This window comes from Micromonospora sp. RHAY321 (assembly GCF_023896955.1).
GTDB lineage: Bacteria > Actinomycetota > Actinomycetes > Mycobacteriales > Micromonosporaceae > Micromonospora.
Genome location: NZ_JAMHIW010000004.1, coordinates 226,263 through 339,535, shown reverse-complemented (window position 1 = coordinate 339,535; position 113,273 = coordinate 226,263). Strand labels below are relative to the sequence as shown.

Genomic DNA, 113,273 nt, shown 5'->3' with positions numbered 1-113,273 from the left:
TCACGTACCCGCCGTTCGCCGCGCTGGTCATGCTGCCGATGGCGTACCTGCCGTGGTCGGCCGCGATCGTGGTGAGCGTGCTCGCCAGCGTGGTCACCACCACGGTGCTGATCTGGTGGCTGGTCGACCCGATCGCCCGCCGGGCCGGCTGGACCCGGTGGTACGCCCTCGCGGTGGCGCTCTGCCTGGCCGCCGCGTTCGAGCCGATGCGGGAGACGGTCAACTTCGGCCAGGTCAACACGCTGCTGCTCTTCCTGGTGGCGGTGGATCTGCTGCGGCTGCTGCCCCGGGGCAACCGGTGGGCCGGAGTGGGCATCGGGCTGGCCACCGCGATCAAGCTGACCCCCGGCATCTTCATCGTCTACCTGCTGGTCACCGGGCGGTGGCGGGCGGCACTCACCGCCAGCGGCGCGGCAGCCGGGGTGTCGCTGCTGGCCGGCGCGCTCTTCCCGGACGCGTCCCGCGAGTTCTGGACCGAGGCGCTGTGGAACACCGGCCGGGTGGGCGAGTTGGCGTTCGTGTCCAACCAGTCGCTGCGCGGCGTGGTCGCCCGGCTCAACCCGGAGCACCCGAGCACGCTGCTCTGGCTCCTGTTGGTGCTCGGCGCACTGGCGCTCTGGGCCTGGCGGTCCCGTGCCGCCGTCGCGGCCGGCGACGAGGCGACCGGCCTGGCGCTGACGGGCGCGGTGATGTGCCTGGTCAGCCCGGTCACCTGGGTTCACCACCTGGTCTGGCTGCTGCCCGCGCTGATCCTGCTGGTCGACAACGCGATGGCCGCTCCGGCCGGCCGCCGCCGGCGCGTCCTGCTGGCCGCCGCGACCGTCGGGTACGCGCTGCTGATCAGCCGGACCGTCTGGTTCTGGGAGAAGGACTTCACCGGCGTCGACGGCTTCCTGGGCAGCAACGCCTACGTCTGGATCAGCCTGGCGTTGCTGGCCTTCCTGCCGGTGCGCCGGTGGCTGACACCGGGCGGGTCAGTCGTCGAGGCGTCCGGCGTACCGCAGCTCGACCAGCCCGACCGGCGGGCTCCCACCGGCGAGCGGCACGTGGTAGGTCGACCGCTCACCGTCCGCTGACAGCCCGGCCCGCTCGCAGAACCGGCGGGCCCGGAGGTTCTCCGCCAGCACCCACAGCCGGTAGCCGGTCCAGCCCCGCTCGGCCAGCCCGGCTCGGGCGGCTGCCAGCAGGGCGGCGGCGGTCCCGTCGCCCCAGCGGGCCGGTTCCACGTAGAGCGCCAGCACCTCGCCGACCGTCGGGTCCAGGTCGTCGCGGTCCTGGTTTCGCCGGTACGGCCCGAAGGTGGTGAAGCCGACCACCAGCCCGTCCACCTCCCCGAGTAGGGTCGTGAACGGATGCTCCGGATCGGCGGTGCCGACGTCGCGGCGGCGCTGTGCCCAGGCCAGCACGTTGAGCCGCCGGAGCACCTCGTCCGGCATGAAGCCGGCGTAGCCCGCCTGCCAGCCGTGCACGTGCACCCGGGCGACCGCCTCGGCGTCGTCCGGCTCCTCCCGGCGGATGGTCAGCATTGCACCGTTCTATGCCCCGGTGGCCGTCACGTCCAGCTTCCCGCACCGGCGTCGTACCAATGAATTAGGGTCCCGACGATGGCCGCACCGGAATCACTCTCGCTCGCCCAGGCCCGGCGGGTGGCGCTCGCCGCCCAGGGCTTCGCCGACCCGGCACCGGTCGGTGTGCCGACCCGCCGGCATCTGCGCCGGGTGCTCGACCGGGTCGCTCTGATCCAGATGGACTCGGTCAACGTGCTGCAACGCGCGCACTACCTGCCGCTCTACAGCCGGCTCGGCCCGTACCCGACATCGCTGCTCGACCAGGCCGCCTACCGCCGCCCACGGGAGCTGTTCGAATACTGGGGCCACGAGGCGTCGCTGGTCCCGGTCGGGCTGCACCCGTTGCTGCGCTGGCGGATGGCCCGGGCGCACAGCGAGTCCTGGGGTGGCATGCGGCGGATCGCCCAGGAGCAGCCGGAGCTGGTCGCCTGGGTGCGCGACGAGGTGGCCGCCCGTGGTCCGCTGACCGCCGCCGAGATCGAGCACGACGCTCCCCGGGAGACCGGCAACTGGGGGTGGAACTGGTCGGCGGTCAAGCGGGCGCTGGAATACCTGTTCTGGGCGGGCGAGGTGGCCGCCGCCGAGCGCAGCACCTCGTTCGCGCGCCGCTACGACCTGCCCGAGCGGGTGCTGCCGCCGGCCGTGCTGGCCGCGCCCACCCCGACCGACGCCGAGGCGTACCGCGCCCTGGTGGCCCTTGCGGCGCGGTCGCTCGGGGTGGCCGCCGAGCCGGAGCTGCGTGACTACTTCCGGCTGCCGCTGGCCGGTGCCCGCCAGGCCGTCGCCGAGCTGGCCGAGGCGGGTGAGCTGCTGCCGGTCACCGTGCCGGGCTGGCGGCAGCCGGCGTGGCTGCACGCGTCCGCCCGACTGCCCCGCTGGGTCCGCGGCAACACGTTGGTCAGTCCGTTCGACCCGCTGATCTGGGAGCGCAACCGCACCGAACGGCTCTTCGACTTCAGCTACCGGATCGAGATCTACGTCCCGGCGCCCCAGCGGGTGTACGGCTACTACGTGCTGCCCTTCCTCCAGGGCGATCGGTTCACCGCCCGGGTCGACCTGAAGGCCGATCGCAAGGCCGGGGTGCTGCTGGTGCCGGCCGCCTGGGTCGAGCCCGGGGCCGACCCCGGGGAGACCGCCGTGGCACTCGCCGCCGAGCTGTACCGGCTCGCCGGCTGGCTCGGGTTGGACGCGGTGGCGCCGCCCGCGGCCGGCGACCTGGCCGGTCCGCTCACCGCCGCGTTGGCCGGCGTGTCCGGTGTACCGTGAGCGGCGTGACGAGCGCTCCCGGACCGGTCGACCAGCCGCAGCCCGCACCCGGGGCGGTGCACACGATGCCGACCGACGGTGCTCCGGGCGCAGCGGCGCCCGGCGACACGGCTCCCGGCGGCGCTGGCCCGGAGGGCTGGCCGACGACCCCGCCGGGCGGCTATCCAGCGCCCGAGCCGGACCGGCTCACCCGGTTCGTGCTGCGGCTCTACGAGCGCTCCCCGCGCTGGGCGGTGCCGCTGGCCGCACTCGGCTGCGTCGCCATCGGGATGAGCTACGCGCTGGTCAGCAACCCGACCCACGCCGACCCGGACGCCGCGCCCACCTGCCTGCTCAAGCTGACCACGGGGCTGGACTGCCCGGGCTGCGGCGGCACCCGCGCACTCTGGTACGTGCTGCACGGCGACCTGCCGGCCGCTGCCCGGCACCACTTCCTGTTCGTCTTCGCGCTGCCGTTCCTCGCGTACCTCTTCGTGGCGTGGGCGGGAAACCAGGCGTTCGGTTGGCGCCTGCCCGAGCTGCGGATCAGCTCGAAGGTCATCGGCGGGTTCCTGGCCGCGTGGCTGGCCTTCTCGGTGCTGCGCAACCTGCCCTGGGCGCCGTTCACCTCGCTCTACGTCTGACCCGTCCCCCGACGCGCCGCGAACGCGAGTCTGGCGCTCGGTCGGCATGTGCTGTTCGGGCCCTTTGGAGCTGAGTCGTTTACGACATCACTCGTCTCCTCCGCCGGACACTGCCGGCGAGTCGACCGCCTCCCGCTCGGCCGCTCGTGCTGTCTCGTCCGCTGTCGCTGTCGCTGGTCGCTGGTCGCTGGTCGCTGGTCGCTGGTCGCTGGTCCGCTGGCCGGCTGGTCTGCTGATCTGCTGGCCGCCTGGTCCGCTGGCCGCCCGGTCCGCTGGGCCGCTGGCCCACTTGTTCTCCGGGCCGGTCGTCCGCCGGTGGCTGATGTCGCAGACGATTCAGCTCCAAAGGACGCCGCTGGAACTGTCCGCCCGGCACCGACGACGCTGCCTGAGTGATCGACGTTGCACGGGGCGCGCCTGACTTGGGTCGGGAGGCGTCGCGCCACTACAGTCCCAGGAATGCCGGAGATGGTGCAGCCCCAGGTCAAGTTGATCGCGTGGACCCAGTTCGCGGCCCCGGACGACGTGCCGTGGTCGACCGACGCCGAGGGGGGACAGGCGCTCGCGGAGTTCGCCGGCCGGGCCTGCTACCAGTCGTGGAAGAAGCCGAACCCGGCCACCGCCACCAACGCCGGCTACCTGGCGCACATCCTCGAGGTCGGGCACCTCTCGGTGCTGGAGCACGGCTCGGTCAGCTTCTACTTCACCGGGGTGTCCCGCTCGTTCACCCACGAGCTGATCCGGCACCGGCACTTCTCGTACTCCCAGCTGTCCCAGCGGTACGTCCCCGAGCGGGACGCGGCCATGGTCGAGCCGTCGGTCATCGCCGATGACCCGGAGCTGCACAAGCGCTTCGTCGAGGCCGCCGAGGCGAGCGTGCGGGCGTACAACGAGTTGCTGGAGGGGCTGGAGCAGCGGTTCTCCGACGAGCCCAACCCGACGCTGCGTCGCAAGCAGGCCCGGCAGGCGGCCCGCGCGGTGCTGCCCAACGCCACCGAGACCCGGATCGTGGTCACCGGCAACTACCGGGCGTGGCGGCACTTCATCTCCATGCGGGCCACCGAGCACGCCGACGTGGAGATCCGTGAGCTGGCCGTGGAGTGCCTGCGGCAGCTGATGGCCGTGGCCCCGAACGTCTTCGCCGACTTCGTGATCTCCACGCTGGCGGACGGCACCGAGGTGGCGGCCAGCCCGCACGAGGCGTCCTGAGCCCTTCCCCGGCAGGCCCCGGCTGGTCGTCCGCTAGGTTGGAGGGTATGACGCACGACGACCCTGACGCGGCCGCCCGGACGGTGTCCCGCCCCTTCGGGCGCCTGCTCACCGCCATGGTGAGCCCGTTCACCCCCGACGGCTCGCTCGACCTCGACGGCGCTGTCGCGCTGGCCAACCACCTGGTCGACGAACAGGGCAACGACGCGTTGGTGGTCAACGGCACTACCGGCGAGTCGCCGACCACCACCGACGCGGAGAAGGAACGCCTGATCCGGGCCGTGGTGGAAGCCGTCGGTGACCGTGCCAAGGTGGTCGCCGGGGTCGGCACCAACGACACCCGGCACACCATCGAGCTGGCCGCCGCCGCCGAGAAGGCGGGCGCGCACGGCCTGCTGGTGGTCACCCCGTACTACAACAAGCCGCCGCAGAGCGGACTGCTGCGACACTTCACCGCGGTGGCCGACGCCACCGGCCTGCCGGTGATGCTCTACGACATCCCGCACCGCTCCGGCGTACCGATCGACACCGAGACGTTGGTCCGGCTCGCCGAGCACGGCCGGATCGTCGCGGTCAAGGACGCCAAGGGCGACCTGACCGCCACCAGCTGGGTGACCAGCCGGACGGGCCTCGCGTTCTACAGCGGCGAGGACGCCCTCACCCTGCCGGCGCTGGCCGTCGGCAGCGTGGGTGTGGTCGGCACCTCGACGCACTTCACCGGGCTGTTGACCGCACAGATGATCGATGCGTACGACGCGGGGGACATGCCGGCCGCGCTGGCGCTGCACCGGCGGCTGCTGCCGCTGTTCACCGGCATCTTCCGCACCCAGGGCACCATCCTGGTGAAGGCGGGCCTCGCGGCGCTGGGCCTGCCTGCGGGCCCGGTGCGACCCCCACTGGTGGAAGCCACCGACGACGAGATCGCCCAGCTGCGCGCGGACTTCGCGGCAGCGGGCCTGGAGCTGCCCGAATGATCGAACGACACGATGGGCGCCGAGTGACGGCGTCGCAGAATGAGGTGGACGCGTGACCGAGGCGCACATCGAGGCGGAACTGCCCCCGCCGCTACCGGAAGGTGGCCTGCGGATCATCCCGCTCGGCGGGCTCGGCGCCATCGGTCGCAACATGACCGTCTTCGAATACGACGGCAAGTTGCTGATCGTCGACTGCGGGGTGCTCTTCCCCGACGTCGAGCAGCCGGGCGTGGATCTGATCCTGCCCGACTTCGGCCCGATCCTGGACCGGCTTGCCGACGTCCAGGCGATCGTGCTGACGCACGGCCACGAGGACCACATCGGGGCGGTGCCCTACCTGCTCGCCCACAAGCCCGACATCCCGCTGGTCGGCTCACAGTTCACCCTCGCCCTGGTCGAGGCGAAGCTGGCCGAGCGACGGATCCAGCCGTACACGCTGACCGTGCGGGAGGGCGGCCGGGAGCGGCTCGGCCCGTTCGAGTGCGAGTTCTTCGCGGTCAACCACTCGATCCCGGACGCCCTCGCCGTGGCCATCCGCACCCCGGCCGGCCTGGTGCTGCACACCGGCGACTTCAAGATGGACCAGCTTCCGCTGGACGGCCGGATCACCGACCTGGCCGGCTTCGCCCGGCTCGGCGCCGAGGGCGTCGACCTGCTGCTGTCCGACTCAACCAACGCGGAGATCCCCGGCTTCGTCACCCCCGAGCGGGAGATCGGGCCGGTGCTCGACTCGATCTTCGCGAAGGCCAAGGGCCGGATCATCGTGGCCTCGTTCGCCTCGCACGTGCACCGGGTGCAGCAGGTCTTCGACTCCGCCGCCGAGCACGGCCGCAAGGTCGCGCTGATCGGCCGGTCCATGGTCCGCAACATGGGCATCGCCCGGGACCTCGGCCTGCTCAACATCCCGGCCGGCCTGGTCATCGGGATCGAGGAGGCGACCACGCTGCCGCCCGAGCAGATCGTGCTGATGTCCACCGGCTCGCAGGGTGAACCGATGAGCGCCCTGGGCCGGATGGCCAGCGGGGACCACCGGCACATCACCATCGCCCCCGGCGACACCGTCGTGCTGGCCTCCTCGCTGGTGCCGGGCAACGAGACCTCGGTCTACCGGGTGATCAACCGGCTGGCCCGGGCCGGCGCGGTGGTCGTGCACAAGGACGTGGCGAAGGTGCACGTCTCCGGGCACGCCCCGGCCGGTGAGCTGCTCTACCTGCTCAACGTGGTCCGGCCCAGCAACCTCATGCCGGTGCACGGCGAGTGGCGCCACCTGCGTGCGCACGCCCGCCTCGGTGTCGAATCCGGGGTGTCCGCCGACCGGGTGGTGCTCTGCGAGGACGGCGACGTGGTCGACCTGGTCGAGGGTCGGGCCAGCCTGGTGGGGCACGTGAAGAGCCGGTACGTCTACGTCGACGGCCTCGCGGTCGGCGACGTGAGCGAGTCGCTGCTCACCGAGCGGCGGATCCTCGGTGACGGCGGCTTCATCGCCACCACCGTGGTCGTCGACTCCGTCACCGGCAAGGTTGTCGGCGGCCCGACGCTGTCCGCGAAGGGCTTCTCCGAGGACCCGGAGGCGTTCAACCCGGTGGTCCCGCTGGTCACCGAGGCGCTCAACCGGGCCGCCGCGGACGGCATCACCGACCCCCACCAGCTCCAGCAGATCGTCCGGCGCACGGTCGGACGCTGGGTCAACGACAAGTACCGCCGCAGGCCCATGATCGTGCCCACCGTCGTCGAGGTCTGACACCGCACGTTCCGACGCCCGCCCGCACATTGTGTGCGGGCGGGCGTCGCCGTTCACGGACCGGGCCGGCGGCTCGGCCGGCTTGCGGGTCAGGGCAGCGCGGCGACCGCCTCGGCGTACGCGACGCCGGTGGCTATCGCGGCCTCCACCAGCACCAGCAACTGCGCCGGGGCGACCCCGTGCGTCAGGTCGGTGGCCACGTCCCCGGCCAGCACCAGCTCCTCGCCGAGGTCGTGCGCGTACGCCTTGGGCAGCAGTCGGTCATGGTTCCACGCGTTGCAGAAGGCGTACGCCTCGGAGCGGCGGGTCGCCGGCAGGCGGCGGACGGCCATCGCCCGGGTGTGCAGCACCTCGCCGCGCTCCCCGGCCCGGCGGAACTGGATCACTGCCGCACCCCACCGGCCGACCACCGCGCCGCCCTCGTCGACCAGGTACTGGTCGCCGCGCCGGTCCAGCACGGAGGTGATCAGGTCGTGGGTGAGCGTCACCAGCTCCTGTTCGCCCAGCGCGTCACCGGGCGGTGCGTCATCGGCCCGGGTGTCGCCAGCCGCTGCGGCGCCGGGCTCGCCGAGGAGTTCCCCGTCGGTTGGATCGTCGCCGGCGTCGTCCTCGGCGGGCAGCGGCACCGGTGCCGCGAGGGGGCGCTCGGCCAGCCAGGCGGCCATCCGACCCGAGTGGTGGCCGGTGCCGTTGCGGGCGTCGAAGCTCCCGGCCAGCTCGCTGGCCACCCCGACCAGCAGCGCGCCGAGCGCGGCCACGTCCAGGTCGGTGGCCGGCCGCCCGCCGTACGCCGGCCGTGGCACCAGCCGGCCGCCCAGCCCGGCCTCCACGGCCAGACCACAGACCAGGGCACCGGCGGCGGCGAACTCCATCGCGGCGAGGTCGTCGGTGGGCCGGTCCAACCGGGGCAGCTGCTCGGCCAGAATGCTGAGCCCGCGTTCCAGGTGCCCGCCCAGCGCGCAGAACCGCAGGTGCGCGGCGAGGTGGGGGAACGCGACGCGCTCGCGCCGGTGCCGCCGGTACGCCCGCACGTGCGCCGCCGCGGCCCGCTCCGGCTCGCCGGCCCGCAACCAGGGCAGCAGCCCGGCGACCAACGCCCGTTCGGGTTGGTCGGTGCAGGACCGCAGGTCGTCGACGGATTCGCCCAGCTCGGTGAGCGCGGCCCGCCAGTCGCCCCAGCCGGCCAGCAGCTCCGCCCTTCGGGCCGGGGCGCACCCGGGGCAGCCGCCCGACGGCCCGGGGCGCGTCCCGGCCCAGTGTTCGTACCAGTGGCGGGCGGCGGGCTCGTCACCGAGGTGGTCGGCGATCCGGCTGCGCAGTTCCGCGACGGTGGGCGCGTCCGGCCCGTCCACGCCGATCCGGTGCGCCAGGTCGTCCAGCAGGGACCGTGTCTGGTCCAGCCCGACCCGGGGTGTGCCGAGCAGCGCCTCCACCGCGTACCGCTGGTAGCGCAGCAGCAGCCCGGCGTCGGCGTCGGTGAGCAGCTCGGGACGGTGGTCGGTGGCTGCCCGGCAGCGCCGCAGCGGCTCCAGCAGTCGCCACCGCTGCCCGTGCAGCAGGTACGCCTCGATCAGCGCGAACCGGGCGTCCAACCCGGACCGGACGTCCCCGGCGGCGTCGGCACGCTCGGCGAGCCGTTCCAGGGCCACCAGCCGCCCCGGCCCGTCGGGCAGGTCGCGGGCGTCGGCGAGCGCGGTCACCAGTGCCGGTACGCGGCGGTCGGCGACCGGGTCACGGGGAGCGGCGGGGCCGGTCGCCCGCTCGGTCCGGCTGCCGGTGGACTCCTCGCGGCCGGTCACGCCGGCACCGCGCCCGGCAACCGGCCGACCGCCACGGCGAGCTGGCAGCCGGATGAGATCCCACAGTCGAGCAGTTGGTCGAGCTGGTGCGGGGTCACCCCACGTTCCAGGTCGGTGATCACCTCGCCGTAGACCCGGGCTCGACCGTCGTCGTCGACGTGCACGAACGCCTTCGGCCACAGCCGGTCGTGGTTCCAGGAGTTGCAGAAGGCGTACAGGGCGGGCACCTGCTCGATTCCGAAGGTGGGCGCGACCATGGTGCGGACCTGGAGCAGCTCGCCGTCCCCGCCCAGGCGCAGGAACCAGATCAGGTTGTCGTCGAAGCGGCCCACCAGGTCGCCATCGGCCGACCAGCCGACCGACCGGCCTCGGGCGGCGAGCACCGCGGCGACCAGCTCGCCGGTCAGCGGGCGCAACGCACCCGGGTGCCCGGCCAGGGGATTGTCCGGACCGTCCTCGAATCCCGGCGACGCCATCGGGCATCCCTTCTGAGGCGGATATCACGACCGGCGGCGGTGCCCGTGCTGCGACGCGCGGACACGACCCGGAAAAGCGGGGATCTGCGGGTCCCCACCGTTACCGTGACTCTATGGCGGGCCGTACCTCTCAGGCGAGCCGGCGGCGCGGCGCGTCGCCGCGCGGTGGCACCAACAGCCGTGCCCGCCAACCGGCGAAGAAGACCCGGGCGCCGGTTCGGCGCCGCACCACACCTGCCCGGCCGGGGCCGGCTGTCTACGTCGGCCGCGCGGTCGGTGCACTGTGGATGGGGCTGGCGCACGGAATGGGCTGGGCGGTGCGGGCCGCCGGCCGGCAGGCCGCCTCCGCCCGTGACCTCGACCCGGAGCACCGCCGTGACGGCGGTGGGTTGCTGCTGTTCGGGCTCGCCCTGCTCAGTGCGGTCGCGCTCTGGTTCTCCGGTGCGGGCCCGGTGGGCGCGAGGCTGGCGGACTCGGTGCGGCTGTTCCTGGGCGCGATCTCCGTGGTGGTGCCGGTGCTGCTGATGATCGGCGCCTGGCGGCTGATGCGCCAGCCGGCCGACCCCGCGCACCGGGGTCGAGGGCTGATCGGCTGGGGTTCGCTGCTGGTGTCCACCGCCGCGCTGCTCCAGATCGGGCAGGACCCGGTCGACCCGGTGCAACGTGACTTCGCCGGTGGCCTGGTCGGCGCCGGTGTCGGCGGGCTGCTGGAGCGGGCCGTCACCGCCTGGGTCGCGGTGCCGCTGCTGATCCTGCTGCTGCTCTTCGGCCTGCTCGTGGTGACCGCGACGCCGATCAACAAGATCCCCGAGCGGCTGGGGCTGCTCGCCGGTGGGTTGGTCGCCCCGCCGGAGGTCACCGACGAGGAGGCGGACGAGGCGGCCGCCCGGCCGGCGCGCAAGCGACCGGCGAAGCGGATGCCGCCGCCGGTGGACCCGGACGACTTCGACGACCTGGACGGCGTAGACCTCCAGGAGACGATGGTGCTGCCGCGCAAGGCCCCGGCGAAGGTGCCGGCGAGCCGCAAGCCGGCCGAGCCGCCGGAGCACTCGCCCGCGCCGACCCGCGCCGAGCAGCTCGCGCTGACCGGGCTGGCCGGCGACTACACCCTGCCGCCGGCCAACATGCTCAGCGCCGGCGCCGCCGCGAAGACCCGCAGCAAGGCCAACGACGAGGTGATCGCCGCGCTGACCGGCGTGTTCGACCAGTTCGACGTGGACGCCGCGGTCACCGGCTTCACCCGCGGTCCGACGGTCACCCGGTACGAGGTGGAGCTGGGGCACGGGGTCAAGGTCGAACGGATCACCCAGCTCTCCCGCAACATCGCGTACGCGGTGAAGTCACCGGACGTGCGGATCCTCAGCCCGATCCCGGGCAAGAGCGCCGTCGGTGTGGAGATCCCGAACGCCGACCCGGAGAATGTGGCGCTCGGCGACGTGCTGCGCTCGCGGGCGGCGACGAGCGACCACCACCCGATGGTGGTGGCGCTCGGCAAGGACATCGAGGGCGGCTACGTGGTGGCCAACCTCGCCAAGATGCCGCACATCCTGATCGCCGGCGCGACGGGCGCAGGCAAGTCGTCCTGCCTCAACACGCTGCTGGTGTCCATCCTCACCCGGGCCACCCCGGACGAGGTGCGGCTGCTGCTGATCGATCCGAAGCGGGTCGAGATGACCGGCTACGAGGGCATTCCGCACCTGGTCACCCCGATCGTGACCAACGCCAAGAAGGCGGCCGACTCGCTGGACTGGGTCGTCCGCGAGATGGACATGCGCTACGACGACCTCGCCGCCAACGGGGTCCGACACATCGACGACTTCAACCGCAAGGTGCGCAACGGCGAGATCAAGGCCCCGCCGGGCAGCGAGCGGGAGATGCGCCCGTACCCGTACCTGCTGGTGATCGTGGACGAGCTGGCCGACCTGATGATGGTCGCGCCGCGCGACGTGGAGGACTCGGTCGTCCGGATCACCCAGCTGGCCCGTGCCGCCGGCATCCACCTGGTGCTGGCCACCCAGCGCCCCTCGGTCGACGTGGTGACGGGTCTGATCAAGGCCAACGTCCCGTCCCGGCTCGCGTTCGCGACCTCGTCCCTCGCGGACTCGCGGGTCATCCTCGACCAGCCGGGCGCGGAGAAGCTGCTCGGCCGCGGCGACGGCCTCTTCCTGCCGATGGGCGCTTCGAAGCCGGTGCGGATCCAGGGCGCCTGGGTGACCGAGCGCGAGATCGCCGACGTGGTGAAGTTCTGCAAGGACCAGCGGGAGCCGGAGTTCCGGCCGGACGTGCTGGCCCCCGCGCAGGAGAGCAAGAAGAAGATCGACGAGGACATCGGCGACGACCTCGACCTGCTGGTGCAGGCGGTGGAGCTGGTGGTCACCTCGCAGTTCGGCTCCACCTCGATGCTTCAGCGCAAGCTGCGCGTGGGCTTCGCCAAGGCTGGCCGGCTGATGGACCTGATGGAGACCCGCGGCGTGGTCGGGCCGTCGGAGGGTTCCAAGGCGCGCGACGTGCTGGTCAAGCCGGACGAGCTGGAGGAGGTCCTGGTCGGCCTACGCGGCGACGGGGACTGACCGGCGGGCACGATCGGCCGGTAGGAACGCGACGGGCCCGCCGTGACCGGCGGGCCCGTGCGGAGCAGTGGTCAGTTGTTGATCAGCGCGGAAATGATCACCAGGCTGATCACCGCCGCGACGACGCTGGCGGCGGCGGCGTACCAGCCGAGCGGCTTGTCGCCGAGCACGGCGCCGACGATGCCCGCGATCACCCCGAGCACGCCGAAGATGATGGGGTTGAGCAAGAGGGCGAGCACCGCGAAGACGAAGCCCACGATGGTGAGGATCCGGGCGGCGTTGCCGCGCGGGCGGGCGGTGCTGTGCATGTCGGCCATGTCTGCCTCCGGTTGAGAGCCTGTCGTGACGAATCGATCACTACCCACTGTGGGCGCTGGCCACGCGCGGCGCAGCAGGTCAGTGGAAGATCTTCAGGCCGACCACGCCGGCCACCACCAGCAGCAGGCACAGGATCCGGGGCAGGCTCGCCGACTCGCCCAGCGCCAGCATCCCGACCAGGGCGGTGCCGACCGCGCCGATCCCGACCCAGACCGCGTACCCGGTGCCGACCGGGATCTCCCGCAGCGCGTACGACAACCCGCCCATGCTCAACAACAGGGTCACCACGAAGACCAGCGAAGGGACCAGCCGGCTGAGGCCGGCGCTGCGGTCCAGGGCGATCGCCCAGGCCGTCTCCAGCAGTCCCGAGATCACCAGTACCAGCCAGGCCATCATTCACCTCACGGGGAGCGCCCGGGGCCGTCGCGCCGGGACGAGTGGACTCTGCACATCACGCGGGGCGTCTTGGCCTGACCGGGTACGCCCACCACTCGTCCGGGGCGGCCACGGGCGACCGGGCCACCGGCACCGACGCTAGCACCGGCCCTGGCCGGCTGCGATGCGGTCGGCGGGAGCGTGGCTGCCGACGGCTCGGTGACCCCCGCCACCTCACGTTGACCTGCACCTCACTTCAACTTGCAGTATGGCCGTCATGACCCTGCTGTACGCCGACCCCGAGGTCGCCGCCGCGCTGGACGCCGCCACCACGGTCGACGCCATGCGTGCCGCCCTGCTGGCCGCGTACGACGGGCGGCTGGTCGCCCCGCCACGGGCCGCCGCTCCGCTGGGCGGTGGGCGGATGGTGCTGACCGCCGGTCACCTGGTCGACGAGTGGTACGGGTTCCGCTCGTACGACACCTTCGGTCACCCACAGGGCGAGCAGCTGGTGGTGTTGCACGACGCCCGGACCGGGGCGATCCGGGCGGTCGCGGTCGGGGAGGAGCTGGGCTCCCGGCGTACCGGCGGGCTGGGTGGCGTCGCGGTCGACGCCCTGGCCCGACCGGAGGCCGTCACCCTCGGCGTGATCGGCTCCGGCCGGCAGGCCTGGACGCAGGTCTGGGCCGCCGCCGCGGTCCGCCCGCTGCGCGAGGTGGTGGTGCACAGCCGCTCCGCCGCCCGCCGGGACGCCTTCGCCGCCCGGGTCCGCGCCGAGCTGGGCGTGCCGGCCCGCGCGGTGGCCGACGCCGGCGCGGCGGTCACCGGACGGGACGTGGTGGTGCTCGCCACCACCAGCCCGACCCCTGTGCTCCGCGCCGCCGACCTGAGCCCCGGCACCCACGTCAACGCGGTCGGCTTCAAGCAGCGCGACCGCAGCGAGTTCGGCAGCGACCTGCTCGACGCCGCCGACCTGCTGGTCACCGACTCGCCGGCCCAGGCGGCCGACTACCAACCGCCGATGCTCGCCGCCACGCCCCCGTACGCCGGGCGGCTGCGCGACCTGGGGGGCATCCTCGCCGGCGCGGTCCCCGGCCGGACCACCGCGGACCAGGTCTCCGTCTTCTGCTCCACGGGCCTGGGCGGCACCGAGGTCTTCCTGCTCGACCGGCTGACCCGGGTGGCCGCCGCAACCCGCTGACCGGTTCGCGGGAGTGACCCACGACTGTCCGGCCGGCCCGCGTACGTGGGCTTCCCCGACCGGCCCGGTACCCTCGGATGGTGTCTGCCACCTCCCCTACCGACAACTCCAGCCCGGCGCGTCTGACGCCCGGCGACCTGGAGCTGTCGACCGCTGCCGAGGGCCGTCGCGTCGCCCTGCTCACCCTGGGCTGTGCCCGCAACGAGGTCGACTCCGAGGAGTTGGCCGCCCGGCTGCACGCCGACGGCTGGCAGGTGACCACCGACGGCGAGGGCGCCGACGTGGTGGTCGTGAACACCTGCGGCTTCGTGGAGAAGGCCAAGCAGGACTCCATCCAGACCCTGCTCGCCGCCGCCGGCACCGGCGCCAAGGTGGTCGCCGCCGGCTGCATGGCCGAGCGGTACGGCCGGGAGCTGGCCGACAGCCTGCCCGAGGCGCAGGCCGTGCTCAGCTTCGACGACTACCCGGACATCGCCGCCCGCCTGAACGCGGTCGTCGCCGGTGAGCAGATCACCGCGCACACCCCCCGCGACCGGCGGGAGCTGCTGCCGCTCACCCCGGTGCAGCGCCGCGAGGCCACGGTGTCGCTGCCCGGGCACGGCACCCCGACCCGTACGGCCGTCGACACCGACGAGCACACCCCCGCGCACCTGCGTCAGGTGCTGCGCCGCCGACTGGACACCGGCCCCGTCGCCTCGCTGAAGCTGGCCAGCGGCTGTGACCGCCGCTGCGCGTTCTGCGCGATCCCCGCCTTCCGTGGGGCGTTCGTCTCGCGTACGCCCGACGAGCTGCTCGCCGAGGCCGAGTGGCTGGCCAAGACCGGCGTCCGGGAGCTGGTGCTGGTCAGCGAGAACTCGACCTCGTACGGCAAGGACCTGGGTGACCCCCGGGCGCTGGAGAAGCTGCTGCCGCAGCTCGCCGCGGTGACCGGCATCGTTCGGGTCCGGGTGAGCTACCTCCAGCCGGCCGAGACCCGGCCCGGGCTGGTCGAGGCGATCGCCGGCACGCCCGGGGTGGCGCCGTACTTCGACCTGTCGTTCCAGCACTCCAGCGAGCCCGTGCTGCGCCGGATGCGACGTTTCGGCTCCACCGACCGGTTCCTGGAGCTGCTGGCCAGCGCCCGCGCGCTGGCCCCGGACGCGGGGGCCCGGAGCAACTTCATCGTCGGGTTCCCCGGCGAGACCCGCGCGGACATCGACGAGCTGGTGCGGTTCCTGACCGAGGCCCGGCTCGACGCGATCGGCATGTTCGACTACAGCGACGAGGACGGCACCGAGGCCGCCGGGCTCCCCGGCAAGGTCTCGGCCGCGACCATCAAGCGGCGGTACGACCGGCTCAGCGCGCTCGCCGACGAGCTCTGCTCGCAGCGGGCCGAGGACCGGCTCGGCTCGACCGTCGAGGTGCTGGTCGACTCGATCGCCGACGGGGTGGTGGAGGGCCGGGCGGCCCACCAGGCGCCGGAGGTGGACGGCTCCACGACGCTCGTCGCCCCGGTCGAGGGCGGGGTCGACCTGTCCGCGCTGCGCCCGGGTGACCTGGTGCGCGCCACGGTGACCGGCACCGAAGGGGTGGACCTGCTCGCCGTGCCGGATGAGATGATCTCGGCGGCGCCCGGCGCGGCACGGTGACGACGGGCCCGAGCGGAGCGGGGGAGCCAGGTGGTGCGGTGCCGGGAACGCCACGGCGGGGTGAGGCGGTGACGGGGGCGACGGAGTCGACGACGCCCGCCCGGGTGGTCCCCGGGGTGCCCGTGCTCAACGCGGCCAACGCGCTGACCGCGCTGCGGCTGGTGCTGGTGCCGGTCTTCGGCGCCTCGGTGATCGTGTCGGGGATGAGCCACGCCGGTTGGCGGATGGCGGCCTGCCTGATCTTCGCGGTGGCCTCCGCGACCGATCTGGTGGACGGCTGGATCGCCCGCCGGTTCGGGCTGGTCACCTCGGTCGGCAAGGTGGCCGACCCGATCGCCGACAAGGCGCTCACCGGCGCGGCCCTGGTGCTGCTCTCCTGGTACGACCGGTTGCCCTGGTGGGTGACCGCGCTGATCCTCGTCCGTGAGCTGGGCATCACCGGGCTCCGGTTCTGGGTGATCCGGCACGGGGTGATCGCGGCCAGTCGGGGCGGAAAGATCAAGACCGCGCTCCAGATCCTGGCCATCGCCTGGTACCTCTGGCCGATGCCGGACGCCCTCGCCGCCGTCGGCCCCTGGATCATGGGCGCTGCCGTCGTGGTGACGGTCGCCACCGGCTTCGACTACATCGCCCAGGCCCTGCGACTGCGGCGCCCCCGCTGACCGGAAAACCACTGGGCGGGCTCCGGTGCTCAGGAAGCGGGTCGACAACCGCATGATCGACGTGACCGGCCGGGAGGGTTGGGTGCGGATGTGCGGGGAAGGACGGGTTCATGCAGCGGGAATCGGGTAGCGAGCGGCCGGTGGGCAGCCCGGCCGCCGGCGTGGTGCACAGCCTGGCGCAGCGGCACGAGACCCTGGCCACGGTCGAGTCGCTCACCGGTGGACTGCTCGCCGCGTCGATCGTGGAGATCGCCGGGGTCAGCGGGGTCTACCAGGGTGGGTTGGTGGTCTACGCCACCGAGCTGAAGGCCGAACTGGCCGGAGTGCCGGCCGAGCTGCTGGACGAGCGGGGACCGGTCGATCCGGACGTCGCGGCGGCGCTCGCCGAAGGCGGCCGGCGGCGCTGCGACGCGGACTGGGGGCTGGCCACCACCGGGGTCGCCGGCCCCGAACCGCAGGACGGGAAGCCGGTCGGCCTGGTCTACGTCGCGGTCGCCGGGCCGAACGGCGGTGAGGTCCGGCAGCTCGACCTGGACGGTGGGCGGGACAACATCCGCTCCGCCGCGGTGGTCGAGGCGCTGCGGCTGCTCGCCGAGCGGATCCACGACGCCGATGCCGCCGCCGAGGCCGAGGTCGGCGCCACCGACGAAGCCGCCCGGGACGGGGCGGGGACGACCGCCGCCGGGCGGCGGTGAGCCGATGCGGGCGAACCGACGGGCGGGGCGGGATGTCGGCGCGGCCCGCACCGGGTACGGTTGCGGGAAGACTCCGGAGCCCGGGGCCGACGCGGTCCGCCGCGACCGGTTCCCCGGCCACCGGGTGAGAGGTATCCCTCAGGGGGAGGTGCGATGGTCCTGCTACGCCGGGTGATCGGTGACGCACTGCGGGCGCGCCGGCAGGGGCAGCAGCGCACGCTGCGCGAGGTGTCCACCGCCGCCAACGTCAGCCTCGGCTACCTCTCCGAGATCGAGCGGGGGCACAAGGAGCCGTCCAGCGAGCTGCTCGCCGCGATCTGCGACGCGCTCGGCGCCCGCCTGTCCGAGCTGCTGCGCGAGGTGAGCGACACCGTCGCGCTGGCCGAGCAGATGCCCGAGGTGCTCGTCCCCATGCAGGACGAGCAGGCCGAGAAGGCCCCCGTCGGGTCGGCGACCGCGGTGCGCAGGAGCACCAACCGGGGCGTACGCCAGGTCACCTCCGACGGCAAGGTCGCGGTCTCGGTCCGTCAGGAGTCGCCACTCAAGGCCACGCTGCGCAGCACGCGGGTCCGCCCCACCGAGCGCGACCGGGACGTGGTCTGCGCGGCCTGAGGCCGGCCTTCGTGCGGAGCATGGGCGAGGTGGCCCGAGCCGCGTAGGGTTGCCCGCAGGAGCTGCCGGTGCTGTCGACCGCCCGGTACGGATGCCGCGTTGGCGTTCGGCTGGGACGATGGAAACCGGCCGGGTCGCGGTCGGTCCGTTCGACCCGACCGCGGCGGAGCGACGCTACTGAGGGGATACCGCGGAGATGGCGAACCCGTTCGTCAAGGGCTGGAACTACCTGATGGCGCTCTTCGGTGCCAAGATCGACGAGCACGCCGACCCGAAGGTGCAGATCCAGCAGGCCATCGAGGATGCCCAGCGCCAGCACCAGGCGTTGGTCCAGCAGGCTGCCGCGGTGATCGGCAACCAGCGTCAGCTGGAGATGAAGCTGTCCCGGCAGATGACCGAGGTCGAGCGGCTGCAGGGCAACGCCCGGCAGGCCCTCGTGCTGGCCGACCAGGCCCGGGCGAAGGGTGACGAGGCCGAGGCCACGCGGTTCGAGCAGTCCGCGCAGACCCTGGCGACCCAGTTGGTCTCCGCCGAGCAGGCCACCGAGGACCTGAAGACCCTGCATGACCAGGCGCTGGGCGCCGCCGCGCAGGCCCGCCGTGCGGTCGAGAACAATTCGATGATCCTCCAGCAGAAGCTCGCCGAGCGCACCAAGCTGCTCAGCCAGCTGGAGCAGGCCAAGATGCAGGAGACGGTGGCCCGCTCGCTGGAGTCGATGTCGTCGCTGACCGCGCCGGGCACCACCCCCTCCCTGGACGAGGTGCGCGACCGCATCGAGCGGCGGTACGCCAACGCCATGGGCCGTGCGGAGCTGGCCGGCAACTCGGTCGAGGGCCGGATGATGGAGATCCAGAAGGCGACCATCGACTCGGCCGGGTCCGCCCGCCTGGAGCAGATCCGGTCGAGCATGGCCGGGGAGCAGCTCGGCGGTGCGGCGCAGCGACCGGCCGTGCCGCAGGCGGGTACGGCGGGCTCCACCGGCTCGGCCAGCCCGGCCAGCGACCCGGCCGCCGCCGCCCGCCTGGACGAGCTCCGGGCCAGCATGGCCCGCGAACGGGGCACCGGCGACCCGACCGCCGCCAGCTGAACGACCGGTCCGAGGAGGTCAGGGTGGCAGACGAGCGGACGCGATACTTCCGCCAGCTGGGTCGGCTACGCCGGTCCGCCCGGCGGTGGAGCGTGCTGGCCGGTGGGCTCGGCGGGGCGGCGGCGGTGCTGACCCCGTACGCCGGCCTCGGTCTGCCGGACGCGGCCTGGGCCGGCGCCGCGGGCAGCGCGGTGGCGCTGGCCGCCTGGCGTTGGATCGACCTGCGCGCGCTGGCCGCCCGCCCGGCGCCCCCGGTTTTGGACCCGGCCGAGGCGGCGGCCCGGTCGCGGGCACGCCTGGTCGCCGCCGTCGAGCGCCTGCCGGTCGGTCCGGGAGTGCTGGCGGAGGTGCGCCGGGTCCGCAGCCGGATCGCGCTGCGCGGCACCAGCGCCGGGCAGCAGTGGGCCCGCCTGGACCGGGCCGCGCTCACCCTGGCCGGGATGGCACCCCGGCTCACCGGGCTGGCCGAACCGGCGGTGCTGGAGGCGGCTGCTGCCGACCGGTCGCTGCGCGACCTGGCCGCCCGGGTGGCCAGCGTCGAACGGGCACTGCGGCTGGCCCCCACCGACGCCCGGGCGCCACTGGCCGAGGCGCACGGCACGCTGACCGCCCAACTGGAGAGCGGGGTCGCGGCCTACGAACGGCTCGTGGTCGCCGCGGCCGGTTACCTGGCCGAGGACGCCCGACCGGATACCGCCGACCCGGCCGCCGCCCGGCTCACCGAGGCCACCGACCTCCTGCACGGGGTGGCCTCGGCGCTGGCCGAGCTGCGCGCCGTCGGCACCCCGCTGCGCGCACCCACCCGCTGAGCGCAACCCGCCGGCGCCGCGCACCCCGGCCGGTCACGGTGGGGTGGTGACCGGGATGGGGCCGGTGTACGGGGAGCTGCCCACGACGTTGAACGACCGGATCCGGTAGTGGTAGGTCACGCCCCGGGCCAGCCCGGTGTTGGTGAAGCCGCGCCCGGTCACCGTGAAGGTCGCCACCTCCCGGCCGAACGCCGGGTCGAGCGCCCGCTGCACGATGAACCCCGACCCCGGGCCGGCGGGCGTGCTCGCCGCCCAGCCCAGGATCACCGTCGCGGTGTCCGGTGCCGGTGCGGTGGCGGTGGCGCTCACCCCGCTCGGGGTGGCCGGCGCGGGTGGGGTGCTCACCGCGGCCACCGTCGACCAGGCCGAGGCGGCACCCAGGTAGGTGGTCCGGACCCGGTAGTAGTACGTGGTGTCCGGGGCGACCGCGACGTCCAGGTGGTTGTCGCCGACCCCGATGGCGGTGGTGCCCGGGCCGCTGGTGAACGTCGGGTTGGTGGCCCGCTGCACGTCGATGCCGGTGGCGAAGGAACGGTTCGTCCAGCGCAGGGCCACCCGTAGCGGCGCGGCCGGCGGAATCGCCGCGATCAGCCCGCCCGGGGCGGCCAGGTGCACGGAGGCGGGCACACTGTTGGACCAGGAGGAGTAGCTGACGGCGTTCTCCGCCCGGATCCGGTAGTGGTAGGTGACCCCGGGGGTGACGGTCGCATCGGTGTACCGGGTGGCGGCAGCCGCGACGGTGATGGTGGTGACGTCGCCGCCGAAGGTCGCGTCGGTGGCCCGCTGCAACAGGTGACTGGTCGCCGGCGGTCGGCCGCCGTTACCGGTCCAGGCCAGCGCGATCGCGGGCAGCGCGGTGGCCGAGCCGGGCGCGGGCGTGGCGGTCAGCCCGGTCGGTGCCTTCGGCGCCACCCGCAGCACCAACGGCCGGTTCATCCCCAGGTCGCGGTGACCGGCGAGCTGGCTGTGCAGGCGGTACTCCCAGCCCAGGTTGACCAGCTGGTTCACCACCACCGCGGGTCGTCCGTCGGTCGGGCTGATCGGCGTCGACCCGGTTCGTGCCCCGGCCGGGCGGCCCGGGTCGAGCAACCGGACGCTGTCGCCCAGCTTGAACGGCAGCGTCGGTGCGACCGGGCGCAGCGCCACCACCACGTCCTCCCGGGGGTTGACCCGGACGATCTCCTTCCAGCCCAGCTCCGCGCCGTGCGGTGGCCGCAGCGTGCCGTCCCAGCCGACCCGGTTGACCAGCTGCACGTCGCAGCCGCCGAAGCGCAGCGGCTCGGTCTGCCGGACGTTGCCGATGATCCGCCACAGTTGGGTCCCGTCGGCCGGCGCACCGACCGGCACGGCCGGGTCGGCGGCGAAGAGAACCTCGGTGACCGGGTCGGTCGGCCCGAGCGGCAGAGTCGCCGGCCCGAGCGGCCCGGCGTGCGGATGCCCGACGCCGAGCCGGCCTGCCAGCCGGCCGTGGTCGGGTTCGAAGACCTGCTGCGCCGCCTTGACCGCGATCGGCAGGGTGACCGGGCCGGCGCCGCCCGCCGGGGTGAAGGTCACCGTGCCGGCGTGCACCGGCACGGCCGTCTCCCGCGCGGTCCGGGTGCCGAACGCCGGGTCGTACGCCGGCTGCGGCACGATCGGCGGGCGCTGGCTGGCCGCGTACGCCAGGGGCAGCCGGTCGCGCAGCCGGGCCAGGTCGTACGGCGGTGCGGGCGTTCCGGTCACCCGGAACTGGAGCAGGGTGCGGGTGTTCGGGCCGTACCCCGGCTCGGTGGGGGGCGGGCCGCCCTCGGCGGTCCGGTCCGGAGCGTCGGTGTGCTGGTCGTAGCGGAGGTCGAAGCCGGGCAGTGGGGCCGGGGCGTCGTTGTACAGGATCAGCGTGCTACCCGGCGGCACGGCGGAGAAGTCCACCAGCACGTCGGCCCGTTCACCCGGGGCGAGCAGCAGGGTGTGCCCGTCGACGTTCAGTACGGTGGGGTCGAGGCGGTCGTAGCGGTAGCCGATCGGCTGGTTCGGCAGCACCACCGGGGCGGGCAGCAACCCGGCCTCGTTGCCGATCTGGATGAGGTCCGGTCCGGCGGCGCGTGGGTCGGGCACGCCGCCGTCCCGCCCGTCGGTCGGCCAGCCCGCGGGCCGGTCCGCCGCCCGGACGGCAGGCACCATCGGCACCTCCCCGGCGTCGGCGTCGGCGAGAGCGCCGTCGTCGGTCCACATCGGGGCGTCGGAGCAGGCGCGGTAGAGCTGAAGGTTGAGGCTGCGGTCCAGGCAGGCGTTGAGGATCCGGAACCGGTACGCGCGCGGCCGCACCTCCAGGTACGGGTAGGCGGCGCCGTTGACCAGCGGAGTGTCGCCGTAGGCCTCGGGCACCGCGGACGGGTGCGGCACCCCGGGGCCGAGCGGCGGTTCGTCCGGCGCGCCGACCGGGTCGTGGTGCGGGTTCGGTACCGGGCCGGGTCCGCTCGCCGGCGGTCCGCCGGTGACGCCGTCCACCGTCGGCCAGCCGTCCACCGCGGGCCAGCCGTCGGTACGGGTGCCGTCCGGGGCCGAGTCGCGTGACCAGGGGCCGTAGTCCCACCGGCCGGTGGGGTTGCGCCCGCCGGACCGGTACGGGTTCTGTCGGGGCTGGTAGACGTGCGGATGCCAGAGGCTGCCCCGTGCGCCCCAGCGTTCCCGGTCCCAGGTCGGGTCCTCGGCGGCGAGCTGGGTGTCGTCCGGCACGAACGTCTTGTCCTCGATCACCAGCGGCAGTTGGTCGGCCGGCAGCACCCCGTCCGTGACGAGCTGGTCCTCCGCCGGGTCGGTGAGCAGGTAGAGCGCGAGCTGCCCGCCGTAGACCGTGAGCCGGGCCAGCCCGAGGGTGTTGTCGTGGAACCACAGCAGCCGCCCGCTCTGGTCGTTGGGGTAGTAGAGCGTGGTGGCGCCGGCGCCGGGTGGCGGCATGTCCGGCACGTGGGTCAGGCCGGGCCCCGTCGGGTACGGGGTGATCTCCCCGGCTGGGGTGATCCACTGCCCCGGGTTGCCGGCGCTGGTCCATCCGGTCTGCGCCCCGGCCAGGTGCAGCACCGCCCGGTTCTGCGGGTACGGCGCGGGACCGTCCAGCGGGCCGGTGCCGGCCCCCGGGACGGTGTCGTCGACCGGCAGGAACAGCTCGCCGGCCCGACCGGTGGGGAGCTGGTTGATGAACTTCACCCGGACCGGTCGGCCGCGGCGGGCGAGGATCATCGGGCCGAGGTGCCAGGGCCGCTCCGGAGGCGCCACCGTGTTGTGGCCCGACGCGTCGGTGCCCAGGTTGAGCTGGCGGTAGCCGCGCAGGCGGGTCGCCGGCAGGTCCCGGTGCAGCCGCTGGGCGTACTCCTGCAGACCGATCTCGTAGTAGTCGCAGCCCGGGTAGCTGATCGTGTCCGGCACCGCCACGGGCAGGTACCCGCCGAGGTCGGTGCGGTCCGGCTGGCCGGGGATCGGCAGCGCGTCGACGAACTTCCGCAGCCCGGTGCCGGGCACCACACGCCCGTCCGGGTCCCGGGCGGGGCGGGGGCTGTGCGCGAAGTTCGGCACCGGGCCGAAGCCGCGGGGCAGGACGGCCGGGTCCAGGCTGGCCGTCGGGGCGGCCTCCTCGGCGGCCCGCGCGGCGGGCACGGACGCCGCCCGCCCGTTGGCACGGCTGGTGCTGTCGCGGGTGGTCCGCTCGAAGAAGGTGGAGCGGAGTCTGCGGAACATCGCCATGGCTCTCCCCGGGGTCGGGGCACGAGGGTCGCCACCCCGACGTGGCGACCGACCGGGCCCGCACTCTGCTGACGATCGGTGAGCACTCAACCGCAGCATGCGACTCCGACGGCCGGTTAGGAATTACCCAATCGTCCGTATCTGGGATGACCTCGATCGACGAGAGGGTGGTCAGGTGGGCGCCGGGGCGTCCGGACGCTCCGGCTGGCACACCGGGCACCAGTAGGTGACCCGTTCGCCCAGCTCCTGCTTCCGGATGGCGGTGCCGCAGCGGCGGCAGGGCTGGGCGCGGCGGCCGTACACGTAGCTGGTCTGCCCGCGGTGCAGGGAACCGGTGGTGCTCTGCGTCCAGCGACCACGGTTGGCGGCGAGCAGTCGCTGCGCGAGGCTCACCATGCCGGGCAGGTCGGTCACCGCGCCCACCGGCGCCCACGGCGACACGCCCCGCAGGAAGAGCACCTCGCACTTGTAGAGGTTGCCCACCCCGGCCAGGTTGCGCTGGTCGAGCAGCGCCTCGCCGATGGTCTGGTCCGGGTGGGTGCCGAGCCGGCGGACCGCCTCGGCCGGGTCCCAGTCCGGGCCGAGCAGGTCGGGGCCGAGGTGACCGACCAGGCCGTCCTCCTCGGCGGTCGGCACCAGGGCCAGATCGTGCAGGTGGTAGCCGACCGCGACCGCGCCGGGGCTGCGCAGCACCACCCGGATCAGGTGCGCCGGCCGGCCACTCCAGCGTTCCCCCGGTGCGTACGCACGCCAGGCGCCGTCCATCCGCAGGTGCGAGTGCAACGTCCAGTGGACGCCGTCCGTCCCCGCGGCTCCGCGCGGTGCCGAACTCGCATTGGGGGCGGTGAGGCGGAGCAGCAGGTGCTTGCCCCGGCTGGCGGACTCGCGCACGGTCCATCCGGCGAGGTCGGTGGTCGCCAGTTGCGGCACCCGGAAGTCGCTGGCGGTGAGGCGTGCGCCGGCCAGCGCGCGGTGTAGCACGCGCGCGGTGTTCCAGACAGTGTCGCCTTCGGGCACCCGGCCATTCTCCCTCTTCAGAGCAGGATTCGCATGTGTCGCTATTTGTACACCAGTTCCTCATGATCTCCCGACATGCGAGGGTCAGGGGGTTCTGAGGAGAATGCCCATGACGCGACCGCGTTGTCGTACCCGATCCTTCGCCCTCGTCGCCACTCTCACCCTCGGGCTCACCGTCGCGCTCGTACCCGCCACCACCGCCGTTCCGCCGGCCACCGCCGGCCACCCTGTCACCCTCACCGCCGCACCAGCCGCCGAACGCTGGAGCGCCGACCTGTCCGTCGTCGACCGGGACGACGTCAACGTCCGGCGTACCGCCGCCGGCCTTCGGCTGCGCGAGGCCCGACCCACCGTGCGCAGCGCTCGCAGCCCGCACAGCGCGGTCGCCGAGGGGATGCTGCTGACCGCTCCGCGCACCCTCACCCGACCGGCCACCCGGGTCCGTGCCGAGATCACCGCCCAGGTCCCCGCCGGTGCCACCGTCGAGGCGCAGGTCCGCGGCTGGCGGGTCAACGGCTGGACCGAGTGGCGCGCAGCCACCGCCGGTGCCGTCTTCGACCGGCCGGTCAGCCGCGTGCAGACCCGGGTGGTGCTGACCGCACCCGCCGGTGGCGCCACCGCGACGTTACGGGGCGTCCAGCTCACGGCGGACGCGACCGCCGCCGTCTCCGCCGCCACACCGGGCCGCACCTACCGGGTGTACGCCACCCGGATCGGCCTGGTCGGCGAGGTGACCGCCAACGGCCGCACCGTGCAGCCGCGCGACCACTTCGTGGCGCTGCCGTCGCGCCGCGGCCTCGCGCCGCTCAACAGCGGCGACTACAGCGTGCGGGTCTGCACCACCACCGGCTCCCGCTGCGAGTACGCCCCCGTCTGGGACGTCGGCCCGTGGAACACCCGGGACGACTACTGGAACCCGTCAGCCGTGCGGGAGAACTGGAAGAACCTGCCGCAGGGCCGGCCCGAGGCGCAGGCCGCGTACCAGTCCGGCTACAACGGCGGGCGCGACCAGTTCGGCCGGACCGTGCTCAACCCCGCCGGCATCGACCTGGCCGACGGCACCTTCTGGGACGGACTGCAGCTGACCACCAACGCCTGGGTGGACGTGGCCTACCTGTGGACCGGCGGCGGGCCGCGCGGTGTGGTCGGCGACGGGCCGCTCAACATCCGCAGCGGCGCCAGCACGTCGTCCCCGATCCGTGGCCTGGCCGCCCGGTTCGCCAACGTGCCGATCCAGTGCTACGTCACCGGCCAGTCGGTCGCCGGCCCCTACCGCACCACCACCCGGTGGAACCGCCTGGCCAGCGGGCAGTACGTCAGCCACGCGTACATCTCCGCCGTCTACGGAGGTGCGGTGCCCGTCTGCTGACCCCGGACCCCCCGACGGGCGCCTTCAGGGGCGTTCGTCGGGGCGGGCGGGGCGCACCATGTCCTGGTAACGCGGGTGGCTGGCGCCGTAGACGGCGTAGTTGAGCCGCGCGTGCGACAGGCTCAGGTCGCCGTTGGGGCCACCCCGGACGGCGTCGGCGTCCGCGTCGGTCTGACCGTCGTCGGTCCAGAAGCAGACTGGGCACGTCCCGCCGCCGGTCCGGGAGGCGCAGCAGGGACAACCCACGGGAACCACGTGTTCACCCACCGGGGAAGCATTCCACAGTCGAATATCAGCCGGCGACCCGCAGGAGGTCGCCCGGGGCCACCCCGAGGAGGTCCGCCGCCCGCCCACCGTTGACCGCCACCGCGACCAGAGCGGCCGAGTCGACGTACACCACCAGGGAGCCGGCCGGGGCGTCGCCGAAGGTGCGTCCCCGCACCGCCGAGCGAGCCGGCGCCGGTGCCGGCGGGGACACCCGGACCGCCGCCGGAAGCGGGTCGAGCAGCTCGGCCGGAGCGGCCAGCTGGACGTTGCCGAAACCATCCACGGTCAGCACCTCGGCGGTAAAGCCCTCGCCGTCCCGGGCCACCACCGGCGGTGGCAGGCGGACCAACCCGGCCGGGTCGACCGGCGGGCCCGCCTCGGTCAGCGGCGCCCCGAGCGCCAGCCGGGCCGCCACCGGGGCGAAGACATCCCGGCCGTGGAAGGTCGCGGACACCCGCGTGGCCAGCCAGCGGGGCTCGGTCAGCTCGACCGCGGCGGTCACCCCGCCCAGCGCGTCGGCTGCGTCCGGCAGCAGCCCGTTGTCCGGGCCGACCAGCAGCCCGCCCGGGGTGGCCAGCGCGACACCCCGCCGGGCGGTGCCCACACCCGGGTCCACCACCGCCACGTGCACCCCCACCGGCAGGTACGGCACCGTCTGCGCCAGCACCGCGGCGCCCCGTCGAACGTCCGCCGGTGGCACCTGGTGGGTCACGTCGATGACCCGGGCGGCCGGCGCGATCCGGGCGATCACGCCATGACAGGCGGCCACGAATCCGTCGACGAGGCCGTAGTCGGTGGTCAGCGAGATCCAGGGCGTCACGGACATGTCCGCAGGCTAACCCTCAGCCGCCCGTGCGCAGCTCCAGGACCAGCTCGTCGTGCAGCGGGATCCCGAACCCCGCTCCGCCGGCCCGGAGCGTACCGGCCTCACCGGGTGGTCAGGTTGCTGGCGGATATGGGACAGGCGCAGTGGCCGACCGGCCACTCCCGCCTCCGGGCACCGTTGGGCAGACTGCCCTGGTGACACATCGGAGCCTGCCGGCCGTCGGGGTACTTCTGGTCGCCGTCGCTCTCACCGCCGGCTGCGGCGGTGACGACGCCGACCGGCCGGACGCCTCGTCGGCATCGTCCCTCTCCGCTACGGCGGCCAGCGGTCTGCCGACCCCGCCGATGCCCTCGCCGGCCGCGCCCAGCGCAGGCGGTGTCGCGCCCTCGTCGGCTCCGCCGGCCCCGCCGCCCCCCGCCCCGCAGGGGTCGACCGAGCGCCGGCAGGTCAGCCCGCCGCCGGTGGTGCTGCCCCAGCGCCCAGCTGGGGCGCCCGGTGCCAGGCAGGTGGTCGACGCGTTCGTCGCCGCCGGCCTGAAGGCCACCCACCCGAAGGACCGCTCGATCGACTGTGGACCGGACGGGCTCGGCCTGGGCTGCTCTGAGCTGATCGCCACCGACGCCGTCACGGTGTACGTGTTTCCCGACGAGACCAGCGCCGCTGACATCGCGCAGACGTGGAGCGGCCAGTCCTACCAGCACGGCGCGGTGGTGCTCAACTACCTGGAGGCGCGGACGCCGGCCGCCGACCGTCCCCGCTACGAGAAGGTTCTCGCCAACCTCCGCTGACCCGACCCGGGCGGATCAGCCGCGCAGGCGCAGGCCGCGGGGCGTGGCCCGGAAGCCGGCGGCGGTCAACGCGTCGCGCAACGTCGAGGAGTGCACCGCCTCGCCGTCGGCGCGCTCGACCGACATCGCGCCCAACGCTCCGGAGTGGACGGCGTCGGCGAGCGCCTTACCGGCCGCGGCGAGGGTGTCGGCGTCGTCGGTGAACGAGAGCAGCGTCCGGCCGCCGCGCTCCACATAGAGCACCAGATCGCCGCCGACCTGCACCACCAGGGCGCCCGCCTTGCGGCCGGCCCGGTGCCCGGTCGCCGGGACGGCCCCGTCGCCGGAGTCGACCACCCGTTCCGGCCACGGCAGCGCCGCGCCGTACGGGTTGGCCGGGTCGGTGGCCGCGAGCACCGTGGCCGGCCCGCCGCGACCCCGGCCGCCGTCGGCCGGCTCGGCCAGCGCGCGCAGCCGGTCGACCGCGCCGGGCACCGCGAACTGCGCCGCGCCCAACCCCTCCACGAAGTAGCCCCGGCGGGCCGCGCCGCGCTCCTCCAGCGCCGACAGCACCGGGTAGACCGCCGCGAACCCGCCGACCACCTGCTCGGCCATGACCGCGCCGCGGGTGACCACCCCGTGCCGCTCCAGGAGCACGTCGGCGAGGGCGGCGGCGCGTCGGGTCGGGTCGAGGTCCCGCTCCGGCAGCCGGGACCAGCGGCCGGCGACCGTCGGCGGACCGCCCCGGGTGGGCAATGCCACCCGGCCGGGCCGCCGGTAGCGGGTACGCGGCGCGGACGGCCGGGAGCGGTGCGCACCACCGGCGCCGAGCACCGCGCGCAGTGGGGCGAGGGTGTCGTTGGTGAGGTGACCGGCCCAGACCAGGTCCCAGATCACGGCGGTCAGCGCGGCGTCGTCGGTCGCGCCGACCCGGTCGGCCAGCGGACGGAAGAAGAGCGCCTGCCCGTCGCCGAGCGCGTCGAGGACCGCCTCGTGTAGCGGGGTCCGGGTCAGCGCCTCGTCGGGTGGCGGAAGCAGCAGCGGGGCGGAGTCCGCGTACGCCAGGGTGACCCAGCCGTCGCCGCCGGAGATCGCCCCCGACCCGGCCCAGACCACCTCCCCGCTGGCGCACAGCTCGTCGAGCTGGGCGGGGGAGTAGTCGGCGACCCGGCCGGGCAGCACCAACCGCTCCAGGGCGGACGCCGGCACCGCCGCGCCCTGCAACTGCTCCACCGTCGCGGCCAGCGCCTCCACGCCCCGGGCGGACGAGCCCACCTGCTGCCAGCGGGGCAGGAACGTGGCCAGCGCCCGGGGTGGCACCGGCTCGATCTCCCGGCGCAGCGCCGCGAGCGAGCGGCGACGCAGCAGACGCAGCACCTCCGCGTCGCACCACTGGGCGCCGGCCGAATCCGGGGTGAACTCCCCGGAGACGACCCGACCCGTGGCGCCGAGGCGGCGCAGCGCCTGCTCCACCACGAACACACCGAGCCCGAAGCGGGCCGCGCAACTCGCCGCCGCGAACGGCCCGTGGGTGCGGGCGTAGCGGGCCACCAGGTCGCCGAGCGGGTCCGCCACCGGGGCGAGGTACGCCTCGGCCACCCCGACCGGCAGTGCCACGCCGAGCGCGTCGCGCAGCCGGGCCGCGTCCTCGACGCCCACCCAGCGCTGCTCGCCGGCGATCCGGACCCGCAGCACCCGGCGGGCGGCCTCCAGCTCGGTCAGCCAGGTTTCCGGAGCGCCCCGCTCGGCCAGCTCGGCGGCGCTCAGGTCGCCGAGCACCCGCAGCAGCTCGACCACGTCCTCGGCGTCGCGCGGGCGGCGCTGCTCGGTCAGCCAGCGCAGTTGCCGTTCGGTCTCGGCGAGCACCGTCGGGTCGAGCAACTCGCGCAGGTCGACCCGGCCGAGCAGCTCGCCGAGCAGGGTCGAGTCCAGGGCGAGCGCCGCGGCGCGCCGTTCGGCCAGCGGCGCGTCGCCCTCGTAGAGGAACGCCCCGACGTAGCCGAAGAGCAGCGACCGGGCGAACGGGGACGGGGCGCTGGTCTCCACCTCGACCAGGCGGACCTTGCGGGCGGCCAGGTCGCGCATCAGACCGGCCAGCGCCGGTTGGTCGAAGACGTCCTGGAGGCACTCCCGGGCGGCCTCCAGGGTGACCGGGAAGTCGGCGTACTCGCGGGCGACGTCGAGCAGCTGCGCGGCGCGTTGCCGCTGCTGCCAGAGCGGCTGGCGGCGGCGCGGGTCGCGGCGGGGCAGCAGCAGCGACCGGGCGGCGCACTCGCGGAACCGGGCGGCGAAGAGCGCGGAGGTGCCGACCGACTCCTCCACGAGCTGGGCGATCTCGTCGGGCTCGAAGACCACCACGTCGGCGCCGGGTGGCTCGTCGGCGGTGTCGGGCAGCCGGATCACGATGCCGTCGTCGGAGGGCATCACCTGGGCGTCCACCCCGTAGCGCTCGGCCAGCCGGCGGCCCACGGCGAGGGCCCACGGCCCGTTGACCCGCGCGCCGAGGACGCTGTGCACGGCCAGCCGCCAGTCGCCCAGCTCGTCGCGGAACCGTTCGACCACGATCGTCCGGTCGTCGGGCAGCGAGCGGGTGGCCTCCCGCTGCTCGCGCAGGTACGCCATCAGGTTGGCGGCGGCCCAGTCGTCCAGCCCGCCGGCGCGCAACGCGGCCAGCGCCGCCTCGTCGGTCTGTCGCAGCAGCGTGCGCACCCGCGCGCCGATGGCGCGGCCCAGCTCGACGGGCCGGCCCAGCTGGTCGCCCTTCCAGAACGGCATGCGGGCCGCCTGCCCGGGGGCCGGCGAGACCAGCACCCGGTCGGGGGTGATCTCCTCGATCCGCCAGGAGGAGGAGCCGAGGAGGAAGACGTCGCCGACCCGCGACTCGTAGACCATCTCCTCGTCCAGCTCGCCGACGCGGGCGGCGCGTTCGGCGCCGGCCAGGAAGACGCCGAACAGGCCCCGGTCGGGGATGGTGCCGCCGCTGGTGACCGCGAGCCGCTGCGCGCCGGGGCGGCCGGTGAGGACGTCGGTCGCCCGGTCCCAGACCAGCCGGGGGCGCAGCTCGGCGAAGGCGGTGGAGGGGTAGCGGCCGGAGAGCATGTCGAGGACGGCGTGCAGCGCGGAGTCGGGCAGCTCGGCGAAGGGTGCGGCCCGGCGGACCAGCACGGCCAGGTCGCCGACGCGCCACGGCTCCAGCGCCACCATCGCCACGATCTGCTGGGCCAGCACGTCCAGCGGGTTGCGCGGGTAGTGCAGCTCCTCGATCGCGCCGTCGGTCATCCGCTCGGCGACGACCGCGCAGGAGAGCAGGTCGCCGCGGTGCTTGGGGAAGACCACCCCACGGGAGACGGCGCCCACCTGGTGCCCGGCCCGGCCGACCCGTTGCAGGCCGGCGGCCACGCTCGGCGGGGCCTCGATCTGCACGACCAGGTCGACGGCGCCCATGTCGATGCCCAGCTCCAGGCTGGAGGTCGCCACCACCGCCGGGAGCTGGCCGGACTTGAGCGCCTCTTCGATGTGCTTGCGCTCCTCACGGGAGACGCTGCCGTGGTGCGCGCGGGCGATGACCGGCGTCGCGCCGGCGGCCGCACCGGACTGCGCCATCACCTCGGCCGGTGGCCGGTTGCGGACCGGCCCGGCCGGGCCACCCCACCGCTGCGCGTCGGCCGCCGGGTCGTCGGCCGGCGACCACCCGTCCGGTACGCCCACCGCCCGGCCGTCCGGCGCCGTGGCCTGGGCGGCGGCCACCTCCTCGGCGGCCAGCTCGTTGAGCCGGGCGCAGAGCCGTTCGGCGCTGCGCCGGGAGTTGGTGAAGACGATGGTGGAGCGGTGCGCCCCGATCAGCGAGAAGACCCTCTCCTCCACGGCCGGCCAGATCGAGGCGCGACGCGGCCCGGGACCCCCGAGGTCGTCCTCCGGCGGCTGCTCCTGCTCGTCCAGGCGCGTCATGTCCTCCACGGGGACCTGCACGCTGACCTCGATGGTCTTGGGCGTGGCCGGCTGCACGACGTCGACCGGCCGGGCGCCGCCGAGGAAGCGGGCGCAGGCGTCGATCGGCCGGACGGTGGCGGAGAGGCCGATCCGCTGCGCCGGGGCGGGTAGCAGCTCGTCGAGACGTTCCAGCGAGAGGGCGAGGTGGGCGCCGCGTTTGCTGCCGGCCACCGCGTGCACCTCGTCGACGATCACCGTCTCGACGCCGCGCAGGGAATCCCGGGCGGCGGAGGTGAGCAGCAGGAACAGCGACTCGGGCGTGGTGATGAGGATGTCGGGTGGGGTGCGGGCGAAGGCTCGTCGTTCGTCGGCCGGGGTGTCGCCGGTGCGCATCCCGACGGTGATGTCGGGCGGGGCGACGCCGAGCCGCGTCGCGGCCTGCCGGATGCCGGCCAACGGGGCACGCAGGTTGCGCTCCACGTCGACGGCGAGCGCCTTGAGTGGGCTGACGTAGAGCACCCGGCACCGCTGTCGGGCCTCGGCCGGGGCCGGCTCACGGGCCAGCCGGTCCAGTGACCAGAGGAAGGCGGCGAGCGTCTTGCCGGAGCCGGTGGGCGCGACCACGAGGGCGTTGCGGCCGGCGGCGACCGATCGCCACGCGCCGACCTGGGCGGGCGTGGGAGCGGCGAAGGCCGCGTCGAACCAGGCGCGGGTGGCCGGGCCGAACCCGGCGAGCACCGCGCCGGTGTCTGCGTCCGCGCCGGTCACCGGTCCATCGTGCCCCGCTGGTACGACAACCACGAACGACCCACGACGGAATGTGTCCGAGTGAAAGGGAAATGAACCGGATGCGCGCTTAATGCGTTAAGTCTCACTTAACTGCTTGCTTGTGAGGAGCAACATAAAGTAACTTCACTCGCAACGCGAACCGGGGTGGAGGGGTCGGATGACCGGCGAGCAGCGCAACGTCGAACCCGGCACCGATGTGCTGATCCGCAAGGTCGACAGTCATCTCGCCACACTCCGCGGCGGCCTGCACGGCCCCGAGCTGGAGCTCGCCGAACGCCTCGCCCGCTGCCTCCGCGAACTGGTCGTCTCGACCGCCCAGGCCAGTGCCGCCGACCGGGGTCAGGTCCGCGTCGCCGTCCACTACTTCGTGCTGCGTCGCGAGAGCCGTGGCCGGCTGCTCTCGGTGCGGTCGCTGGCCGCCGCGGAACGGGTGGTCGACAAGGTCGCGCGTCAGCTCGGTCGCGTCGACCTGCTCGCCGAGCTGGCCCGGGGTCGCCCCGCCGGCGACGACGCGGTGCCCGTCGGGGACGCCCTGCTGCGCTGACGGCCCGCACCTGGCCCGCCGCCGGCGTCTCGACCGACCGACGCCCCCCGGTGGCCGAATTCCGGCAAAACGGCCCGGCGCGCGACGAACTGGCGTCTGATCGCTGCTAGGCGCCACCGCTGTACGGGCGTCGGCCACCTCGATCGGGAGCGCGGGTGCTGGTACTGCTCATCCTCCACGTCGTGGCGGCACTCTCCGCGCCGCTGCTCGTCCGGCGGTGGGGGCCGCGCGCGTGCTACCCGCTGGCGCTGGCCCCGGCCGCCGCGTTCTGCTGGGCGGTCGTCCGCACCCCGGCCGTCGGCCACGGCGGGGCGGTGGTCGAGACGTACCCGTGGATCGGGCAGCTGGGCCTCGACATCGCCCTGCGGCTCACCACGCTGTCCTGGCTGATGACCCTGCTGATCGGAGGCGTCGGCGCACTCGTGCTGGTCTACAGCGCCCGCTACTTCGCCCACGACTCGACCGGGCTGGCACGGTTGGCCGCGGTCCTGGTCGCCTTCGCCGGCGCGATGCTCGTGCTGGTCCTCGCCGACGACCTGCTGCTGCTCTACGTCGGCTGGGAGCTGACCACAATCTTCTCCTACCTGCTGATCGGGCACAGCACCGAGAGGCGCTCCAGCCGGTGGGCGGCCGCGCAGGCGCTGACCGTCACCACGCTGGGCGGGCTGGCCATGCTGGTCGGGTTCATCATGCTGGGCGAGCACGCCGGCAGCTACCGCTGGTCGGAGATCTCGGCGCGGCCGCTGCCCGGCGGCGGGTACCTGATCACCGCGGTGCTGCTCATCCTGGCCGGCGCCCTGTCCAAGTCGGCGGTGCTGCCGTTCAGCTCCTGGCTGCCGGTCGCGATGGCCGCACCCACCCCGGTCAGCGCGTACCTGCACGCCGCCGCCATGGTCAAGGCCGGCGTCTACCTGGTCGGGCTGCTCGCGCCGGCGCTCGCCACGGTCGGCCCGTGGCGGCCCGTGGTGCAGGTCGCCGGCGTGGCCACCATGCTGCTCGGGGGCTGGGCCGCGCTGCGGCAGACCGACCTGAAGATGCTGCTGGCGTACGGAACGGTCAGCCAGCTCGGTCTGCTGGTCACGGTGACCGGCTCGGGCACCCCGGACGCGGCCCTGGCCGGCACCGCGATGCTGCTGGCGCACGCGCTGTTCAAGGCGGCGCTGTTCCTGGTCGTCGGCGTCATCGACCACGGCGCCGGCACCCGCGACCTGCGCGAGCTGTCCGGGCTGAGGCACTGGTCCCGGCCGCTGTTCGTGGTCGCGGTGCTGGCCGCGGCGTCGATGGCCGGCGTGCCGCCGCTGGTCGGGTTCGTGGCCAAGGAGGCCGTGTTCGCCGCGTTCACCGACCGGCCGGTGGTCCTCGCCGGTCTGGTTGCCGGGACGGTGCTTACCGTCGCGTACAGCCTCCGCTTCCTCTGGGGCGCGTTCGCCGACCGGCCGGGCGTGGAGCCGGTCCAGGCGGGTCGGATCGCCCGGTCGCTGCTGATCCCCCCGGCCGTGCTGGCCGGTGTCGGGTTGCTCGCCGGCCCGGCCGCCGGCCAGCTGGAGGGCCTGCTGCGCCCGTACGCCGAACTGCTCGGCGGGGTCCACGCGCACCTGGCGCTCTGGTCCGGGCCGACCCCGGCGCTCGGCCTGTCCGTGCTGGCGCTCGCCGGCGGCGGCCTGCTCTTCGCTCTGCGCGGGCCGCTCGCCCCGGCGCTGGCCCGGCTCCGCTCACCGGTCACCGGCAACCAGGGGTACGAGTGGATCGTGGGCCGGTTCGACCGGCTGGCCATCGAGGTGACCGGTGCGACCCAGCGTGGCGCCCTGCCGCAGTATCTGGGCATCATCCTGGTCACGCTGGTGCTGCTGCCCGGTGGGGCGATGCTCGCCGCCGGCCCGTGGCGGGCCCGGATTCCGCTGTGGGACACCCCGCTGCAACCGGTGGTCGTGGTGGTGATCGCGGTGGCGGCGGTCCTGGCGGTCGGCGCCCGCCGCCGGTTGACGGCGATGCTGCTGGTGGGGATGACCGGCTACGGCACCGCCATGCTGTTCGTGCTGCACGGAGCGCCCGACCTCGCGCTCACGCAGTTCCTGGTGGAGACCGCGACCATCGCGGTCTTCGTGCTGGTGCTGCGCCGCCTGCCGGACCGGTTCTCGGCCCGCCCGCTGCGGCGCAGCCGGTGGGCCCGCCGGGCGATCGGGGTGGCGGTGGGCGTGGTGGCCGCCGGGCTCGCCCTCGTCGCGGCCGGCGCCCGCCGGGCACCGGACATCTCCACCGCCTTTCCGGACCTGTCGGTGGCCCAGGGGTACGGCCGCAACGTGGTCAACGTGACCCTGGTCGACATCCGGGCGTGGGACACCATGGGGGAGCTGTCGGTGCTGGTGGTGGCCGCGACCGGGGTGGCCAGTCTGATCTTCGAGCGCTCCCGGACCGGCCCGCGGCCGCGCCGACCGGAGTCGGACAGCCGGGTCAACCGCACGGACCGGCCGGTCTGGCTGCGCGGCGGGCCGACCCTCTACGAGGAACGCCGCTCGATCGTGCTGGAGGTGGTCATCCGGCTCATCTTCCACACCGTGGTGCTGTTCTCGCTGTTCCTGCTCTTCGCCGGGCACAACGCGCCGGGCGGCGGCTTCGCCGGCGGGCTGGTGGCGGGTCTCGCCCTGGTGGTCCGCTACCTGGCCGGCGGCCGGTACGAGCTGACCGAGGCGGCTCCGGTCGGCGCCGGTCCGATCCTCGGCGCCGGGCTGGCCGTGTCGGTGGGCACCGGCGTGGTGGCGCTGCTGCTCGGCGGCTCGGTGCTGGAGAGCGCCAAGCTCGACCGGTCCCTACCCCTGGTCGGCGACGCCCACCTGGTCACCTCGCTCTTCTTCGACATCGGCGTCTACCTGGTCGTGATCGGGCTGGTGCTGGACATCCTGCGCAGTCTGGGAGCCGAGGTGGACCGGCACATCGAGGCGAGCGGCACCGCCATCGGCGGACTCGCCGTCGACAAGGGGGACCGGCCGTGAGCGCGAGGAGTGAGCCGGTTCTGCGAGCCCCGCAGTCGCGAACAGAGGTGGAACCGTGACCAGCGGCGGCGCGGGGCCGACTCTGGTGCTGGTGCTCGCCGTCGCGGTGCTGGTCGGCTGCGGGGTGGTCCTGCTGCTGGAACGCAGCCTGACCCGGATCCTGCTCGGCGTGATCCTGCTCGGCAACGGGGTCAACCTGCTGATCCTGCTGGGCGGCCGGTCGGGTGGGGCGCCGATCGTCGGCACCGGCCCGGTGGACCGGATGAGTGATCCGCTGTCGCAGGCCATGGTGCTGACCGCCATCGTCATCACCTTCGGGTTCACCGCGTTCCTGCTGGCCGTGGCGTACCGCAGCTGGTATCTCACCGGCGACGACGAGGTGCCCGACGACCCGGAGGACCGGCAGATCGTCCGCCAGGCGGTGCGCAACGAGGTGGACGCCGTCGACGTCGGCGGAGAGGGCCCGAACGGCGATCCGGAGCAGGTCGACCCCGAGCCCGCCCGGCGTCGGTTGCGGCGCGGGGAGGAGGCGTGATGAGCGGGTCGTCGCGGGCGACGCGATGAGCCGGCTGCTGCCGCTGCCGGTGGTGGTGCCGCTGCTCGGCGCGGCACTGACCCTGCTGCTGGCCACCCGGCCCCGGCTCCAGCGTGCGGTCAGCGTGCTCTGCCTCGGCAGCACCCTCGCCGTGGCGGTGCTGCTGCTGGTGCAGGCGTACCGGCACGGGCCGGTGGTGCTGGCGGTCGGTGCCTGGCCGGCGCCGGTCGGCATCGTCCTGATCGCCGACCAGCTCGCCGCGCTGATGCTGGTGGTCTCCTCGGCGGTCACCCTCTGCGTGCTGCTGTACTCGATCGGTCAGGGCCGCAGCGAGACCGGCGAGACGACGCCGGTGGTCATCTTCCACCCGACGTACCTGGTGCTCACCGCCGGCGTCACCAACGCGTTCCTCGCCGGTGACCTGTTCAACCTCTTCGTCGGCTTCGAGATCCTGCTGGCGGCCAGCTTCGTGCTGATCACCCTGGGCGGCACCGAGACCCGGATCCGGACCGGCTCGACGTACGTGGTGGTCAGCATCCTGTCCTCGATGATCTTCCTGGCCGCGGTGGGTCTGGTGTACGCGGCCACCGGCACGCTCAACCTGGCCCAGCTCGCCCAGCGCCTCGACGACCTGCCGGACGGCGTACGGCTGACCCTGGAGCTGATGCTGCTGCTCGCCTTCGCGATCAAGGCGGCGGTCTTCCCGCTGTCGGCCTGGCTGCCGGACAGCTACCCGACCGCGCCGGCCCCGGTCACGGCGGTGTTCGCGGGGTTGCTCACGAAGGTGGGCGTCTACGCGATCATCCGTACGGAGACGCTGCTCTTCCCGGGCGGCCGGGTGGACGGGCTGCTCATGGTCGTCGCCGGGCTGACCATGATCGTCGGCATCCTCGGTGCGGTGGCCCAGTCGGACATGAAGCGGCTCTTCTCGTTCACCCTGGTCAGCCACATCGGTTACATGATCTTCGGGGTGGCGCTGAGCACCGCCGCCGGGCTTTCCGGCGCGATCTTCTACGTGGTGCACCACATCACCATCCAGACCACGCTGTTCCTGGTCGCCGGGCTGGTCGAGGAGCGGGCCGGCAGCACCGACCTGCGACGCCTCGGCGGGCTGGCCCGGGTGGCGCCGCTGCTCGGCGTGCTGTTCTTCGTCCCGGCGATGAACCTCGCCGGGGTGCCGCCGTTCTCCGGGTTCCTCGGCAAGCTCGGCCTGCTCCAGGCCGGCGCGGCGGCCGGCGGTCCGCTGCCCTGGGCGCTCGTCGCGGCCGGCGCGCTGACCAGCCTGCTCACCCTCTACGTGGCGTCGCGGGTGTGGAACATCGCCTTCTGGCGGTCGCCCCGGCTGGCCACCGCCGAGCCGGCCGTCCGGCTGCCCGCGCTGATGGTCGGTGCCACCGTGGGCCTGGTCGCGTTCGGGGTGGCGCTGACCGTGCTGGCCGGCCCGATCTTCAACGTCACCGCCGACGCGGCCGCCGACCTGCTCTCGCGTACGCCGTACGTGCGGGCCGTGCTGCCGGGTGGCCCACCGTGACCGGGTCGCGTGGCACGGCTCCGGCGGTCGCCGAGCCGCCCCCGCGCCGCCGGTTCGGGCGCTGGCGGGACCAGGCGCTGGCACTCGGCTGGCTGGTGGTGGTCTGGAACCTGCTCTGGGGCGAGATCAACTGGGCGAACCTGGTCGGCGGCCTGCTGGTGGGCGGTGCGGTGCTGGTGTTCTTCCCGTTGCCGGCGGTCACCTTCGGCGGCCGGCTGCGCCCCTGGGCGCTGCTGGTGTTCGCCGGCAGCTTCGCCGTCGAGCTGGTCACCGCGAGCCTGCACGTCGCCCGGATCGCCGTACAGCCCGGCTGCCGGCCACGCGGGGCGATCATCGCGGTGCGGCTACGGGTGCCCACCGACCTGAACCTGGCACTCACCGCCGAGGCGGTCTCGCTGGTGCCCGGCACGCTGATCCTGGAGATCGACCGGGAGTCCGGGACGCTCTACCTGCACGTGCTGGACACCCGCGGGCCGGCGGATCTGACCCTCGCCCGCGTCCGCACCCTCGACGTCGAACGGCGGGTCGTCCGCGCGGTGGGCTCCGCCGCCGAGCTGCGCCGCGTCCAACCCGATCCCGCCGAGAGGGGAACACCACCGTGACCACGTTCCTGGCCGCTGTCCTCACCGCCCTGCTGTCGGTGACCGCGCTGCTCGCCCTGACCCGGCTCTACCGGGGGCCGTCACTGCTGGACCGGGTGATCGCCGCGGACATGCTGCTCGCCACGATGGTCGCCGCGGTGGGCGCCGAGGCGGCGGTCAACCGGCACGCCACCACGCTGCCCGTGCTGGTGGTGCTCTCCCTGCTCGGCTTCGTCGGCACGGTGTCGCTGGTCCGTTTCGCCGTCCGGGAGCCGTCGTGATCGGGACCATCGCGGACTGGCTCGGCGCCGGTTGCCTGGTGGCCGGCGCGCTGCTCGGCCTGGCCGCCGCGATCGGCGTGCTGCGCTTTCCCGACGTGCTGTCCCGGATGCACGCGGCCACCAAGCCGCAGGTCCTCGGGGTGCTCCTGCTGCTGCTCGGTATCGCGCTGCGGCTGCGGTCCCCCACGGACATCGGCATGATCCTGCTGGTGGCGGTCTTCCAGTTGGCCACCGCACCGGTTGCCGCACAGATGATCGGTCGCGCCGCGTACCGGTCCGGCCGGATGGACCGGAGTCTGCTCGACGCGGACGAGCTGGCCGAACGTGAACCGGGTGGCGGGCCGGCGTGAAGTTCGGGCGGTGGCGAGTCAACCGGACGATCAGGTGCCTTCGGCCCACCCCCAGCGGAGTCCCAGCCAGCGCCGATAAAATAGCGGCATGATCGACTCGTCTGCCCAGGAGGGCAGCAGTAGCCAGCCGGGTCGTGCCCGGCATCTTCCCGCCCCGACGACCCCGGGAGCCCTGAGCGACCCGTGTTGATCGTCGTTGGCCTCCTTCTGATCATCGTGCTCACCGCTGCCACCGGTTACTTCGTGGCACAGGAGTTCGGCTACGTCGCCGTGGACCGGGGCAGGCTACGCCAGCTCGCCGATGACGGCGACCAGGCCGCCGCACGGGCCCTGACCGTCACCAGCCGGCTCTCCTTCGTGCTCTCCGGCGCGCAACTCGGCATCACCGTCACCGCGCTGCTCGTCGGGTACGTCGCCGAGCCGTACCTCGGCGGCGGCCTCGCCGACCTGCTCGGCGTGGCCGGCGTCGGCGAGTCGGTCAGCCTGCCGCTGTCGGTGGGGCTGGCCCTGGTCATCGCGACCGTCGTGCAGATGGTCCTCGGTGAGCTGGCCCCGAAGAACCTGGCCATCGCGCGGGCCGAGCCGCTGGCCCGGGCGCTGAGCCGGTCCACGCTGATCTACCTGACCGTCGCCGGGCCGGTGATCCGGCTCTTCGACCGGGCGTCGGTGCGGCTGCTCCGCCGGATCGGCATCGAGCCGATCGAGGAACTGCCCAGCGGCGCCACCCCTGCCGACCTGGAACAGATCATCGCCGAGTCCCGCGAGGAGGGCAGCCTGGACGCCGAGATGTCCACGCTGCTCGACCGGGGTCTGGATTTCCGTGAGCTGACCGCGGGCGAGGCCATGGTGCCCCGGGTCGACGTGCACACCGTACGGGCACACGAGCCGGTGAGCCGGGTGGTCGAGCTGCTGGACACCGGCCACTCCCGCTTCCCCGTGCGCGGTGCGGAGGGCGTCGACGATCTCATCGGCATCGTCGGCATCGCCGACGTGCTCGGCGTACCGCCGGAGAAGCGCGCCACCACCCCGGTGAGCGCGGTGGCCGGGCCGCCGCTGCTCGTGCCGGAGACGTTGCCCCTGCCCACGGTGCTGGACCGGCTGCGCTCCGGGCACCGGCAGATGGCCTGCGTGGTCGACGAGTACGGCGGCTTCGCCGGCGTGATCACGCTGGAGGACATCGCCGAGGAACTGGTCGGCCCGATCCGGGACGAGGACGACCCGCCGGAGCGGGCGCCCGCACGGCAGGACGACGGGTCCTGGGTGGTGCCGGCCCGCTGGCGGATCGACGAGGTCGCCGACAGCACCGGCATCGCGCTGCCCGAGGCACCCGAGTACGACACCCTCTCCGGGTTGGTCATGCGGGAGCTGGGCCGGGTGCCGGAGGTCGGCGACCGGCTGGAGATCAGCCTGCTGCGCGAGGGCGCCGACGCCGAGGACGGCGAGGCGGAGCCCCGGGCGCTGGTCGAGGTGCTCGCCGTGGACCGGCACGTGGCCGACTCCGTCCGGTTGCAGCTGACCGAGCCGGGTGCGCGCAGCGAGGTGTCCGCATGAGCCCCGGCATCGCGCTGTTCAGCTCGGCGGTCCTGCTGGCGCTGAACGGGTTCTTCGTGGCCGCCGAGTTCGCTCTGGTGGCCAGCAAGCGCTACCGCCTGGAGCAGGCGGCAGCCACCGGCGGTCGGGCGGCGCGGGCCGCGCTGGACGGCGTCCGCGAGCTGTCCCTGATGCTGGCCGGCGCGCAGCTCGGCATCACGCTGTGCACCCTGGGGCTCGGCGCGCTGGCCGAGCCGGCGATCGAGCACCTGCTCAGCCCGCTGCTGCACGCGGTGGGGCTGCCGGACGCCGCCAGCCACGCGGTCGCGCTGATCCTCGCCCTCGGTGTGGTCACCTTCCTGCACCTGGTGGTGGGGGAGATGGCGCCGAAGTCGTGGGCGATCACCGACGCGGAGCGCTCGGCGACGCTGCTCGCGCTGCCGTTCCGCGCCTTCGCCCGGGTGGCCCGGCCGGTGCTGTCCGCGCTGAACGCGCTGGCCAACGCGATCCTGCGGCTGTTCGGCGTGAACCAGCAGGACCAGCTGGCCCAGGTGCACGGCCCGGACGAGCTGCGGATCCTGCTGGAGCAGTCCCGCGAGCACGGGCTGCTCGGTGCCGAGCAGCACCAACTGCTCACCAGCATGCTGGAGTTGCAGGGCACGTCGGTGGCGCAGGTGATGGAGCCGTTCTCCACCATGGTCACCGTTCGCCGGGACGACCCGGCGGAGCGGATCGAGCACGTCAGCCGGGACAGCGGCCGATCCCGGCTGGCGGTGCTGGACGCGGCGGGCGACGTCTGCGGCCTAGTGCACGTCCGGGAGGCCGTGCGGGTGGTCACCACGGGCCGCACCGCCACCGCCGGTGACCTGATGACGTCGGCGTTCACGCTGCCCGCGACGTCCTCGGTCACCGAAGCGGTGGCCGCGATGCGGGCCCGACAGTCCCAGCTCGCGCTGGTGCGCAACGGGGGCGGCCCGGCCCGGCCGATCGGTTTCGTGGCGCTGGAGGACCTGTTGGAGGAGGTCATCGGCGAGTTCGACGACGAGACCGACACGGTGCCGCGCGGCCGCCGCATGAGATGAATCGGAGGGGTGGTCCTTCTTCGCGGAAGTTGAGGTGGCCTGGCGCGGGGTCGGCGAGAGTTGAGGTGGTCTCGTCGGGGTTGGGGTGGCCGCGCGCGGAGTCGGCGACGGGTTGAGGTGCTGTGAGCGGGGCCGGGCGGAGGGGGCGCGGTGCGGCTGACGGGGGTGTCGAGGGAGTCCGGCTGGACCGGGCTGTCCGTGCAGACCACCCTGGCCAACCCGAGCACCCGCCCGGGCCTGCGCCTGCCGGGGCGGGTGACGCTGGCGGCCGGGCCGGACGACGTGCTGGTACGGCACATCCGGCTCGGCCTGGTCACCACGGTCGAGCCGGATGACCCGTCCGCCGCCCGACGCCTCGTGCAGTTCTGTCAGGTGCCGATCGCCGGCCGGTTCGTCGTACCGGCCGGTCGCCGGCGGGCGGTCGACTTCGCGATGCCCCTGCCGTGGGAGACCCCGGTGACGACCTTCGGTGGGGTGCCGCTGCTGAGCCTGCGGATGGGGCTGCGGACCGAGGTGTCCGTCGATCCCGAGCTGGATCAGGGCGCCATGGTGCCGGTCTTCGTGCACCCCGTCCCCACCCAGCAGTACGTGCTGGCGGCGCTGGACACGCTGGGTTTCGAGATCCGCCAGGCCGGCCTGCAGGAGGGCGGGCTGCCGGGGGTGGAGTTCACCCTGCCGCTGCACCAGCGGTGGGGCTACTGGGTGGGGCCGCTCTACGCGGGCCCGATCACCGAACTGGAGGTGATCTTCGTGACCACCTCGGCCGGTCTGGAGGTGATCCTCTGGATGGACCGTCGGCTGGCGCTGGCCGGGATCACCCACCAGAGCATCAGCCGGTTCCGGGTCTGGCACGCCGACGCCGACCGGCGGGACTGGGTCGCGACCGTGGACGGCTGGCTGCGCCACGCCATCAACCGGCACGCCGCCGCGGCCGCGCATGCCGACTGGTCCGCGCAGGTCAGCGAGTCCGCCCATGTCAGCCGCCATCCCGACGAGCCGGTCCGGCCCGGCTTCGGGCTGGGCGGCACCGCCGGCGGTGCCGGCGTCGGTGGTGGCGGTGGTGGCGGTGACGGCACCTGAGCCGGGTCAGCCGGCGCTGGCGGTGGCCAGCTTGAGGCTGAAGGCCAGGAAGAGCGCGGCCACGGCGGTGGTGCCACCGGCGGCGAGCCGGCGACGCTGCCGGAACTGAGCGGCCAGGAACGTGCCCGCGAAGATCAACGCGGTCAGGTAGAGCGCGCTCGTCACCTGGGCGATCAGCCCCAGCAGCAGGAACGACAGCGCCGGCCAGGCGTAGCCGGGGTCGACGAACTGGATGAAGAACGAGATGAAGAACAGGATCGCCTTCGGGTTCAGCAGGCTGATCACCAGCGCCTTGCGGAACGGGCTGCGCATCGCCGCCGGCTCCGCGGCGTCGATGAGCCGCGGCGTGCTCGGGTCGTTGCGGTCGCGCCAGCGCCGCCAGGCGCCGCGCAGCATGGTCAGCCCCACATAGCCGAGGTACGCGGCACCGGCGTACTTGACCACCAGGAACACCGGCGGGTACGCCTTGAGCAGCGACGCGACCCCGGCGGCGGAGAGGAACATCAGCACCCCGTCGCCGACGAACACCCCGCCCGCGGCCCGGTAGCCGGCCCCCACGCCCCGCTTGGCGGCGGTGGAGAGCACGAAGAGTGAATTCGGCCCGGGCAGCAGGATGATGGCCACGGTGCCCAGTACGTACGTCCAGATGTCGGTGATTCCCAGCACGCCCGCCATCATCACGCCACGGGTGCCGTCCGGCGAAGCCTTTCCCGCAGCCTGAGCTGTGCCGTCGGCCACTCATCGACGGTCATCGCGTACTGCACGGTGTCCCGCCAGGAGCCGTCCGAGCGTTGCCGGTGCATCCGCAGCACCCCCTCCCGGGTCGCGCCGAGCCGCTCGATGGCCGCCTGCGACCGTTGGTTGCGGATGTCGGTGTGCCAGGCCACCCGCACCACATCCAGCTCGTCGAAGGCCCGGGTGAGCAGCAGCAGCTTGGCCTCGGTGTTGATCCCGGTACGCCACCAGGGCCGGCCGAGGAAGGTGTGCCCGATCGCCACCGACCGCCGTTCGGGGTCGATCTCGTAGTAGGAGGTGGTGCCGACGACCGCCCCGGTCACGGCGCAGCGCTGCACCCAGGGCACCCGCTCGCCGCGGTGCTGGGCGGCCAGCGCGGCGGCGACCACCTCGGCGGTTCCGGCCGGCGTGCCGGGCAGCGCGACGCCGAGGTGTCGCCAGACCTCCTCGTCGGCGGTGGCGGTGTGCAGCTCGTCGGCGTGCGCCAGGTCCAGCGGCTCCAGCCGGACGTGTTCGCCGGCCATCGTGGCCGGGTCGTGCCAGGGCGTGCGCGGTTGGCGGAGGTACGCCGGCAGCGGGGCGGTGACCCCGGTGGCCGGCTCCGGCGGCCCGGCGGTCAGCCGCAGCGGCAGCACCCCGGCCCAGTGCGGCAGGTGCAGGTCGGCGTCGTCCTCGCGGACCCCACCGGCGCGGGTCCGGACCGACACCTCGCGCAGCGGCAGTGCCAGCACGGCGGTCTCGGCCAGCTCGCGCCGGGTGGGCGGGCGGCTGTCGGCGCTGCGTCCGGCACCCACCTTCTCGACCAGCGCGGTGAGCATGGCGCTCTTCTCCCGCTCGTCGGTGACCAGGTGGGCGGTGCCGAGTGCGACCACCGAGCGGTAGTTGGCGCTGTGGTGGAACTGGGAGCGGGCGTAGACCAACCCGTCGAGCAGGGTCACCGTGACGCAGACCGGCAGCCCGTCGCCCCGCGCGGCGAGCAGCGGCCGGCTGCCGGTGGAGCCGTGCAGGTAGAGCGTGTCGCCGATCCGTACGTGCAGCGTGGGCAGCACCCGCGGCTGGCCGTCCACGGTGAACCCGAGCGCACAGTGGTACGCCTCGTCGAGCACGGCGTGGGCGGCGACCCGGTCGTAGCTCATCTTGTCGCGGGAACGGTTGGGCGTGGTCCGGGCGGTGGGTGGGTACATGCTCGCCCCTTTGTTCTAGTACAATCTCTTGTTTGTGTCAGCACGCTATCAGTTCACCGGCTCGACGGCCGTCGCGATTTCGGCCAGCATCGAGTCGGGCATCCGTACGGGCGCGCTGCCGCCCGGGACCGCCCTGCCGCCGGTCCGCGCGCTCGCCGCCGAGCTGGGCGTCAGCCCGGCCACCGTCGCCCGTGCCTACCAGGAGCTGCGCCAGCGCGGCCTGCTCGCCACCGCCGGGCGGCACGGCACCCGGGTGCGCCCCCGACCGCCGGTGGCCGCCCGACGCTCCGCGCTCCGCCCGGCGCCGTTGCCCGGCGCCCGTGACCTGTCCCGGGGTGAGCCCGACCCGCGGCTGCTGCCCCCGCTCGGCCCGCACCTCGCGGCGCTCGCCACCGAGGCCGGCCCGTCGGTCGGCTACTCCGACGCCGGGGTGCTGCCCGAGCTGGCGACGGCGGCCCGCGCCCGGCTGAGCGCCGACGGAGTGCCGGCAGGGGAACTCACCCTCACCGGCGGCGCGCTGGACGGCATCGAGCGGCTGCTCGGCGCCCACCTGCGCCCCGGCGACGCGGTGGCGGTCGAGGACCCGGGCTGGGCCAACCTGCTCGACCTGGTCGCCGCGCTGGGGCTGCGCCCGATCGGCGTACCGCTGGACGACGAGGGGCCACTGGTGGCCGGGGTGGCTGCCGCGCTCGCCGCCGGCGCGCGGGCACTGGTGGTCACCAGCCGGGCGCAGAACCCCACCGGCGCGGCCGTCTCCGCCGCCCGGGCCGAGGCGCTGCGGGCGCTGCTCGCCGGTCGGCGGGACCTGCTGCTGATCGAGGACGACCACGCCGCCGAGCTGGCCCGCGTACCCCTGCACCCGCTGGCCGGCGCGACGCCGAGCTGGGCCTTCCTCCGCTCGGTGAGCAAGCCCTTCGGCCCGGACCTGCGGCTGGCCGTGCTGACCGGCGACGAGACCACGGTGGCCCGGGTGACCGGCAGGACGCGGGTGGGCGCCGGCTGGGTCTCCACGGTGCTGCAACGACTCGTCCTCGCGCTGTGGCGCGACCCGGCGGTCGCCGAGCTGGTGGAGCGGGCGGCGGAGAGTTACGAGCGACGGCGCGAGGGGCTGCTGGCCGCGCTGGCCGAGCACGGCCTGACCGCGCACGGCCGCAGCGGCATCAACGTCTGGCTGCCGGTGGCCGACGAGACCAGCGCGGTCACCGCGCTGCGCGACGCCGGCTGGGCGGTGGCCCCCGGTGCCCTCTACCGGATCGCCGCCCCACCCGCCCTCCGCATCACGGTCAGCCCTCTCGCCGTCGATGACCTGGTCCCCCTGGCCGCCGCCCTGACCCGGGCCACCCACCCGACCCCGTCGCCCGGCTTCGCCACCTGACCCACCCGGCCGCGACCGCGCGGTTCGTGTCGCCGACAGCCGGGCCGTGGTCGACGGTGCCGCAGGACGCGCAGGATCAGGGCGATTCGCGGCGGACAGGATGGGTATGCGGGGCGCCGGAGGTGGGGATCATGGCTTCAGGTGGGTCACGCAAGGGGCTCTACATCGCGGTGGCGGTGGCGATCATCGTGATCATCATCGTGCTGATCGCGATCGCGTCCGGTGGTGACGGTGGAGGCAACGGGTACTGACCGCGGCACGGTCGCGGGTGCCGACACCACCCGGTGCCTACCCGGCACCGAGTGGCGAACGGGTATATAACAGTCGGCATGGCCGAGCAGACCGGGAGCGCCCCGGGCGCCCAGCGGTTCATCCCGCCCGACGCCGACACCATCGACGAGCTGCGCGCCGCCTCGGGTGGCTGCCAGGGGTGCGAGCTGTACCGGGACGCCACACAGACGGTCTTCGGCCGTGGTGACGAGAGCGCCCGGGTGGTCCTGGTCGGCGAGCAACCCGGCGACATGGAAGACCAGAAGGGGCTGCCCTTCGTCGGTCCGGCAGGCCGCCTGCTGCGGAAGGCGGTCGACGACGCGGGGCTCGACCCCGGGCAGATCTACCTGACCAACGCCGTGAAGCACTTCCGGTTCGAGCTGCGCGGTAAGCGACGCATCCACCAGACCCCGGACCGGGTGCACATCACCGCCTGCCGGCCCTGGCTGGTCGCCGAGTTCGCCCGGCTCGACCCGGAGATCGTCGTGGTGCTCGGCGCCACCGCCGCGAAGGCGCTGCTCGGGCCGTCGTTCCGGGTGACGAGGCAGCGCGGGGAGTTGCTGCCCTGGCCCGCGTCGGCCCAGCATCCGGAGGACTTCACCCAGGTCCCGGTGGACAGCGCGGGCAAGGTGGCCGACGCTCCGCCGGCCCGGCTGCTGGCCACCATCCACCCGTCCGCGGTGCTGCGCGCCGACGACCAGGACAAGGCGTACGAGGGGCTGGTCGCCGACCTGACCGTCGGCGCTCGCGCCCTGGCGGGCTGACACCACGTAGCGAAACCCGCTGCCGCCGGTCAGGGCGGGTGCGCGAGGATGGGCACCCCCATCCTGAGGAGCGCCGATGGCCACCGAGCTGACCGCGCCGCGTACCGTCCGGCCCGACGTCGCGTCGATCCAGCGCCGTACCCTGCGGCTGCTCTTCACCACCCAGATCATCGGCGGCATCGGCGTGACCATCGGCATCGCCGTCGGTGCGCTGCTCGCCGCCCGGATCGCCGGCACCGCGGTGGCCGGCCTGGCGCAGAGCGCCGGGGTCGTCGGCGCGGCGCTGCTCGCCGTCCCGGTCACCCGGATCATGGCGCGGCACGGCCGTCGGCCGGGCCTGGTGGTGGCGTACGCGGTGGGTGCCGTCGGCGGCGTGCTGGTGGTGCTGGCCGCGGCCACCCGCTCGGTGCCGCTGCTCTTCCTCGGCATGCTGTTCTTCGGCGGAGGCACCGCCGCCAACCTCCAGGCCCGCTACACGGCGGTGGACCTCGCCGAACCGGCCCGCCGGGGTCGGCAGCTCTCCCTGATCGTCTGGGCCACCACCATCGGTGCGGTGGCCGCGCCGAACTTCGCCGCCCTGGCCGACCGGGTCACCAACGGCTGGGGCGTGCCGCCACTGGCCGGCCCGTTCGCGTTCAGCGCGGTCGCGTTCGTGCTGGCCGGCGGCGTGATCCTCGGGTTGCTCCGGCCCGACCCGCTGCTCACCGCGCGCCGTCTCGCGGCGGCCGACACGCCGGTGGCCGACGTGCCGGCGACCGCCCTGGCGGCCGAGGCGCCGGCGGACGGCGGTGCGGCGCCGGCCACCGCGCCGGCAAAGGTGCGCGCACCGCGCGGCGCCGGGATGCGGGTGGCCTGGTCGGTGGTACGCGAGCGGCCCGCCGCCCGGCTCGGCATCGCGGCGGTGGCCGTCGGTCACCTGGTGATGGTGGCGGTGATGTCGATGACCCCGGTACGGCTCGGTGAGTCGCACGCCGACGCCGACGTGCTGCGGCTGGTCGGCATCGTGCTGAGCCTGCACATCGCCGGCATGTACGCGTTCTCCCCGCTGGTCGGTTGGCTCACCGACCGGCTCGGCCGGCGGATGGTGATCCTCGGCGGGGTCGGGCTGCTGTTGGCCGCCTGCGCGGTCGCCGGCACCGCCGGGCACCACACGCCCCGACTCTCGGTTGGTCTGGTGCTGCTCGGGCTGGGCTGGTCGGGGACCATGGTGGCCGGCTCGACGCTGCTCTCCGAGTCCGTGCCGGCCGGATCGCGGCCGAGCGTCCAGGGGCTGTCCGACCTGATCATGGGGCTGGCCGGTGCCGGCGCCGCCATGGCCAGCGGGTTTGTCATGCAGGTCGCCGGTTATCCGGTGCTCACCCTGCTCGCGGCGGTCGCGACCGTGCCCCTGGTGGCGCTAGCGTTGCGGCCGGTGCCGACCGGGGCACCGGACGAGGAGGGCTGATCACGTGCGGCTGACCGACTTCTGGGCGCGACTGGACGAGGCGTTCGGGCCTGGCTACGCGGCCAGCATCGCCCGCGACCAGGTGCTGTCCCAGCTCGGCGGACGAACCATCGAGCAGGCGTTGGCGTCGGGGGAGCAGACACACGTGGTGTGGCGGGCGGTCTGCGCCGCGTATCCCGACCGCGTGCCCGCACGACTACGCTGAGCAGCCTTTCGCCACTTCCGCGTGTCGCTTGATGAGTCGTACACCTGTTCGGCTATTGTCCACAGCGGGGTGCTCGTCCACAGCTCGCGGCCCGTCGGCTGGTTTTCTGTCGGACCCAGCGCCTAGCGTGTCCGCGTGACGCGAAGCTCAGCAAAGACGCCGGCGAAGGCAGGGGTGGCAACCATGGCAGCAGGGCCTGACCGGGAGAAGGCACTCGACCTTGCTCTCGCTCAGATTGACAAGCAGTTCGGCAAGGGCTCGGTGATGCGGCTGGGTGACCGGCCGGTCGTCCAGACCGCAATCATTCCGACCGGCTCCATCGCGCTCGACGTGGCCCTCGGCATTGGCGGCCTGCCCCGTGGCCGGGTGGTCGAGATCTACGGCCCCGAGTCCAGCGGTAAGACCACGGTGGCGCTGCACTCGGTGGCCAGCGCCCAGCGACTCGGCGGCATCGCCGCCTTCATCGACGCTGAGCACGCGCTCGACCCGGAGTACGCGAAGGCCCTCGGGGTCGACACCGACGCGATGCTGGTCTCCCAGCCGGACACCGGCGAGCAGGCGCTGGAGATCGCCGACATGCTGATCCGCTCCGGCGCGATCGACATCATCGTGATCGACTCGGTGGCGGCCCTGGTGCCGCGTGCCGAGATCGAGGGCGAGATGGGCGACAGCCACGTGGGTCTCCAGGCCCGGCTGATGAGCCAGGCGCTGCGGAAGATCACCGGTGTGCTCAGCAACACCGGCACCACGGCGATCTTCATCAACCAGCTCCGGGAAAAGATCGGTGTGATGTTCGGCAGCCCGGAGACCACCACCGGTGGTCGGGCGCTGAAGTTCTACGCCTCGGTCCGGCTCGACGTGCGACGCATCGAGAGCCTCAAGGACGGCACCGACGTGGTCGGTAACCGCACCCGGGTCAAGGTCGTGAAGAACAAGGTCGCGGCGCCGTTCAAGCAGGCCGAGTTCGACATCATGTACGGCAAGGGCATCTCGCGCGAGGGCTCGCTGATCGACGTCGGCGTGGAGCAGGCGATCATCCGCAAGTCCGGCGCCTGGTACACCTACGACGGCGACCAGCTCGGCCAGGGCAAGGAGAAGGCCCGGGAGTTCCTGAAGGAGAACCCGGACGTGGCCGCCGAGATCGAGAAGAAGATCCTGGAGAAGCTCGGCGTCGGGGTCGGCGCGGGCGACGCCGCCGGCGGCCCGGAGCTGCCGCCGGTCGACTTCTGACCGGTCGCTGACCTGTGGCAGGACGACGCGCCCGTACGGGGCGGGGCTGGGATGCCAGTCCGCCCCGTGCGGGCGATGCCGGTGACCCGCCCCGCCCTCGGCGCGGCCGTCGTGGCCGGTCCGAGGAAGCCGACGCGGTCGAGTCTCCGGCGCCGCCCCGCGACGAGTCGGAGGTGGCCCGCGAGATCTGCCTGCGCCAGCTCGCCGTCCGGCCGCGCACCCGCGCCGAGCTGGCCGGGGCGCTGGCCAAGCGCGGCATCTCCGAGCAGGTCTCAGCCGAGGTGCTCGACCGGTACGACGAGGTCGGCATCATCGACGACGCCGCGTTCGCCCGGGCCTGGGTGTCCAGCCGGCACGCCGGGCGTGGCCTGGCCCGCCGGGCGCTCGCCAACGAGCTGCGCCAGAAGGGCGTGGACGGTGACGTGGCCACCGAGGCGCTGGGCGAGCTGGACGAGGAGACCGAGGCCGACACCGCCCGTGCCCTGGTGGAGCGCAAGCTGCGTACCGCCCGGGGTGAGCCCGACGCCGTCTTCCGCAGGCTGGTGGGCATGCTGGCCCGCAAGGGCTACCCGCCGGGTGTGGCCATCCGGGCGGTGAAGGACGCGATCGCGGCGCAGAGCGCCGAGGCGGCCGAGTTCGCCGAGCAGATCGACGCCGACGCGCTCGCCGACGCCGAGGGCGAGCTGGACCGCGACAACCGCTCGGGCGAGTGAGTGGCCCGGCGGTCGGCCGGGTGTCCGGAGGTAGACGGATGGGTCACACCGCTCGGCGACCCCCGCCCGGTCGTCGGTGTCACCCAGTGACCGGTTGAGCCGGCGCTGAGCAGGCCCGACGCCGCCGACGGCCGTACGCCTCGTGGAATTTGTCCACTCGTGTCCGACACGACATCAGCGGTCGGTGACGCCGCAACTTCTCTCCGTTCGGGGGGTTTGATCATGAGTCCTTGACCAGACCGCCCTTGGCGACCTAGCCTCGCCATACAGGCTCACATTGCCCGACCAGCGCAGGCTAAGCGCACAACATAGATCGCGTAACAGAACAGCATCACTTCGGCCGACTCCACGGCCTTTGGCGGCAGTTCCGGACAGGCCGGTCCGGAACGCCGCGACAACTGCACCCGGTCGCCGACGATGCCCGAGGGCACCGCCGGCGGAGAGAGCTACCCACGGCCAGCCGCTCCGGTCGGGCGTCCACAGCCGCAGGAGTGTGCCCCGGCACAGTCGCTGCGGTCTCGACGTTCAGGGGAGGCGGCCATGGCGGGGCGGCGGCACAGGTTCACCGGTAGGCCCTACGGGGTTCCGGCATGAACGCCTTCGACGTCGTGCTCCTCGCGGCCGTCCTCATCCTCGCCGTGGTGGTGATCGGGGCCGTGCTGGTCGGCGTCCGGACTCTGCGCCGGATGGGTGCGGCGCCGGCCCCGGAGGATCCCGCCTTCATCGCCGAGAAGGACCGTCAGGAGCAGTCCCTGGCCGCCCTGCGCACCGCGGCCGACAAGGCGAACAGCACGATCGACGTGGCGAAGTCCGCGGCTGCGGCGGCGCGCGCCGAGGCGGCTGCGGCCACCGCCGAGGCGAAGGCCGCCCGTGCGGAGGCCCGCCGGGTGCTCGACGACGCCCGAGCCGAGGCCGACACCGTGCTGGAACGCGCGCACAAGCAGGCAGAGGCGGACGCCGAGCAGTTGCGCACCGCCGCCCGGCGCAGCGGCGAGCGGGAGGTCGCGGTGCTCGCCGCCACCACCCGGGAGCAGGCCGCGGAGGTGGAGCGCCGAGCGGCCCGGATGGACGAGCGGGAGCGGCTGCACACCGAGGAGGTGGAGCGGTTCGCCGAGCGGGAGCGGCAGCTCACCGAGGCGAGAGCCGCGCTCGCGGCCCGGGAGTCGGCGCTCAGCCAGCGGGAGACCGAGCTGGCCGAGGCGGAGGAGCTGCGCCGTCGGGAGCTGGAGCGGGTGGCCGGGCTGACCGCCGAGGCGGCCCGGCTGGAGCTGATCGAGGCCATCGAGACGCAGGCCAAGCGGGAGGCCGCGCTGCTGGTGCGGGACATCGAGTCCGACGCGCGCAGCACCGCGGAGCAGCGGGCCCGGCACATCGTGGTGGACGCGATCCAACGGGTGGCCAGCGAGCAGACCGCGGAGAGCGTGGTCAGCGTGCTGCACCTGCCCGGCGACGAGATGAAGGGCCGGATCATCGGCCGGGAGGGCCGCAACATCCGGGCCTTCGAGTCGGTGACCGGGGTCAACCTGATCATCGATGACACTCCGGAGGCGGTGCTGCTGTCCTGCTTCGACCCGGTGCGCCGGGAGGTCGGCCGGCTCACGCTGGAGAAGCTGGTGCTCGACGGGCGGATCCACCCGCACCGGATCGAGGAGGTCTACGACCTGGCCCGGCACGAGGTGGAGGAGCTCTGCCAACGGGCCGCCGAGGACGCCCTGGTCGAGGTCGGCATCACCGAGATCCACCCGGAGCTGGTCACCCTGCTCGGGCGACTGCGCTACCGCACCTCGTACGGGCAGAACGTGCTCAAGCACCTGGTCGAGACCGCGCACATCGCCGGCATCATGGCCGCCGAGCTGCGCCTGGACGTGCCCACCATCAAGCGGTCGGCGTTTCTGCACGACATCGGCAAGGCGCTCACCCACGAGGTGGAGGGCAGCCACGCCATCATCGGCGCCGATCTGGCCCGCAAGTACGGCGAGCACGAGGACGTGGTGCACGCCATCGAGGCGCACCACAACGAGGTGCCGCCGCAGACCATCGAGGCCGTGCTCACCCAGGCCTCCGACGCCTGCTCGGGCGGCCGGCCGGGCGCGCGCCGGGAGAGCCTGGAGGCGTACGTCAAGCGGCTGGAGCGCATCGAGGAGATCGCGGCCGGCAAGCTCGGCGTGGACAAGGTCTTCGCCATGCAGGCCGGCCGGGAGATCCGGGTGATGGTCAAGCCGGACGACGTGGACGACATCGGGGCGGCCGTGCTGGCCCGCGACGTGGCCAAGCAGATCGAGGAGGAGCTGACCTACCCGGGTCAGATCCGGGTCACCGTGGTCCGCGAGTCCCGGGTCACCGAGATCGCCCGCTGACGGTACGCAGACGGAAAGGGCCGACCCGCGTGGGTCGGCCCTTTCGTCGTACGGTGGCTCAGATGCCGGTTCCGTTGGCCTCGGACTGCGACATGAGCGCGGCCGGGGGCGCGGTCTGTCCCGCGGTGGCGGCCGTCTTGCGGCCCCGGGACAGCCGGCGCTGGACGTACTGGGCCAGCTTCGACAGCGAGTAGTTCACCGCGATGAACAGCACGGCGATCACCACGTACACCTGGATCGGGTTGCCCAGCGCGCCGATGATCTGCTTGCCGATGTTCAGGGTCTCCTCGTAGCTGATGATGAAGCCGAGCGAGGTGTCCTTGAGCACCACCACGAGCTGGCTGATCAGCGCCGGCAGCATGATCCGGAACGCCTGCGGCAGCAGGATCATCCGGGTGGTCTGCGCCGGGGAGAGGCCGATCGCGGCCGCCGCCTCGCCCTGGCCGCCGGGCAGGCCCTCCATGCCGGAGCGGAGGATCTCGGCGATCACCACGGAGTTGTAGATGGTGAGACCGATGACCAGGTACCAGAGCGTGTCGAAGGTGATGCCGAACTCGGGAAAGCCGCGGGCCACGAAGAAGATGGTGATGACCACGGGCAGGCCGCGGAACACCTCGACGCACACCCGGGTGACCGCCGACAGCAGGACGCTCAGCCCGCGCAGCAGGTACGACACGGGGGTGGCGAGCCCGGTGAACCGGCGCCGGGTCAGGCTCTTGAGCTGGATCCGCAGCACCGCCAGAGCGGTGCCGATCACCAGCGAGGAGATGATCGCCAGCACCGCCGCGGTGAGGGTGTTCTTCAGGCCGAGCCCGATCCGGTCCCAGACCAGCGAGAAGTTCTCGTTGGAGGGGTCGACCAGCGGCCCCCACAGCTCCATCGAGAACTGGTCCTTGGCGTCCAGCGGCCGGTAGATCAGGAAGTACGCGCCAACCAGCAGCAGCACGGTGGCCACGAGGCTGCTGACGAGGGTGATCCGGCGTTGCCGGGGCCCGGGTACGTCGTAGAGCACGGTCTGCTGACTCATCGGGCCACCGCCTGTCGCTTCTCGATCCGGTCCAGCAGGGCGCCAAGCGGCACGGTCATGATCAGGTAGCCGATCGAGATGCCGATCGCGACCGGGATGAAGGCGTAGCCCTCGGCTCCGGTGAGCTGGTCGGCGGTGGCCGACAGGTCGCCGACGACACCGAAGAAGCCGATCAGCGCCGAGTTCTTGATCATCGCGATGATCACCGAACCGAGCGGCACGATCGAGGCCTTCCAGGACTGGGGCAGCACCACGTACCGCAGGTTCTGGCCGAAGGTGAGCCCCAGCGAGCGGGCGGCCTCGGCCTGCCCGGCCGGCACCGCGTTGACGCCCGAGCGCAGCGCCTCGCAGACGAACGCCGCGGTGTAGAGCACCAGGGCGATCAGCGCGAAGCGGAAGTACGGCAGGTCGGTGTCGAGCCGACTGAAGATCGCCTCAAGGCCGGGGACGCGGAGGAAGTCCGCGTTCGAGCCGAGCGCCGGCAGACCGAACGCGGCGAAGAACATCACCACGGTCAGCGGCATGTTGCGGAAGACGTTCACGTAGCCGGTGCCGACCGCCCGCAGCGGCGGGACCGGCGAGATCCGGAGCACCGCCACGACGGCGCCCAGGATGAGGGCGCCGATCGCGGCGAGTACGCAGATCTGGAGGGTGAGCCAGAAACCACCCGCAAAGACGTCGAACTTGTCGATGAGCACGTTCACGGGTCGGTTTTCCTCCCCACCCTCCAGATCGAAGGGTCAGATCAGTAGCGGTTGATGGTCGGAGCCGCGCCCAGTTCCGCGCCGAACTTGCCGGCGGTGTCGTCCCAGGCCTTCTTCCAGCTACCGTCGGCGACGGCCTTGTCCAGCGTGTCGTTGATGAAGCTGCGGAAGTCCGCGTCCTCCTTCTTCACACCGATGCCGTACGGCTCCTTGGTGAAGTTGGCGCCGGCCAGCTTGAAGGACGCCTCGTCCTTGGCGATGTAGCCGAGCAGGATCACGTTGTCCGTGGTGACGGCGTCGACCTGGCCGCCCTTGAGGGCGTCGCGGCACTTGTCGTAGGTGTCGAAGAGCACCAGCTGGGTGCCGACGTCCTTGACGTACTGCTTGATCGTCTCGGCGGGGGTCGAGCCGGTCACCGAGCAGACCTTCTTGGTGCCGTCCTTGAAGGAGTCGGGACCGGTGATGGTCGCCTCGTCCTTCTTCACCATGATGTTCTGGCCGGCCTCGTAGTACGGCCCGGCGAAGGCGATCCGCTCCTTGCGCTTGTCGTTGATCGTGTAGGTCGCGGCGACGAAGTCCACCGTGCCGTTGACGATCACGTCCTCGCGGACCTTCGAGGGGGCCTCGACCCACTCGATCTTGTCCTCGGGGATGCCGAGCTCCTTGACGATGATCTTCGCGACCTCGACGTCGAAGCCCTCGGGCTTGCCCGACAGCCCCTTCTGGCCGAAGCCGGGCTGGTCGAACTTGGTGCCGACCTTGATCTTCTGGGCCTTGTTCAGCTTCTCCATGGTGCTGCCGGCGGCGAAGGACTTGCTGCCGGAGCCGGTGCCCTCTCCGCCGTCGTCGCCACCACAGGCGGTGAGGCCGAGCGCCAGAGCGGCGACCGCGGCGACCGCGGCAACGCGCTTGATACGCATACTCTTCTCCTTCTTCAACGGGGCCCGCCGGTGGCCGGCGTGCTCCACTACGGACGCCTAGTGCGTAAGGATCTTGGAGAGGAAGTCCCGGGCCCGCTCGCTGCGCGGGTTCTCGAAGAACTCGTTCGGCGGGGCGTCCTCGACCAGTTGGCCGTCGGCCATGAAGATGACCCGGTTCGCGGCGTGCCGCGCGAAGCCCATCTCGTGGGTGACCACGACCATCGTCATGCCCTCGCGGGCCAGCGACGTCATCACGTCCAGCACCTCGCCGACCATCTCCGGGTCGAGCGCGCTGGTCGGCTCGTCGAAGAGCATCGCCTTGGGCTGCATGGCCAGTGCCCGGGCGATGGCCGCCCGCTGCTGCTGACCGCCGGAGAGCTGGGCCGGGAACTTGTCCGCCTGGTTGGCGATGCCGACCCGGTCGAGCAGGGCCAGGCCGCGCTCGCGGGCGGCGGCCGGCTTCTCCTTGCGGACCTTGATCGGGCCGAGGGTGACGTTCTCCAGGATGGTCTTGTGGGCGAAGAGGTTGAACGACTGGAAGACCATGCCCACCTCGCTGCGCAGCTTGGCGAGGGCCTTGCCCTCGGCCGGCAGCGGCTGGCCGTCGAAGGTGATGGTGCCCGAGTTGATCGGTTCCAGTCGGTTGATGGCGCGGCACAGCGTCGACTTGCCGGAGCCGGACGGGCCGATCACCACGACCACCTCGCCCCGACCCACCGACAGCGAGACGTCGTCCAGCACGTGCAGCGGTCCGAACCATTTGTTGACCGCGTCCAGCACGATGAGCGGTTCGCCCGTCGTCACGTCGTCCACCGTCCCTGTCGTCTCCCAGATCGGGGTCGGTTGACCCCCGGTGCGGCCACTGTAGGCGGCGTGATGTGGCAGAACGCAACCCGGCGGGTCACGGAGCGGTAACACCGGTCACGATCGTCGCAGCGAGTCCGATTCCGGCCACTCGACGGGCCGCATCGGTGGCGTCGGCGCCCTGTTGCCGAGATCATGGACGGATGACGGAACCGGTTCGGCTGACCCGTTACGCCCGTGGCGGAGGGTGCGCCTGCAAGATCCCGCCGGGGGAGCTGGAGATCATGGTGGCCGGTCTCGGCCCGGCAACCGGCACCGCCGAGCTGCTGGTCGGTCTGGACCACGGCGACGACGCGGCGGTGGTCCGCCTGGACGAGCGGACGGGCCTGGTCAGCACCGCCGACTTCTTCACCCCCGTGGTCGACGACGCGTACGACTGGGGGCGGATCGCCGCCGCCAACGCGCTCTCCGACGTGTACGCCATGGGCGGCGTCCCACTGGTCGCGCTCAACCTGCTCTGCTGGCCGCGCGACGTGCTGCCGCTGGAGCTGGCCCGTGAGGTGCTGCGCGGCGGCCAGGACGTGGCCCGGGAGGCCGGTTGCCACCTGGCCGGCGGCCACAGCGTGGACGACGACGGCCCGAAGTACGGCCTCGCGGTCACCGGCACGGTACGGCCGGAGGAGCTGATCACCCTCGACGCGGGCCGGGCCGGGGTGCCGCTGTCGCTGACCAAGCCGCTCGGGGTGGGCGTGCTGAACACCCGCCACAAGACCACCGGCGAGAGCTTCCCGGAGGCGGTGGCCACGATGAGCGCGCTCAACCGCGACGCCGCCCGGGCGGCGGTCGCCGCCGGCATCCGCTGTGGCACCGACGTGACCGGGTTTGGCCTGCTCGGGCACGCCTCGAAGCTGGCACGGGCCAGCAGGCTCACGGTGGCGATCGACACCGCCCGGGTGCCCTACCTGCCCGGTGCGCGGGAGGCTCTGCGCGACGGGTACGTCAGCGGCGGCACCCGGCGCAACCTGGACTGGGTCACCCCGTGGACCGACTTCGGCGTGACGGACGAGGGCGAGCGGCTGCTGCTGGCCGACGCGCAGACCTCGGGCGGGTTGTTGGTCGCGGGTGAGCTGCCGGGTGCGCCCGTGGTGGGCGAGTTGCTGCCCCGCGGCGAGCACCTGGTCGTCCTGCGCTGACCGGACGGGGGCCTCGCCGATCCGGAACCGGAACACGCGGCGCCGGTGGTGCCGACGCGGCACCATACCCGATAAACTGTCATCTTCCCGCTACTCCGAGCAACGCTGCTCAGGGAAATTTTGCCCGGAATGGTCACAGACCGGTAACTTGCCCCCGGCTGAGGTCAAATGCCCCCCACCATCGTCAGTAAGGCCCGATCCGGAGGCCGGTGGGACGAACGCAGCGAGGAGGCGGAATGACCGAGCTGTGGAACTGGAGAATCGACCGGGTACGACCCGTGGAGGTCTACCCGGCGCTGGCCGAGGCGCTCGGTCGGGTGGTGATGCCGCTGGCGGTGGCCGACCCGGCGCGGCTGCCGGCGTACGCGGTGGTCTGCGACGTCTGGCAGGCGCCGGGCGAGTTCGCGACGATCGTGGACTGCTACGGGGTGCCCGAGCGGCTCCCCGAGCACGCCAGCATCGCCGCGCTGGCGCGCCTGCTGGACCGCAACTGCCTGCTGCGCGACGACACGCTCGACGCCGGCCGGCACCTGCTCGTGACCCCGGACGGCACGGTCCGCCCGGTGCACTTCGACGTCCGCGACACCGACGACGGCGAGGTGCTGAGCAGGCAGCGGCTCTGCACGCTGGCCGACCCGGGCTGCCGGGGCTGGTCGCAGTGCCACCGCTCGCGCTGGGCACCGGACACCGTCGCCCCGGCGCTCGCCGCGGCCTGACCCCCCCGGGTCCGGCCGGCCCGCCGACCGTCGATCAGGCGCGGCCGGAGGCGGTGGCCGGCCGGTCCGCGGTGGCCGGCCCGGCACCCCGCACCACGAGCTGGTCGAGCAGGGTGCGGGTCGCCTCGGTGACGGCGGCCACGGCGGCGTCGAACGCGGCGGCGTTGTGCGCGGCGGGCGCCCGGAAGCCAGAGATCTTCCGGACGTACTGCAACGCCGCCGCCTCCATGTCGGCGTCGGTCACCTGCGGGGTGAACGGCTCGCGCAGGGTCTTGATGCTCCGGCACATGTCGTGTGCTCCTCGGTTCGGGGCGATCCGGCCCACCCGGATACGCTGTCCTGGTCATGACTACCGCAGCGGCGGGCAGCGCGCGCACCTACCAGGTGCGCACCTACGGCTGCCAGATGAACGTGCACGACTCCGAGCGCATCTCCGGCCTGCTCGAACAGGCCGGCTACGTGCGTGCGCCCCAGGCCGACGACAGCGCGGACGTCGTGGTCTTCAACACCTGCGCGGTGCGGGAGAACGCGGACAACCGGCTCTACGGCAACCTCGGTCATCTGCGCCCCGTGAAGGACAAGCACCCGGGGATGCAGATCGCCGTCGGTGGCTGCCTGGCCCAGAAGGACCGTGGCGAGATCGTCCGCAAGGCGCCCTGGGTCGACGTGGTCTTCGGCACGCACAACATCGGTGCGCTGCCGGTGCTGCTGGAGCGGGCCCGGCACAACGCCGCCGCCGAGGTGGAGATCCTGGAGTCGCTGGACGTCTTCCCGTCCACGCTGCCGACCCGCCGTGAGTCCACGTACGCCGGCTGGGTCTCGATCTCGGTGGGCTGCAACAACACCTGCACGTTCTGCATCGTGCCCTCTCTGCGGGGCAAGGAGAAGGACCGTCGCCCCGGCGACATCCTCTCGGAGGTGCGCGCCCTGGTCGACGAGGGTGTGCTGGAGGTGACCCTGCTCGGGCAGAACGTCAACTCCTACGGCGTCGAGTTCGGCGACCGGTACGCCTTCGGCAAGCTGCTGCGCGCCTGCGGCGACATCGACGGGCTGGAGCGGGTCCGGTTCACCAGCCCGCACCCGAAGGACTTCACCGACGACGTGATCGCCGCGATGGCCGAGACGCCGAACGTCTGCCACTCGCTGCACATGCCGTTGCAGTCCGGCTCCGACGACGTGCTCCGGGCGATGCGCCGGTCCTACCGCTCCGACCGCTACCTGGGGATCATCGAGAAGGTCCGCACGGCGATGCCGGACGCGGCGATCACCACCGACATCATCGTCGGCTTTCCCGGCGAGACCGAGGCCGACTTCCAGCGCACCCTGGACGTGGTGCGCGAGGCCCGGTTCTCCTCGGCCTTCACCTTCCAGTACTCCAAGCGCCCCGGCACGCCCGCCGCAACCATGGACGGCCAGTTGCCCAAGCAGGTCGTGCAGGAGCGCTACGAGCGGTTGATCGCCACGGTGGAGGAGATCACCTGGGCGGAGAACAAGCGCCTGGTGGGGGAGACCGTCGAGGTGCTGGTCGCGGTCGGCGAGGGCCGCAAGGACGAGCGGACCGGCCGGATGTCCGGCCGCGCCCGCGACGGTCGGCTCGTGCACTTCGCGACGGGGGCGGCCGACGGCGGGTCGATGGCCGGCCAGATCCGGCCGGGGGACATCGTGCACACCGCCGTCACGTACGCCGCGCCGCACCACCTCAACGCCGACGGTGCGCCGCTGTCGCACCGGCGGACCCGGGCCGGCGACGCCGCCGAGGCGGGGCGCTCCCCGCGTACCCCCGGGGTGTTGCTCGGGCTGCCCACGATCGGCGCACCGGCGGTCGCGCCCGCACCCACCACCGGCGGCTGCGCCGTCCTCTGACGCGGCGCGCCGCCCCGTCGCCCGCCGCCACTGACGGCGGGCGAGGGGAGCGAGGCGAGCCAGCTCAGCAGGCTGTCGGGTTGAGCTTCGGTGCGGTGGGTGGAGTGGCGGTGCCGTTGGCCGTGAAGCCGACCGTGACCGACGCGCCCGCCGGCAGGGACGGGGCGGCGGCCGTGACCGTCGTGCCGGACTGGGTGACGGTGGCGTTCCAGCACCTCCGGTCGCCGGCCCCAGCAAGCTCGCAAGATCCACGCAACTTCAGGGAAGTTGCTGCCTCCGGCGTGTCTGAGGCAGCAACTTCAGGGATGTTGTGAGGATCTTGAGCCGGGCGGCGCGGTCGGCGTGGGGCGGCACGGGCGGCGCGGGGCGGGGACAGCGCGGAAGCCCCCGGTCCCGGGTGGGACCGAGGGCTTCCGGAACGCGTCAGCTCAGCCGGCCTGCTCGGCGAGCTGGAGGAACTGCCGCTTGGCGGCGAGGGCCTGCTCGGCCTCCTTGATCCGGCGCGCGTCCCCGGCGCTCTGCGCCCGGGCCAGCCGGTCCTCCGCCTCCGCCACCTGCGCCCGCATCTGGGCGAGCAGGGGGTTGTCCTCCTTGGTGGTGCGGCGCCATGCCGAGTCCATCACCTCGCGGACCTTGTCGTCGATGGCGCGCAGCCGGCGCTCCAGCCCGGCGGCGGCCTCCCGGGGAACCCGGCCGGCCTCGTGCCACTGGGCCTGGATGTCCCGCAGCTTGGCCTGGGCGCCCTTGGGGTCACCGTCGATGTCCAGCGCCTCGGCCTCGGCCAGCAGCGCCTGCTTGCGCTCCAGGTTGCCGCGCTGCTCGTTGTCCCGGGCGGAGAAGACCTCGCTGCGCCGGCTGAAGAAGGCGTCCTGCGCGGCCCGGAACCGTTCCCAGAGCTTCTGCTCGGCCTCCTTGGAGGCGCGCGGCGCGGCCTTCCACTGGGTCATGAGCTCCTTGAGCTGGTTGGCGGTGGCCGCCCACTCGGTGGAGTCGCTGAGCTTCTCGGCCTCGGCGACCAGCTCCTCCTTGGCCGTCTGCGCCTGCTTGCGCTGCGCGTCCAGGGAGGCGAAGTGGGCGCCGCGGCGCCGGGTGAAGCCGTCCCGGGCGGCGGCGAACCGCTTCCACAGCTCGCCGTCGGTCTTCTTGTCGACCCCGCGGATGGTCTTCCACTCGTCGAGGATCTCCTTGAGCCGGTCCCCGGCGGTCTTCCAGCCGGTCGACTCGGCGGCGAGCTTCTCGGCCTCCTCGACCAGCGCGGTCTTGCGCGCCAGGGCCTCGCCGCGAGCGGCGTCCCGGGCGGCGCGAGCCTCACCGGCCTTCTCCTCGGCGAGGGTGGCCAGCTTGTCCAGCCGCGCGGCCAGGGCGTCGATGTCGCCGACCACGTGGGCTTCGGGCAGCGTGGCGCGGATCCGCTTGATCGTGCTCAGCGAATGCCCGGCGTCCGCCGCTCCCGAGTTGAGCCGCGCCTCGGTCAGGTCCACTTCGGTCACCAGGTCGGCGAAGCGGCGTGCGAAGTGCGCCAGGCCCTCCTCCGGTGCTCCCGCCTGCCAGGATCCGACCACCCGCTCGCCCTCGGTGGTCTTGACGTACACGGTGCCGTCCGCGTCCACCCGTCCGAAGGCAGTCCAGTCGCTCATGTGCCCATCCTCGTTCTCCCGGCGTCGAGGGAACTGGCCCCCGCCGCCGCCACGGCGCAGTCAAGTTGCTTCCGGCATTGTCACAGGTCCGACCCGGTCCGCGTCGAGCGCCTATCGCCGACCGTGACCATACGGTGTCCTAGGGCGCGAATGACCGTATCGGCGCGGAGACGCACCGGGCATTCCCGCTACGGTGAACGGGTGCCACTGGTCGCCGCCGCCGTCTGCCCCCATCCGCCCCTGCTCGTGCCCCAGGTGGCGGGTGCCGCCGCGCCCGAGTTGGACGACCTGCGGGCGGCCTGTGACACCGCCGTCGGAGGGCTGTTGGCCGCCGATCCGGACGCCGTGGTGCTGCTCGGCGCCGGCCCGGCGACCGGCCCGATCCCGCCCCCGGCCACCGGCTCCCTCCAGCCCTGGGGCGTCGACCTGGACGTGCCGCTGACCCCCGGGCAGCCCGACCGGGGCGCGGTGCTGCCGTTGAGCCTGACCATCGGCGCGTGGCTGCTGGCCCGGCAGGGCGTGCGGGCGCCCGTGACGGCCGTGCAGGTGGCCGCCGATGCCGGCCCGGCCGAGCTGGCCACCCTCGCCGACGAGGTCAACGCCGCCGGCACCCGGGTGGCACTGCTGGCGCTCGGGGACGGGTCGGCCTGCCGGGGCGAGAAGTCCCCCGGGTACGACGACCCGCGCGCCCACCCGTACGACCAGCGGGTCGCCGCGGCCCTGGCCGGGGCGGACGTGGACGTCCTGCTGGAGCTCGACCCGGGTCTGTCCGCGGAGCTGAAGGCCGCCGGTCGGGCGCCCTGGCAGGTGCTCGCCGGGGCGGCCCGGTCGGCCGGCACGTGGCGCGGCGAACTGCGCTACGACGCCGCTCCCTACGGTGTCGCGTACTTCGTGGCGTCCTGGGAGCGCGCGTGAGCGGCGACGGGCCCCGCCCGGTCGGCACGGTCGTGGCGGTGGTCGGCCCGACGGCCGCGGGCAAGTCGGCACTGAGCATCGCCCTGGCGCACGCCCTGGACGGGGAGGTGGTCAACGCCGACTCGATGCAGCTCTACCGGGGGATGGACATCGGCACCGCCAAGCTGACCCCCGCCGAGCGGGACGGGGTGCCCCACCACCTGCTGGACATCTGGGAGGTCACCGAGCCGGCGAGCGTCGCGGAGTACCAGCGGCTGGCCCGTGCGGCGGTGGACGACATCCTGTCGCGGGGCCGGGTGCCGCTGCTGGTGGGCGGCTCGGGGCTGTACGTGCGGGCGGTGCTGGAGCACTTCGACTTCCCCGGCACCGACCCGGCGCTGCGCGAGCGGCTGGAACGGGAGCTGGCCGACGTCGGGCCGGCGCCGCTGTACGCGCGGCTGCGCGCCGCCGACCCGGCCGCCGCCGAGAGCATCCTGCCCGGCAACGGCCGCCGGATCGTCCGCGCCCTGGAGGTGATCCAGCTCACCGGTGCGCCGTTTGCGGCGTCGCTGCCGGAGCCGACGCCGTACTACCCGTCCGTGCAGCTCGGGGTCGACCTGGACACCGCGCTGCTCGACGAGCGGATCGCACTGCGGGTCGACCGGATGTGGGCCGACGGCCTGGTGGACGAGACCCGTGGGCTGGTCGGGCGGGGCCTGCCCGAGGGGCGGACGGCCAGCCGGGCGCTCGGCTACCAGCAGGTGTTGCGCATGCTCGCCGGTGAGCTGACCGAGGCGCAGGCGCACGAGGAGACGGTCCGAGCGACCCGGAGGTTCGTCCGCCGGCAGCGGTCCTGGTTCCGGCGCGACCCTCGGGTCCACTGGCTGGATTCGGCGATGCCGGGCCTGATCGAGGCCGCCCTGCGTCTGGTGCCGGCCGCTGCGCGATGATGGGGGCGTGGAGTTCACCAAGGGCCACGGCACCGGCAACGACTTCGTCCTCCTTCCCGACCCGGACGGTCAGCTCGACCTGACCCCGGAGCTGGTCGCGGCGCTCTGCGACCGGCGGCGCGGCATCGGCGCGGACGGGGTGCTGCGGGTGGTCCGCGCGGCCAAGCATCCGGACGGCGCCGAGCTGGCCGGTGAGGCCGAGTGGTTCATGGACTACTGGAACGCCGACGGCTCGTTCGCGGAGATGTGCGGCAACGGCGCCCGGGTCTTCGTGCGCTACCTGCTCGACACCGGGCTGGCCACGCCCACGGGCGAGGCGCTGCCGGTGGCCACCCGGGCCGGCGTCGTGCGTGCGCTGGTCGAGGGCGGCACCGTCTCCGTCGAGATGCGCCGCCCCCGGCTGTACGACGAGGCCACCGCCACCCTGGGCGGGCTGACCCTGCCCGGCACCGCCGTGGACGTCGGCAACCCGCACCTCGTCTGCGTCCTGCCCCTGGGTGTGGAGCTGTCCGCGCTGGACCTGACCACCGCGCCCGGGTTCGACCCGGAGGTCTTCCCGAGCGGGGTGAACGTGGAGTTCATCGTGGCGGGCGACCCGGTCGACGCCACCGACACCCACACCCTGATGCGGGTCTACGAGCGCGGTAGCGCCGAGACGTTGTCCTGCGGCACCGGTGCCTGCGCAGTGGGCGCTGTGGCCCTGCGCGACGCCGGCCGGGACACCGGGGTGGTCGCCGTGGACGTCCCCGGCGGCCGTCTGACGGTCACCGTCACGGCCGACTCCTGCTGGCTGTCCGGCCCGGCCGTCCTGGTGGCCACGGGCGAGGTCGACCTCTCCGCCCTGCCCGCCACCGTCCGACGCTGAGCTGTCCGCACACCCGGCTGCCGTCGGTCGTCACTGGCCCTTTGCTCTGCTTCACCCCGCGCAACACCCGGTGTCCGGTAATCGGACATCGGGTGTTGCGGTGGTTGAAGCAGAGCAAAGCGAGGGAGAGGACCCCGTCCGGGCCGGCTCCCTCGCTCCCGACGCACACGCGGGCGCCGGACGGCTCGTCAGGGGGTTGCGCTGGCGTTGGCGGCGATCTCCGGGAGGTCGGCGGGGCCGGGGTCGGCGGCCGGCAGCGGGCTCGGGTTGTGGGCGGCGGCGCGGACGGCGGCGGCGACCGCCGGGGCGACCCGGGGGTCGAAGACGCTCGGCACGATCACCGTCGGGTTGATCTTCTCCTCGCCGACCACGTCCGCGATGGCCCGGGCGGCCGCGATCGCCATCTCCTCGGTGAACTCCTCCGCGTGCGCGTCGAGCATGCCGCGGAAGACACCCGGGAAGGCGAGCACGTTGTTGATCTGGTTCGGCTGGTCGGAGCGACCGGTGGCGACCACCGCGGCGTACTTGCGCGCCTCCCGCGGGTCGACCTCCGGGTCCGGGTTGGCCAGCGCGAAGACGATCGAGTCCTTGGCCATCGCGGCGATGTCGTCGCCGGTCAGCAGGTTCGGCGCGCTCACACCGATGAACACGTCGGCGCCCCGGATCGCGCCCGGCAGGTCGCCGGAGTAGTTCTCCTTGTTCGTGTTGTCCGCCAGCCACTGCCAGGCCGAGTTGAGCCCGGCCTGCCCGCGGTGCAGGGCACCCTCCCGGTCGTACGCGATGATGTCGCCGACGCCCTGGCGCAGCAGCAGCTTCATGATCGCGGTGCCGGCCGCGCCGGCCCCGGAGACGACCACCCGGACGTCCTCGAGCCGCTTGCCCACCACCCGCAGCGCGTTGGTCAGCGCGGCCAGTACGCAGATCGCGGTGCCGTGCTGGTCATCGTGGAAGACCGGGATGTCCAGCGCCTCGCGCAGCCGGGCCTCGATCTCGAAGCAGCGCGGCGCGGCGATGTCCTCCAGGTTGATGCCGCCGTAGGCCGGCGCGATCGCCTTGACGATCTGCACGATCTCGTCGGTGTCCTGGGTGTCGAGGACCACCGGCCAGGCGTCCACCCCGCCGAAGCGCTTGAACAGCGCGGCCTTGCCCTCCATCACCGGCAGCGACGCGGCCGGCCCGAGGTTGCCCAGGCCGAGCACCGCCGAGCCGTCGCTGACCACCGCGACGGTGTTGCGCTTGATGGTCAGCCGGCGGGCGTCGGCCGGGTTCTCGGCGATCGCCATGCAGACCCGGGCGACCCCGGGGGTGTACGCCCGGGACAGCTCGTCGCGGTTGCGCAGCGCGACCTTCGAGGTCACCTCGATCTTGCCGCCCAGGTGCAGCAGGAACGTCCGGTCCGACACCTTGCGCACGTCCACGCCGTCCAGCGCGGTCAGCGCGTCGACCACCTGGTCGGCGTGGCTCGCGTCGGCGGTGTCGCAGGTGAGGTCGACGATCACGTGGGTCGGGTCCGAGTCCACCACGTCCAGCGCTGTGACGATCGCCCCGGCCTCGCCGACCGAGGTGGTCAGCCGGCCGATCGAGGAGGCGTCCGCGGTCACGGCGATCCGGATGGTGATCGAAAATCCGGCGCTCGGCAGTCGGGTGATGGCCACGGGATCCCTCCGTCACGGCTGAGCGGCCGATCGGCCGCCGCCCCGCATTTCTACCGGGTTGTCGAGGTCGGCCGGCATTCGCCCCCACTTTTGGCGACCCTCGGCACGGGCATATAGCGGGTGCGCTGAGCGTTGGGTCATGTCAGGATTACTTTCTACTTATCAAAACGGACAGGAGAACCGCTTGCGAGACCAGGAGAGCTTTGTCCCCGTCGAGGACGAGCTCGACGACGTCACCACCGGCGAGATGGAGCTGTCGGAGCGGCAGTCGCTACGACGCGTACCGGGCCTCTCCACCGAGCTCACCGACATCACCGAGGTGGAATACCGGCAGCTGCGGCTGGAGCGGGTCGTCCTGGTGGGTGTCTGGACCGAGGGCACCGCGACCGACGCGGAAAATTCGCTCACCGAGCTGGCCGCGCTGGCCGAGACCGCCGGTTCCCAGGTGCTCGAAGGGCTGATCCAGCGCCGCACCCGACCCGACCCGGCCACCTACATCGGCCGCGGCAAGGTCGACGACCTCGGTGCGGTGGTGCTCTCCACCGGCGCCGACACCGTCATCTGTGACGGGGAGCTGTCCCCGTCCCAGCTGCGCAACCTGGAACAGCGCACCAAGGTCAAGGTGGTCGACCGCACGGCGCTGATCCTCGACATCTTCGCCCAGCACGCCAAGAGCAAGGAAGGTAAGGCGCAGGTCGAGCTGGCCCAGCTCGAATACCTGCTGCCCCGACTGCGCGGTTGGGGTGAGACGCTGTCCCGGCAGACCGGTGGTAGCGGTCGCGGCGGTGGCGCCGGCGGCGGCGTGGGTCTGCGTGGTCCCGGTGAGACCAAGCTGGAGACCGACCGGCGCCGGATCCGTACCCGCATCTCCCGGCTGCGCCGCGAGATCAAGGGCATGAAGACGGTACGCCAGACCAAGCGTGCTCGCCGTTCCCGCAACGCCGTTCCCGCGGTGGCCATCGCCGGCTACACCAACGCCGGCAAGTCCAGCCTGCTCAACCGGCTGACCGGTGCGGGCGTGCTGGTGGAGAACGCGCTGTTCGCCACCCTGGACCCGACCACCCGTAAGGCCACGGCCTCCGACGGGCGGCTCTACACCCTCTCCGACACGGTCGGCTTCGTCCGGCACCTGCCGCACCAGATCGTCGAGGCGTTCCGCTCGACGCTGGAGGAGGTCGCCCAGGCGGATCTGGTGGTGCACGTCGTCGACGGCACCCACCCGGACCCGGAGGAGCAGGTCCGGGCGGTCCACGAGGTGCTCGCCGAGGTGGGCGCGGACCGGCTCCCCGAGCTGCTGGTGGTCAACAAGACCGACGCGGCCGACGAGGACACGCTGCTCCGGCTCAAGCGTCTCTGGCCGGACGCGATCTTCGTCTCCGCGCACTCCGGGCGGGGCGTGGACGGGCTGCGCGAGGCGATCGAGGAGCGTTTGCCGCGCCCGGCCGTGGAGGTCCGCGCGGTGCTGCCGTACGACCGGGGCGACCTGGTGGCGCGGGTGCACCGCACCGGCGAGGTGCTCAGCACGTCGCACCTGGCGGAGGGCACCCTCCTGCACGTCCGGGTCGGTGCGGCGCTCGCGGCCGAGCTGGCGCCGTTCGACGTCGAGCGGCAGGGGCAGGCGGCCGTCGTGGCGTCCTGAGCGCCCACGGCGTCATCCAACGGAAACGCGTGGCATGCGACACTGGCCGAATGCGCCGCGTTGTTTCCTCGGTCACGGTTGCCCTCGGCCTGCTCGGGGCAACCGTGGCGCTCGCCGGAGTCGCCGTTGCGGCCCCCGCTCCCGGATCGTCCGAGCCGCCGGCAGCCACGCCCGGTAAGAAGCGCTGCACGATCGTCGACGAGCGGCTGCGGGAGCTGTCCGGGCTGGTGGTCACCAAGAGTGGCTACATCGTCGTCAACGACAGCACCGACAACGCGGCACGCAAGCGGGTCTTCTTCCTGGACAGCAAGTGCAAGATCTCGAAGGAGCCGGTCCGGTACTCCGGGCAGGGCCCGTTCGACACCGAGGACCTGGCCCTGTCCAAGGACGGCGGCACCCTCTGGATCGCCGACACCGGCGACAACACCACCTCGAAGGAGCGCCGGACCCGGGTCGCACTCTGGTCGATGCCGGTCACCGGCGCCAAGCAGCCGGTGCTGCACCGTCTCTCCTACCCCGAGGGCAAGCCCCACGACGCCGAGGCGCTGCTCATCGGCGACGACGGCAAACCGCTGATCATCACGAAGGTGACCAGCGGCAAGGCCGAGATCTACACGCCGGCGGCGGCGTTGAAGACCGGCGACACCGACCCGGTGCCGATGCGCAAGGTCGGCGACATCTCGCTGCCCCAGACGCAGACCGAGAACCCGCTCAACACGTTCGGTCGGGTCGCGATCACCGGCGCCGCACGCTCGCCGGACGGCACGCGGGTGGTCCTGCGCACCTACGCGGACGCCTTCGAGTACGACGTGGCCGGCGGTGACATCGTCGCTGCGCTCACCACCGTGAAGCCCCGGGTGACGCCGCTCGCCGACCCGTTCGGTGAGGCCATCAGCTACACCGCGGACGGCAAGACCTTCCTCACCGTCTCCGACGGTCAGCGGTTCACCGAGGAAGAGACGGTCGACATTCTCAGCTACACGCCGTCCACCTCCACGGCGGCGCCGCTGGCGGCCGCCGGTGGTGCCAAGCCGGCCGCCTCGAAGTCCTGGATCGACGGGTTGAGCTTCAACGACATCACGTACCTGGTCGGCGCGGTCGGGTTGGTCGGTCTGCTGCTGGTCGGTGCGGGCATCATCGGCATCCTCCGGGCCCGTCGACGGCCACCGGCCGCCGACACGTCCGATCCGGACGAGCGGCCCGTCAACCCGCGGGGCGGCCGTGGCGACGATGGTTTCCCGGCGGCCGGTGACCGCCCGGGCGGCGTCTACGGCGGTGGCCCGCCCGCCGGTGGCGGCGTCTACGGCGGGGGCCGTGGCGGTCCGGCCCCGGCCGGTGGCGCGGTGTACGGCGGTGGCCGCCCGGCGGCTGCCGATGGTGGCTACGGTCCGGCCCGGCCGGGCGGCGGCGGGGCCGGCGGTGGTGTCTACGGCGGCGGTCGTCCCCCGGCGGGTGGCGGTGGCCGGCCGGCGGGTGGCGGCGGGGGGCGTCCCCCGGGCGGCGGTGGTCGTCCCGGCGGTGGGGTGTACGGCGGCGGTGGTGGCCAGCCCGGCACCGGTCGTGCCGAGCCGCCCCGGCGTGGCGGGCCGGAGCCCGACTACCGGGGTCAGCGACCCGGCCGCAGGCGGGACGAGGACGTGCCGGGTGACCCGTACGGGCAGTATCCCGGGGGCGGTCGCGGCCACCGGGGCGACCGCTACTGACGCCAGCGCGGGTGAGCGCCGTCGGCACCCACCCGCGGACCGGTCAGATGCGGCGCAGCACCGCCACGACCCGACCCATGATGGTGGCGTCGTCGCCGGGGATCGGGTCGAAGGCCGGGTTCTGCGGCATGAGCCAGACGTGCCCGTCGCGCCGCCGGTAGGTCTTCACGGTCGCCTCGCCATCGAGCATGGCGGCCACGATCTCACCCGAGTCGGCGGTCGGCTGCTGCCGGACGACCACCCAGTCGCCGTCGCAGATCGCGGCGTCGAGCATCGAGTCGCCCTTGACCTGGAGCATGAAGACCTCGCCCTCGCCCACCAGCTCGCGGGGGAGCGGGAAGATGTCCTCCACGGCCTGCTCGGCGAGGATGGGCCCACCGGCGGCGATCCGGCCGAGCATCGGCACGTACGCCGGGGTCGGCCGCTGCGCCCGGGTCAGCTCGTCGTCGATGGCCTCGCTGGGGGCGCGGACGTCCACCGCGCGCGGCCGGTTGGGGTCGCGGCGCAGGAAGCCCTTCTTCTCCAGCTCCTTGAGCTGGTAGGCGACGCTGGACGGCGACACCAGGCCGACCGCCTCGCCGATCTCGCGAACGCTCGGCGGGTAGCCGTGCCGTTCCACCCAGGTGCGGATGAACTCCAGGATGCGGCGCTGGCGGGCGGTCAGGTCGACCGTCGCCGGGTCGGGGAAGGCGCTGACCACCGGTGTGACCGGGCGCACGGCGGGCTGACCCGTCCGGCTGCGCGCGGCGCTGCGGCGTCGGGTGGCCGGCGGGCCCGCCTCGGTGATCTGCTGCGGGCTCTTCGGCCGGCTGGCCCGGTCCTCGGTCACGTCCGTCCTCCCTGGTCGGCGCTGGGTGCCTCGTCGGCTCGTGGTGCGTGCGGTGGTGCCACGACGGTGCTGAGGGTGGTGCGTCGCCGGGTGTCCTGAAGATCCATCGCGCCCGGTTGTTCCTGACCGTATAGGTGAGATCGGTCATTTTCAAACATCTGTACGACCTCTCACCGGCGTGTCGGGGTGAAAAACCGCTCCGGTCGTACGGATGTTCTGATAAATGGTACGTCGGATAGCACGGATGTTCGATCGTCGGCTGTTTTCCGGGCTACTCCGGCCTGCCGGCCGGTAACTCGGGCGGGGTCCCGGCGTTGGGTCTTCCGGCGGAGCGGACGGGTCCCGATGACCGGATGGTCCGTGACGCGCCGGACACGCCGGCCAACTTGACCCCGGTTCCCCAGCGACATACGGTCGACCCCTAGATGTAGTAGTGACACGGGCGTAAGTTGCCTACAGGTTGGGTCCGACTACCGACCGCACTCCCGTAACGTCGATCACGGCGGGCACCATTCGACGGTGCACCGCCGTGGTGGGCCGTGTCCGGAAGTGCCCGGTGCGCCACGAGTTGATCTTATTTGGAGGTGGGCGATGCGGTGTCCGTACTGCCGGCACGCTGACTCCCGGGTGGTCGACTCGCGGGAGGCCGACGACGGCCAGCTCATCCGACGGCGACGGTCCTGCCCGGAGTGCGGCAAGCGGTTCACCACCGTCGAGGAGGCGGTCCTTGCGGTCGTCAAGCGCAGCGGGGTGACCGAGCCGTTCAGCCGAACGAAGATCATCGGCGGGGTGCGCAAGGCGTGCCAGGGTCGGCCGGTCGACGAGGACTCGATCGCCCTGCTGGCCCAGAAGGTCGAGGAGACCGTACGGGCCAAGGGCGCGGCCGAGATTCCCAGCCACGACGTGGGCCTGGCGATCCTGGGCCCCCTGCGGGACCTGGACGAGGTGGCGTACCTGCGGTTCGCCAGCGTCTACCGGTCCTTCGACTCGCTCGCCGACTTCGAGCAGGAGATCGAGACATTGCGGGCCGCCGCCCGCGCCCGGCAGGGCGTGGCGGAGGCCGGGGCGGCGGGGACCGCCGGCCGTACCAATTGAGGTTTGTGTTGCTGACAGGTGGACGCGCGGCGGGTGACCGCGTGGACGAGGGGGCGGATGAGATGTCGGGGGATGGTGTGACGACAAGCAGGTCACGGAACAAGGCCAGCGCGAGCGCCGGGCTGAAGATCGAGCGCGTGTGGACGACGGAGGGGGTCCACCCGTACGACGAGGTCAGCTGGGAGCGCCGCGACGTCGTGATGACGAACTGGCGGGACGGCTCGATCAACTTCGAGCAGCGCGGGGTGGAGTTCCCGGAGTCGTGGAGCGTCAACGCGGCCAACATCGTGACCACCAAGTACTTCCGGGGCGCGGTGGGCACCCCGGAGCGGGAGTGGTCGCTCAAGCAGCTGATCGACCGGGTGGTCGGCACCTACCGCACCGCAGGTGAGGAGTACGGCTACTTCGCCAGCCCCGCCGACGCCGAGATCTTCGGGCACGAGCTGACCTGGATGCTGCTGCACCAGGTGTTCAGCTTCAACTCGCCGGTCTGGTTCAACGTCGGCACGCCGTCGCCGCAGCAGGTCAGCGCCTGCTTCATCCTGGCCGTCGACGACTCGATGGACTCGATCCTCGACTGGTACAAGGAGGAGGGGCTGATCTTCAAGGGCGGCTCCGGTTCCGGGGTCAACCTGTCGCGGATCCGCTCGTCCCGCGAGCTGCTCTCCTCCGGTGGCACCGCCTCCGGCCCGGTCAGCTTCATGCGCGGCGCGGACGCCTCCGCCGGCACCATCAAGTCCGGCGGCGCGACCCGCCGGGCGGCCAAGATGGTCATCCTCGACGTCGACCACCCGGACATCGAGGAGTTCGTGGTCACCAAGGCGCGCGAGGAGAACAAGATCCGCGCCCTGCGCGACGCCGGGTTCGACATGGACCTGGGCGGCGCCGACATCGTCAGCGTGCAGTACCAGAACGCCAACAACTCGGTGCGGGTCTCCGACGAGTTCATGTCGGCGGTCGAGAACGGCGGCGGCTTCGACCTGCGCGGCCGGCTGGACGGCGCGGTGATCGACACCGTCGACGCCAAGAAGTTGTTCCGCACCATCTCGCAGGCGGCCTGGGAGTGCGCCGACCCCGGCCTGCAGTACGACGACACCATCAACGACTGGCACACCTGCCCGGAGACCGGCCGGATCACCGCGTCGAACCCGTGCTCGGAGTACCTGCACCTGGACAACTCGTCGTGCAACCTGGCCTCGCTGAACCTGATGAAGTTCCTCAAGGCCGACGGCAGCTTCGACGTGGAGAAGTTCGTCAAGTCGGTCGAGTTCGTCATCACCGCGATGGACATCTCGATCTGCTTCGCCGACTTCCCGACGGAGAAGATCGGTGAGACCAGCCGCGCCTACCGGCAGCTCGGCATCGGCTACGCCAACCTCGGCGCGCTGCTGATGGCCTCCGGCATGCCGTACGACTCGGAGCAGGGCCGCTCGGTCGCCGCGGCGATCACCTCGCTGATGACCGGCACCGCCTACCGCCGCTCCGCCGAGCTGGCCGGGGTCGTCGGCCCGTACGACGGCTACGCCCGCAACGCCGAGCCGCACAAGCGGGTCATGCGCAAGCACGCCGCCGCCAACGACGAGATCAAGCCGGCCGGCACGGTGGCCACCGCGATCGTCCGCGAGGCGACCAGGCAGTGGACCCAGGGCAACAAGATCGGCGACAAGTTCGGCTGGCGTAACTCGCAGGCCAGCGTCCTCGCGCCGACCGGCACCATCGGCTTCATGATGGACTGCGACACGACCGGCGTGGAGCCGGACCTGGCGCTGGTCAAGTTCAAGAAGCTGGTCGGCGGCGGCTCGATGCAGATCGTCAACCAGACCGTTCCGCGCGCGCTGCGCAGCCTCGGCTACCCCGAGGAGCAGGTCGAGGCGATCATCGAGCACATCGCCGACCACGGCCACGTGGTGGACGCCCCGGGCCTCAAGCCGGAGCACTACGCGGTCTTCGACTGCGCGATGGGCGAGCGCTCCATCGCCCCGATGGGCCACGTGCGGATGATGGCGGCGATCCAGCCGTTCGTCTCCGGCGCCATCTCCAAGACGGTCAACATGCCGGAGGCGGCCACCGTCGAGGACGTCGAGAAGATCTACTTCGAGGGCTGGAAGCTCGGCCTCAAGGCGCTGGCGATCTACCGGGACAACTGCAAGGTCGGCCAGCCGCTGTCGGTGGCCAAGTCCAACAAGACGGCCGCCCCGGCCGCCGTCGAGGCCGCGCCGGTCGTCGAGAAGGTCGTCGAGTACCGGCCGGTGCGCAAGCGCCTGCCGAAGAAGCGCCCCTCCGAGACGGTCTCCTTCTCCGTCGGCGGTGCCGAGGGCTACCTCACCGCGTCGTCCTACCCGGACGACGGTCTCGGCGAGGTCTTCCTCAAGATGTCCAAGCAGGGCTCCACCCTGGCCGGTGTGATGGACGCCTTCTCGGTGGCCATCAGCATCGGTCTGCAGTACGGCGTGCCGCTGGAGACGTTCGTCAGCAAGTTCACCAACATGCGCTTCGAGCCGGCCGGTATGACCGACGACCCGGACGTGCGGATGGCGGCGTCGGTGATGGACTACATCTTCCGTCGCCTGGCGCTGGACTTCCTGCCGTACGAGCGCCGCGCCGAGCTGGGCATCTTCACCGCCAGCGAGCGGGCCGCCCAGCTGCGGGCCGAGGCTGACGCGGAAGCAGCCGGCGTCACCGGCGCGGAGCTGACCGCGATGGCGTCCTCGGCGCCGGTGGAGGCCCCGGCCAAGCCGGAGGCCGTCGCCCAGCCGGCCCAGGAGATGGCCGACGCGGCCGTCGCCAAGCCGGCTCCGAACGTGGGTTCCAGCACCGAACTGCTGGAGGCCGTGATCGGCAAGGCCGCCGACGCTCCGCTCTGCTTCACCTGCGGGACGAAGATGCGCCCGGCCGGCAGCTGCTACGTCTGCGAGGGCTGCGGCTCCACCAGCGGCTGCAGCTGACGTACGCGAAATCGCGCTGCCCCGGCCTCCTTCATCGGAGGTCGGGGCAGTTCGCTCTGGGGCCTTCGCAGGTCCCGACCGTGGTTGGTGCCCCGGTGCCTGACCGGGGCAGGTCAGGGCTGGGCGAACAGGGGGCCGTAGTTCGACCGGAACATCTGCTCGCCGAGGCGGCGCAGCACCGTGTCGCGCAGCACCGGCGGGAGCCCGGTGGCCTTGTCCCGACGGTGGGTCTGGCTGAGCACCCAGTTGGTACGCGGCCGGCGGCGCGCCTCGTACCCGCGCAGCGCCTCGGTGACGCTCCCGCTGGCGGCGAGCGACGTGGCGAGCACGACGGCGTCCTCCAGGGCCATCGCCGCACCCTGGGCCATGTTCGGTGAGGTGGCGTGGGCGGCGTCGCCGATCAGCACTACCGGCCCTCGGGACCAGAAGTCGAGCACGACCTCCTGGTTCGGGCCGGCGTGCAGGGTGCTGTCGTCGGCGTCGAGGGCCTTGACCATCATGGCGGCCGGTTCGGTGAACGCGGCGGCCAGCTCGTCGCGCCAGCCGGGCCGGTCCGCCACCGGGCCGTCGTTGTAGTAGCAGTACGTCTGCTCGGCGCTGATCGGGATCGTGAGGAACTGCCGACCGCGCCCCAACTGCACCGACCACACCGGTTCGGCGTCGATGCGGGGAGCGAGCCAGCGGTACGCGTACTGGCCGAGCGATCGGGCCGCCCGGCCGTCGAAGGCGAGCCGCCGGACCGTCGAGTGCACCCCGTCGGCGCCGATCACCAGGTCGTACCGTCCGGTGCTGCCGTCGTCGAACTCGACGGCGACGCGGTGTCCCTCCCAGACGAGTGCGACGGGTTGGCGACCCCAGCGGACCGGTACGTCACCGACACCGGCGAGCAACGCCCGGTGCAACTGCGCCCGGGGCAACGAGACGCAGGGTCCGACGCCGTGCCACAGGGCGGCGACGTCGATGTCGAAGAGGCGTCGGCCGCGCTGGTTGGCGCTGCGCTGCCGCCCGATCTGCACGGCGGTGTCGGCGACCGGCTCCCACAGGCCGAGTACGCCGAGCATCCGCGTCGCGTTGCCGGTGAGGTATATGCCGGTGCCGGAGTCGGCAGGACCGGGCGCCCGCTCGACCACGTCGACCGTCGCGCCCCAGTCGCGCAGCGCGACGACCGTCGCCAGTCCGGCGACACCACCGCCGACGATCAGTACCCGGACACCGTCACCCCGCACGACCCGTACCTCCCCGTTGCCCGTTGCGGCCGGCTGAGCTGCCGCTCACCGTCCCGACCGCCGCCGAACTCTACGAGGCGGGAAAGGCGGCACACGGCATCGGGGACACGGCCGGGGCAACGGGGTGTGAATTGTCGGGGGCTGGCTGGGACGATCAGCGCATGACGACCGCTGAGGCATATACCCGGTTCGCCAGTCGTGAGGTGCGCGGGGTCTCACCCGCGTACGAGCGACTGTCCCGGGCGGTGTCCCGCGACGACGAGTTGCTCGCCCTGCTCGATGGGCTCCCGCCGGCCAAGCGGCAGCCGAACCTGCTGTTCGGGGTCGTCCGGTGGCTCGGCGGCCCGGTCGAGGACCCGGCGGCGTTCCACGACTACGCGGTCGCGAACTGGCCGGCGGTCGAGGCGCAGATGCGCACCCGGGCCACGCAGACGAACGAGGCCGGCCGGTGCGCGGTCCTGCTGCCGGTGCTCGCCGCGCTGCCGCAGCCGCTGGCCCTGCTGGAGGTCGGGGCGTCCGCCGGGCTCTGCCTCTATCCCGACCGGTACGGCTACCGCTACGACGAGCACCGGGTCGGCGCGGGGGAGCCGGTGCTGGAGTGCGCCGCCAGCGGGTTGGTGCCACCGGTGCGCGTACCGGAGGTGGTGTGGCGGGCCGGTCTGGACCTCAACCCGCTCGACGTGACCGATCCGGCGGACGTGTCCTGGTTGGACGCGCTGATCTGGCCGGAGCACGCGCACCGGCGGGAGCGGCTGCGGGCCGCTGCGGCGGTCGCCGCGGCCGAGCCGCCGCTGCTGGTTCGCGGCGACCTGGTGGACGACCTGCCGGCGCTGGCCGCGCGGGCACCGGCCGGCGCGACGCTGGTGGTCTTCCACACCTCCGTGCTCTACCAGGTGCCCGTACCGCGCCGGGAGGCGTTCGTGCGGCTGGTCCGTGAGCTGCCCGGGCACTGGATTGCCAATGAGGACCCGGAGGTGCTGCCGTACCCGGGCCTGCCGGCGTCGCCGGAGGACGGGCTGTACAACGTCCTGGCGCTGGACGGCAGGCCGCTGGCGTGGACCCGAGGCCACGGCCAGGCGATCACCTGGTTCGGCTGACGCCGTTCGACGAAGGCATCCGGGCGCGCAGTGCCCGGCCGAACCACTCCAGCGCCGGCGCGACCCCGCCGCCGGTCGGCCAGCCGTTGACCACCGCGAGCAGGTCGAGGTACCGGTCCCGGCGGGGGTCGTTCGCCGTGTCCAGCCGGTCCAGCAGCCGTTGGCGCAAGGCGTCGTCGTCGGTTTTGCCGGTGAGGTGCGCGTACCGGTCGATGACCGCCGCCACCACGGCGTCGGCATCGGGCGCGGTGGGATCGAGACCGGCGGCCAGGGCGGGGGCCACCGCGTCCCGGACGACCGCGACGGCGTCCGGCCGGGGCAGCCCCGGGACGTCGTGGTCGGCCGCGTACTGGCGGACCAGCCGTCGCATGCTGGCCCGGAAGTCCGGGTCCTGGGCCAGCTCGGCCAGCTCCACCCACGCCTGCACCTGCTCGATGCGAGGATCGTCGGGCAGCTCCGGGGTCAGCGACCGCATGACCCCCGGGTACGCCGGTGTGGTGGCCAGGCCGTCGAAGACCGCGTCGAGGAAGTCGGCGACCAGCCGGCGACGTTCCTGCCCGGAGAGCCGGGCGATGGTGTGCAGCAGCTCCATCTCCTCGACGCTTCCGCCTCGCCGTGCCACCGCGCCGAGCACCGCCTGGCGTAGCCGCAGCAGGCGGATCTGCACCGCCAACGCCTCGGCGTGCGCCGCAGCCACCTCGTGCAGCGGAACCTCCCGGTCCACCACCCGGCGGATCGCGGCCAGGTCGACGCCCAGGTCACGGAGGGTCCGGACGAGTTCCAGCCGGGCCACGGCCTCCGGGCCGTAGCGGCGGTAGCCGACAGGGCTCCGGTCGGTGGGTGGCACGATCCCGCGGTCGGCGTAGTAGCGGATGGTCTTGACACTCAGGCCGGTCCGCCGGGCCACTTCGCCGATCGTGTAGCGCGTCTCGCCGTTCATGCCCTCACCCTGCTGTCTCCCCCCGGTGGAGACTCAAGCGGCCGGTGCCGACGCCCCTTCGAGGAACGCGGTGAGCGTCGCGGTGAACCGGTCGGCGTCGTCGAGCCACGGGTAGTGTCCCGCGCCGGGCTGGACGACCAGGTCGGCGCCCGGCATCAGTGCGCCGAGCTGGGCCACCAGGCCCGGCGGCGCGCCGAGGTCCAGCTCGCCGGCGAGCAGCAGCACCGGGCCGCGATGCGCGGCGAGCGCGGCCCGGGCGGCCGGCGGGTCGAAGGCGCCGTCGGCGCCGAAGACCCGGGCCGCCTCCTGGTTGCGCTGGCCCGGCTCGGCCGCCTGGTGCGCCTCGGCGGCCGAGTCCCACCGGCCGTAGAAGAACGGCGCTATCGCCTGCCAGGCGTCGGCGGTGGCCCGACCGGACACCATGGAGTCCAGTGCCGCGATCGCCTCCGGGTACCAGGGCTCGCCGGCCCGGACCCGGGTGACCTCCTCCCGGAGCGCGGCGGTCGCCGTGAGCCCGACCGCCCGGGTGCTCGGGGTCACCAGCGCGAGCCGGCCCACCCGCTCGGGGTGCCGGGTGGCGTACTGCAGCGCCACGTTGGCGCCGGCGGAGTGCCCGAGCAGGTCCAGTCGGTCGAGGCCCAGGTGCCGGCGCAGCGCCTCCACATCGTCGACCAGCCGGTCGCAGCGGTAGCTGGAGACGTCCGCCGGCACGGCCGACCGGCCGGTGCCCCGACTGTCGGGGATGATCAGCGTCCGGTACGCGCCCAGACCGCCGAGGTCACCGAGGTACGCCGAGTCGCGCGCCGGCCCGCCGGGCAGGCAGACCAGCGGGCCGCCGCCGCCGACGGTCCGGTACGCGAGCGTGGTCCCGTCCGGCGCGACGAAGGTGGTCATGCCCAGAGCCTGCCAGAACGGCCGGCCACCCGGGGGTCAGCGTGTCCGCTCATGGTGGAGCAGCACGACGCCGTTGCCGAACGTCCTGCTCTCGACCAGTCGCAGACCGGTCGGCGCGTCGGTGTCGGGGAAGAGTCGACGACCCCGGCCGAGCAGCACCGGGTGGACGTAGATCCGGTACTCGTCGATCAGGTCGTGCCGGGCGAAGGTGGCAGCCAGGTCGGCCCCGCCGAGCGCCAGGTCGCCGCCGGGTTCGGCGGTGAGCTTGCGGACCTGCTCGACGTCGACCTCACGCACCACGGTGGCGTTCCAGTCGGCGTGGTCGAGCGTGCGGGAGTAGACGATCTTCGGCATGTCCCGCCAGATGCGGGCGTACTCGCGCATCGGGCCACTGGCGGTCGGGTCCTGGTCGGCGGTCGGCCAGAACGCGGCCATCAGCTCGTAGCTGACCCGCCCGTTGAGGAACCCGCCCATCGGGGCGATGACGTCGTTGAAGTGCTGGTGCAGCTCGTCGTCGACCTGGTGCCAGCCGAGGTCGCCGCCCGGGCCCTCGAAGAACCCGTCCAGCGACAGGCTCATGTGCACAACGATCTTCCGCATCGTGTCCCTCCGCGTTCGTCGATGGATGTCGGGCCGAGCATCGTCGGACCCTACGACGAAATCGCCGATGTCACGGCGACACCGGTGGCATGTCCCGCATCCGGCGCAGCGGGGAGCAGACCACGAACAGGCAGGCGGCCCAGGTGCCCAGCACGCACGCCCAGAGCGCTCCGCGCAGTCCCAGCGCGGTGCCGAGCGCTCCGCCGGTCAGTGCGCCGAGCGGGATCACCCCGAAACAGATCCACAGGAACGCCGCGTTGACCCGGCCGAGGATCGCCGGTGGGGTGATCCGCTGCCGATAGGTCATCGCCGCCACGTTGTACAGCACCGCGTTCGCCGAGAAAGCGGCCAACCCCGCCCCGTAGAGCAGGACGCCCCAACCGGGCTGGGCGAGCGGCATGAGCAGGTAGAACGGCCCCGGCGCGGTCATCGCCACCCAGATCACCCGGGCCGAACCGAGCCAGGCCGACAGCCGGGCGGCCAGCACCCCCACCACCAGCCCGCCGACGGCGCTGACCGAGAAGACGAGCCCCACCTGCACCGGGCTGGCGTGCAGCTCGCGCACCAGGAAGGTCACCTCGATGGAGCTGGACGCCATGACCCAGAAGTTCGACCAGGTGGTGCAGGCCAGGATGCTCACGAGGATCGGTTGCCGCCGGATGAAGCCGAGCCCGTCGGTCAGCTCCACCCGCAGCGGCACCCGCGGGGCGGGCTCGCGGCGTACCGGCGCCTCCCGGATCAGGATCAGCGTCAGCGCGCTGACCAGGAAGGCAAACCCGTTCGCCAGGAACGTCCGCGCGGCGCCGACCAGGCCGATCAGCGCGCCGCTGACCGTCGGGCCGACGAGTTCGGCGGCGTCCTGGCTGACGGTGAGCTTGGCGTTGCCGTCCACCAGCAGGTCCGGCGGCACCAGCCGGGGCAGCATGCTCTTGTACGCCACGGTGAACAGCACGGTGAGCACCCCGCCGAGCCCGACCACCACGTACAGGAAGACAAGGGTGAGGTGACCGACCAGGGCGGCCACCGGCAGCGACAGCATGAGCGCGGCCCGGCCCAGGTCGCACGCGATCATCAGCCGCCGCTGGTCGAGCCGGTCGACCACGATGCCCGCCGGCAGCGAGAAGAGCAGGTACGGCAGCCAGGCCAGGACGGTCAGCAGGGAGACCTGGAACACGCTGGCGTTCAGGGTGTCGGCGGCCAGCAGCGGCACCGCCACGTTCGCGATCCTGGTGCCCAGCTCGCTGACCGTCTGCCCGCCCCAGAGCAGCAGGAAGTTCCTGCTGCGCCACAGCGACGGGCCGTTTCCCGTCGTGCCAGCCGGGGCCTGGGTCAGCTGCTGGGTCACGGGCACTGCCTGTCTGTGCGGTCACGCGCGCCGCCGGCCGGCGGCCGGGGGACTGTATCGAGGCCGCGATCCTCCGCGACACCGCATTTCGCCCCCGCCTGGCGGGTGGCGGCCCGGCCATGTCGGGCGGGTACGGTCCCAGGGCCGCCGGCACCCGACGGCGGAACGGAGGGTCCACCCGTGTCCATCGCTCTGATCACCCTTGGCGGCACGATCGCGATGGGCGGCGTCGACGCCGGCCGCCCGGGCGTGGTGACCCGACTGACCGGCGCGGATCTCACCGCCGCCGTGCCCGGGCTCGCCGAGCTGGGCGTGCCCGTGGACGTGCGGGACACGCACGCGGTGCCCAGCGCGCACCTGACCGGCCGGCAGCTGCTCGACGTGGTCGGCGAGGCGTCCCGGGCGGTGACCGCCGGCGCGACCGGCGTGGTGGTCACCCAGGGCACCGACACGCTGGAGGAGACGGCGTTCCTGGCCGACCTGGTCTGGCCGCACGCCGCCCCGCTGGTGTTCACCGGCGCGATGCGCAACCCCACCCTGGCCGGCGCCGACGGGCCGGCGAACCTGCTGGCGGCTCTGCGGGTGGCCGCCGCGCCGGACGCCCGTGACCTGGGCGTGCTGGTCGCCGTCAACGACGAGGTGCACGCCGCCCGCTGGCTGCGCAAGACGCACAGCACCAGCACCGCCACCTTCGCCGCGCCCAATGCCGGCCCGATCGGGCAGGTGATCGAGGGGGAGGTACGGATGCTGACCCGGCCGCGGCGGCACGAGCCGCTGCCGCCGGTCGACCCGGACCGGCTCGACGCGACCCGGGTGGCCCTGTACGTGGTGACGCTCGACGACGACGGGTTGCTGCTGGACGGCCTGGCGGAAACCCACCAGGGCCTGGTGGTGGCCGGCTTCGGGGTGGGGCACGTGCCCGCCGTGCTGGCCCCGGTGCTCGGGGACCTCGTCGCCCGGATGCCGGTCGTGCTCACCTCCCGCTCCGGCGCCGGGTCGGTGCTGCGGCACACGTACGGGGCGGTCGGCTCGGAGACCGACCTGCAACGCCGCGGGCTGCTCAACGGAGGGCTGCTCGACCCGTACAAGGCGCGGGTGCTGCTGCGCCTGCTGCTCGCCGGCGGTGCCGGCCGCGACGGGGTGGCCGCCGCGCTGGCCACACACGGCTGAGCCGGGCTCCGGACGGCGTACCTAGACTGCTGCGGTGACCGGAGAGCGACGACCGTTGGCGGACCGGCCGCTGAGCGAGCCGCACCCGTCCCGGCTGCCGCCCGAGCACCCCGACCGGGCTCGGGTCCTCGCCGCGCACGCCGCCGCACTGGCCGCCGGGGAGGCCGGCTACCTCGATCCGGAGACCGGGTTGTTCGTGCTCAGTGCCGGTTTCCTGGCCCGGCGCGGCACCTGCTGTGGGCGCGGCTGCCGGCACTGTCCGTACGTGGATGACCCGCCGGCGCAATGAGCGCCGGCCGGGTCCGGGCGGACCCGCCGAACGAGGGCTTCCGCCCGACCCGGACACCCCGTACGGTGTCCGACGGACCTCCGGCGGGCACCTTCCGCCGTCGACCGGGCGAGAGGGTGGAGCGTGCGCGGGCGGATCGTGGTCGCCGGGCTGGCGGGGCTGCTGGTGAGCGGCTGCGGCGCCGAGGCGGAGCCGGTGGCGGTGCCGCCACCGGCGCCGATCGCGGTGGACGTGGCGGCGGCCTCCTCGGGTGGCGCCTGCCGACTGCTGGACTTCACGGTGATCGAGCAGGTGGTCAAGGTGCGCTTCGACGTGGCGGCGGCCAGCGAGCGCGACGACACCTACACCTGCGTGCTGCGGGCCGAGGGCGCGGCGCTGCCGGAGCTGACGTTGGCGGTGACCGAAACCAAAATCGACAAGGCCACCTTCGGCGCCGACATGGTGCCGGACAAGGCGGCGAAGGTCACCGGGCTGGGGCAGCAGGCGTACCGGCGGACCCTGGCGGCGGCGGGCGGAGACGGACCGGTCGCCGAGGTGGGCTGGCTGGCCGGCGACGGCCGGATGGCGGAGCTGACCTGGACCGGCGGGCGCGGCACCGAAAGGTCGGCGGCGGAGAAGCGGACCGCCGACCTGATCGCACTGGCCAAGAAGGTGGACACCCGGGCGCTGTGACGCCCGGGCCGGCGGGCTCGGTCAGTTGGCGGCGACGAAGACCCGGGAGGCGACCTCGCGCGGCAACCGGACCCGGTCGCCGGAGCGGTCGATCGACACCCCGTCGCGCTCCTGGGCCACCATCACCGTCGCGCCCGGGTCGACGCCGGCGGCGTGCAGCTGGCGCAGCACGTCGGCGTTGGTCTGCACGCTCTCGCAGATCCGGCGCACCACGACCGGCCCGGACAGGCCGGGGAAGGCCAGGTTGCGCTCTCCCTCGCCCGCCGCTGCGGACTCCGGCTCCGGCGAGCCCAGCTCCTCCAGCCCCGGGATCGGGTTGCCGTACGGGGAGCGGGTCGGCCGGTTGAGCAGGTCGTACACCCGCTTCTCCACGGCGTCGCTCATCACGTGCTCCCAGCGGCAGGCCTCCTCGTGGGCCTCCTCGTAGGGCATCCCGATGACGTTGACCAGCAGCAGCTCGGCGAGGCGGTGCTTGCGCATCACGGACACGGCGCTGCCACGGCCCTGGGCGGTGAGCATCAGGTGCCGGTCGCCCTCGACCGTGAGCAGGCCGTCGCGCTCCATCCGGGCGACGGTCTGGCTCACCGTGGGACCGCTCTGCTTCAGGCGCTCGGCGATGCGGGCGCGCAGCGGCGGCACACCTTCCTCCTCCAACTCGAGGATGGTGCGCAGGTACATTTCGGTCGTGTCGACCAGGTCGTGAGACTTCATGACGTCAGCGGCCCTCCGGTGCACGATGCTACCTCGGAGAACGGCGATCGACCGCCGCCGAGCCGCGAGCCGACGGCCGGGATGGTGTTGGATGGTCGCCATGTCCGGTACCCAGGAGCCGCTGGTCGAGGTCGACGGCCTCGCCGCGGAGCTCGACCGCGCCGACCCGCCCACCCTGCTCGACGTCCGCTGGCGGCTCACCGGCCCGCCCGGCCACGACGACTACCTGGCCGGTCACCTGCCCGGCGCGGTCTTCGTCGACCTGGACACCGCGCTGTGCGGGCCGCCCGGCGCGGGCGGCCGGCACCCACTGCCCGACCCGGCCGCGTTGCAGGCCGCTCTGCGGGCCGCCGGCGTCCGCGCCGGTCACCCCGTGGTCGTGTACGACGGCGGCGACGGTCTGGCCGCCGCCCGCGCCTGGTGGACGCTGCGCTGGGCCGGGCACCGCCCGGTCCGACTGCTGCACGGCGGCTACCCGGCCTGGGTCGCCGCCGGCCGGCCCGTCTCCACCACGGCCCCCACCCCGGCCGCCGGGGACGTCGAGGTGCGCCCGGGCGACCTCCCGGTGCTCGACGCCGGGCAGGCCGCCGCCCTGGCTGCCGCCGACGACGCCGTTCTGCTCGACGTACGGGCCGCGCCCCGCTACCGCGGCGAGGTCGAGCCGGTCGACCCGGTCGCCGGGCACGTGCCGGGCGCCGCGAACCTGCCCGCCGGGGAGTACGTCGGCCCGGACGGGCGTTTCCTCGCCGCCGACGTGCTGCGCGAGCGTTTCGCCGCCGCCGGCGTTACCGGTGCACGGTCCGTCGGGGCGTACTGCGGGTCCGGGGTGACCGCCGCGCAGGCGGTTCTCGCGCTGCACCTGGCCGGCCGACCGGACGCGGCGCTCTACGTCGGATCGTGGAGCAACTGGGTGGCCGACCCGGCCCGGCCGGTCGCCTCGGGGCCGACACCCGGCCGCTGACCAGCGCGTGCGGACGGTCCCCGTGCGACGATGGGCTCATGTCCGACGACACGGTGGTGGTGTGGGACGAGTCGCTGCTCGCCTATGACATGGGTGAGCATCCACTCGACCCGGTCCGGGTGGAGCTGACCGTCGCGCTCGCCCGCGAGCTGGGCATCCTGGACCGCCCAGGGGTACGCCTGGTCAAGCCGGAGCCCGCCGACGACGCCCTGCTGGCCCGGGTGCACCAACCGGCCTACCTGGCCGCGGTGCGTGCGGCGCCGCACGACCCGCTGTTCGCCGGCTACGGGCTGGGCACCTCCGACAACCCGATCTTCGACGGGATGCACGAGTCCAGCGCGTTGATCGCCGGCGCCACCGTCGCCGCCGCCGAGGCGGTCTGGCGGGGTGACGCGCGACGGGCCGTGAACGTGGCCGGTGGCCTGCACCACGCGATGCCTGCCCGGGCCTCCGGCTTCTGTGTCTACAACGACCCCGCGGTCGCCATCGCGCGCCTGCTCGACCTGGGTGCCGAGCGGATCGCGTACGTGGACGTCGACGTGCACCACGGCGACGGGGTGCAGGAGATCTTCTGGGACGACCCCCGGGTGCTCACGGTCAGCCTGCACGAGACCCCGCTCGCACTCTTCCCGGGCACCGGCTTCCCGGACGAGACCGGTGGGCCGGGCGCACAGGGCACCGCCGTGAACATGCCGCTGCCGCCGGGCGTCGACGACACCGGCTGGCAGCGGGCGTTCCACGCGATCGTGCCGTCGGTGCTGCGGGCGTTCCGACCGCAGGTGCTGGTGAGCCAGTGCGGCGCCGACGGGCACCGGCTGGACCCGCTCGCCGACCTGAACCTGACGGTGGACGGGCAGCGGGCCACCTACCTGGCGTTGCGGGCGCTCGCCGACGAGCTGTGCGACGGCCGCTGGGTGGCCACCGGCGGCGGCGGGTACGCGCTGGTCGAGGTGGTGCCCCGGGCCTGGACGCACCTGCTGGCCGTGGCCACCGGTGCCCCGGTCGACCCGGCGACGCTCACCCCGCCGGCGTGGCGGGCACTGGCCGCCGCCCGTGGCCCGGGCCGGGAGGTGCCGCTGCGGATGACCGACGACGCGGACCCGTCGTTCGAGCCGTGGCAGCCGACCGGCGAGCCGAACGCGGTGGACCGGGCGATCGCGGCCACCCGCAAGACGGTGTTCCCGCTGCTCGGGCTCGACCCGTACGATCCGCGCGACTGAGCCGGGCCGCAGGAGCGCGCCGGTGACGACCGTGGACCAGCCGGTGGACGTGCTGCTCAGCGACGGCAGCACCGTCCAACTGCGACCGATCAGCCCGGCCGACGCGCCGGGCATCGTGGCGATGCACGGCCGGTTCTCCGAGCGCACCCGCTACCTGCGCTACTTCTCGCCGTACCCGCGTATCCCCGAGCGCGATCTGGTCCGCTTCGTCACCGTTGACCACCGCGACCGGGAGGCGTTCGTGGTGCTGGCCGGTGACCAGATCGTGGCGGTGGGCCGCTACGAACGGCTCGGCCCGCAGGCCCCGGAGGCGGAGGTGGCCTTCGTGGTGGAGGACGCCTACCAGGGTCGGGGCATCGGCTCGGTGCTGATGGAGCACCTGGCCGACGCCGCCCGGCGCAACGGCATCATGAGCTTCGTCGCCGAGGTGCTACCGGCCAACGGCACGATGTTGCGGGTCTTCGCCGACTTCGGCTACCAGGTCCAGCGCGAGTACGCCGACGGCGTGGTGCATCTGAGCTTCCCGATCGCGCCCACGGAGGCCACGCTGGAGGTGCAGCGCGGCCGGGAGCACCGCACCGAGGCCCGCTCGATCGCCCGGCTGCTCGCTCCGCGCGGCATCGCCGTCTATGGTGCCAGCGCCACCGGCCAGGGCGTCGGCGCGGCGGTGCTCGGGCACCTGCGCGACGGCGGCTTCACGGGCGCGGTGGTGCCGGTGCATCCGAGTGCGTCGACCGTGGCGGGGCTGCCCGCGTACCCGTCGGCGGTCGCCGCCGGGTCACCGGTGGACCTGGCGGTGGTGGCCGTCCCGCCGGAGGCGGCGACCGCGGTGGTGGCCGACGCGGCCGCCGCCGGTGTGCACGGTCTGGTGGTGATCTCGGCCGGCTTCGCCGAGGCCGGCGCCGAGGGCGCGGCCACGCAGCGGGCGCTCGTCCGCGCGGCGCACGCCGCCGGCATGCGGGTGGTCGGCCCGAACTGTCTCGGCGTGGCCAACACCGACCCGGCCGTACGCCTCAACGCCACCCTCGCCCCGGCGCTACCGCCGGCCGGCCGGGTCGGCATCTTCAGCCAGTCCGGTGCGTTCGGGGTGGCGTTGCTCGCCGAGGCCGACCGGCGTGGCCTCGGGTTGTCCAGCTTCGTCTCGGCCGGCAACCGGGCCGACGTCTCCGGCAACGACCTGCTGCAGTACTGGCAGGACGACCCCGGCACCGACGTGATCATGTTGTACCTGGAGACCTTCGGCAACCCGCGCAAGTTCGCCCGGCTGGCCCGGCGGATCGGCCGGGCCAAGCCGGTCGTCGCGCTCGCCTCGCCGGCCCGTCCGGTCGGGGTGGGCGACACCGTCGGGCCGGACGAGGCGGCGGTGGCCGCGCTCTTCGCCCAGTCCGGCGTGATCCGCGTGGACACCGTGCCGGAGTTGCTCGACGTGGGCGTGCTGCTGGCCAACCAGCCGCTGCCGGCTGGCGGTCGGGTCGGCGTGGTCGGCAACTCCTCGGCGCTCACCGGCCTGGCCGCCACCGCCTGCGTCGGGCAGGGCCTCACCGTCGTCGACGGCTACCCCCGCGACGTCGGTCCCCGTGCCGGCGCCGCCGAGTTCGCCGCGGCGCTGGCCGAGACGGCCGGCGACGACCGGGTGGACGCGCTGGTGGTGGTCATCGCCCCACCACTGCCCGGTCAGCTCACCGATGTGGACGCCGACGTCACCGCCGCGCTGCCCGCCGTGCTCGCGCTGGGCAAGCCCACCGTGGCGACGTTCCTGGTCGGCCGGCTGCCGGCCGGCGTGCCGGCGTACGCAGGTGTGGAGGAGGCGGTCCGGGCCCTCGCCCGCGTGCACCGGTACGCCGAGTGGCTGCGCCGCCCGCCCGGCGTCGCACCCGAGCTGTCCCGCGTCGACCGGACCGCTGCGCAGACCGCGCTGCGCGCCGACCCTCCCGACCCGACCGCGCTGCTGGCCGCGTACGGCATCGACGTGGTGGCCTCGGTGCCCGCCGACTCGGCCGACGCGGCGGCCGACGCGGCGGCGCGGCTGGGTTTCCCGGTCGCGCTCAAGGCCGAGGCCCCGGGGCTGCGACACCGCCTCGACCTCGGCGCGGTCCGGCTCGACCTGCCCGACGAGCCGACGGTCCGCCGGGCGTACGCGGAGCTGGCGGCGGCCTTCGGCGCGGGCGTGCTGGTCCAGCCGATGGTCCCGCCCGGGGTGGCCTGCGTCGTGGAGCTGGTGGAGGATCCGGCGTTCGGGCCGGTGGTCGGCTTCGGCCTCGGCGGGGTCGCCACCGAGCTGCTCGGCGACCGGGCCTGGCGGGCGGTGCCGCTGACCGACCGGGACGCCGCGGAGCTGGTCGACGAGCCCCGCGCGGCGCCACTGCTCCGCGGGCACCGGGGCGCCGCGCCGGTCGACCGGGCGGCCCTGGCCGACCTGCTGCTGCGGGTGGGTCAGCTCGCCGACGAGCAGCCCCGGGTACGCTCGCTGACCCTCAACCCGGTGCTCGCCCGCCCGGACGGCATCTCGGTCCTACACGCCCAGGTACGCGTCGGCGGCGTGGCCGCCCGACCGGACACCGGCCCCCGCCGCCTCTGACCTGCCCTGTCCCGGACGCACGGAAGGCCCCGGCGAACCGCCGGGGCCTTCCGTGGGAACCGGTGCGTCAGCAGGCGTACGCCTCCAGGCGCTGGGCCCGCTCCGGGGCGCGCAACTTCAGCAGCGTCACCTTCTCGATCTGCCGGATCCGCTCCCGGGAGAGGCCGAACTCGCGACCCACCTCGTCGAGGGTGCGCTGCCGGCCGTCGTCGAGCCCGAACCGGAGCCGGATGACCGCCTGCTCCCGCTGCGACAGGGTGGCCAGCACGATGCTCACCTCGTTGCGCAACTCGCCCTGCGCGGCCGCGTCGCCCAGGTCGCCGCGCGGGTCCACCGCCGCCACGAAGTCGCCGAGCGCGCTCTCGCCGTCGTCGCCGACGGCCTGGTCCAGGCTGACCGGCTCCCGGTCGTAGGAGATCAGCTCGATGACCTGGAACTCGGGGATCTCCAGCGCCCGGGCCACCTCGGCGACCGTGGGTTCGCGGCCCAGCGACACCGCCAGCTCGCGGCGCGCCCGGACCATCCGGTTGACCTGCTCGACCATGTGGACGGGGATGCGGATGGTGCGGGCCTGGTCGGCCATCGCGCGGGTGATCGCCTGCCGGATCCACCAGGTGGCGTACGTGGAGAACTTGTAGCCCTTGGCGTAGTCGAACTTCTCCACCGCGCGGATCAGGCCGAGGTTGCCCTCCTGGATCAGGTCGAGGAAGGCCATCCCGCGCCCGGTGTAGCGCTTGGCGATGCTGACCACCAGCCGCAGGTTCGCCTCCAGCAGGTGGTCCTTGGCAGCGCGGCCCTCGGCGACGATCAGCTCCAGATCGGCCCGCAGCTCCGGCGACACCGGGGTGCAGGTGGCCAGCTTCTCGTCGGCGAACAGGCCGGCCTCGATGCGCCGGGCCAGGTCGACCTCCTGCGCCGCGGTCAACAGCTTCGTCCGGCCGATCCCGTTGAGGTACGCCCGAACCAGGTCGGTGGAGATGCCGCGCTCGTCGGTGGCGTCCAGGTCGACGAGGACCTCGCTGGCTCCGTCGGTGTCGGTGCTGGCGGCCGGGCGCGTCCGGTGTTCCGTCATCTGCAGGACCATCTCTGTCTCCCCGTGTCCACGTCTGTGCCGTGCCTCCGGCCCAGTGGTGCCGGTGTGAGACACAGCTTGGCGGGCGGGACGTGAAACGGGAGTGAGGCGATCGGGCACCCGACAGGAATCCGGTCGGATCGGCGGAGCGGTGTGTCATCCGGGTGTGCCTTGCCCGTCCCGGCTACCGTGCCGACGGTCGGCCACCCGGGGTCGGCGTGACGGCGGATGGAGGACGGTGTGGTCTTCAAGCGGCTCATGAAGGCGATGGGGGTCGGCGGCCCATCCGTGGAGACGGTGCTCGCCAACCCGAACTGCCGCCCCGGCGGCCAGTTGGAGGGCCGCATCCAGGTGATCGGTGGTGACCACCAGGTCGACATCGACCACGTGACTCTCGGCCTGGTCACCCGCGTGGAGGTGGAGAGCGGTGACAACGACTACGACACCACCCAGGAGTTCCACCGCCAGCAGGTCACGGGCGCGTTCCGGCTGGAGCCGGGGCAGCGCCACGACATCCCGTTCCGCTTCGACGTGCCGTGGGAGACGCCGGTCACCGAGCTGTACGGGCAGCACCTGCACGGCATGACGATGGGTCTGCGTACCGAGCTGGAGGTGGCCCGGGCCGTCGACAAGGGCGACCTGGACGCGGTGTCGGTGCACCCGCTGCCGGCGCAGGAGCGCCTGCTGGACGCGTTGCTGCGGCTGGGCTTCCGGTTCGCCCGCGCCGATGTGGAGCGTGGCCACATCTACGGCGTACGGCAGACGCTGCCGTTCTACCAGGAGATCGAGTTCAGCCCGGCGCCGCAGTACGCCCGCTCGATCAACCAGTTGGAGGTCACCTTCATCGCCGACGCGCAGCGGATGCAGGTGGTGCTGGAGGTCGACAAGCGCGGCGGCGTCTTCACCGAGGGTCGGGACGCCTTCGGCCGGTTCACGGTCGACCACGCCACCGCCGACCGCACCGACTGGACCGCCGAACTGGACAACTGGCTCCGCCAGTCCCTCACCCGCCGAGGCCTCTTCTCCTGACCCACCCCTCCGCCCGGCCTCCGGTGCTCAGGCGGGCCGGGCGCGGGCGTAGACGTCGCCCGAGTTGGCCTCGTGGGGCAGCGCACGCAGGTACGCCGCCACCTCGCCCGCCGGCCGCCAGCCATCAAGGGCGAACGCCATCTCGTCGCCGAGCGCCACGGTGAACGTGGTGAAGCCCAGCCGGGTGAGCCGGTCCAGGCAGTGCGCGGCCAGGTCCCGTTCGATGGTGGTGAACTCGAAGGACAGCGCTGGCAGGGGGCGGCTCAACCCGGCCAGCACGGCGTCCTCGAACCCCTCCACGTCGATCTTTACGAAGCCCGGCACGCCGTGCGCCGCGACCAGGGCGTCGAGTGTGGTTCCGGCCACCTCGATCTCGACGTCCCAGATCTCGTCCTCCCAGCCGCCGGCCCCCTCGGCGGCCCGCAGGAAACCCGCCGACGCGGTGGAGATCGTCGGGTTCGCCGAGTTGACGTGCAGCCGCACAGGCCCGGTACACGCCCCGCACGCCGCCTCCACGACGGTCACCCGGTCATCGTCCGCGTAGAGCGCGCGCAGGGCCCGGGTGCAGAGCGGTTGCGGCTCGACGGCCACCACGCGGGCGCCCAGCCGCCGGAAGCTCCCGAGCCGGTCGCCCACGTGCGCGCCGACGTCGAAGACCAGGTCCCCTGGGCGGACCAGGGGCGCGTAGAACGCGTCCATCGCCGCCTCGCGGACCGGGTCGCCGTAGTACGCCTCCAGGGAGCGGCGCAACCCGGACAGGGTCGGGTCCGCCTTGAGTGCCTCCACCGCGCTGAGGTCATCGACCACTGGTCTGACCGTAGTCGCGTCCGGAACAACGCGAGGGCGATTCGCGTCCATTTGCCGGGCACCTGGATACCCGGCCTCCTAGGGCATCCCGTCGTTGTTGGAGATCCACTGCGGCATGATCGACCGGACGTTGGCGGGGTCGGTCGGTTACAGGTCGAGCAGGATCGTGCGGGGGCCGATGTTGAGGCTCTCGACGAGCATGTGGGCGCGGAAGCGGCCGGTCTCCACCTTGGCGCCGCGCTCGCGCAGCGCCTCGACGACCGCCGTGACCAGCGGCTCGGCCACCTCTGCCGGGGCGGCCGCGGTCCAGCTCGGACGGCGGCCCTTGCGGGCGTCGCCGTAGAGGGTGAACTGGCTGACCACCAGGACCGGTGCACCGGTGTCGGCCGCGGACCGCTCGTCGTCGAGGATCCGCAGCTCGTGCACCTTGCGGGCCATCGTCGCGGCGGTCTCGGCGGTGTCGGTGTGGGTCACCCCGAGCAGCACCAGCAGGCCGTCGGCGATCTCGCCGACCACCTCCCCGTCGACCGTCACGCTGGCCCGGCTCACCGTCTGCACGACCGCGCGCATCAGGCGGTCACCGGCTCGATGATGCCCCGCTCCACGAGGTGCGCCACGATGGGGCCGGCCGCCTCGGCCAGCTCGGCGGGCTCGACGTCGTGCGCCGCGGCCAGCAGCGAGAGCTGGTCGCGCAGCGGTAGCCGGCCATCGGCGCCGCCGACCAGCGCCAGCACCAGCGGGTCGACCTCCTCGGTCCAGCGCAGCCCGTGCGGCATCGCGAGGACCTGCCGGTCCACCGCCCAGCCCTCGTCGCCCATGGTGGCCTCCTGCCGCAGCTGGAGGCCGTCGGCGGCCCGGTAGCGCTCGGCGAGCAGCGCCTCGGTGTCGCGTACCCGGAGGAAGCCCTGGCGGTCGAACCAGGCGGCGACCTGGTCGCCCAGCGGCGGCTGCACCCGCTGGCGCAGGTCCTCCACGCGGACCACCGGGTCGGCGTGCCCACCGCGGCGCAGCGACACGATGCCGAAGCCGATCGCCTCCACCTTGTGCGCGTCGAACCAGTCCAGCCAGGCGGCCATGCGCTGCGGGTCGGCGCTCTCGCCGACGTCGGTGAGCCACAGGTTGACGTACGCCATCGGGTCGGCGACCTCGCGCTGGATGACCCAGGCGTCCAGGCCGGTCCCGGTGAACCAGCCGGCCACCCGCTCGTCCCACTCCTCGCCGGTGACGTGCACCCAGTTCGCCAGGTACTGCATGGTGCCGCCCTCGGTCAGCAGGCCCGGCGCGGCGGCGGCCAGCTCGGCGCCGATCGCGTCACCCACGCGACCGGAGTCCCGGTAGACGTGCGTGGTGGTGCCCGGCCCGACCACGAACGGCGGGTTGCTCACCACCAGGTCGAAGCGCCGGCCGGCCACCGGCGCGACCATGTCGCCGCGTAGCAGCTCCCAGTCCTGCCCGTTGAGGGCGGCGGTGGTCGCGGCGAAGCGCAGGGCCCGCTCCGAGAGGTCCGTGGCGGTCACCGAGCGGGCGTGGGTGGACAGGTGCAGGGCCTGGATGCCGGAGCCGGTGCCCAGGTCCAGCGCGGTGTCGACCGGCCGGCGGACCGTCGCGCCGATCAGGGTCTGGGTGGCACCGCCGATGCCGAGCACGTGCTCGGCGTGCAGGGGGCGGCCCGGCCGGGCGCTGGCCGGCACGTCGGCGAGCACCCACCAGTCGTCGCCGTACGGCTCCAGGTCGACGCCCGCGCGCAGGCCGTCGCCGTGCCGCTCGACCAGTCCGCCGGCCACCGCCTCCGCGACGCTCAGCGGCGCCAGCGCGGCGGCCACCGTCGCCTCCGACTCGGTCTGGTCGCAGATGAACACCCGGATCAGGGTGCCCAGCGGGTCGCGGTCCTCGGTGGCGCGCAGCGCGGCCCGGTAGTCGTTGCGCGCGACCGCCCCGGTGGCCTGGGAGCCGAGCCGGCCGGCGATGCCGTTGCTGGTGAACCCGGCGCGGGTCAGCGCGCTGCGCAGCGCGTCGACGCCGGCGGGGGAGAGCAGCATGTCGTGTTCGTCCACGCCGCCATCCTGCCCTCCGCCGCGCCCCCGGTCCGCGCCACCCGCCGGATCGAACCCGGAGCGTCGGTGTTCACCACGGTCGGGGGCCGGGGCAGGATGGTGCCATGACGCTCGTGCTGCCCATCGACCCCGAGGCCAACCGGTTGCTGGAGCGCAGCCCGCTGGCCCGACTCGTCGGCATGGTCCTCGACCAACAGGTGCCGATGGAGAAGGCGTTCTCCTCGCCGTACGTGCTGGAGCAGCGGCTCGGCCACGAACTGGACGCGGCGGAGCTGGCCGCGTACGACCCGGAGGCCCTGGTCGCGCTCTTCGCCACCCCGCCCGCGCTGCACCGGTTCCCGAAGGCGATGGCGGCCCGGGTTCAGGAGGTGTGCCAGGTCCTGGTGGACCGCTACGACGGCGACGCCGCCCGGCTGTGGTCGGACGTCGCCGACGGCCCGGAGCTGTTCCGCCGGGTCGCCGAGCTGCCCGGCTTCGGCAGGCAGAAGGCGCAGATCTTCGTGGCACTGCTCGGCAAGCGGTTCGGGGTGACCCCGCAGGACTGGCGGGAGGCGGCCGGCGGCTACGGCGACCCGGGCGCGTACCGGTCGGTGGCTGACGTCACCGACGCCGACTCGCTGCGCCGGGTGCGGGACTACAAGCAGCAGATGAAGGCGGCCGCGAAGGCGAAGACCGCCGGCGCCTGACCCGGTGGTCGCTCAGGCGGCGGTGGGGTGTGCCAGCGAGGCCAGCGCGCGCCGGACGTCGGCGAGCGACACGGTGGCGGAGTCGTCGAGGTCGGCGAGGCCGGCCTCGATCCACTGCCGCATCAGCGTGGTGACCCCGATGCCCCTGGCGTCGGCGGCGGCCCGGACCCGGTCGTACGTCTCCAGCGGCAGCCGGATCGATCGGCTCACCATCGGCACGTCGGTGTCGGGGGTGGGCAGATCCACCGCCGGGCTCTCGTCGATCAGCTCGGCGATCCGGTCGTCGCCGCTGTGGAACTGCTTGGTCGCGTCGTTACGGTGCATCGTCACGGCCTCCTCATCGGCGAGATCTCCGCACGGCCTCGTCGTAGCGCTTGGACTCCACGTCGCTCAGCTCACGGGCGGAGAGGATGTCCCAGTCGTTGTCGGTGCCGTCGGCCTCGGCGAGCAGCACCGCCAGTCGGCGGCCCCGCCGGGCGGCGGCGTAGACCACCATCACGTCGTCGCCCAGGTGGCGGATCACCCGTCGGGCGCTGTGCAGCGCCTCCCAGACTTCCCCGGGCGTGACGTCGTAGACCCTCAGGTTGGCCAACGCCTCGTCGGTGAAGCTGAACCTGCTGCCCACATCGCGGAGCGTACCACGCACGTAACACGCGTCGGGATGACTCGAAGTTCGCTGATCACGGCCTCGCGGTGACAGGATGAGTCGTAATCCCCTCGAGGAGGTTCATGGTGAAGCGTCAGGCGTACCAGCCGATTCTGATCACCGACGCCTCGCGCAGCCAGAGTGACCAGCTCACCAGTCGTCAGCGGCGCTACGTCCTGATGATGGGCATCCGGGTGGCCTGCATCGTCGCCGGCGCGATCCTGGTCGGCGTGAACGCACCCCTGCTCTGGCTCTGGCTGCCCCTGTGCGCCCTCGGCATGGTGCTCATCCCGTGGCTCGCCGTGCTGCTCGCCAACGACCGGCCGCCGAAGGACGAGCACCGGCTGGCCAACCGGTTCCACCCGCGCCAGAAGGACGACACCCCGCCGATGAGCCTCACCGCCGAGGAACGTCCGCACAAGGTCATCGACGTCGAACCCTGACCCGCGTACGGGCCAGGGTCCGACAAATCACGATCGTGGCCGGGCGCCGACCGTGGAGACGGCCAGCGCGCCCAGATCCGTCGCCCGGTTCAGCGCCGCCGTCGGGGTGGCACCCGCCAGCCAGGCGGTGAGCAGACCGGCCGCGAAGGCGTCGCCCGCCCCGGTGACGTCCACCACCGCCACCCGCCGGGCCGGGGCCACACTGAGCGCCGCCGTGCGGTCCACCCAGACCGCGCCGGCCGCACCGCGCTTGACCACCACCCGCCGGGCGGTCGCCGACAGCGCACGCCCCTGCGCCGCCGGGTCCAGGCCGCCGGCCAGCGCCGTCGCCTCGTCCGCGTTGAGCAGCAGGAGGTCGACGTCGCGTACCCAACCCAGGAAGGCCGCCGCGCCGACCCGCCGCAGCGGCGCCGCGGAGGCCGCGTCGACGCTGGTGGTGAGCCCGCGCTCGCGCGCCACGGCCAGCGCCCGCAGCCCGGCGCCGCGCGACCCGGCGTCCAACAGGGTGTACGCGGACAGGTGCAGATGCCCCGCGTCGGGCACCGCCGCGAGGGCCCGTTCGACGTGCTCGGCGCTGAGCCGCAGGTTCGCGCCCCGCTGGCTGACCATGGTGCGCTCGTCGTCGGTGGCCAGCACGATCACCGTGCCGGTCGGGACGCCCTCGATCCGGTCGACCGCGCAGTCGACGCCTGCCCCCTCCAACTCGCCGATCCGGTCGCGCCCCGCGTCGTCGTCGCCCACCGCGGCGACGAGCGTGACGTCCACCCACTGGGCGGCGACCCAGGCGGCGGTGTTGGCCGCCTGCCCGCCGCCACCGAGGCTGATCCCGGCCGTCGTGTCCGAGCCGGCCGCGAGCGGCCCGGACAGCACGGCGACCACATCGGTGATCACGTCGCCGACGACGACCACCCGGGCCGGTCGGGTCATGCCGGGACGGCGGTGGTGCGGGCGGCCGAGGCCACCGCGATCCGCGCGGCCAGGTCGGCGTTGCGCAGGATGATCCGGACGTTCACCGCCAGGCTCGCGCCCTCGGTGGCCGAGTGGAAGTGCGACAGCAGGTACGGGGTCACGGCCTTGCCGGTCACCCCGTCCCGCTCCAGCCGGGCCAGGCCCTCGGTGAGGGTCCGGTCGTGCAGCTCCGGGTCGAGCTGCTCGTCGACCGGCAGCGGGTTGGCGACGATCAGGCCGCCGGCGTGCACGGCCTGTCCGTCACGGGCGGCGAGCACGGCGGCGATCTGCTCCGGGGAGTCCACCGACCAGTCCAGGTCGAAGCCGCCGTCGGTGAGGTAGAAGCCGGGGAACCGGCGGGTGCGGTAACCCACCACGGCGACCCCCAGGGTCTCCAGCCGCTCCAGGGTCGCGCCCACGTCGAGGATGGACTTGACCCCGGCGCAGACCACCGCGATCGGGGTCCGGGCCAGGGTGATCAGGTCCGCCGACTCGTCGAAGGTGTGCGCGGCCTCCCGGTGCACCCCGCCCAGACCGCCGGTGGCGAACACCCCGATCCCCGCCGCGGCGGCCACCGCGCTGGTCGCGGCCACGGTGGTGGCGCCGTCCGCGCCGGTCGCCGCCGCGACGGCCAGGTCGCGGACGGAGAGCTTGCTCACACCGTCGACGGTGGCCAGCCGGGTCAGCTGGGCGTCGTCCAGGCCGACGACCAGCTCGCCGCCGATCATGCCGATCGTCGCGGGCACCGCCCCGGCGTCCCGGACCGCCTGCTCGATCTCCCGGGCCACGCGCAGGTTCTCCGGCCGGGGCAGGCCGTGCGAGACGATGGTGCTCTCCAGGGCGACGACGGGCCGGCCGTCGTGCAGGGCGTCGGCCACCTCGGTGCCGTAGCTGATACGAAAGTCAGTCACGGGGGGCACGGTACGGGGTCCCGCTCCGGCCGGCCTCAAGTGGACCCGGCCGTGATGACCTGCCAAACTTGACGGTTGGAGGTGCAGACGTGAGCACAGAGGTTCTCGAGCGTCCGGAGCTGAAGGACGCCGACACCGGTCCCGAGATGTTCCACTACGTCCGCAAGGAGAAGATCGCCGAGAGTGCCGTCATGGGCACCTACGTCGTGGCGCTCTGCGGGGAGACCTTCCCGGTCACCAAGGCGGCCAAGCCGGGTTCTCCGGTCTGCCCCAAGTGCAAGGAGATCTACGACTCGTACCGCGAGTGAACATCGGCCGGCGTCCCGGCCGGCGACGTAGCCTGCGGCGGTGACCACCTCCACCGCCCTGCTCCTCGCCGACCTGACCGGGGTGGCGGTGTTCGCCGCCTCCGGGGCGTCGGCGGCGGTGGCCAAACGACTCGACCTGTTCGGGGTCGCGTTCGTCGGCTTCGTGGCCGCCCTCGGTGGCGGGATCTTCCGGGACCTGGTCATCGACGAGGTGCCACCGCTGGCCTTCGCCGACTGGCGGTACGCGGCCACCGCCGCGATCACCGCCCTCGCTGTCTTCTGGCTGCATCCGCAGCTGGCCCGGCTGCGCACCACCGTGCTGGTGCTGGACGCGGCGGGCCTCGGGCTGTTCACCGTGACCGGCACGCTCAAGGCGCTCGACGCCCGGGTGCCGGCGGTCGGTGCCTGCCTGATCGGCATGCTCACCGCGATCGGCGGCGGCCTCGGCCGGGATCTCCTCACCGCCGAGATTCCGGTCGTGCTGCGCCGGGAGATCTACGCGGTGGCCGCGCTCGTCGGCTCGGTCGCGGTGGTGCTCCTGTATGTGACCGGGCAGACCGGGCCCGTGCCGCTCACCGCCGCCGCGGTGCTGGTCTTCGGGCTGCGCCTGGTCGCGCTGCGCCGGCGCTGGTCCGCCCCGGTGGCGGCCCTGCGGCCGCCGCGTTCCGACGCGGCGGATCCGCGTACCGACCGGGAGTGGTGAGGCGCTCGGCCCTCCGACGGGCGGGGGTGGCGGATGTGACCAGCGTGGCGTCGCCTGGGCCGCAGCGCTCGCGCTGGTTATGCTGAGTCGGCCTTCGCGGCAGCTTCTGCGCGGAGGCGTTTTCATGGGCGGCGGCACACGTGGCCCTCGCCCGGGGTCCGCCATCGTGCGGTCGGAGAGGAGCTTCGCGTGGCAGCCCGGACGCCGGTGCTCGAGACGTTCCCGGCACTACGCGCCTGGCAGCGCAAAGCCCTGGTGGAGTACCTGCGCCGGCGCACCGAGGACTTCACCGCGGTCGCCACGCCCGGCGCCGGCAAGACCACCTTCGCCCTGCGGATCGCAGCCGAGCTGCTCGGCGACGGCACGGTGGAGGCGGTCACCGTGGTCGCGCCGACCGAGCACCTGAAAAACCAGTGGGCCGAGGCCGCCGCACGGGTGGGCATCCAACTCGACGCCGCGTTCCGCAACGCCGACGTGCACTCCGCGGCGGACTTCCACGGCGCCGTGATCACCTACGCCCAGGTGGGTATGGCCCCGCAGGTGCACCGGCGGCGCACCATGACCCGGCGCACCCTGGTCATCCTCGACGAGATCCACCACGCCGGCGACTCCCGCACCTGGGGCGACGGCGTGAAGGCCGCCTTCGAGCCCGCCGTACGCCGGCTGATGCTCACCGGGACGCCGTTCCGCTCCGACGACAACCCGATCCCGTTCGTCAGCTACGAGCGGGGCGGTGACGGGCTGCTGCGCTCCCGCGCCGACTCCGTGTACGGCTACTCCGACGCGCTGCGCGACGGGGTGGTCCGGCCGGTGCTCTTCCTGGCCTACTCCGGGGAGACCCGCTGGCGGACCAACGCGGGCGAGGAGCTGGCGGCCCGGCTCGGCGAGCCGATGACCCAGGACCTGGTGGCGCAGGCGTGGCGTACCGCGCTGGACCCGGCCGGGGACTGGATGCCGCAGGTGCTGCGGGCCGCCGACGCCCGGCTCACCGTGCTGCGCAACGCCGGGATGGCCGACGCCGGTGGGCTGATCATCGCCACGGACCAGCAGTCCGCCCGCTCGTACGCGAAGCTCATCGAGCAGGTGACCGGCGAGAAGGCCACCGTGGTGCTCTCCGACGACCTGGGCGCGTCCGCCCGGATCGCGACGTTCGCGGCGTCCCAGCAGCGCTGGCTGGTGGCGGTGCGGATGGTCTCCGAGGGGGTGGACATCCCGCGGCTCGCCGTCGGCGTCTACGCCACCAGTGCCAGCACCCCGCTCTATTTCGCCCAGGCGATCGGCCGGTTCGTCCGGGCACGCCGGCCGGGGGAGACCGCGTCGGTCTTTCTGCCCAGCGTGCCGCACCTGCTCGGGCTGGCCAGCGAGATGGAGACCGAGCGGGACCACGTGCTCGGGAAGCCGAAGGAATCCGACGGTTTCGACGACGACCTGCTGGAACGGGCGCAGCGCGACGACCAGGCCAGCGGGGAGCTGGAAAAGCGGTTCGCCGCGCTCTCGGCCACCGCCGAGCTGGACCAGGTGATCTTCGACGGGGCGTCGTTCGGCACCGCGGCCCAGGCCGGCACGCCCGAGGAGGAGGAGTACCTCGGCCTGCCCGGCCTCCTCACCGCCGACCAGGTCTCCCTGCTGCTGACCAAGCGCCAGGCCGCCCAACTCGCCGCCCAACGCCGTCGTACCGCCGAGGGGGCCGCTCAGCCGGCCGCTGCGCCCGCCGCCGCGCCGCCGGCACCCATGAGCGCCGCCCAGCGCCGGGTGGCGCTACGGCGCCAGCTGAACGCTCTGGTGGCCGCCCGGCACCACCGCACCGGCCAGCCGCACGGCAAGATCCACGCCGAGTTGCGTCGGCTCTGCGGCGGCCCGCCGAGCGCCCAGGCCACCATCGAGCAGCTCGAAGAACGCATCGCCACCGTGCAGACCCTCTGACCCCACCGGCACCATCTGCGGGTTCGCCAAGATCGTGCAACATCCTGGACGTAGTGGTCTCCCCGCCGCCGACACCACTACAACCAGGATCGAGCACGATCCTGGCGCGGGGCGGGCGCCGGGGCAGAGAAAGCCGGCCGGAGACACCGTCTGGTGTCTCCGGCCGGCTATGTCGGGTTGCGGATTTAGTTCGCCATCAGATCGGCGCCACGCCAGCTGAACTCGGGGTCCGTCGCGAACCGGACGGTGATCTTCACGAGATCCTCCGCGTACTTGTTCGCGTGGTGCCCACAGAACACCAACTCGCTCCCACCCGCCAGAGTGATCCGGAGCTTGCCGGCAGCATTGCAGCGGTCGCACCGTTCATCGGCGGCTGGGGGCGCCACCGTCTCGGGCGGCGGCGTGAGGGTCGGGGTCATCGCCTTCCTCCTCTGGTCGTCACCGATGAACAATCTCTTCGGTCGTTGCTCACCTATCGTGCAACACCCTTGCCAGGCGCTGCCTTCCCTGTGTGCCCGCGGGGGACCGAGGTCACACATGGCAGGGACAGTGTGCCGTGCACCCAGGGTGCCACGTCAACGATCACATTCGTGCATCCGGACGATCACCATCTGGCGTTGCACACCAGGTGGTCAAAACGACACGTTCGGTTGACGAAACCCGCTCAGTCCAGGTAATCCCGGAGGACCTGCGACCGGGACGGGTGACGCAGCTTGGACATCGTCTTGGACTCGATCTGCCGGATCCGCTCCCGGGTCACCCCGTAGACCTGACCGATCTCGTCGAGCGTCCTGGGCTGGCCGTCGGTCAGGCCGAAGCGCAGGCGTACCACACCCGCCTCACGCTCGGAGAGCGTCTGCAGCACCTGCTGGAGCTGGTCCTGCAGCAGCGAGAACGAAACGGCGTCGACCGCGACCACGGCCTCGGAATCCTCGATGAAGTCACCGAGCTGGCTGTCGCCCTCGTCGCCGATGGTCTGGTCCAGTGAGATGGGCTCCCGGGCGTACTGCTGGATCTCCAGCACCTTCTCGGGTGTGATGTCCATCTCCTTGGCCAGCTCCTCCGGCGTGGGCTCACGGCCCAGGTCCTGGAGCAGCTCGCGCTGTATGCGACCGAGCTTGTTGATGACCTCGACCATGTGCACCGGGATGCGGATGGTGCGGGCCTGGTCGGCCATCGCGCGGGTGATCGCCTGCCGGATCCACCAGGTGGCGTACGTGGAGAACTTGTAGCCCTTGGTGTAGTCGAACTTCTCCACCGCGCGGATCAGGCCGAGGTTGCCCTCCTGGATCAGGTCCAGGAAGGCCATGCCGCGTCCCGTGTACCGCTTGGCCAGCGACACCACCAGGCGGAGGTTGGCCTCCAGCAGGTGGTTCTTGGCGCGTTCGCCGTCGCGGGAGATCCAGCCCAGGTCGCGGACCATCTCCCGGGTGAGCTTCTCCTCGCCCTCGTCGGCCGCGCGCAGCCGCTCGGCGGCGTAGAGCCCGGCCTCGATCCGCTTGGCCAGCTCCACCTCCTGCTCGGCGTTGAGCAGCGGGACCTTGCCGATCTGCTTCAGGTATGCCCGGACCGAGTCGGCGGAGGCGGTCAGCTCGGCGTCGCGCCGGGCCTGCTTGAGCGCCTCGGACTCCTCGTCGTCCCACTCGAAGTCGTTGTCGGTGGCCGAGGCGGCGGCGTCGGTCTCGGCGGCCTGGGCCAGCTCGGCCGGCTCCTCGACAACCACGTCCTCGATCGTGGCGGCGAGCTCCTCCGGGTCGATCTCACCCTCGGCGCCCTCGCCCTTGGCCTTGCCGCCGGCCTTGACCGGCTTGGCGCCGGCAGCCGCGGCGACCGTCGCCTTGGTGGCCCGGGTCGACCGGGTTGCCTTCGCGGGCGTCGCCGCCGCGGCGGTGCTGCCGGTGGCCTTGGCCGCAGCCACCTTCCGCGGAGCGGGCGTCGACGGCGCTTCGTCGGAGGCGGGCGCCTGCTTCGGCGCCGGCGCGGCGGCCTTCTTGGTGGTCTTTGCGGTGGTGGCCCGGGACGCCGGCGTGGTCGAGCGGGCCGCGGCGACGCGGCGGCGGGTGCTCGCCGAGCCGTCCACCACCACGGTCACTCCCGCCTCGGAGAGCGCCCGCAGAATCTTCTTGGCCTGGGCCGGAGTCACCTCGGCGGACTCGACGGTGCGCGCGAGCTGGGCCGACGTGAGCTGACCACCGGCGCTCTGCGCGTGGGCGATCAGGGTGTCGGTGAGCGAGCGAACGTCGGCGCCGGTCTGGCGGGGTTCTGTCACGAATGACCTTCCGGAGGCGAAGAGCGGGTACGGCCGGGTCGTCCGGCGCAGCGTGGGGCAACAGGCCGGGCGATGTGGTTGAGGGACCCCCGTGTCCCGGGCCGGCCGGTGGTCGGCGGTCCGGGGCGCGTGGGCGCAGGGGTGAATTGTAACGCCGTCTGCGGCGATCATCCTGCGCCGCACGGCGTAACGACGGTTGGGGACCGCCAAATCGGCGCAGATGTGGACTTTGTAAGGATGATACTCGCGCGTGAGCCGGAAAGCCCCGGTCGTGCGGGAAGGGGACCTGGGATGGACCGTTCGGTGCCGTCACCGCACGAACTGTTGGCGATCGCGTTGGACGTGGCGCGGGACGCCGCGGCCACCGCGTACCGGATGCGGGTCGAGGGTGTCTCGGTCGCGGCGACCAAGAGCACGGTAACCGACGTGGTCACCGCGGCGGACCGGGCGGTCGAGCGGCAGGTGCTCGACGCGTTGCACCGGCTGCGGCCGGGCGACGCCGTGCTCGGGGAGGAGTACGGCACGGGGGACACCGGGCCGGTGGGGCCGGGCGGCGTGCGATGGATCATCGACCCGATCGACGGCACGGTCAACTACCTCTACGGGCTGCCGTACAGCGCGGTGTCGCTCGCCGTCGAGGTGGACGGGGTGGTGGTCGCCGGCGTGGTGCGCAACGTGAGCACCGGCGAGGAGTGGACCGCCACGGCCGGCGGGGGCGCCTGGCGTGACGGCGTCCGGTTGCGCTGTTCCGGTGAGGCCGACCTGGGGCAGGCGCTGGTGGGCACCGGCTTCGGCTACGACGCCGGTCGCCGGGCGCACCAGGCACGGGTGGTGGCCGGGCTGATCGCGCACGTGCGGGACATCCGCCGGCTCGGTGCCGCCGCGCTGGATCTCTGCCTGGTCGCGGAGGGGCGGCTCGACGCGTACTTCGAGAAGGGTCTGGCCGCCTGGGACCTCGCGGCCGGCGGCCTGGTGGCCGCCGAGGCGGGCGTGCGGGTCGCCGGCCTGGACGGTGGCGCGCCCGGCCCGGACCTGGTGATCGCGGCCCCACCGGCGCTCTTCACGCCGCTGCACGACCGGCTGGCCGCCCTCGACGCCGCCGGCGGGCCCTGACCGCAACCCCGGTGATCGGCCCGGCTACGGGGTCACTTGTCGGCGGCGGGGGACGGGCAGGAGCCCTTGGGTGCCTCCGGGGCGCCCAGGTCGCCGAGGGACTGGTTGACCTCGGTGGTGGTGGCGAGCTGCTGGAAGCTGTTGCCCAGCACCACGTCCACGGTGTCGTCGGTGCGCTTCTCGTCGTAGTCCGGCTCGGCGTTGTTGAGGAAGTACGCCTGCAGCAGGTGGGCCGAGCCGACGCCCTTGGGGCCGTACCGCAGCACGGCCACGTCGTCGATCCCCTTGGGCGCGTTGCCGACCTTCTGCACCTGGAACTTGCGGTTGCGGAAGTCGTCCGCGACGGCGCCGGCCCGGCCCGGCTCGTCCGTGGCGTTGAACACGTTGATCTTGACGTCCTTGGTTTCGCGCAGGGCGAGGTCGGCCAGTGGCCAGCCGTCCGGGCACCCCTGGGCCGTGCCCGCGTTGCCCTGACTGTCGCGGACGATCGCCGTGACCACGAAGGCCAGGGCCAGCACCCCGAGCAGACCGACGACGACGAGTGCTCGCACTCGCGCAAAACTCATCTGGGCGCTCCCGGGACCTCAGGTGGGTGGCGGCGGCCGCCAACGATCGCACTGACCGGGGGCCGTCGAATACGCCGCTGAGGTTAACGGTTGTCCGGCCGTCGCGTGGAAACAGTCCGACATGCCGGCGCGCCGACCGCGAACCGGGTACTACTACCCCTATCTTCGTGTCGCCTGAATCACATTGGGAACAACTTCGCGTGCGGGGGCGTACATCTCAGCCGCAAGGGCGGTATACATGCCTCGCCCAAAGGGGGGGTAAGGTTCCGCGCTCGCAGGGGAGTCGCCCCAGCGGTCCCCGACCCGTTCGGTCCCCGGGTCGGGTGCCCGACACAACTGGTGGCCGGCCAGCGGAACCGAAACAGCGTCGTCCGGCGTTACAACCGGAAGCGACAACATCGATATGGGAGAGTGAAACCGATGGCCACCGACTACGACGCCCCGCGTCGCGACGAGGTCGACCTCGGCGAGGACAGCCTGGAAGAGCTCAAGGCCCGGCGCGTCGACTCACAGTCCGGCGCGGTGGACGTCGACGAGGCCGAGGTAGCCGAGAGCTTCGAGCTGCCCGGTGCCGATCTGGCCGACGAGGAGCTCACGGTCAAGGTTCTACCGATGCAGCAGGACGAGTTCCGGTGTGCCCGCTGCTTCCTGGTACACCACCGCAGCCAGCTGGCCGTCGAGCGTAACGGCGAGTTGATCTGCCGCGAGTGCGTCTGACACTCACGACACCAGCGGCGGCCTCCTGAACGGGGCCGCCGCTGCCGGTGTAGCCGTGCGGCACCGCTGGGTACCTGCTTGACTCGTAGCGGGTAGTTCAGAGCACCGGGAGGTTCGAGCCATGAGCGATCGAGGCGACACCACCGACGGCGGCGCGGAGGATCTCGGCGCCACCGTCGCGGCGTTGACCGCCGACGACATCGAACCGGCCCGGCGCCGTCAACTGCTGACCCGGATGGTCGGGCAGGCCCGCGCCCGCGGGATCTCCGACCTGTTCAAGCCGCGCGCCGCCGTGCGCTGGATGGTCGACACCGTCGCCGAGATCGCCCCGCACCTACCGGTGCGGGACCTGGCGACCCTGCGTCAGCACTTTCCCGGCCTGGACGACGACGCCCTGTCCGAGCGGCTGATCCGCAACGCCGCCCGGACCACCGCCGGGATCGGCGCCGCCGGTGGGGGAGTCGCCGCCGTCGAGTGGACGGTCGCCCCGACCCTGCTCTCGGCGCCGGTGCTGCTCGCCGCCGAGACGGTCGCCGTGGTGGCGGTGGAGCTGAAGCTGGTCGGTGAGCTGCACGAGGTGCACGGCGTGACACTGCCGAGCAGTGGCAGCCAACGGGCGGTCGCCCTGATTCACTCCTGGGCCACCCAGCGCGGGGTCAACCCGATGGTGCCCGGCGTGGGGGTGGGCGCCGTGCTCGGCACCGCCGCACGCAAGGAGTTGCGGGACACGCTGCTCCGGCGCTTCGGGCGCAACCTCACCACGCTCGGGCCGTTCCTCACCGGCGCGGCGGTGGCCAGCTTCCTCAACCGCCGGGCCACCCGGCAGATGGCCGACCAGCTCCGGGTCGACCTGCACCGCCGGGGCATCGCCCGTCCGGCACCACCGCAGGCCCTGCCCGGCCCACCCACCGGCACCTGAGGCCGGTGCGGTCAGCCCGCCTCGCCGGCCGGGTGGTCGGCGCGCGGCCGGGCGTCCCGGGCGCTCAGCAGCGCCTCGGCCAGCTCGACCGGACGCCGGGTGCTCACCACCCAGAACGGGGTCGGGTCGGCCGGGTCGTCGAGCACCACCTGCACGGCGCCGCCGATCCACGGCCGCTGCACCACGAAGGCGAGCGGGTCCGCGCCCACCCCGAGCACCTCACGCCGGCCGGCCGTGTCCAGCGGCACCACGTCGGCCACGAAGCGCACCGGCAGCCGGGCGTCGTCCACCCGCAGCTCGGAGTCGACGACGGCGACCCGGATCCGGCCCAGCCACCACAGCCCGGCCGCGGTGGCCGGCAGCAGCACCGCGAACGGCAGCCAGGCGCGGACGCCGGCGGCGCCCATCCAGATCTCGACGGCCAGCAGCGCGGCCGCCACCAACCCGGCCAGCCACAGCCACCAGGGCAGATCCAGCCGTTCGGCGTACGCCGTGCGGGCCGCGACCGGCGGCTGACCGGCGGACGGAGAAGGCGACATGCTCACTCCTGCGAGGGTACGGCGCACGGCGGCCCGGGTAACCGGCAGGATGGCAGGGTCACCCCGATGAAACCGGACGGAAGAGGAGACCTGTGACGGACGTCGTACCCGTGCCCGTACGCCAGCTCGATGCCGAGCTGCCGCTGCCCGCGTACTCCCATCCCGGCGACGCCGGGGCCGACCTGGTGTCGGCCGCGGACGTGGAACTGCCGCCCGGGGGCCGGGCTCTGGTGCCAACCGGCGTGGCCATCGCGCTGCCGGAGGGGTACGTGGGCCTGGTCCATCCCCGCTCCGGCCTGGCGGCCAGGCTCGGCGTGACGGTGCTCAACGCGCCCGGTACGGTCGACGCCGGCTACCGGGGTGAGATCCTGGTCAACCTGATCAACCATGATCGGGAAACTCCGGCGAAGATCTCCCGCGGCGACCGGATCGCGCAGCTCGTGGTCCAGCGGGTCGCGCGGGCGCGGTTCGAGCCGGTGGCCGAGCTGCCCGGGTCCCGACGCGGGACCGGCGGGCACGGCTCCACCGGCGGGCACGCCGGGCTGGTGCCGTCGCCGGCGGGTCAGGACCGGGTCGAGCAGCGGCGGGACGAGTCGGGCCGAGGCCGGACGGAAGAGGTGGCAGGGTGAGTGTGAACAGCGGAGGGTGGGCGCAGTGATCTTCTCCCGAAAGCGGGCCGGTGCCGGGCGGCAGGCCCGCGACGAGCGGACCACCGAGGTCGGCAACCACAGCGCCGAGGAGTCGACGCCGGCGTTGGAACGCGGCCCGTACGACATCTCCGAGGTCGACGACGAGGTGCAGCGGCTCGACCTGGGCAGCCTGCACATCCCGGCGGTCCCCGAGGTCGAGGTGCGGGTGCAGGCCGACCCGCAGGGCGTGGTCCAGCAGGTGGTGCTGGTGCACGGGGAGAACGCCCTGCAGCTCGGCGTCTTCGCCGCCCCCCGCTCCGAGGGGATCTGGGACGAGGTGCGCGAGGAGATCCGCCAGTCGCTGCTGCGCGACGGCGCCACCGCGCAGGAGGTCGACGGCGAGTACGGCCCCGAGCTGCACGCCCAGGTGAACACCCAGGACGGCCCGACCAACCTGCGCTTCGTGGGCGTCGACGGGCCGCGCTGGATGGTCCGTGGCGTGTTCCAGGGCCCGGTCGCCACCGACCCGGCCACCGCCGGGCCGCTCGCCGAGTGCCTGGACGGCCTGGTGGTCGACCGGGGCCAGGAGGCGAAACCGGTCCGTGAGCCGCTGCCGCTGCGGCTGCCCAAGGAGATCGCCGACCAGGCCGGTGCCGAGGCGGGGGACGCGTCCGCCCCCGCCGAGCCGCGCCAGGTCTGACCCGCACGCACCGGCCCGCCGGGACCGGCCCTGTCGGCGTACGCTGGCGGCACGGTTCCGGCGTCGCCGGGGCCGGCCGATGCTGGCCGAGGCCGGTGAGCGTGGAGAGGGTGACGCGGAGGTCATGATGACCGACGAGAGCCGGGTGTCGCTGCGGCGGATCCTGGAGCGGTTCACCGCCAGCGAGGCCGAAATCGACGCGCGGGAGCTGCGGAGGGAGAGCGCCGAGTGCGGCGGTGTCCCGGCCCAGCAGTGCTCCCGGGGCCAACTGGTCTCGGTGGCCGGCCGGTTGCGGACGGTGGTCTACACGCCCCGTACCAACCTGCCGACCCTCGAGGCCGACCTGTACGACGGCAGCGACGTGGTCACCCTGGTCTGGCTGGGCCGGCGGCACATCGCCGGCATCGAGCCTGGCCGACACCTGACCGCGCGCGGCCGGGTGGCGGTGCGCGACGACCGCAAGGTCATCTACAACCCGTACTACGAGCTGGACTCGCCGAAGTGACGGCGCTGCGGACGGAAGGCCGGCGATGACGACGGGACAGGACCGGGCGGCACAGCCGGAGACCGGCTCCCAGGACGACGAGCGGCTACCGTCGATCGCCGAGCAGATGGCCGACCAGCTCGGCGGGTGGCGAGGGCTCGTCGAGTCCAGCATCCCGGTCGTGGTCTTCGTGATCGCCAACATCATCGGTGAGCTGCGGCCCGCGGTGATCGCCTCGGTGGCCGTTGCGCTGGTGATCGCCGGGCTGCGGCTGGCCCAGCGCCGGCCCATCCGGCACGCCGTCAACGGGCTCTTCGGCGTCGGCATCGGTGCCGCCATCGCCTGGCGTACCGGTGACGAGCGGGATTTCTATCTCCCCGGCATCCTCTACGGCATCGGCTACGGCATCGCCCTGCTGATCTCGGCGGCCATCCGGCAGCCGCTGGTCGGCTGGATCTGGTCGGTGCTGGTGGCCAAGGGCCGCTCGGAGTGGCGCGACGACCCGAAGCTGGTGCGTACCTTCACCCAGCTGACCGTGCTCTGGGGCGTCGTCTGGCTGGCCAAGGTGGGTGTGCAGGCCGGGCTCTACCTGGCCCACCAGGACACGGCGCTGGGCGTTGCCCGGCTGGCGCTGGGCTACCCGCCGTACGCGCTGCTGCTGTTGATCACGGTCTGGACGGTGCGCCGGGTCACCCGGGAGCCGCAACCCACCCCGCTGCCCGGCGCCTGAGCGCCCCGCGCGGCTCAGCGTGAGCCGCGGGTCCGCTCCACGCTGTCCGCGCCGAGGATCACCGCGCGGACGTCGTCCTCCACCTCGGCGGTGCAGACGAAGACCAGCTCGTCGCCGGCCTCGATCGGGTCGTCCGGGCTGGGCACCAGGACCCGCTTGCCGCGCAGGATCGCCACCAGCGCGGAGTCCCGGGGCAGCGGCACGGCGTGGATCGGTTGGCCGACGTACGGCGCGGTCGGCGGCAGAGTGATCTCGACCAGGTTCGCCTCGCCCTGCCGGAAGGTCATCAGCCGGACCAGGTCGCCGACGGTGACCGCCTCCTCGACCAGAGCGGCCATCACCCGCGGCTTGCTCACCGCGACGTCCACGCCCCACTGCTCGGTGAACAGCCACTCGTTCTCGGCCCGGTTGACCCGGGCGACCACGCGGGGCACCGCGAACTCGGTCTTGGCCAGCAGCGACACCACCAGGTTGACCTTGTCGTCGCCGGTCGCCGCGACCACCACGTCGCAGCCCGCGACGTTGGCCTCCTCCAGGCTGGTCAACTCGCAGGCGTCGGCCAGCACCCACTCGGCGGCCGGCACCCGCTCCGGGCGCAGCATCTTGGGCTGGCGCTCGATCAGCATCACCTGGTGACCGTTCTCGATCAGCTCCTGGGCGATCGAGCGACCCACGTTGCCGGCGCCCGCGATGGCGATCCGCATGGCTCAGTGCCCCCCTTCCGGCGGCGTCGCCGCCACCGACGTGACCGTCGCCACGATGTCGTCGCTGACCAGCATGAAGACCTGGTCACCCTCCTGCACGACGGTCGAGGCGGTGGGCAGCGTGCCGATGCCGAAGCGGATGAGGTAGGCCACCCGCGCTCCGGTCCTGTCCTCCAGCGCCCGCACCGACCGGCCGATCCAGTCCTTGTGCACGGGGACCTCGACGATCGACACCGTGCTCGTCGGGTCGCGGAAGATCTCCACGTTGCCCTCGGGCACCAGGTGCCGCAGCATCCGGTCGGCCGTCCAGCGCACGGTGGCCACGGTGGGGATGCCCAGCCGCTCGTAGACCTGCGCCCGGCGCTGGTCGTAGATGCGGGCCGCGACCCGGGACACACCGAACGTCTCCCGGGCCAGCCGGGCGGAAATGATGTTGGAGTTGTCGCCGCTGGAGACGGCCGCGAAGGCGTCCGCCCGCTCGATGCCGGCCTGCCGCAGCACGTCGCCGTCGAAGCCCGCCCCGGTCACCGTGATGCCGGCGAAGTCGGGGCCGAGCCGCCGGAAGGCGTCGGCGTCCTGGTCGATCACCGCCACCGAGTGCCCCCGGGACTCCAGGCTGTGGGCGAGGGTCGACCCGACCCGGCCACATCCCATGATCACGACGTGCACGCTGTCCCTCCCAAGGTGCGTACCGCTCCCGCTGCCGGTGGCCCTTCGAGTGCGAGCCTGCCACGTCCGGGACGGGAGCGGGGACCGACCGTACCCCGTCGCGCCGGTGACCGATGATCGCCCACCCCCGCGTTCCCGCCGTGGTGGTCGTACTCTTGGCGTTCGTGGCCAGTTCCACCTCGCTGTTGAAGCGGTTGCTCCTCGGTCGACCGTTCCGGTCCGACCGGCTGCAGCACACCCTCCTCCCGAAGCGCATCGCGCTGCCCGTGTTCGCCTCCGACGCGCTGTCCAGCGTCGCGTACGCGCCCGACGAGATCCTGCTGACCCTCTCCATCGCCGGCGCCTCGGCGTACGTCTTCTCGCCGTGGATCGCGCTGGCGGTGGTCGTGGTCATGCTGACCGTGGTCGCCAGCTACCGGCAGAACGTGTACGCCTACCCCTCCGGCGGTGGCGACTACGAGGTGGCCACGGTCAACCTCGGCCCGAAGTTCGGCGTCGGCGTGGCCAGCGCCCTGCTGGTCGACTACGTGCTCACGGTGGCGGTGTCGGTCTCCTCCGGGGTGGCCAACCTCGGCTCCGTGGTGCCGTTCGTGGCCACCCACAAGGTCATGATCGCGGTGGCGGCGGTGGTGCTGCTGAGCGCGGTGAACCTGCGCGGCCTGCGCGAGTCGGGCACCGCGTTCGCCATCCCCACCTACGGCTTCGTGATCGTGATGGGCGGGATGCTGCTCACCGGGCTGGTCCGGGTCTTCGTGCTGGGCGACGACCTCCGCGCGCCGAGCGCCGATCTGGTGATCCAGGCCGAGCACAGCGTGACCGGTTTCGCGCTGATCTTCCTGCTGCTGCGGACGTTCAGCTCGGGCGCCGCCGCGCTCACCGGCGTCGAGGCGATCTCCAACGGGGTGCCGGCGTTCAAGGCGCCGAAGAGCCGCAACGCCGCCACCACCCTGCTGCTGCTCGGCACCATCTCGGTGAGCATGCTGGTCGGGATCATCTGGCTGGCCCGGCTGACCCACCTGCAGTTCGTCGAGGACCCGGCCCTCCAGATCGTCTCCGGCCCCGAGGGGTACGTGCAGAAGACTGTCACCACCCAGCTCGGCGAGACGGTCTTCGGCTCCGGGTCGATCCTGCTCTACGTGGTGGCCGGGGTGACCGCCCTGATCCTGTTCCTGGCCGCGAACACCGCGTTCAACGGCTTCCCGGTGCTCGGCTCGATCCTCGCGCAGGACCGCTACCTGCCCCGGCAGTTCCACACCCGGGGCGACCGGCTGGCTTTCTCCAACGGCATCGTCTTCCTGGCGCTCTTCGCGATCGTGCTGATCGTCGGCTTCCAGGCCGAGGTGACCCGGCTCATCCAGCTCTACATCGTCGGGGTCTTCGTCTCGTTCACCGTCTCCCAGGCCGGCATGATCCGGCACTGGAACCGGCACCTGCGGACCGAGCGGGACCCGGAGGCGCGCCGCCGGATGCACCGTTCCCGGGCCATCAACACCTTCGGCATGGGCCTGACCGGCACGGTGCTGGTGATCGTGCTGGTCACCAAGTTCCTGCTCGGTGCCTGGATCGCGATCGCCGCGATGGCGGTGATCTACCTGTTGATGCTGGCCATCCGTGGGCACTACGACCGGGTCGCGCGGGAGCTGACCCCGCCGGACGAGGGCCGCGCCGTGCTGCCCGCCCGTAACCACGCGATCGTGCTGGTCAGCAAGCTGCACCAGCCGACCCTGCGGGCCATCGCGTACGCCCGGGCCACCCGCCCGGACACGCTGACCGCGGTGACGGTCAACGTCGACGACAAGGACACCCGGGACCTGCAGGTCGAGTGGGAGCGGCGGGAGATGGCCATCCCGCTCACCGTGATCGACTCGCCGTACCGGGAGATCACCCGGCCGATCCTGGACTTCGTCGCCTCCACCCGCCGCAAGTCTCCCCGGGACGTGGTCACCGTCTTCATCCCCGAGTACGTGGTCGGGCGCTGGTGGGAGAACCTGCTGCACAACCAGAGCGCCCTGCGCCTCAAGGGTCGCCTGCTCTTCGAGCCGGGGGTGATGGTGGTCAGCGTTCCGTGGCAGCTCGCCTCGACCGCGAGCAAGAACCTGGACCGGTTGGACGCCACGCTGTCCCGTACCCCGGCGCGCGGGCCACGGGTGGCCCCGCGCGGCACCCTGCCGCCGGTGGTCTCCACGCCGCCGGGCGACGGTGGGCCGGTCGACGGTGGCCCGGTGGGGACCGGCCGTGACTGAGCCGGGCGCACGGGCCGTGACACCCCTGCCGGAGCGGGGGCTGGCCGAGGCGGAGCAGGTCGAGTTGACCGTCGACGCGGTCGCCCCCGGCGGGCACTGCGTGGCGCGGGTCGACGGGCAGGTGGTCTTCGTCCGGCACGCGCTGCCCGGTGAACGGGTGATCGCCGAGGTCACCGAGGTGCACCGGGGGTTCGTCCGGGCCGACGCGGTGACCGTCCTGGAAGCCTCCCCGGACCGGGCCGAGCCACCCTGCCCGTTCGCGAAGCCGGGCGCCTGCGGCGGCTGCGACCTGCAACACGTCGCGCCCGACGCGCAGCTCGCCTGGAAGACCGCCGTGGTGCGCGAGCAACTGGTCCGCCTCGGCGGGCTGACCGACGACGAGCTGGACCGGCTCGGCGTCGGGGTCGAGGCGCTGCCCGGCGGGCCGCTGGGCTGGCGTTCCCGGGTCCGTTACGCGGTGGACGCCGCGGACCGGGCGGGCCTGCTCAAGCACCGCTCGCACGAGGTGGTGCCGATCGACCACTGCCGCATCGCCCACCCCGCCATCCAGCAACTGCCGGTGCTCACGCCCAGCGGCGCGCGCTGGCCGGCGGCCGAGGCGGTGGAGACCGTCGCCAGCACCGGCGGGGACGTGACCGTCGCGGAGGTCCGCGACGGGGCGACCACCCCGGTGAGCGGGCCGGCCGTGGTCCGCGAGGTGGCCGCCGGACGGGACTGGACGCTGCCCGCGTCCGCCTTCTGGCAGGTGCACCCGGCGGCGGCGGACACCCTGTCCGCGGCCGTGCTGGAGCTGCTCGACCCGCGACCGGGTGAGGTGGCGTGGGACCTCTACGGCGGTGCCGGGCTGTTCGCCGCCGGGCTGGCGGCCCGGGTCGGCGAGACCGGCCGGGTGACCCTGGTGGAGGCCGCGCCGCAGGGCGTCGCCGCCGCCAAGGAGAACCTCGCCGACCTGCCCCGGGTCGAGGTGGTGTCGGCCCGCGTGGAGACCGCGCTGGCCCGCCGACGGATCACCGGCCCGGTCGACGTGGTGGTGCTCGACCCGCCGCGCGCCGGGGCGGGCGCGCCGGTGGTCCGGGCACTGGCCGCCGCCGGCCCCCGGGCGATCGCGTACGTGGCCTGCGACCCGGCCGCCTTCGCCCGCGACGTGCGCACCTTCACGGGGCTCGGTTGGCGGCTGACCGCGCTGCGCGGCTTCGACCTGTTCCCGATGACCCAGCACGTCGAGCTGGTCGGCCTGCTG

General features: G+C 73.3%; 106 protein-coding genes and 1 riboswitch (2 of these 107 cut by a window edge). Of the genes, 65 read left to right on the top strand and 41 right to left on the bottom strand.

The window, feature by feature from the left end; translation table 11 throughout:
* Positions 1-1,076: the 3' portion of a glycosyltransferase family 87 protein gene (locus M8C17_RS12690; protein ID WP_252416630.1), read on the top strand. The gene continues 199 nt to the left of window position 1, outside the view; 1,076 of the gene's 1,275 nt are visible here — the last part of the coding sequence; the start codon falls outside the window, past its left edge; it ends in the stop codon at positions 1,074-1,076.
* On the opposite strand, the gene M8C17_RS12685 is transcribed toward M8C17_RS12690, so the two are convergent.
* Positions 975-1,526 carry a GNAT family N-acetyltransferase gene (locus tag M8C17_RS12685; protein WP_252416629.1) on the bottom strand — a complete coding sequence of 184 codons (552 nt, stop codon included), beginning with the start codon at positions 1,524-1,526 and terminating at the stop codon, positions 975-977. The two genes, M8C17_RS12690 and M8C17_RS12685, sit on opposite strands and share 102 nt — an antisense overlap.
* A gap of 78 nt (positions 1,527-1,604) precedes the next feature.
* Here M8C17_RS12685 and M8C17_RS12680 point away from each other — a divergent pair, with 78 nt between their 5' ends.
* The 5 genes from M8C17_RS12680 (at position 1,605) to M8C17_RS12660 (ending at position 7,381) form a co-directional block, all read left to right on the top strand.
* Positions 1,605-2,834: a winged helix-turn-helix domain-containing protein gene (locus tag M8C17_RS12680; protein WP_252416628.1), complete on the top strand. Its 1,230-nt coding sequence runs from the start codon at positions 1,605-1,607 to the stop codon at positions 2,832-2,834.
* A complete protein-coding gene (locus tag M8C17_RS12675) occupies positions 2,831-3,457 on the top strand; it encodes a DUF2752 domain-containing protein (protein WP_374558204.1) in 627 nt (208 codons plus the stop codon). Before M8C17_RS12680 ends, M8C17_RS12675 begins: the two co-directional genes overlap by 4 nt.
* 468 nt (positions 3,458-3,925) lie before the next feature.
* Positions 3,926-4,666: an FAD-dependent thymidylate synthase gene (gene thyX / locus M8C17_RS12670; RefSeq protein WP_252416785.1), complete on the top strand. Its 741-nt coding sequence runs from the start codon at positions 3,926-3,928 to the stop codon at positions 4,664-4,666.
* Positions 4,667-4,713: 47 nt separating this feature from the next.
* The gene (gene dapA, locus M8C17_RS12665) at positions 4,714-5,640 is read left to right on the top strand and encodes a 4-hydroxy-tetrahydrodipicolinate synthase (protein ID WP_252416627.1); all 927 of its coding nucleotides are present in this window, start codon (positions 4,714-4,716) and stop codon (positions 5,638-5,640) included.
* Between the two features lie 52 nt (positions 5,641-5,692).
* Entirely contained in the window at positions 5,693-7,381 is a 1,689-nt protein-coding gene (locus M8C17_RS12660; RefSeq protein WP_252416626.1) for a ribonuclease J, read from the top strand.
* A gap of 89 nt (positions 7,382-7,470) precedes the next feature.
* On the opposite strand, the gene M8C17_RS12655 is transcribed toward M8C17_RS12660, so the two are convergent.
* Together M8C17_RS12655 and M8C17_RS12650 are read right to left on the bottom strand one after the other, a co-directional pair.
* Positions 7,471-9,084, bottom strand: coding sequence for a YbjN domain-containing protein (locus M8C17_RS12655; RefSeq protein WP_256482610.1), 1,614 nt, complete (start codon positions 9,082-9,084; stop codon positions 7,471-7,473).
* Positions 9,085-9,176: 92 nt separating this feature from the next.
* The gene (locus tag M8C17_RS12650) at positions 9,177-9,656 is read right to left on the bottom strand and encodes a YbjN domain-containing protein (protein ID WP_252416625.1); all 480 of its coding nucleotides are present in this window, start codon (positions 9,654-9,656) and stop codon (positions 9,177-9,179) included.
* A gap of 113 nt (positions 9,657-9,769) precedes the next feature.
* On the opposite strand from M8C17_RS12650, the gene M8C17_RS12645 reads away from it, so the two are divergent.
* Positions 9,770-12,226: a DNA translocase FtsK gene (locus tag M8C17_RS12645; RefSeq protein WP_252416624.1), complete on the top strand. Its 2,457-nt coding sequence runs from the start codon at positions 9,770-9,772 to the stop codon at positions 12,224-12,226.
* A 71-nt stretch (positions 12,227-12,297) separates the two neighbouring features.
* Here the strand turns inward: M8C17_RS12645 and M8C17_RS12640 are convergent, their stop codons facing one another.
* Entirely contained in the window at positions 12,298-12,543 is a 246-nt protein-coding gene (locus M8C17_RS12640; protein ID WP_252416623.1) for a hypothetical protein, read from the bottom strand.
* 79 nt (positions 12,544-12,622) lie between these two features.
* Positions 12,623-12,937, bottom strand: coding sequence for a multidrug efflux SMR transporter (locus tag M8C17_RS12635; RefSeq protein ID WP_252416622.1), 315 nt, complete (start codon positions 12,935-12,937; stop codon positions 12,623-12,625).
* A 61-nt stretch (positions 12,938-12,998) separates the two neighbouring features.
* Positions 12,999-13,066, bottom strand: a riboswitch (guanidine-III (ykkC-III) riboswitch).
* Between the two features lie 130 nt (positions 13,067-13,196).
* On the opposite strand from M8C17_RS12635, the gene M8C17_RS12630 reads away from it, so the two are divergent.
* The 7 genes from M8C17_RS12630 to M8C17_RS12600 all read left to right on the top strand — a co-directional run bounded on the left by M8C17_RS12630 (position 13,197) and on the right by M8C17_RS12600 (position 19,613).
* Positions 13,197-14,120: an ornithine cyclodeaminase family protein gene (locus M8C17_RS12630; RefSeq protein WP_252416621.1), complete on the top strand. Its 924-nt coding sequence runs from the start codon at positions 13,197-13,199 to the stop codon at positions 14,118-14,120.
* Positions 14,121-14,197: 77 nt separating this feature from the next.
* A complete protein-coding gene (rimO, locus tag M8C17_RS12625) occupies positions 14,198-15,748 on the top strand; it encodes a 30S ribosomal protein S12 methylthiotransferase RimO (RefSeq protein ID WP_252416620.1) in 1,551 nt (516 codons plus the stop codon).
* A 68-nt stretch (positions 15,749-15,816) separates the two neighbouring features.
* On the top strand, positions 15,817-16,410 hold the full coding sequence (gene pgsA, locus M8C17_RS12620; RefSeq protein WP_252416619.1) for a CDP-diacylglycerol--glycerol-3-phosphate 3-phosphatidyltransferase: 594 nt from the start codon (positions 15,817-15,819) through the stop codon (positions 16,408-16,410).
* Positions 16,411-16,520: 110 nt separating this feature from the next.
* Positions 16,521-17,105 carry a CinA family protein gene (locus M8C17_RS12615; RefSeq protein WP_252416618.1) on the top strand — a complete coding sequence of 195 codons (585 nt, stop codon included), beginning with the start codon at positions 16,521-16,523 and terminating at the stop codon, positions 17,103-17,105.
* Between the two features lie 153 nt (positions 17,106-17,258).
* Positions 17,259-17,717: a helix-turn-helix domain-containing protein gene (locus tag M8C17_RS12610; protein ID WP_252416617.1), complete on the top strand. Its 459-nt coding sequence runs from the start codon at positions 17,259-17,261 to the stop codon at positions 17,715-17,717.
* 196 nt (positions 17,718-17,913) lie between these two features.
* Positions 17,914-18,804, top strand: a complete 891-nt coding sequence (locus M8C17_RS12605) for a PspA/IM30 family protein (RefSeq protein ID WP_252416616.1) — start codon at positions 17,914-17,916, stop codon at positions 18,802-18,804.
* Positions 18,805-18,827: 23 nt separating this feature from the next.
* Positions 18,828-19,613 carry a hypothetical protein gene (locus tag M8C17_RS12600; protein WP_252416615.1) on the top strand — a complete coding sequence of 262 codons (786 nt, stop codon included), beginning with the start codon at positions 18,828-18,830 and terminating at the stop codon, positions 19,611-19,613.
* 33 nt (positions 19,614-19,646) lie between these two features.
* Here the strand turns inward: M8C17_RS12600 and M8C17_RS12595 are convergent, their stop codons facing one another.
* Complete coding sequence (locus M8C17_RS12595; RefSeq protein ID WP_252416614.1) at positions 19,647-23,333, bottom strand: hypothetical protein; 3,687 nt, start codon at positions 23,331-23,333, stop codon at positions 19,647-19,649.
* 171 nt (positions 23,334-23,504) lie between these two features.
* The gene (locus tag M8C17_RS12590) at positions 23,505-24,350 is read right to left on the bottom strand and encodes a DNA-formamidopyrimidine glycosylase family protein (protein ID WP_252416613.1); all 846 of its coding nucleotides are present in this window, start codon (positions 24,348-24,350) and stop codon (positions 23,505-23,507) included.
* Positions 24,351-24,459: 109 nt separating this feature from the next.
* On the opposite strand from M8C17_RS12590, the gene M8C17_RS12585 reads away from it, so the two are divergent.
* Positions 24,460-25,719 (top strand): hypothetical protein, encoded by a 1,260-nt coding sequence (locus M8C17_RS12585; RefSeq protein WP_252416612.1) that lies wholly within the window; start codon positions 24,460-24,462, stop codon positions 25,717-25,719.
* A 24-nt stretch (positions 25,720-25,743) separates the two neighbouring features.
* On the opposite strand, the gene M8C17_RS12580 is transcribed toward M8C17_RS12585, so the two are convergent.
* Positions 25,744-25,986: a CPCC family cysteine-rich protein gene (locus M8C17_RS12580; RefSeq protein ID WP_225854764.1), complete on the bottom strand. Its 243-nt coding sequence runs from the start codon at positions 25,984-25,986 to the stop codon at positions 25,744-25,746.
* Between the two features lie 25 nt (positions 25,987-26,011).
* A complete protein-coding gene (locus M8C17_RS12575; protein WP_252416611.1) occupies positions 26,012-26,812 on the bottom strand; it encodes an S-adenosyl-l-methionine hydroxide adenosyltransferase family protein in 801 nt (266 codons plus the stop codon).
* A gap of 194 nt (positions 26,813-27,006) precedes the next feature.
* On the opposite strand from M8C17_RS12575, the gene M8C17_RS12570 reads away from it, so the two are divergent.
* Positions 27,007-27,600, top strand: a complete 594-nt coding sequence (locus tag M8C17_RS12570; protein WP_252416610.1) for a hypothetical protein — start codon at positions 27,007-27,009, stop codon at positions 27,598-27,600.
* A gap of 15 nt (positions 27,601-27,615) precedes the next feature.
* Here M8C17_RS12570 and M8C17_RS12565 read toward each other — a convergent pair whose 3' ends face one another.
* A complete protein-coding gene (locus M8C17_RS12565; protein ID WP_252416609.1) occupies positions 27,616-32,277 on the bottom strand; it encodes an ATP-dependent helicase in 4,662 nt (1,553 codons plus the stop codon).
* 178 nt (positions 32,278-32,455) lie between these two features.
* On the opposite strand from M8C17_RS12565, the gene M8C17_RS12560 reads away from it, so the two are divergent.
* The 10 genes from M8C17_RS12560 to M8C17_RS12515 all read left to right on the top strand — a co-directional run bounded on the left by M8C17_RS12560 (position 32,456) and on the right by M8C17_RS12515 (position 42,802).
* Positions 32,456-32,842 carry a hypothetical protein gene (locus M8C17_RS12560; protein ID WP_252416608.1) on the top strand — a complete coding sequence of 129 codons (387 nt, stop codon included), beginning with the start codon at positions 32,456-32,458 and terminating at the stop codon, positions 32,840-32,842.
* Positions 32,843-32,997: 155 nt separating this feature from the next.
* A complete protein-coding gene (locus tag M8C17_RS12555) occupies positions 32,998-35,832 on the top strand; it encodes a Na+/H+ antiporter subunit A (protein WP_252416607.1) in 2,835 nt (944 codons plus the stop codon).
* Between the two features lie 55 nt (positions 35,833-35,887).
* On the top strand, positions 35,888-36,367 hold the full coding sequence (locus M8C17_RS12550; RefSeq protein WP_252416606.1) for a Na(+)/H(+) antiporter subunit C: 480 nt from the start codon (positions 35,888-35,890) through the stop codon (positions 36,365-36,367).
* A gap of 25 nt (positions 36,368-36,392) precedes the next feature.
* Complete coding sequence (locus M8C17_RS12545; RefSeq protein ID WP_252416605.1) at positions 36,393-37,898, top strand: Na+/H+ antiporter subunit D; 1,506 nt, start codon at positions 36,393-36,395, stop codon at positions 37,896-37,898.
* Positions 37,895-38,500: a Na+/H+ antiporter subunit E gene (locus M8C17_RS12540; RefSeq protein ID WP_252416604.1), complete on the top strand. Its 606-nt coding sequence runs from the start codon at positions 37,895-37,897 to the stop codon at positions 38,498-38,500. Before M8C17_RS12545 ends, M8C17_RS12540 begins: the two co-directional genes overlap by 4 nt.
* Positions 38,497-38,760, top strand: coding sequence for a monovalent cation/H+ antiporter complex subunit F (locus M8C17_RS12535; RefSeq protein WP_252416603.1), 264 nt, complete (start codon positions 38,497-38,499; stop codon positions 38,758-38,760). The genes M8C17_RS12540 and M8C17_RS12535 overlap by 4 nt, the downstream gene beginning before the upstream one ends.
* On the top strand, positions 38,760-39,110 hold the full coding sequence (gene mnhG, locus M8C17_RS12530) for a monovalent cation/H(+) antiporter subunit G (protein WP_252416783.1): 351 nt from the start codon (positions 38,760-38,762) through the stop codon (positions 39,108-39,110). Before M8C17_RS12535 ends, mnhG begins: the two co-directional genes overlap by 1 nt.
* A 183-nt stretch (positions 39,111-39,293) precedes the next feature.
* Entirely contained in the window at positions 39,294-40,661 is a 1,368-nt protein-coding gene (locus M8C17_RS12525; protein ID WP_252416602.1) for a hemolysin family protein, read from the top strand.
* Positions 40,658-41,722, top strand: a complete 1,065-nt coding sequence (locus M8C17_RS12520) for a hemolysin family protein (RefSeq protein ID WP_252416601.1) — start codon at positions 40,658-40,660, stop codon at positions 41,720-41,722. The genes M8C17_RS12525 and M8C17_RS12520 overlap by 4 nt, the downstream gene beginning before the upstream one ends.
* 150 nt (positions 41,723-41,872) lie before the next feature.
* On the top strand, positions 41,873-42,802 hold the full coding sequence (locus M8C17_RS12515) for a sporulation protein (RefSeq protein ID WP_252416600.1): 930 nt from the start codon (positions 41,873-41,875) through the stop codon (positions 42,800-42,802).
* Positions 42,803-42,808: 6 nt separating this feature from the next.
* On the opposite strand, the gene leuE is transcribed toward M8C17_RS12515, so the two are convergent.
* Together leuE and M8C17_RS12505 are read right to left on the bottom strand one after the other, a co-directional pair.
* The gene (leuE, locus tag M8C17_RS12510) at positions 42,809-43,480 is read right to left on the bottom strand and encodes a leucine efflux protein LeuE (protein WP_252416599.1); all 672 of its coding nucleotides are present in this window, start codon (positions 43,478-43,480) and stop codon (positions 42,809-42,811) included.
* Entirely contained in the window at positions 43,480-44,721 is a 1,242-nt protein-coding gene (locus tag M8C17_RS12505; RefSeq protein WP_252416598.1) for a bifunctional pyridoxamine 5'-phosphate oxidase family protein/GNAT family N-acetyltransferase, read from the bottom strand. The genes leuE and M8C17_RS12505 overlap by 1 nt, the downstream gene beginning before the upstream one ends.
* Before the next feature lie 34 nt (positions 44,722-44,755).
* Here M8C17_RS12505 and M8C17_RS12500 point away from each other — a divergent pair, with 34 nt between their 5' ends.
* From M8C17_RS12500 to rny, 7 genes are all read left to right on the top strand, one after another.
* A complete protein-coding gene (locus tag M8C17_RS12500) occupies positions 44,756-46,096 on the top strand; it encodes an aminotransferase class I/II-fold pyridoxal phosphate-dependent enzyme (protein ID WP_252416597.1) in 1,341 nt (446 codons plus the stop codon).
* A 329-nt stretch (positions 46,097-46,425) separates the two neighbouring features.
* On the top strand, positions 46,426-47,130 hold the full coding sequence (locus tag M8C17_RS12495; protein WP_252416596.1) for a UdgX family uracil-DNA binding protein: 705 nt from the start codon (positions 46,426-46,428) through the stop codon (positions 47,128-47,130).
* Between the two features lie 76 nt (positions 47,131-47,206).
* Positions 47,207-48,574 carry an MFS transporter gene (locus M8C17_RS12490; RefSeq protein WP_252416595.1) on the top strand — a complete coding sequence of 456 codons (1,368 nt, stop codon included), beginning with the start codon at positions 47,207-47,209 and terminating at the stop codon, positions 48,572-48,574.
* Between the two features lie 4 nt (positions 48,575-48,578).
* A complete protein-coding gene (locus M8C17_RS12485; protein WP_252416594.1) occupies positions 48,579-48,779 on the top strand; it encodes a DUF3046 domain-containing protein in 201 nt (66 codons plus the stop codon).
* Between the two features lie 183 nt (positions 48,780-48,962).
* Complete coding sequence (gene recA, locus M8C17_RS12480) at positions 48,963-50,009, top strand: recombinase RecA (protein ID WP_053656326.1); 1,047 nt, start codon at positions 48,963-48,965, stop codon at positions 50,007-50,009.
* Between the two features lie 14 nt (positions 50,010-50,023).
* The gene (locus M8C17_RS12475) at positions 50,024-50,722 is read left to right on the top strand and encodes a regulatory protein RecX (RefSeq protein WP_252416593.1); all 699 of its coding nucleotides are present in this window, start codon (positions 50,024-50,026) and stop codon (positions 50,720-50,722) included.
* A 590-nt stretch (positions 50,723-51,312) separates the two neighbouring features.
* The gene (gene rny, locus M8C17_RS12470) at positions 51,313-53,079 is read left to right on the top strand and encodes a ribonuclease Y (RefSeq protein ID WP_252416592.1); all 1,767 of its coding nucleotides are present in this window, start codon (positions 51,313-51,315) and stop codon (positions 53,077-53,079) included.
* A gap of 58 nt (positions 53,080-53,137) precedes the next feature.
* On the opposite strand, the gene M8C17_RS12465 is transcribed toward rny, so the two are convergent.
* Genes M8C17_RS12465 through M8C17_RS12450 form a run of 4 tightly spaced genes read right to left on the bottom strand, consistent with a single transcriptional unit; the run spans position 53,138 to position 56,543 of the window.
* Positions 53,138-54,106, bottom strand: coding sequence for an amino acid ABC transporter permease (locus M8C17_RS12465; protein WP_252416591.1), 969 nt, complete (start codon positions 54,104-54,106; stop codon positions 53,138-53,140).
* The gene (locus tag M8C17_RS12460) at positions 54,103-54,810 is read right to left on the bottom strand and encodes an amino acid ABC transporter permease (RefSeq protein ID WP_252416590.1); all 708 of its coding nucleotides are present in this window, start codon (positions 54,808-54,810) and stop codon (positions 54,103-54,105) included. Before M8C17_RS12460 ends, M8C17_RS12465 begins: the two co-directional genes overlap by 4 nt.
* 41 nt (positions 54,811-54,851) lie before the next feature.
* Positions 54,852-55,730 carry a glutamate ABC transporter substrate-binding protein gene (locus M8C17_RS12455; protein ID WP_252416589.1) on the bottom strand — a complete coding sequence of 293 codons (879 nt, stop codon included), beginning with the start codon at positions 55,728-55,730 and terminating at the stop codon, positions 54,852-54,854.
* Positions 55,731-55,787: 57 nt separating this feature from the next.
* Positions 55,788-56,543: an amino acid ABC transporter ATP-binding protein gene (locus M8C17_RS12450; protein ID WP_252416588.1), complete on the bottom strand. Its 756-nt coding sequence runs from the start codon at positions 56,541-56,543 to the stop codon at positions 55,788-55,790.
* Between the two features lie 194 nt (positions 56,544-56,737).
* Here M8C17_RS12450 and selD point away from each other — a divergent pair, with 194 nt between their 5' ends.
* Positions 56,738-57,727, top strand: coding sequence for a selenide, water dikinase SelD (selD, locus tag M8C17_RS12445; protein ID WP_252416587.1), 990 nt, complete (start codon positions 56,738-56,740; stop codon positions 57,725-57,727).
* A 236-nt stretch (positions 57,728-57,963) separates the two neighbouring features.
* A complete protein-coding gene (locus tag M8C17_RS12440; RefSeq protein WP_252416586.1) occupies positions 57,964-58,443 on the top strand; it encodes a hypothetical protein in 480 nt (159 codons plus the stop codon).
* A gap of 34 nt (positions 58,444-58,477) precedes the next feature.
* Here M8C17_RS12440 and M8C17_RS12435 read toward each other — a convergent pair whose 3' ends face one another.
* Positions 58,478-58,732: a DUF2277 family protein gene (locus M8C17_RS12435; RefSeq protein WP_252416585.1), complete on the bottom strand. Its 255-nt coding sequence runs from the start codon at positions 58,730-58,732 to the stop codon at positions 58,478-58,480.
* A gap of 56 nt (positions 58,733-58,788) precedes the next feature.
* On the opposite strand from M8C17_RS12435, the gene miaB reads away from it, so the two are divergent.
* Entirely contained in the window at positions 58,789-60,306 is a 1,518-nt protein-coding gene (gene miaB, locus M8C17_RS12430; RefSeq protein WP_252416584.1) for a tRNA (N6-isopentenyl adenosine(37)-C2)-methylthiotransferase MiaB, read from the top strand.
* A 64-nt stretch (positions 60,307-60,370) separates the two neighbouring features.
* Here the strand turns inward: miaB and M8C17_RS12425 are convergent, their stop codons facing one another.
* Both M8C17_RS12425 and M8C17_RS12420 read right to left on the bottom strand, forming a co-directional pair.
* Positions 60,371-60,562 carry a cellulose binding domain-containing protein gene (locus M8C17_RS12425; protein WP_252416583.1) on the bottom strand — a complete coding sequence of 64 codons (192 nt, stop codon included), beginning with the start codon at positions 60,560-60,562 and terminating at the stop codon, positions 60,371-60,373.
* Positions 60,563-60,734: 172 nt separating this feature from the next.
* A complete protein-coding gene (locus M8C17_RS12420; RefSeq protein WP_252416582.1) occupies positions 60,735-61,943 on the bottom strand; it encodes a DUF349 domain-containing protein in 1,209 nt (402 codons plus the stop codon).
* Between the two features lie 150 nt (positions 61,944-62,093).
* Here M8C17_RS12420 and M8C17_RS12415 point away from each other — a divergent pair, with 150 nt between their 5' ends.
* Genes M8C17_RS12415 through dapF form a run of 3 tightly spaced genes read left to right on the top strand, consistent with a single transcriptional unit; the run spans position 62,094 to position 64,652 of the window.
* Positions 62,094-62,858: a class III extradiol dioxygenase subunit B-like domain-containing protein gene (locus M8C17_RS12415; protein ID WP_252416581.1), complete on the top strand. Its 765-nt coding sequence runs from the start codon at positions 62,094-62,096 to the stop codon at positions 62,856-62,858.
* Positions 62,843-63,787, top strand: a complete 945-nt coding sequence (gene miaA, locus M8C17_RS12410; RefSeq protein WP_256482598.1) for a tRNA (adenosine(37)-N6)-dimethylallyltransferase MiaA — start codon at positions 62,843-62,845, stop codon at positions 63,785-63,787. Before M8C17_RS12415 ends, miaA begins: the two co-directional genes overlap by 16 nt.
* A 7-nt stretch (positions 63,788-63,794) precedes the next feature.
* The gene (gene dapF, locus M8C17_RS12405) at positions 63,795-64,652 is read left to right on the top strand and encodes a diaminopimelate epimerase (protein WP_252416579.1); all 858 of its coding nucleotides are present in this window, start codon (positions 63,795-63,797) and stop codon (positions 64,650-64,652) included.
* 188 nt (positions 64,653-64,840) lie between these two features.
* On the opposite strand, the gene M8C17_RS12400 is transcribed toward dapF, so the two are convergent.
* Complete coding sequence (locus M8C17_RS12400) at positions 64,841-66,307, bottom strand: NAD-dependent malic enzyme (protein ID WP_252416578.1); 1,467 nt, start codon at positions 66,305-66,307, stop codon at positions 64,841-64,843.
* 184 nt (positions 66,308-66,491) lie between these two features.
* Between M8C17_RS12400 and hflX the strand changes: the two genes are divergently transcribed.
* On the top strand, positions 66,492-67,946 hold the full coding sequence (hflX, locus tag M8C17_RS12395) for a GTPase HflX (protein WP_252416577.1): 1,455 nt from the start codon (positions 66,492-66,494) through the stop codon (positions 67,944-67,946).
* Between the two features lie 50 nt (positions 67,947-67,996).
* Entirely contained in the window at positions 67,997-69,649 is a 1,653-nt protein-coding gene (locus M8C17_RS12390) for a hypothetical protein (protein WP_252416576.1), read from the top strand.
* Positions 69,650-69,692: 43 nt separating this feature from the next.
* On the opposite strand, the gene lexA is transcribed toward M8C17_RS12390, so the two are convergent.
* Positions 69,693-70,478 carry a transcriptional repressor LexA gene (lexA, locus tag M8C17_RS12385; RefSeq protein ID WP_252416575.1) on the bottom strand — a complete coding sequence of 262 codons (786 nt, stop codon included), beginning with the start codon at positions 70,476-70,478 and terminating at the stop codon, positions 69,693-69,695.
* A 591-nt stretch (positions 70,479-71,069) separates the two neighbouring features.
* On the opposite strand from lexA, the gene nrdR reads away from it, so the two are divergent.
* Both nrdR and M8C17_RS12375 read left to right on the top strand, forming a co-directional pair.
* Positions 71,070-71,573 carry a transcriptional regulator NrdR gene (gene nrdR / locus M8C17_RS12380; protein WP_252416574.1) on the top strand — a complete coding sequence of 168 codons (504 nt, stop codon included), beginning with the start codon at positions 71,070-71,072 and terminating at the stop codon, positions 71,571-71,573.
* A gap of 62 nt (positions 71,574-71,635) precedes the next feature.
* A complete protein-coding gene (locus tag M8C17_RS12375; protein WP_252416573.1) occupies positions 71,636-74,518 on the top strand; it encodes a vitamin B12-dependent ribonucleotide reductase in 2,883 nt (960 codons plus the stop codon).
* A gap of 113 nt (positions 74,519-74,631) precedes the next feature.
* Here M8C17_RS12375 and M8C17_RS12370 read toward each other — a convergent pair whose 3' ends face one another.
* Positions 74,632-75,744 (bottom strand): FAD-dependent monooxygenase, encoded by a 1,113-nt coding sequence (locus M8C17_RS12370; RefSeq protein ID WP_252416572.1) that lies wholly within the window; start codon positions 75,742-75,744, stop codon positions 74,632-74,634.
* Positions 75,745-75,905: 161 nt separating this feature from the next.
* On the opposite strand from M8C17_RS12370, the gene M8C17_RS12365 reads away from it, so the two are divergent.
* Positions 75,906-76,841 carry a DUF2332 domain-containing protein gene (locus M8C17_RS12365; protein WP_252416571.1) on the top strand — a complete coding sequence of 312 codons (936 nt, stop codon included), beginning with the start codon at positions 75,906-75,908 and terminating at the stop codon, positions 76,839-76,841.
* Here the strand turns inward: M8C17_RS12365 and M8C17_RS12360 are convergent.
* The 4 genes from M8C17_RS12360 to M8C17_RS12345 form a co-directional block, all read right to left on the bottom strand.
* Positions 76,825-77,781 carry a MerR family transcriptional regulator gene (locus M8C17_RS12360; protein WP_252416570.1) on the bottom strand — a complete coding sequence of 319 codons (957 nt, stop codon included), beginning with the start codon at positions 77,779-77,781 and terminating at the stop codon, positions 76,825-76,827. The genes M8C17_RS12365 and M8C17_RS12360 overlap by 17 nt on opposite strands.
* A gap of 33 nt (positions 77,782-77,814) precedes the next feature.
* Positions 77,815-78,675: an alpha/beta fold hydrolase gene (locus M8C17_RS12355; protein ID WP_252416569.1), complete on the bottom strand. Its 861-nt coding sequence runs from the start codon at positions 78,673-78,675 to the stop codon at positions 77,815-77,817.
* Positions 78,676-78,711: 36 nt separating this feature from the next.
* Positions 78,712-79,275: a dihydrofolate reductase family protein gene (locus tag M8C17_RS12350; protein ID WP_252416568.1), complete on the bottom strand. Its 564-nt coding sequence runs from the start codon at positions 79,273-79,275 to the stop codon at positions 78,712-78,714.
* A 70-nt stretch (positions 79,276-79,345) separates the two neighbouring features.
* Entirely contained in the window at positions 79,346-80,620 is a 1,275-nt protein-coding gene (locus tag M8C17_RS12345; protein ID WP_252416567.1) for an MFS transporter, read from the bottom strand.
* 180 nt (positions 80,621-80,800) lie between these two features.
* On the opposite strand from M8C17_RS12345, the gene M8C17_RS12340 reads away from it, so the two are divergent.
* The 3 genes from M8C17_RS12340 to M8C17_RS12330 all read left to right on the top strand — a co-directional run bounded on the left by M8C17_RS12340 (position 80,801) and on the right by M8C17_RS12330 (position 82,751).
* On the top strand, positions 80,801-81,790 hold the full coding sequence (locus M8C17_RS12340) for an asparaginase (RefSeq protein WP_252416566.1): 990 nt from the start codon (positions 80,801-80,803) through the stop codon (positions 81,788-81,790).
* Positions 81,791-81,824: 34 nt separating this feature from the next.
* The gene (locus tag M8C17_RS12335; protein ID WP_252416565.1) at positions 81,825-82,079 is read left to right on the top strand and encodes a DUF5522 domain-containing protein; all 255 of its coding nucleotides are present in this window, start codon (positions 81,825-81,827) and stop codon (positions 82,077-82,079) included.
* Between the two features lie 123 nt (positions 82,080-82,202).
* The gene (locus tag M8C17_RS12330) at positions 82,203-82,751 is read left to right on the top strand and encodes a hypothetical protein (protein ID WP_252416564.1); all 549 of its coding nucleotides are present in this window, start codon (positions 82,203-82,205) and stop codon (positions 82,749-82,751) included.
* 21 nt (positions 82,752-82,772) lie between these two features.
* On the opposite strand, the gene M8C17_RS12325 is transcribed toward M8C17_RS12330, so the two are convergent.
* Entirely contained in the window at positions 82,773-83,462 is a 690-nt protein-coding gene (locus tag M8C17_RS12325; RefSeq protein WP_252416563.1) for a metal-dependent transcriptional regulator, read from the bottom strand.
* A 100-nt stretch (positions 83,463-83,562) separates the two neighbouring features.
* Between M8C17_RS12325 and M8C17_RS12320 the strand changes: the two genes are divergently transcribed.
* The 3 genes from M8C17_RS12320 to M8C17_RS12310 are packed head-to-tail and all read left to right on the top strand — an operon-like array spanning position 83,563 to position 88,221.
* Entirely contained in the window at positions 83,563-84,423 is an 861-nt protein-coding gene (locus tag M8C17_RS12320) for a sulfurtransferase (RefSeq protein WP_252416562.1), read from the top strand.
* Between the two features lie 38 nt (positions 84,424-84,461).
* Complete coding sequence (locus M8C17_RS12315) at positions 84,462-85,643, top strand: acetoin utilization protein AcuC (RefSeq protein WP_252416561.1); 1,182 nt, start codon at positions 84,462-84,464, stop codon at positions 85,641-85,643.
* 22 nt (positions 85,644-85,665) lie between these two features.
* On the top strand, positions 85,666-88,221 hold the full coding sequence (locus tag M8C17_RS12310; RefSeq protein ID WP_252416560.1) for a bifunctional GNAT family N-acetyltransferase/acetate--CoA ligase family protein: 2,556 nt from the start codon (positions 85,666-85,668) through the stop codon (positions 88,219-88,221).
* Between the two features lie 67 nt (positions 88,222-88,288).
* Here the strand turns inward: M8C17_RS12310 and sigB are convergent, their stop codons facing one another.
* Positions 88,289-89,305: an RNA polymerase sigma factor SigB gene (gene sigB / locus M8C17_RS12305; RefSeq protein ID WP_305884688.1), complete on the bottom strand. Its 1,017-nt coding sequence runs from the start codon at positions 89,303-89,305 to the stop codon at positions 88,289-88,291.
* 228 nt (positions 89,306-89,533) lie between these two features.
* Here sigB and M8C17_RS12300 point away from each other — a divergent pair, with 228 nt between their 5' ends.
* The gene (locus M8C17_RS12300) at positions 89,534-90,322 is read left to right on the top strand and encodes a sporulation protein (protein WP_252416781.1); all 789 of its coding nucleotides are present in this window, start codon (positions 89,534-89,536) and stop codon (positions 90,320-90,322) included.
* A 27-nt stretch (positions 90,323-90,349) separates the two neighbouring features.
* Here M8C17_RS12300 and M8C17_RS12295 read toward each other — a convergent pair whose 3' ends face one another.
* The 3 genes from M8C17_RS12295 to M8C17_RS12285 all read right to left on the bottom strand — a co-directional run bounded on the left by M8C17_RS12295 (position 90,350) and on the right by M8C17_RS12285 (position 93,183).
* Positions 90,350-91,180, bottom strand: a complete 831-nt coding sequence (locus tag M8C17_RS12295) for an FkbM family methyltransferase (protein ID WP_252416559.1) — start codon at positions 91,178-91,180, stop codon at positions 90,350-90,352.
* A 96-nt stretch (positions 91,181-91,276) separates the two neighbouring features.
* Positions 91,277-91,699, bottom strand: a complete 423-nt coding sequence (gene dtd, locus M8C17_RS12290) for a D-aminoacyl-tRNA deacylase (RefSeq protein WP_252416558.1) — start codon at positions 91,697-91,699, stop codon at positions 91,277-91,279.
* The gene (locus M8C17_RS12285) at positions 91,699-93,183 is read right to left on the bottom strand and encodes a methyltransferase (RefSeq protein WP_252416557.1); all 1,485 of its coding nucleotides are present in this window, start codon (positions 93,181-93,183) and stop codon (positions 91,699-91,701) included. The genes dtd and M8C17_RS12285 overlap by 1 nt, the downstream gene beginning before the upstream one ends.
* 104 nt (positions 93,184-93,287) lie before the next feature.
* On the opposite strand from M8C17_RS12285, the gene M8C17_RS12280 reads away from it, so the two are divergent.
* Entirely contained in the window at positions 93,288-93,869 is a 582-nt protein-coding gene (locus tag M8C17_RS12280; protein WP_252416556.1) for an HhH-GPD-type base excision DNA repair protein, read from the top strand.
* Positions 93,870-93,881: 12 nt separating this feature from the next.
* Here M8C17_RS12280 and M8C17_RS12275 read toward each other — a convergent pair whose 3' ends face one another.
* Both M8C17_RS12275 and M8C17_RS12270 read right to left on the bottom strand, forming a co-directional pair.
* Positions 93,882-94,193: a hypothetical protein gene (locus M8C17_RS12275; protein ID WP_252416780.1), complete on the bottom strand. Its 312-nt coding sequence runs from the start codon at positions 94,191-94,193 to the stop codon at positions 93,882-93,884.
* Positions 94,194-94,206: 13 nt separating this feature from the next.
* Positions 94,207-94,494, bottom strand: a complete 288-nt coding sequence (locus M8C17_RS12270; RefSeq protein WP_074318059.1) for a hypothetical protein — start codon at positions 94,492-94,494, stop codon at positions 94,207-94,209.
* A 104-nt stretch (positions 94,495-94,598) separates the two neighbouring features.
* Here M8C17_RS12270 and M8C17_RS12265 point away from each other — a divergent pair, with 104 nt between their 5' ends.
* Positions 94,599-94,958 carry a DUF3099 domain-containing protein gene (locus M8C17_RS12265; protein WP_252416555.1) on the top strand — a complete coding sequence of 120 codons (360 nt, stop codon included), beginning with the start codon at positions 94,599-94,601 and terminating at the stop codon, positions 94,956-94,958.
* Between the two features lie 27 nt (positions 94,959-94,985).
* Here the strand turns inward: M8C17_RS12265 and M8C17_RS12260 are convergent, their stop codons facing one another.
* Both M8C17_RS12260 and M8C17_RS12255 read right to left on the bottom strand, forming a co-directional pair.
* Positions 94,986-95,885 carry a carbohydrate kinase family protein gene (locus M8C17_RS12260; protein WP_252416554.1) on the bottom strand — a complete coding sequence of 300 codons (900 nt, stop codon included), beginning with the start codon at positions 95,883-95,885 and terminating at the stop codon, positions 94,986-94,988.
* Entirely contained in the window at positions 95,882-96,817 is a 936-nt protein-coding gene (locus M8C17_RS12255) for a pseudouridine-5'-phosphate glycosidase (protein WP_252416553.1), read from the bottom strand. Before M8C17_RS12255 ends, M8C17_RS12260 begins: the two co-directional genes overlap by 4 nt.
* Before the next feature lie 89 nt (positions 96,818-96,906).
* Here M8C17_RS12255 and M8C17_RS12250 point away from each other — a divergent pair, with 89 nt between their 5' ends.
* The 3 genes from M8C17_RS12250 (at position 96,907) to M8C17_RS12240 (ending at position 99,751) form a co-directional block, all read left to right on the top strand.
* Positions 96,907-97,125 carry a DUF3039 domain-containing protein gene (locus tag M8C17_RS12250; protein ID WP_088946800.1) on the top strand — a complete coding sequence of 73 codons (219 nt, stop codon included), beginning with the start codon at positions 96,907-96,909 and terminating at the stop codon, positions 97,123-97,125.
* A gap of 40 nt (positions 97,126-97,165) precedes the next feature.
* Positions 97,166-97,828, top strand: a complete 663-nt coding sequence (locus tag M8C17_RS12245) for a trimeric intracellular cation channel family protein (protein WP_252416552.1) — start codon at positions 97,166-97,168, stop codon at positions 97,826-97,828.
* Between the two features lie 189 nt (positions 97,829-98,017).
* The gene (locus M8C17_RS12240) at positions 98,018-99,751 is read left to right on the top strand and encodes a DEAD/DEAH box helicase (RefSeq protein WP_252416551.1); all 1,734 of its coding nucleotides are present in this window, start codon (positions 98,018-98,020) and stop codon (positions 99,749-99,751) included.
* 185 nt (positions 99,752-99,936) lie between these two features.
* Here the strand turns inward: M8C17_RS12240 and M8C17_RS12235 are convergent, their stop codons facing one another.
* Both M8C17_RS12235 and M8C17_RS12230 read right to left on the bottom strand, forming a co-directional pair.
* Positions 99,937-100,170: a hypothetical protein gene (locus M8C17_RS12235; RefSeq protein WP_074474066.1), complete on the bottom strand. Its 234-nt coding sequence runs from the start codon at positions 100,168-100,170 to the stop codon at positions 99,937-99,939.
* Positions 100,171-100,415: 245 nt separating this feature from the next.
* Complete coding sequence (locus M8C17_RS12230; protein ID WP_252416550.1) at positions 100,416-102,020, bottom strand: RNA polymerase sigma factor; 1,605 nt, start codon at positions 102,018-102,020, stop codon at positions 100,416-100,418.
* 291 nt (positions 102,021-102,311) lie between these two features.
* Here M8C17_RS12230 and M8C17_RS12225 point away from each other — a divergent pair, with 291 nt between their 5' ends.
* Positions 102,312-103,133 carry an inositol monophosphatase family protein gene (locus tag M8C17_RS12225; RefSeq protein ID WP_252416549.1) on the top strand — a complete coding sequence of 274 codons (822 nt, stop codon included), beginning with the start codon at positions 102,312-102,314 and terminating at the stop codon, positions 103,131-103,133.
* Between the two features lie 32 nt (positions 103,134-103,165).
* On the opposite strand, the gene M8C17_RS12220 is transcribed toward M8C17_RS12225, so the two are convergent.
* Positions 103,166-103,684, bottom strand: a complete 519-nt coding sequence (locus M8C17_RS12220; RefSeq protein ID WP_252416779.1) for a LytR C-terminal domain-containing protein — start codon at positions 103,682-103,684, stop codon at positions 103,166-103,168.
* A gap of 435 nt (positions 103,685-104,119) precedes the next feature.
* Between M8C17_RS12220 and M8C17_RS12215 the strand changes: the two genes are divergently transcribed.
* Both M8C17_RS12215 and M8C17_RS12210 read left to right on the top strand, forming a co-directional pair.
* Entirely contained in the window at positions 104,120-104,416 is a 297-nt protein-coding gene (locus M8C17_RS12215) for a DUF4193 domain-containing protein (protein WP_007075406.1), read from the top strand.
* Between the two features lie 121 nt (positions 104,417-104,537).
* Positions 104,538-105,335: a hypothetical protein gene (locus tag M8C17_RS12210; RefSeq protein ID WP_252416548.1), complete on the top strand. Its 798-nt coding sequence runs from the start codon at positions 104,538-104,540 to the stop codon at positions 105,333-105,335.
* 11 nt (positions 105,336-105,346) lie between these two features.
* Here the strand turns inward: M8C17_RS12210 and M8C17_RS12205 are convergent, their stop codons facing one another.
* Positions 105,347-105,880: a DUF3093 domain-containing protein gene (locus M8C17_RS12205; RefSeq protein WP_374558168.1), complete on the bottom strand. Its 534-nt coding sequence runs from the start codon at positions 105,878-105,880 to the stop codon at positions 105,347-105,349.
* An 86-nt stretch (positions 105,881-105,966) separates the two neighbouring features.
* Here M8C17_RS12205 and dut point away from each other — a divergent pair, with 86 nt between their 5' ends.
* The 4 genes from dut to M8C17_RS12185 all read left to right on the top strand — a co-directional run bounded on the left by dut (position 105,967) and on the right by M8C17_RS12185 (position 108,417).
* Positions 105,967-106,503, top strand: coding sequence for a dUTP diphosphatase (dut, locus tag M8C17_RS12200; RefSeq protein WP_252416546.1), 537 nt, complete (start codon positions 105,967-105,969; stop codon positions 106,501-106,503).
* A gap of 25 nt (positions 106,504-106,528) precedes the next feature.
* A complete protein-coding gene (locus tag M8C17_RS12195; RefSeq protein WP_252416545.1) occupies positions 106,529-107,203 on the top strand; it encodes a DUF3710 domain-containing protein in 675 nt (224 codons plus the stop codon).
* A 124-nt stretch (positions 107,204-107,327) separates the two neighbouring features.
* A complete protein-coding gene (locus M8C17_RS12190) occupies positions 107,328-107,708 on the top strand; it encodes an OB-fold nucleic acid binding domain-containing protein (protein ID WP_252416544.1) in 381 nt (126 codons plus the stop codon).
* A gap of 25 nt (positions 107,709-107,733) precedes the next feature.
* Positions 107,734-108,417, top strand: coding sequence for a DUF3159 domain-containing protein (locus M8C17_RS12185; RefSeq protein WP_252416543.1), 684 nt, complete (start codon positions 107,734-107,736; stop codon positions 108,415-108,417).
* A gap of 14 nt (positions 108,418-108,431) precedes the next feature.
* Here M8C17_RS12185 and M8C17_RS12180 read toward each other — a convergent pair whose 3' ends face one another.
* The gene (locus M8C17_RS12180) at positions 108,432-109,121 is read right to left on the bottom strand and encodes a TrkA family potassium uptake protein (RefSeq protein WP_252416542.1); all 690 of its coding nucleotides are present in this window, start codon (positions 109,119-109,121) and stop codon (positions 108,432-108,434) included.
* A gap of 3 nt (positions 109,122-109,124) precedes the next feature.
* Positions 109,125-109,790 (bottom strand): NAD-binding protein, encoded by a 666-nt coding sequence (locus tag M8C17_RS12175; RefSeq protein WP_252416541.1) that lies wholly within the window; start codon positions 109,788-109,790, stop codon positions 109,125-109,127.
* A gap of 164 nt (positions 109,791-109,954) precedes the next feature.
* Between M8C17_RS12175 and M8C17_RS12170 the strand changes: the two genes are divergently transcribed.
* Together M8C17_RS12170 and M8C17_RS12165 are read left to right on the top strand one after the other, a co-directional pair.
* Positions 109,955-112,033, top strand: a complete 2,079-nt coding sequence (locus M8C17_RS12170; protein ID WP_252416540.1) for an APC family permease — start codon at positions 109,955-109,957, stop codon at positions 112,031-112,033.
* A gap of 25 nt (positions 112,034-112,058) precedes the next feature.
* Positions 112,059-113,273, top strand: the 5' portion of a protein-coding gene (locus M8C17_RS12165; RefSeq protein ID WP_252416778.1) for a class I SAM-dependent RNA methyltransferase. It continues 15 nt past the right edge of the window; 1,215 of the gene's 1,230 nt are visible here — the first part of the coding sequence; it begins with the start codon at positions 112,059-112,061; its stop codon lies beyond the right edge, outside the window.

Excerpts from the sequence above, each read along its gene's own strand:
- M8C17_RS12495 (WP_252416596.1), top strand. The coding sequence starts at position 46,426 with ATGGCCGAGCAGACCGGGAGCGCCCCGGGCGCCCAGCGGTTCATCCCG.
- M8C17_RS12210 (WP_252416548.1), top strand. The coding sequence starts at position 104,538 with ATGAGCGATCGAGGCGACACCACCGACGGCGGCGCGGAGGATCTCGGC.
- leuE (WP_252416599.1), bottom strand. The coding sequence starts at position 43,480 with ATGATGGCGGGCGTGCTGGGAATCACCGACATCTGGACGTACGTACTG.
- M8C17_RS12355 (WP_252416569.1), bottom strand. The coding sequence starts at position 78,675 with ATGACCACCTTCGTCGCGCCGGACGGGACCACGCTCGCGTACCGGACC.
- M8C17_RS12685 (WP_252416629.1), bottom strand. The coding sequence starts at position 1,526 with ATGCTGACCATCCGCCGGGAGGAGCCGGACGACGCCGAGGCGGTCGCC.
- M8C17_RS12280 (WP_252416556.1), top strand. The coding sequence starts at position 93,288 with ATGACGCTCGTGCTGCCCATCGACCCCGAGGCCAACCGGTTGCTGGAG.
- M8C17_RS12360 (WP_252416570.1), bottom strand. The coding sequence starts at position 77,781 with ATGAACGGCGAGACGCGCTACACGATCGGCGAAGTGGCCCGGCGGACC.
- M8C17_RS12635 (WP_252416622.1), bottom strand. The coding sequence starts at position 12,937 with ATGGCCTGGCTGGTACTGGTGATCTCGGGACTGCTGGAGACGGCCTGG.
- rny (WP_252416592.1), top strand. The coding sequence starts at position 51,313 with ATGAACGCCTTCGACGTCGTGCTCCTCGCGGCCGTCCTCATCCTCGCC.
- M8C17_RS12585 (WP_252416612.1), top strand. The coding sequence starts at position 24,460 with ATGACGCGACCGCGTTGTCGTACCCGATCCTTCGCCCTCGTCGCCACT.
- M8C17_RS12185 (WP_252416543.1), top strand. The coding sequence starts at position 107,734 with ATGACGACGGGACAGGACCGGGCGGCACAGCCGGAGACCGGCTCCCAG.
- M8C17_RS12260 (WP_252416554.1), bottom strand. The coding sequence starts at position 95,885 with ATGACCCGACCGGCCCGGGTGGTCGTCGTCGGCGACGTGATCACCGAT.
- miaB (WP_252416584.1), top strand. The coding sequence starts at position 58,789 with ATGACTACCGCAGCGGCGGGCAGCGCGCGCACCTACCAGGTGCGCACC.
- M8C17_RS12235 (WP_074474066.1), bottom strand. The coding sequence starts at position 100,170 with ATGACCCCGACCCTCACGCCGCCGCCCGAGACGGTGGCGCCCCCAGCC.
- M8C17_RS12180 (WP_252416542.1), bottom strand. The coding sequence starts at position 109,121 with ATGCGGATCGCCATCGCGGGCGCCGGCAACGTGGGTCGCTCGATCGCC.
- M8C17_RS12490 (WP_252416595.1), top strand. The coding sequence starts at position 47,207 with ATGGCCACCGAGCTGACCGCGCCGCGTACCGTCCGGCCCGACGTCGCG.
- M8C17_RS12390 (WP_252416576.1), top strand. The coding sequence starts at position 67,997 with ATGCGCCGCGTTGTTTCCTCGGTCACGGTTGCCCTCGGCCTGCTCGGG.
- M8C17_RS12440 (WP_252416586.1), top strand. The coding sequence starts at position 57,964 with ATGACCGAGCTGTGGAACTGGAGAATCGACCGGGTACGACCCGTGGAG.
- M8C17_RS12545 (WP_252416605.1), top strand. The coding sequence starts at position 36,393 with ATGAGCCGGCTGCTGCCGCTGCCGGTGGTGGTGCCGCTGCTCGGCGCG.
- sigB (WP_305884688.1), bottom strand. The coding sequence starts at position 89,305 with ATGGTCCTGCAGATGACGGAACACCGGACGCGCCCGGCCGCCAGCACC.
- M8C17_RS12595 (WP_252416614.1), bottom strand. The coding sequence starts at position 23,333 with ATGGCGATGTTCCGCAGACTCCGCTCCACCTTCTTCGAGCGGACCACC.
- selD (WP_252416587.1), top strand. The coding sequence starts at position 56,738 with ATGACGGAACCGGTTCGGCTGACCCGTTACGCCCGTGGCGGAGGGTGC.
- M8C17_RS12505 (WP_252416598.1), bottom strand. The coding sequence starts at position 44,721 with ATGTACCCACCCACCGCCCGGACCACGCCCAACCGTTCCCGCGACAAG.
- nrdR (WP_252416574.1), top strand. The coding sequence starts at position 71,070 with ATGCGGTGTCCGTACTGCCGGCACGCTGACTCCCGGGTGGTCGACTCG.
- M8C17_RS12365 (WP_252416571.1), top strand. The coding sequence starts at position 75,906 with ATGACGACCGCTGAGGCATATACCCGGTTCGCCAGTCGTGAGGTGCGC.
- M8C17_RS12415 (WP_252416581.1), top strand. The coding sequence starts at position 62,094 with ATGACCGTATCGGCGCGGAGACGCACCGGGCATTCCCGCTACGGTGAA.
- dapA (WP_252416627.1), top strand. The coding sequence starts at position 4,714 with ATGACGCACGACGACCCTGACGCGGCCGCCCGGACGGTGTCCCGCCCC.
- M8C17_RS12435 (WP_252416585.1), bottom strand. The coding sequence starts at position 58,732 with ATGTGCCGGAGCATCAAGACCCTGCGCGAGCCGTTCACCCCGCAGGTG.
- M8C17_RS12610 (WP_252416617.1), top strand. The coding sequence starts at position 17,259 with ATGGTCCTGCTACGCCGGGTGATCGGTGACGCACTGCGGGCGCGCCGG.
- M8C17_RS12560 (WP_252416608.1), top strand. The coding sequence starts at position 32,456 with ATGACCGGCGAGCAGCGCAACGTCGAACCCGGCACCGATGTGCTGATC.
- M8C17_RS12375 (WP_252416573.1), top strand. The coding sequence starts at position 71,636 with ATGTCGGGGGATGGTGTGACGACAAGCAGGTCACGGAACAAGGCCAGC.
- M8C17_RS12605 (WP_252416616.1), top strand. The coding sequence starts at position 17,914 with ATGGCGAACCCGTTCGTCAAGGGCTGGAACTACCTGATGGCGCTCTTC.
- M8C17_RS12295 (WP_252416559.1), bottom strand. The coding sequence starts at position 91,180 with ATGGACGCGAATCGCCCTCGCGTTGTTCCGGACGCGACTACGGTCAGA.
- M8C17_RS12275 (WP_252416780.1), bottom strand. The coding sequence starts at position 94,193 with ATGCACCGTAACGACGCGACCAAGCAGTTCCACAGCGGCGACGACCGG.
- M8C17_RS12315 (WP_252416561.1), top strand. The coding sequence starts at position 84,462 with ATGTCCGACGACACGGTGGTGGTGTGGGACGAGTCGCTGCTCGCCTAT.
- M8C17_RS12265 (WP_252416555.1), top strand. The coding sequence starts at position 94,599 with ATGGTGAAGCGTCAGGCGTACCAGCCGATTCTGATCACCGACGCCTCG.
- M8C17_RS12325 (WP_252416563.1), bottom strand. The coding sequence starts at position 83,462 with ATGAAGTCTCACGACCTGGTCGACACGACCGAAATGTACCTGCGCACC.
- M8C17_RS12615 (WP_252416618.1), top strand. The coding sequence starts at position 16,521 with ATGCAGCGGGAATCGGGTAGCGAGCGGCCGGTGGGCAGCCCGGCCGCC.
- M8C17_RS12350 (WP_252416568.1), bottom strand. The coding sequence starts at position 79,275 with ATGCGGAAGATCGTTGTGCACATGAGCCTGTCGCTGGACGGGTTCTTC.
- M8C17_RS12455 (WP_252416589.1), bottom strand. The coding sequence starts at position 55,730 with ATGCGTATCAAGCGCGTTGCCGCGGTCGCCGCGGTCGCCGCTCTGGCG.
- M8C17_RS12645 (WP_252416624.1), top strand. The coding sequence starts at position 9,770 with ATGGCGGGCCGTACCTCTCAGGCGAGCCGGCGGCGCGGCGCGTCGCCG.
- rimO (WP_252416620.1), top strand. The coding sequence starts at position 14,198 with ATGGTGTCTGCCACCTCCCCTACCGACAACTCCAGCCCGGCGCGTCTG.
- dtd (WP_252416558.1), bottom strand. The coding sequence starts at position 91,699 with ATGCGCGCGGTCGTGCAGACGGTGAGCCGGGCCAGCGTGACGGTCGAC.
- M8C17_RS12320 (WP_252416562.1), top strand. The coding sequence starts at position 83,563 with ATGTCCGGTACCCAGGAGCCGCTGGTCGAGGTCGACGGCCTCGCCGCG.
- M8C17_RS12225 (WP_252416549.1), top strand. The coding sequence starts at position 102,312 with ATGGACCGTTCGGTGCCGTCACCGCACGAACTGTTGGCGATCGCGTTG.
- M8C17_RS12190 (WP_252416544.1), top strand. The coding sequence starts at position 107,328 with ATGATGACCGACGAGAGCCGGGTGTCGCTGCGGCGGATCCTGGAGCGG.
- M8C17_RS12640 (WP_252416623.1), bottom strand. The coding sequence starts at position 12,543 with ATGGCCGACATGCACAGCACCGCCCGCCCGCGCGGCAACGCCGCCCGG.
- M8C17_RS12630 (WP_252416621.1), top strand. The coding sequence starts at position 13,197 with ATGACCCTGCTGTACGCCGACCCCGAGGTCGCCGCCGCGCTGGACGCC.
- thyX (WP_252416785.1), top strand. The coding sequence starts at position 3,926 with ATGGTGCAGCCCCAGGTCAAGTTGATCGCGTGGACCCAGTTCGCGGCC.
- M8C17_RS12465 (WP_252416591.1), bottom strand. The coding sequence starts at position 54,106 with ATGAGTCAGCAGACCGTGCTCTACGACGTACCCGGGCCCCGGCAACGC.
- M8C17_RS12680 (WP_252416628.1), top strand. The coding sequence starts at position 1,605 with ATGGCCGCACCGGAATCACTCTCGCTCGCCCAGGCCCGGCGGGTGGCG.
- M8C17_RS12520 (WP_252416601.1), top strand. The coding sequence starts at position 40,658 with ATGAGCCCCGGCATCGCGCTGTTCAGCTCGGCGGTCCTGCTGGCGCTG.
- M8C17_RS12420 (WP_252416582.1), bottom strand. The coding sequence starts at position 61,943 with ATGAGCGACTGGACTGCCTTCGGACGGGTGGACGCGGACGGCACCGTG.
- M8C17_RS12650 (WP_252416625.1), bottom strand. The coding sequence starts at position 9,656 with ATGGCGTCGCCGGGATTCGAGGACGGTCCGGACAATCCCCTGGCCGGG.
- recA (WP_053656326.1), top strand. The coding sequence starts at position 48,963 with ATGGCAGCAGGGCCTGACCGGGAGAAGGCACTCGACCTTGCTCTCGCT.
- M8C17_RS12215 (WP_007075406.1), top strand. The coding sequence starts at position 104,120 with ATGGCCACCGACTACGACGCCCCGCGTCGCGACGAGGTCGACCTCGGC.
- M8C17_RS12575 (WP_252416611.1), bottom strand. The coding sequence starts at position 26,812 with ATGTCCGTGACGCCCTGGATCTCGCTGACCACCGACTACGGCCTCGTC.